Raw genomic sequence first — 115,343 nt, forward strand, 5'->3', positions numbered from 1 at the left:
ATCATTAAGAGAATTGAAGAACAACTTGTGTGGATTTTTACTGATTGATTAATCGAAATAATTTTCATTGATTGATTGGTTTAAATTACTCGAAGTTTATTTGAGCGAAATTTAAGTCAGTAATTGATGAGCCAGAATTGGCACCTTGTCTATAAATAAGGTGCAAAATGATTTTAACTGAAGAGTTTGATCATGGCTCAGATTGAACGCTGGCGGCAGGCTTAACACATGCAAGTCGAGCGGGGGAAGGTAGCTTGCTACTGGACCTAGCGGCGGACGGGTGAGTAATGCTTAGGAATCTGCCTATTAGTGGGGGACAACATCTCGAAAGGGATGCTAATACCGCATACGTCCTACGGGAGAAAGCAGGGGATCTTCGGACCTTGCGCTAATAGATGAGCCTAAGTCGGATTAGCTAGTTGGTGGGGTAAAGGCCTACCAAGGCGACGATCTGTAGCGGGTCTGAGAGGATGATCCGCCACACTGGGACTGAGACACGGCCCAGACTCCTACGGGAGGCAGCAGTGGGGAATATTGGACAATGGGGGGAACCCTGATCCAGCCATGCCGCGTGTGTGAAGAAGGCCTTATGGTTGTAAAGCACTTTAAGCGAGGAGGAGGCTACTCTAGTTAATACCTAGGGATAGTGGACGTTACTCGCAGAATAAGCACCGGCTAACTCTGTGCCAGCAGCCGCGGTAATACAGAGGGTGCGAGCGTTAATCGGATTTACTGGGCGTAAAGCGTGCGTAGGCGGCTTATTAAGTCGGATGTGAAATCCCCGAGCTTAACTTGGGAATTGCATTCGATACTGGTGAGCTAGAGTATGGGAGAGGATGGTAGAATTCCAGGTGTAGCGGTGAAATGCGTAGAGATCTGGAGGAATACCGATGGCGAAGGCAGCCATCTGGCCTAATACTGACGCTGAGGTACGAAAGCATGGGGAGCAAACAGGATTAGATACCCTGGTAGTCCATGCCGTAAACGATGTCTACTAGCCGTTGGGGCCTTTGAGGCTTTAGTGGCGCAGCTAACGCGATAAGTAGACCGCCTGGGGAGTACGGTCGCAAGACTAAAACTCAAATGAATTGACGGGGGCCCGCACAAGCGGTGGAGCATGTGGTTTAATTCGATGCAACGCGAAGAACCTTACCTGGCCTTGACATACTAGAAACTTTCCAGAGATGGATTGGTGCCTTCGGGAATCTAGATACAGGTGCTGCATGGCTGTCGTCAGCTCGTGTCGTGAGATGTTGGGTTAAGTCCCGCAACGAGCGCAACCCTTTTCCTTACTTGCCAGCATTTCGGATGGGAACTTTAAGGATACTGCCAGTGACAAACTGGAGGAAGGCGGGGACGACGTCAAGTCATCATGGCCCTTACGGCCAGGGCTACACACGTGCTACAATGGTCGGTACAAAGGGTTGCTACACAGCGATGTGATGCTAATCTCAAAAAGCCGATCGTAGTCCGGATTGGAGTCTGCAACTCGACTCCATGAAGTCGGAATCGCTAGTAATCGCGGATCAGAATGCCGCGGTGAATACGTTCCCGGGCCTTGTACACACCGCCCGTCACACCATGGGAGTTTGTTGCACCAGAAGTAGCTAGCCTAACTGCAAAGAGGGCGGTTACCACGGTGTGGCCGATGACTGGGGTGAAGTCGTAACAAGGTAGCCGTAGGGGAACCTGCGGCTGGATCACCTCCTTAACGAAAGATTGACGATTGGTAAGAATCCACAACAAGTTGTTCTTCATAGATGTATCTGAGGGTCTGTAGCTCAGTTGGTTAGAGCACACGCTTGATAAGCGTGGGGTCACAAGTTCAAGTCTTGTCAGACCCACCATGACTTTGACTGGTTGAAGTTATAGATAAAAGATACATGATTGATGATGTAAGCTGGGGACTTAGCTTAGTTGGTAGAGCGCCTGCTTTGCACGCAGGAGGTCAGGAGTTCGACTCTCCTAGTCTCCACCAGAACTTAAGATAAGTTCGGATTACAGAAATTAGTAAATAAAGATTGAGATCTTGGTTTATTAACTTCTGTGATTTCATTATCACGGTAATTAGTGTGATCTGACGAAGACACATTAACTCATTAACAGATTGGCAAAATTGAGTCTGAAATAAATTGTTCACTCAAGAGTTTAGGTTAAGCAATTAATCTAGATGAATTGAGAACTAGCAAATTAACTGAATCAAGCGTTTTGGTATGTGAATTTAGATTGAAGCTGTACGGTGCTTAAGTGCACAGTGCTCTAAACTGAAATGTTGAAGTTACTAACTTGTAGGTAACATCGACTGTTTGGGGTTGTATAGTCAAGTAATTAAGTGCATGTGGTGGATGCCTTGGCAGTCAGAGGCGATGAAAGACGTGATAGCCTGCGAAAAGCTCCGGGGAGGCGGCAAATATCCTTTGATCCGGAGATGTCTGAATGGGGGAACCCACCTACTTTAAGGTAGGTATTGCAACATGAATACATAGTGTTGCAAGGCGAACGAGGGGAAGTGAAACATCTCAGTACCCTTAGGAAAAGAAATCAATTGAGATTCCCTCAGTAGCGGCGAGCGAACGGGGATCAGCCCATTAAGTTATGTGTGTTTTAGTGGAACGCTCTGGGAAGTGCGAACGTAGAGGGTGATATTCCCGTACACGAAAGGGCACACATAATGATGACGAGTAGGGCGAGGCACGTGAAACCTTGTCTGAATATGGGGGGACCATCCTCCAAGGCTAAATACTCCTGACTGACCGATAGTGAACCAGTACCGTGAGGGAAAGGCGAAAAGAACCCCTGTGAGGGGAGTGAAATAGATCCTGAAACCGCATGCATACAAGCAGTGGGAGCACCTTCGTGGTGTGACTGCGTACCTTTTGTATAATGGGTCAGCGACTTATATTCAGTAGCGAGGTTAACCGTATAGGGGAGCCGTAGAGAAATCGAGTCTTAATAGGGCGTTTAGTTGCTGGGTATAGACCCGAAACCAGGCGATCTATCCATGAGCAGGTTGAAGGTTGGGTAACACTAACTGGAGGACCGAACCCACTGTCGTTGAAAAGCCAGGGGATGACTTGTGGATAGGGGTGAAAGGCTAATCAAGCCTGGTGATAGCTGGTTCTCCCCGAAAGCTATTTAGGTAGCGCCTCGGACGAATACCATAGGGGGTAGAGCACTGTTTCGGCTAGGGGGTCATCCCGACTTACCAAACCGATGCAAACTCCGAATACCTATGAGTACTATCCGGGAGACAGACTGCGGGTGCTAACGTCCGTAGTCAAGAGGAAAACAATCCAGACCGCCAGCTAAGGCCCCAAAATCATAGTTAAGTGGGAAACGATGTGGGAAGGCATAGACAGCTAGGAGGTTGGCTTAGAAGCAGCCACCCTTTAAAGAAAGCGTAATAGCTCACTAGTCGAGTCGGCCTGCGCGGAAGATGTAACGGGGCTAAAACTATGTGCCGAAGCTGCGGATGTATACTTTGTATACGTGGTAGGGGAGCGTTCTGTAAGCCGATGAAGGTGTGTTGAGAAGCATGCTGGAGGTATCAGAAGTGCGAATGCTGACGTGAGTAACGACAAAACGGGTGAAAAACCCGTTCGCCGAAAGACCAAGGGTTCCAGTCCAACGTTAATCGGGGCTGGGTGAGTCGACCCCTAAGGCGAGGCCGAAAGGCGTAGTCGATGGGAAAATGGTTAATATTCCATTACTTCTGTGTAATGCGATGAGAGGACGGAGAAGGCTAAATCAGCCTGGCGTTGGTTGTCCAGGTGAAAGGATGTAGGCATGTATCTTAGGCAAATCCGGGGTACTCTATGCTGAGATCTGATAGCAAGCTGTACTTGTACAGCGAAGTGGTTGATGCCATGCTTCCAGGAAAAGTCTCTAAGCTTCAGTTACACAGGAATCGTACCCGAAACCGACACAGGTGGTCAGGTCGAGTAGACCAAGGCGCTTGAGAGAACTCTGCTGAAGGAACTAGGCAAAATGGTACCGTAACTTCGGGAGAAGGTACGCTGTTGTTGGTGATGGAACTCGCTTCCTGAGCTGACGACAGCCGCAGAAACCAGGCCGCTGCAACTGTTTATTAAAAACATAGCACTCTGCAAACACGAAAGTGGACGTATAGGGTGTGATGCCTGCCCGGTGCTGGAAGGTTAATTGATGGGGTTAGCGTAAGCGAAGCTCTTGATCGAAGCCCCAGTAAACGGCGGCCGTAACTATAACGGTCCTAAGGTAGCGAAATTCCTTGTCGGGTAAGTTCCGACCTGCACGAATGGCATAATGATGGCGGCGCTGTCTCCAGCAGAGGCTCAGTGAAATCGAAATCGCTGTGAAGATGCAGTGTACCCGCGGCTAGACGGAAAGACCCCGTGAACCTTTACTGCAGCTTGACACTGAACTTTGACCTTACTTGTGTAGGATAGGTGGGAGGCTTTGAAGCTGGAACGCTAGTTCCAGTGGAGCCGTCCTTGAAATACCACCCTGGTAATGTTGAGGTTCTAACTCTGTCCCGTGATCCGGGACGAGGACCGTGTCTGGTGGGTAGTTTGACTGGGGCGGTCTCCTCCTAAAGAGTAACGGAGGAGTACGAAGGTGCGCTCAGCGTGGTCGGAAATCACGCGTAGAGTATAAAGGCAAAAGCGCGCTTAACTGCGAGACCCACAAGTCGAGCAGGTACGAAAGTAGGTCTTAGTGATCCGGTGGTTCTGTATGGAAGGGCCATCGCTCAACGGATAAAAGGTACTCTGGGGATAACAGGCTGATACCGCCCAAGAGTTCATATCGACGGCGGTGTTTGGCACCTCGATGTCGGCTCATCTCATCCTGGGGCTGAAGCAGGTCCCAAGGGTATGGCTGTTCGCCATTTAAAGAGGTACGCGAGCTGGGTTTAGAACGTCGTGAGACAGTTCGGTCCCTATCTACCGTGGGCGCTGGAAATTTGAGAGGATCTGCTCCTAGTACGAGAGGACCAGAGTGGACGAACCTCTGGTGTACCGGTTGTGACGCCAGTCGCATCGCCGGGTAGCTATGTTCGGAAGGGATAACCGCTGAAAGCATCTAAGCGGGAAGCCTACCTCAAGATAAGATTTCCCTAGGACTTTATGTCCTCTAAAGAGCCGTTCGAGACTAGGACGTTGATAGGTTGGATGTGGAAGCATAGTGATATGTGAAGCTGACCAATACTAATTGCTCGTGAGGCTTGACTATACAACACCCAAGCAGTTGTATATGAAGCATCAATCGATTCTTAAATATGCAAGACAACTTGATTTAGTTATACCTCTAGCTAAAATGAACAAGTAAAGTAAGATTCAATCAGCCCAGTCTGTTACAGATTTGGAAAACGCTTCGGCATCAAATAAGACCCAAGCAAGTATCCATAAACAGTTGTGCTGGCGACCATAGCAAGAGTGAACCACCTGATCCCTTCCCGAACTCAGAAGTGAAACCTCTTAGCGCTGATGGTAGTGTGGGATTACCCATGTGAGAGTAAGTCATCGCCAGCTCATTATTCTAAACACCCCCAACCAATGGTTGGGGGTGTTTTTTTATAGCCGGTAAATCAAAATATTATGGAAGTGTTGTGTTATAAACAATAAGAAAATTATATATTTAAATATGCAGAATAAGGGGTAAGTACCTATGATAATCTATGGTGATGTAGATTCAGGTAATTGTTATAAAATCAAACTGTTACTATCCCTATTAAATATAAATCATAGATGGATTCATGTTGATATTTTAAATAAAGATACTCAAACAGCAGAGTTTCTATCTTTAAATCCTAATGGGAAAATACCTGTCTTAGTTTTAGATGATGGACGGGTTCTAAGTGAGTCTAACGCTATTCTAGGCTACTTGGCTGAGGGAACGGAATTGATTCCTGCAGATCCTTATATGAAGGCAAAAATGTATCAATGGATGTTCTTTGAACAATATAGCCATGAACCATTTATTGCAGTTGCTCGTTTTATTAATAAATATCTAGGATTACCGCCAGAAAGAATAGAGGAATATCATAAATTACAACCAAAAGGCCATAAAGCGTTATCTATTATGAATAAAGCTTTAGTAGAGCACGACTATCTTGTTGGAAATAAATTTACAATTGCTGATATTGCTTTATATGCATACACGCATGTAGCTGAGGAAGGCAGCTTCGATTTAAAGTTATACCCAAATATTCAAGAATGGTGTCAACGAATTCAAAAATGTCCAAAATATGTGAGTATGGTTGAATAAAAAAGAACTCTTATAGAGTTCTTTTTTATATGGGGAAGATCAAAATTCTATTTTAATTTAGAAATGTGCTTCTAAGCCCACATAAGGCCCTTTAAATTCAAATTTAAGGTCATTGTTATCGTAATCATCTAAATCGATATTGAGGATACGATAACCAGCTGTTAAGCCTAAATCGATTAATAAATTATCGGCAAACTTATACTTTGCTTCTACTAACGCATCTGTAATTTTTGCATCATCAAAGTTTGTATATGTTGCTTCACCTTTAGCGCTTAACCCTGTAAATGGAAGTTTTACTTCACCTGATAAATAAGCAATCGGATATGTCTTATCAATATCTACACGTTTACCGGTATAGGCAGTAATATCTCCATTTAGTACAGTTGCACCAAGACCTGCATCTACACTGACAATATTATCTAGTAACTCATAGTAGAGAATAAAATCACTATGATCTAAATCAACGTTATAGTTAGCTTGACCCAAAGTTTCTGATTTAGTTTGAGTATCTAAATTAACATAACGAATTTTTGCATTTGGAATAAATGGGATTGGGTGCTCAAAAGCTAATGAAAGTTGAGCACTACCTTTTCGGTCTAGATCTTGATCTTCAGGAGATTGTGAAGACATATTAGCTTTGCCGTCATAAAACCAGTAGCCAACGTCTCCTTTTACGCCTATAAAATCTGCTTGTGCGAATCCGCTAAGACCCATCCCGAGTGCTAAAAAAGACAGTTTTAATATTTTCATCATCAATCCTAAAAAAGAAAATCTTTGAACGCATGATATAGATATCTTTGCAGTTATGCATTGATGAAAAATGGTGAATATAAAGCTTCTATATCTTCAATTTTTAATATTCTTTTATTTAATTAATTTTAATATAAAAATTAATAACTTATAGTGAGTTGAGTTTTGGAGGTTTTAGTATAAATTTTGTGTAAGGGATCTATAATACTTTGATATTTTACTCATCTATAAATTAGTTGATATATCTACTTTATGAATGGGAATAAAATTTTAATGGTAGAAAATATCATTGAATGTAAGAAGGTAATAATATGCTTTAAAACAGGAATATTAGCTAAAAAATAACCAATCTAGATAAGAATCTCTAAAAAAACGTAAATTTTCAGACGGAAATTACAGTAAAAAGAAATAAAAACAGGTATTGTTCAGCTATATAGGGGCAAAAAATGGACAAAAATCTTTAAGGAAGAATTTTCTATTTTTGCTTGTTTGTTAAGGGAATAAAAATACTCAAAAGGTGCATTTTATTTTCTACAAACACAAAAGTATTTTTTGGTTCTTTTTTTGCATGCGGAATAACAATCAACAATAGCAGTAAAAATAAGTAATCTTTTAACATTAGGTGTTCTATGACAGATACTCGTGAAAACTGGACGTCACGATCTGGTTTTATTATTGCAGCCGTTGGTTCGGCTGTAGGCTTAGGTAATATTTGGCGCTTTCCGTACGTTGCGTATGAAAATGGCGGTGGTGCGTTTCTTATTCCCTATCTATTAGCACTCATTACTGCTGGTTTACCGTTATTATTTTTAGATTATGCGGTAGGCCATCGTAGTACTGGTTCACCTCCTAAGGCATATCGTGCCTTATTTAAAGGTGGTGAAACATTAGGGTGGTGGCAGGTTTGTGTCTGTATCATCATTGGTTTGTACTATGCAAGTGTACTTACATGGGCTGGTAGCTATGTTTACTTCTCTATTGGCCAAATGTGGGGAAGTGATCCGGAAGGTTTCTTCTTTAATACCTATTTACAGACCACAAAAGCAACCGGCTTTGATTTACAGTTTGTAGGTCATTTATTCTGGCCGATTGTTGGGATTTGGGCACTTACTCTCATCATTCTTTATGGTGGTGTGAAAAAAGGTGTGGAATTATCGAATAAGATTTTCATGCCTTTATTATTCATTCTCTTCACTATTTTAGTTATTCAATCGTTACGTTTACCAGGTGCGGTACAAGGTTTAAATGCATTCTTTACACCGAACTGGTCTGCCATGATGGATTATAAAGTTTGGTTAGCTGCCTATGGCCATACTTTCTTTTCACTCTCAGTTGGTTTCGGGATCATGGTGACCTATGCATCCTATTTAAAACCAAAAACGAATTTAACTGGTTCTGGTTTAATCGTTGGTTTTGCAAATGCATCAACAGAGATTTTAGCGGGTATTGGTATCTTCGCAGCGCTTGGCTTTATGGCACATGCCGCAGGTACTGAAGTTAAGGATGTTGTGAGTGGCGGTATCGGACTCGCATTTATTGCTTTCCCTAAAATTATTTCAAGTTTAGGTTCTGGTGCTGATCTATTCGGTCTTTTGTTCTTCTCTTCATTATTTGTTGCTGGTATTTCTTCAATGGTCAGTATTTTGGAAGTGCCTATTGCAGCAATGCAAGATAAGTTAAAGTGGGGACGTAAGAAAGCGGTAACGATTATTGGTGGTGGTAGTGCACTGGTTTCAATTATTTTATTCTCAAGTGTAAACGCAATTAAGCTCGTTGATATTGTTGATCACTTTATTAATAACATTGGGATTATTGGTGGGGCTTTATTATCAATTATTAGTGTAGCTTGGTTTAAACGTTCAGCACTTAAAGAGCTTCGCGACCATGTAAACCGTATCTCAACCATTCAATTGGGTAAAGGCTGGGACTTCACTTTAACAGTCATTACCTCTTTAATCTTATTAACAACACTCTGTATGACTGTTTTTAATTTGATCAAAAATGGCTATGATACTTATAGTATGAGCTTACAAGGTGTCTTCGGCTGGGGCAGTGTGATTTTCTGTGCAGTCGTTGCTATCGTGTTAAGTAAAATGAAAGATCGCTAGGAGGATAAAATAATGAATACTTCGGCAATCGTGATGTTAATAATTTCGATGGTATTTGTATGGGGTGGATTAGCATTATCCATCTTACATTTAACAAAGCATCCTGAAGAGTTAGACGAAGTTTTAGAAGAAGTAAAAGATCAGCATACGCTTTGATATTCTGATCTAGTAAAAAAGCAGGCATAACGCCTGCTTTTTTTATGCAATCTTTTGAATTTTACAATAATAAAATCCATCACCAGATTGTGCTTCTGGCAACAGTTGTCTGCCATAAGCTTGTTCAATTCCCCAATCTGCCTCGATTTTCACTTCTTTTGCATCAGCATGTTCTGTGAAGAAGTTGATCATCTGCTGTTCGTTTTCAGATTTTAAAATTGAGCAGGTGATATAAAGCAATGTACCGCCAACTTTGAGTTGCTGCCACATGTGCTCTAAGATCTGCTTTTGTAGCTCAATGGTTTGGGCTATGTCACTAGATTGGCGCAATAGGCGTATGTCAGGATGACGTCGAATTACACCTGTCGCAGAACAAGGAGCATCAAGTACGATACAATCTACAGGTTGCACAGGAGTCCACTTGGTTGCATCGGCTGCCAAAATTTCCGTATGGCTTTGATCGAGTGCTAAGCGATTTAAGTTTTCAGTCACGCGGACTAAACGACTGGGGTCCTGATCAATGGCGATGAGCTGTGCTGGTTTAAACTTTTCAAGCAAATGAGCCGTTTTACCCCCTGGGGCAGCACAAGCATCAATAACCGTTTTATTGTTTAAATCAGGCAACAAGGTGGCACATAGCTGTGCATGTTCATCTTGTACAGAGAACCAGCCTTGTTCAAAACCCGGTAACTGAGTGATTTGTACAGATTGCTCAAGGACAATACCAGCTTCGGAAAACAAACACGCACGTGCCTGAATGTCTAAACTTTGTAGTTTTGCTAAATAAGCATCTCGACCAATATGACGTTGGTTCACCCGTAAAGTTAAAGGCGCGGCTTGCTTTAACGATTGGCAGAGAGCTTCTGTTTGTTCTCCCCAATCCTTTTTTAACCGTTTAAAAAGCCAACTTGGTAAGCCATGTGCTTGCTGTAAACCTTGCTGAAAGTCATCAGTTTCACGAGTTGCTCGACGCAAAATTGCATTAACAATACCACTGAGTGCAGGGAAACCAAGTTGTTTAGTTGCATCGACTGTTTCCGAGATGGCAGCGTGTGCTGCAATACGCGTGCATAAAACTTGATAAAGGCCAACGTATAGGCAGGTTTCTACAGTCTCATTGTTTAAAGGTTTGCTGAGTAAAGGCAGGCTAATTGACTTAAGTGCGAACCATTGGCGCAATGTACCTAAAACAAGTTCATGAAATAGTGCACGATCACGCTCTGCTACTTGATTCAGCTGTGTATTTAAAATACTAGCGAGCGATTGACCTTGCTGAACTTTTAGCAAGGTCTGGACGACTTGAGCGCGCAGGTTAAAACGTGATGAATTTGAAGTAACCTGACTCATGGCAGAATCTGTCCTACGTGAAGTTTTTGAGTTTGTGCAATTTGTTGAGCATTTAATGCTTTACCACCCGGCCACTGCACACTCGTTAAACAAATAAATGTATTTTCACCGCAAGCGACATGTACACCCTGTTTATCGATTGCAATAATTTCACCAGCTTGAGCATCTGCTTTGTTTTGATTAGAAATTGTTGAATTCCAAACACGCAGCGCATTATTTTCATCAAGTTGAATAAAGGCAACAGGCCATGGGTTGAATGCACGGATATTGCGGTCAACTTGAACTGCATTCATAGACCAATCAATACGAGCTTCTGATTTCACGAGTTTATGCGCATAGACTGTTAAGCTTTCGTCTTGAACTTTGCGTTCTGCTAAATATTTTTGCAGAGTTTCTTCTGACTCAAGTACCGCACAAATTGCTGTTGCACCTTGAGCTGCAAGTTTGTCATGCAACGTCGCTGATGTATCTTCGGAAGTGATTGGGCAATAGGTTTTATACATCATATCGCCTGTATCTAAACCCGCCGCCATTTGCATGATGGTGATACCAGTTTCATCGTCACCTGTTGCAATTGCACGCTGAATCGGTGCTGCACCGCGCCAGCGTGGTAATAATGAGCCGTGAATATTTAAACAGCCATATTTAGGTGTATCGAGCACAGCTTGTGGAAGAATTAAGCCATATGCTGCAACTACCATGACATCAGCGCCTAAAGCAGCAAGTTCTTGTTGAGCTGCCAAGCCTTCTTCAGTTGAAGCTTTGAAGTGAAGCGGTTGATAAACAGGAATATTATGTTCCAGCGCAAGCTGTTTTACAGGAGACGGTGTTAGTTTTTGTCCACGACCTGCTTTACGGTCTGGTTGAGTATAAACCGCGATAATTTCATGGGAAGTTTTTAGTAGAGCCGCCAATGCTGTTGCAGCAAATTCGGGGGTGCCAGCAAAAATAATTTTCACAAATGCAATCCAAAAAAAGTTTAACGCTAGTATACGTGAAAAACGATTGAAGCCCTAAATCGAGGTACAAAGGAGAGCTAAAGCCATAAATAGTGAACAAAAAATTATTCAAAAATTTTTATTGATAAAAAAAGGTTATAAAAAAATAAAAAATTATTCATGTAAGTTTTGCTAAATATTGACTGAGTATTATCGTTCTTGGCTTTCCCAATATTATTTGCTTCTATAGAATGGAGAATGATCAAATTATGATGATGAGTCAATATTCCGACTGATCTAACGCTATATCAGTATCATTCAGCCAGAGTGGAAGTCATTTCACTCAAGCACAACTTGTTGGAAACACAAATGCCTGACTATCGTTCAAAAACATCGACACACGGAAGAAATATGGCTGGCGCACGTGGCTTATGGCGTGCAACAGGAATGAAAGATGAAGATTTCGGCAAACCGATTATTGCAGTGGTCAATTCATTTACCCAATTTGTTCCGGGCCACGTCCATCTGAAAGATTTAGGACAGCTTGTCGCGGCAGAAATTCAGGCAGCAGGTGGTGTTGCTAAAGAGTTCAATACAATCGCGGTGGATGACGGTATCGCAATGGGGCATGATGGCATGCTTTATTCATTACCATCACGTGATTTAATTGCGGACTCAGTTGAATATATGGTGAATGCACATTGTGCCGATGCGATGGTGTGTATTTCGAACTGTGACAAAATTACTCCGGGAATGTTGATGGCTGCGATGCGCCTAAATATTCCTGTGGTGTTTGTGTCTGGCGGACCAATGGAAGCAGGTAAGGTTAAATTCCGCGGTGATGAAAAAGCAATTGACCTTGTAGATGCTATGGTTGTTGCAGCTGATGACAGCTACACAGACGAAGAAGTTGCAGAATTTGAACGTTCAGCATGTCCAACCTGTGGTTCGTGTTCAGGTATGTTTACTGCGAACTCAATGAACTGTTTAACAGAAGCGCTAGGTTTATCGTTACCGGGCAATGGTTCTATCGTTGCAACGCATGCAAATCGTAAAAAATTATTCTTAAAAGCAGGTCAGCTTATTGTTGAATTGGCCAAACGCTACTATGAGCAAAATGATGCAAGTATTTTGCCTCGTTCAATTGCCACTAAAGCTGCCTTTAAAAATGCGATGACACTTGATATTGCAATGGGTGGATCAACCAATACAGTTCTCCACTTGTTAGCTGCGGCAAATGAAGCTGAAGTTGACTTTACGATGGATGATATTGATGAATTGTCACGTCGAGTACCAGTGCTTTCAAAAGTAGCACCAGCAAAACAAGACGTACATATGGAAGATGTACATCGTGCAGGCGGTATTATGGCCATTTTAGGCGAGCTTGATCGTGCGAATCTACTTGATGTATCTGTACCAACCGTACATGAAAAAACATTAAAAGATGCGTTAGATAAGTGGGATATTATCCGTACTGAAGATCCAGATGTATATGAGTTCTATCGTTCATCTCCGGGTGGTGTTCCAACTCAGGTTGCATTCTCACAAAACCGTTACTACTCAACTTTAGATGGCGACCGTGAAAAGGGCGTAATTCGTAATGCAGAACATGCATTCTCTAAAGATGGTGGTTTAGCTGTTTTATACGGCAACATCGCACTTGATGGTTGTATCGTAAAAACTGCGGGTGTAGATGAATCTATTTTAAAATTCACTGGTACAGCACGCGTTTTTGAGAGCCAAGATGCAGCTGTAGAAGCAATTTTAGGCAATGAGATTAAAGCTGGCGATGTTGTTGTTATTCGCTACGAAGGTCCACGTGGTGGTCCGGGCATGCAAGAAATGCTTTACCCAACCAGCTATCTTAAATCTAAAGGTTTAGGAAAAGACTGTGCGTTAGTTACAGATGGCCGTTTCTCTGGTGGTTCATCAGGTCTTTCAATTGGTCACGTTTCGCCAGAAGCTGCTGAAGGCGGTGCGATTGGTTTGGTTGAAGATGGCGATACCATCGAAATTGATATTCCAAACCGTACCATTCACTTGAATATTGATGATGCGACTTTGGCGCACCGTCGTACAGTTCAAGAAGCGAAAGGTTGGCATCCGAAGGAAGAACGTAAACGTAAGGTATCAAAAGCGTTAAAAGTTTATGCAATGCATACCACAAGTGCAGCAAAAGGAGCTGTACGCGTTCTATAAAATATTCAATTTTAATAATTGAGTAGGAAACATGCACCCATTAACACGATGAATTGTTATCATGTTAAGGGTGCATTTTTTATGTCTGGTAAAAAAAATCCGCTTGTAGAAAAAGGTGGTTTCAGATCATTCTATGGGTTTGCCATAAAATGGTGATAAAATCTTCACCTACGCAGAAACTCGCGAAATAACATGACATATTTTCTGCGCGAACTTAGGTAGTCATTTTTCTATCTCGACTACTGTTTCACCTTGCACTATGATCAAAATAACTTTTGATCTCGCTTAGGATTTATTTTTAGAGGCACTACTCATGTCACTGCTACGCCGTTGGTTTGACCCTATCCGATCGAGCTGGTTTTACCAAAAGCCTTCTCGTCAAGCGGTGTTACCCACGGAAAATGGTTTAAGTATTTATTTACGACTTGATGATGTGTATAGCTATCTGGCTGTTCAGCAATTGTCTCAGCTAGATGAAATTTTAAGTGATGAACTTAAACCTTTAAAAATTATTATTTCCCATACGGCTTCTGAACCTCCAAATAGCATGACGCATGAGGAGTGGCAGCATTATTGTTTAAATGATGCCAAAATTTTAGCAAATCAGCACCGGTTTGCTTTTGATGAGTTTCCAGAAATCCCAAGTCCAGAATCTTTAAAACAAGCCGCTGTCATATTAAAAAGAACCCCACTACAAGGTCAGAACTTCTTACATTTACTTGAAGATATCTTTCACATGCTTTGGCAACAGCAATATGGAAAATTGCGTACTCTACATGCCATGGCGGTCAAGCATCAGGTTCCTCAGCATTTTCCAGAACGTATTTTTACGGATGAACCTGTTCGAGCGGCATACTTTGAGTTTGGTGGACGTAAATATCATGCAGTAGATGATTTATTACGTTTAACCCGACGTTTAAAACAACAAAAGTTACTGACAGGTAATCCGATATTTTTAATTAATCATATCGAATGGCGTGAACATTTGATTAATGATGCTGAGGCGTTAAATGAAATTCAGGCTTTGCATCCTGAACTTGATGTATTTATCGCTTTAGAAGACCCGATGAGCTGGTTGTTGCTTGCCTATATTAAAGAAGAGCTCGCAGACTATTATGATATTCAGCTAAAAGTTTATCCTTTGAGTTATCGGGGCCGAGACTGGTTTGACTGGAGCTTGGCAACACGTGTGTCTAAACGTACCGAGGTTGCTTTTACACCTTTTTGCCGACCTACAGAAGAAAGTACGCTTGGGATGGCAAAGCTTTTCTATAGTGTGCCGGAAAATCAGCAACTTGATACAATTTTCACTATTTTGCAGGCTGTTTGGACGAAAGGAAAAGATCTATCTTTCCAGAAGCATTTCCAACAGTTACAGCAGCAACTGGGTATTGAGCAGTTAACTGAACAGGATATACAGTCGGTTTTAGCGCAAAATGATGCACTTTGCCAAGACAAGCATCAACCTGATTTGCCGGTTTTAGAGTTGCGTATCGATGGGCAAAGCTATGTATTTAATAGCCTGTATCGGGTTTGGATGATTGAAAGTATTTTTAGCAATGTTTTAGAAGAAAAATACAAAACGGCCTCAACTTCTAATTGAGGCCTACTCCTAAAAACAAGAATAGGGCAAAGCCTGTTTTTTCCGTAGCATAACCTTGTAGGGAATCGGAGATAAACAGTGACATTTCTAGCAATTATTATGATGGTGTTTGCCTTTGCGGGCATGATTAAAGGCATGATCGGCTTAGGCTTGCCTGCGGTATCAATGGGCTTACTCACCATCGCAATGAGTCCTTTTCAGGCTGCATCTCTTTTAATTGTTCCTTCAATGGTCACCAACGTCTGGCAGCTTTTTGCTGAAGGACATGTCTGGGCTTTTATTCGCCGTTTCTGGACGTTGCTCGCAGGTATTGTGGTGGGCTCAATATGGAGTTTTCTACCTACCTTAAGTCAAAGTCATGGTCAAAGTAGTGAAATTTTATTAGGTTGCATGTTGGCCTTATATGGGCTTTATGGCCTATGTGTGAAGAAACTTCCGCATTTAGGAAAGCATGAGCGCTGGTTATCACCCATTATTGGATATATCGGCGGGGCAGTGACTGTAGCAACAGGCGTTATTATTATTCCTATTGTGCCGTATTTGCAGTCTTTGCATTTAAAACGTGATGAGTTGGTACAGGCTTTAGGATTAACGTTTACAGTCTCTACCATTTGCCTTGCTGTGTTTTTACACCATAACCCGATGTCAGGGATAACACTGGACTATCGTTTATCTTTCGCTGCGTTGTTAGCTGCGCTCATTGGAATGTGGATCGGTAAAAAAATCCGCTATCGACTGAATGAGCAGATTTTTCGCCGTATCTTTTTTATAGGCTTGATGTCATTAGGACTTTATATGATTTTGCATTAAGTTAATTTTTAAGGACGATGTTGCAATAAAAAGTCTGCAAACTGTTGGTAACTACTAGGCAACTGATTGAAACTTTGTGTGGCCAAAAGTAGTTTACGGTTTGCCCATGCGCCTAGCAGTTGAATTGAATGAAAATCATAGTCCGATTGTAGGCGCTGTGCAGCACGGGCAGGCATAATCGCAATTCCTACACCTTTAGCGACTACCTCGACAATTGCGCCAAAGTTAGGTAAGCGCAACCGATACTGTATGTTAAAACCTAATAATTTGGCTTGGGTTTCAATGGACTGTTGTAAAGAGTGATGCGATTTGAGTCCAATAAAACCATAGCTTAAAGCATCTACTAAATTTAGCTCTTTGTAGTGGGCTAACTCATGTGTCACAGGGCAAATAAGTACTAATGGGTCGCTTGCAAACTCTTTAGTTTGCAAATGTCGGGTATTGAAAAAACTCGAGACTAGGCCAAGACTTGCAATCCCTTGGGTTAATGCATCTACAATTTCTGAACTTTCTGCTTCATGCAAATCGATATTCATTTCTGGATGAAGCACCAAATATTGCGGTAATAACGTAGGTAGATATTCACTTTGAGCAGATGAGTTACACCAAAGTGTTAATGCTTCTGTTGTCGGCTGTCTGAACCGCTGCATTTCTTGTTCGAGTTGATCTTTTTGAGCTAAAAGCTGACGAGCATGTTCTACAAATGCATGTCCAGCTGTAGTGAGTTCTACACCTGTGGTTTGGCGAATAAATAAGGGGGTCTCAAAATACTGTTCAAGTTTTTTTATACGTTCACTCGCCGCCTGAAGTGAAATCGCAGAGCGGTCAGCGCCTTTGGTGAGGCTACCAGTCGAGACAATATGAAGAACCAGCTGTAAATCAAAAAAATCAAAACGCATGATAGGAACGTATTGAAATGCAAAAATTCATCATACTAAATCGGAATGAAAAAAGGCAGCTTGCGCTGCCTTTTAGAATTTAGGTTTTATCTTTTAAACTAAACAGCCAGTTTAAAATAATGGCTGCAAACGTTGCTGTACCAATACCACCTAAATTGAAATTACCGAACAATAATTCAAAGTTTCCAGCACCCAAAATAATGGTTACTGAAGCCACAATCAGATTTTTATTGTTAGAAAAATCGACTTTGTTTTCAATCCAGATTTTTGCACCGGCAATGGTAATTAAGCCAAATACCACAATAGATGCACCTGTAAGAACTGCACTTGGAATGGTACTAATGACAGCGCCAAATTTTGGTGATAGACCTAAGAAAATAGCAAAGATGCCTGCAATCACAAATACAATGGTTGAGTACACACGAGTGACTGCCATCACACCAATGTTTTCACCGTAAGTCGTCATCCCTGGCGCGCCAACACTACCAGAAAGTGTCGTAGCTAAACCATCAGCGACAAAGGCTTTGCCTAATTGTGGAGTTAGGTTTTCTCCAGTCATTGCACCTACTGCTTTGATATGACCTAAGTTTTCTGCTACTAAAATCAGTGCAACTGGTGCAATAATTAAAATAGCCTTGGTATCAAAAGTAGGATGTGAAAAGCTTGGAATACCGAACCACGAAGCTTGTGAGATCTGGCTAAAATCGATCGGTTTACCTAAACCTAGACCATTTGTCGCAATCGCATAGATTACATAAGCCAAGATCAAACCTACCAATAGAAGTAGACGCTGCAATAAGCCTCGTGTAAAAACTGCAATACTGCCCATACAAAGTACAGTAATTAAGGCCATCCACATTTCAAATGGTTGGCCTGCAACGCCTTTAATGGTAACAGGGGCAAGGTTGAGACCAATAATCATCACAATTGCACCAGTCACCACAGGCGGCATAAGTTTTTCAATCCAGCGTGTACCCGTGAGCATGACAATAAAACCGATGAGTGCATAAAAGATACCGCACGCTACGATCCCACCCAACGCAATAGAAAGATTTGGATTGGCCCCTGAACCTGTGATATGCCCCGTAGCTGCTGCAACAACACCAATAAAGGCAAAACTCGATCCTAAATAACTAGGAACACGACCACCCGTAATTAAGAAGAACAGGATGGTACAGATACCTGACATTAAAATAGCAAGGTTAGGGTTAAAGCCCATGAGTAAAGGTGCTAAAACAGTTGCTCCAAACATGGCAAATGCATGCTGGACACCTAAAATAGCACTTTGAACTGGAGGGAGATATTCATTGGTAGAGACCGGTCGATGGTCAACATCACCTTGGTAAGGCTGCCATTTGGGAAACCAGTTGGACATAAAATAAGCTCATTATTCTTTAATTGGTGCAATGATACTCTTTCTTGTAAAAGCATTTAATCTCTTGTATTGAATATGAAAGTGAAAAGTAATTATTTTTTAACGATCGGTATAATTTTATAAATTCTAAATATAAGGAATTAGGTGTTTTTTTCTGATAAAAATTAATTTTATGATTTTTAAAAAAATATTCTAAAAAATGAAAAATCGAGGAAAATTTGAGAAAAACAAGGAATTTTGCAAGTAAAAAGCAGCACATCCAAGATGCACTGCTTTAAGAAAGTAGTTAGTAAAATGAGCTTAGCCTGTATTACGTAAACCAGCAGCAATTCCGGCAATACTTACCATAAGTGCATGGTCAACAGGGGTATGCTCTGCCTGACGTTCAGCAAGATAATCACGGCGGCGTTTCATGAGTTCAGCTTGTAAAAGATGCAAAGGCAGTAAATACGGTTTACGAACTTGCATAGACTGATCCAAAACTTCATTGTCGCTTAATAGTTTTGATTCATCTTTTAACGTAAGTAAGGTTTCCACAGCATCTTTTAGACGTTGGCGTAACTGATTGCCAAGCACTTTTAAGTCTTCATCTTCAGTCAAATGAGACTCGTAGTAGAGTGCAATATTGGCATCGGCTTTAGACAATACCATTTCCAGCATATCAATGAGTGTCTGGAAATAAGGCCATTGCTGAAGCATTTCATCAAGCGTTGCTTTTTGCTGATCGGCAATCACTTCATTAATCGCTGCACCTGTACCTAACCATGCAGGTAACATCAAACGGATTTGTGTCCAAGCAAATACCCATGGAATGGCACGTAAAGACTCGATACCGCCACTTACTTTACGTTTTGCCGGACGTGAGCCTAGCGGCAACATTTGTAATTCAAGCTCAGGAGTGACAGTCCGTAAATACTTCACAAAATGCGGGTTTTCACGCACTGTTTGACGATAAACCTTCACAGAATGATCTGTCATACGGTTCATAAGTTCACGCCACTCAGCCTTAGGCTCTGGTGGTGGTAATAATGTCGCTTCAAGCGTTGCTGCGGTATAGATTTCAAGGTTTTGCATGGCAATACCTTCTAGACCGAATTTGAAGCGGATCATTTCACCTTGTTCTGTCACACGAATTGCACCAGAGATTGAGCCCGGTGGTTGCGAAAAGAGTGCTTGTTGCGTTGGAGCACCACCACGGCTAATTGAGCCGCCACGACCGTGGAACAGAGTCAACTGTACGCCGTGTTTACGAGCAATTGCAGTCAACTCTTCTTGAGCACGGTATTGGGCCCAGTTAGCAGACATGAAACCGGCATCTTTTGCTGAATCCGAGTAGCCGATCATGACTTCATGTTTACCCTGAATGTGCTGCTTATACCAATGCATATTAAACAACGTATTCATGGTAGTTGCTGCGCCGTCTAAGTCTTTTAAAGTCTCAAATAAAGGCACTACACGTAAAGGATGCTGAATACCGGCTTCTTTTTGCAATAACAATACAGCTAAAACATCACTTGGATATTCAGCCATAGAAATAATATAAGCCCCTAAAGACTCAGGTGGTTGGTCTGCCAAAGTACGCATGGTTGCAAATACTTCTTGTACATCTGGGTGACCAATCAAACTACCTTCTGGCTCATTAATATACTTCGGTAGTAGTGGGCGTTTGCTTTGGAGTTCCTGGATAAGGAAGTTTTGGCGCGCTTGTTCAGTCCATGACTCAAAATTACCCAGACCTAAGTATTCGGTAATTGCTGAAATGGCTTGGCGATGACGGCCTGATTCTTGGCGAATATCGAGCTTAAGCAGTTCAATACCAAAACAGTTCACACGGTAGATAAAGTCGAGTAGTTGACCATTCGCGATTTCAGGCAGATTACTGTCAATTAGAGAGCGATAGCACAGCAATAATGGTTGTAACAGTTCATCTTTGCTTTTAATGACATTGCTGTCATCAGCTTCTAAGCCTTGTAGGCGCTGAGCTAACCAATGACGAGTTGCTTTTAAACGCTCACGTGTTGCACGTAGATACTCACGATAAGGCTCTGGATGAGGACTACCAATGGCTTGAACCATTTCTTCGGAACAAGACTGAATTGATAGTTCCCAACGTAAGTTTTCGATATCTCTTAGATAGAGGTCGGCAGCTTGCCAGCGTGATAACCACAATACTTCTTGAGTAATTTGATGAGTAACGTTCGGGTTACCATCACGGTCTCCACCCATCCAAGATGCAAAACGTACCGGAGCAATATGAAGTGGTAAGTTTTGTTGGCAATTGTCTTGAACCAGTTCATTTAGCTCACGGATAAATTTAGGAACAGCATTCCAAAGCGTTTGCTCAATTGTGGCAAAGCCCCATTTTGCTTCATCTACCGGGGTCGGGCGGTGCTGCCTGATTTCATCTGTTTGCCAAGCCGAACTAATTTGTTGTTTTAAATTGGCAAGAGCATTTTGTCGTTCACGCGGAGTAAGTTTTTGCTGATCAAGTTGTGATAGACAAGCATTGATATCGTCATATTTTTGAATCAGGGTACGACGACTCACTTCTGTTGGATGCGCCGTAAGTACTAATTCAATTTTAAGATCACAAATTTGCTGGAACAGTTTCTCCGTCGAAATATTTTTATCTTTAAACTTTTTAAATAAGTGAACAAGGGGATTCGGGGAGTTTGCATCCGGATCGAACTCTGCCTGTCTGCGGCTACGTACCACATGATATTGCTCAGCAATATTGGCAAAATTGAGGAAGTGAGAAAAAGCGCGGGTAAGAGGCAATAACTCTTCATCGGGCAATTCTAAAAATAATTGTTCTAATTGCTTTTCGGCTTCAGCTTGACCATCACGTGCACCTTTGGCAAGAGCACGGATTTGCTCGATCTGATTAAACAGTTCTTGTCCTGCATGCTGTTTTAGGGTTTCACCTAATAAATTGCCAAGTAAGCGGACATCCTCACGCAGTGGCGCATCGATTTGCTGAACCATGCTATTTTCTCCTGTTCTTATTCTTTTCGAATATAGCGCGATTAACAAACATTCCAAGCTTTGAGCGTAAGAAAATGTGAATTTTTGCTTAAAAAATAACATTTAAATCGCTTATAACGCTTTAAAAGTCGACATGCACCCGTTGCAAATTTTGGCAATCGGACTTTGGTTTAATGCCGATATCTGAGTAGAAATAAATCAATAGCATCCCGAATAAACCGATCTATCTCTTGAGCATTCGGTACAGGAATAATTCTAAGTAGAACCTTGTGATGGCGTACACCAAGCAATAAGGTCAAAAGCAGCTCTGTTTGATATAGCGGATCATCGGCCTGAATAAAACCTAATTGAGCAGCTTTTTGAAAAAACTCAACTAACTGATTTTGCAGACGGGTATGGGATGCGTCAAAAAACTGTAGGGCGAGTGGACTTTGCTCTGCTGCAAGTTCAAATAATACATGCTCGAGTTTAAGTGCTTCGGGGGAATAAATAATCTGCAAGGCACGTGAACACACCATATAAAGTGTTTGATAAAAGTCTGCCGATGCATCTAATTCAAATGGTTTAGTGCCTAGAGTCTCTTCACAAGTTTCTGTAATGGCACAGATAAACAGGTTTGCTTTGTCTTGAAAGTGATTATAAACCGTGAGTTTAGTAACGCCCGCTTTCTGTGCAATCAGGTTCATGCTGGTACCGTGATAACCGGACTTTAAAAAAATAGCTTTAGCGGCCTGTAAGATACGAGCACGCTTTTCCAGATCTTTGGGGCGACCACTTTGATTAACTGTTTGCACGAAACCCTCTAATAAAACTATATAAAAATAAATACTTATAAGTTTTTCTTTAATTAATGTACCGTCGGGTATATTAATTAAAAAACAAACAAACTATGATGCAAATATATTGTGCCTTAAAAAACCAGTTTGAATAAGAGCGATAAAATATGAATCTGTTAAAACCTCTCATCATGAGTATGATGATTGTTTGCATGGTCACATTAACGGGGTGTAGTAAAGAGGCTCCTAAAACAGAAGAAATACCCTATGTGATGGTGACCCAGCCTTCAACCACACTTCACGAACAAAAAAGCTATGCTGGAGATGTACAGGCTCGACAACAAACTGCCTTGGCATTTCGGGTGGGTGGACAAGTTACGGCTCGCTATGTGGATGTAGGCGACCGAGTTAGAGTTGGGCAAGTATTAGCAAAACTCGATGTGGCGGATGCACAGCTACAATTAAATGCTGCCAAAGCTCAATTAGAAAACGCACAGGCAGCATCAAAAACAGCTTCAGATGAGCTTAAGCGGTTTCAACAATTATTACCTATAAATGCCGTGAGCCGTTCGCAATACGATACGGTAAAAAATCAATATGATGCGGCTCAGGCAGCATTACAACAAGCTCGTTCTAATTATGAAGTTTCTGCCAACCAGACTGGTTATAACCAACTTGTTTCTAATAAAAACGGTGTTATTACAGCGCGTAATATTGAAATTGGACAGGTGGTTGCAGCAGGGCAAGCGGCTTATCAACTGGCAATTGATGGTGAACGTGAAGTGGTCATCGGCGTACCGGAACAAGCAGTTAGCGAGATTAAAGTTGGCCAAGCGGCATGGATAACTTTGTGGTCTAAACCGAACGAACGATTTGCTGGATATGTACGCGAAGTTTCTCCAGCTGCTGACCAGTCCCGTACGTTCACAGTTAAGGTAGCACTCAAAGAAGGTCAGTCTGCTATTCAGCTTGGACAAAGTGCACGCGTATTTTTTAGTTCGACTCAAACTAATGTCATGAGTGTGCCACTTTCGAGTATATCTGCAACAGATAACCAACCTTATGTATGGGTAGTGAATGCGAATCAGACCTTACGTAAAGTGCCTGTAACGATTGGTGCTTATGGCAGAGATAGCGTGCCGGTATTATCGGGTTTAACACCAAATGATTGGGTCGTGATTGGTGGTGTGCACTTGCTGCGCGATAAACAGAAGATTCACCCGATTGATCGTGAAAATCGTGCAGTGAAAATTCAGGGAGCCAAATAACCATGAAATTTAATCTCTCTGAATGGGCACTGAACAATAAAGGTATTGTCCTTTATTTCATGCTCTTGCTAGGCATTATTGGTGCAATTTCTTATTCAAAACTCTCACAAAGTGAAGATCCGCCATTTACCTTTAAAGTCATGGTCGTACAAACCTACTGGCCAGGGGCAACAGCCAAAGAAGTTTCTACTTTAGTTACGGACCGTATCGAAAAGGAACTGATGACCACAGGTCAGTATGACAAGATTATGGCGTATTCCCGTCCAGGCGAGTCGATGGTGACTTTTGTTGCTAAAGATTCTCTCACTTCTGCGCAGATTCCTGATGTTTGGTACAACGTTCGGAAGAAGGTCAATGACATTCGCCATGAACTCCCAAGTGGGGTGCAAGGTCCATTTTTTAATGATGAATTTGGCGATACCTTCGGTAATATTTATGTACTGACAGGCAAAGACTTTGACTATGCGCTTTTGAAAGAATATGCCGATCGTTTGCAATTACAACTACAGAGAGTCAAAGATGTAGGCAAAGTTGAGCTAATTGGGCTGCAAGATCAGAAAATCTGGATTGAAATTTCAAACACTAAAGCGGTTCAGCTCGGTATTCCTGTTTCTGCCATACAAGAAGCCCTGCAAAAGCAAAATAGCATGGCAAGTGCAGGCTTTTTTGAAACTGGAACGGATCGTATTCAAATTCGAGTAAGTGGCCAACTACAAAGCGTAGATGACATTAAAAAAATGCCTTTACTGGTAGGCGATAAAACCATTCAGCTTGGTGACGTTGCTGATGTCTACCGTGGTTTTAGCCAACCTGCTCAGCCGCGTATGCGTTTTATGGGTGACAATGGTATTGGTATTGCCGTATCTATGCGTAAAGGCGGCGATATTATTGCCTTAGGTAAAAATCTGGAAACTGAATTTGCCCAACTGCAAAAAACATTACCTCTAGGTATGAAACTACAAAAAGTATCTGACCAACCGGTAGCGGTACAACGTAGTATCCATGAGTTTGTCAAAGTACTTGCTGAAGCAGTCATTATTGTCTTGTTAGTGAGCTTTTTCTCATTAGGTTTCCGGACGGGTTTAGTCGTCGCTTTTTCCATTCCTTTGGTTTTAGCAATGACTTTTGCTGGCATGAATTTATTTGATGTCGGTCTGCATAAGATTTCGCTTGGTGCTCTAATTCTAGCTTTGGGCCTGCTTGTAGATGATGCCATTATTGCTGTCGAGATGATGGCCATTAAGATGGAGCAGGGGTTTAGCCGAATTAAGGCCGCCGGATTTGCATGGAAAACAACAGCATTTCCGATGTTGACGGGGACATTAATTACCGCCGCAGGCTTTTTACCTATTGCTACGGCTCAGTCCAGTACAGGTGAATACACACGCTCTATCTTTCAGGTCGTGACGATTGCTTTATTGGTGTCTTGGGTTGCCGCAGTTTTATTTGTACCTTATTTGGGTGAAAAACTACTACCTGATTTTACCAAGACAGGTCATCAAGCACCTTGGTATGTCCGTTTATGGGCAAGAATAACTAAAAAACCGCAACCGCAAACTGTGGCCATTTCACAGGACCACCATTACGATCCTTATCAATCTAGTTTCTATTTACGTTTTCGGAAAATGGTCGAGTTTTGTGTGACCTACCGTAAAACCGTGATTGCAACAACGGTGGGGATTTTTGTGCTGTCTGTACTCATGTTTAAGATGGTGCCACAGCAGTTTTTCCCGCCTTCAAACCGCGCTGAAATTTTAGTCGATTTAAAACTCGAAGAAGGCGCATCGTTAACCGCTACAGAGCAAGCGGTGAAAAAGGTTGAACAATTCCTGTCTAAACAAAAAGGCATTGATAATTATGTAGCCTATGTCGGTACAGGTTCACCACGTTTTTATTTACCTCTAGATCAGCAATTACCGCAAGCCAGCTTTGCGCAGTTTGTTGTTTTGGCATCATCGCTTGATGATCGTGATGAAATTCGCCGTTCTTTAGAAACCCAAATTAAGCAGTTGCTCCCACAAGTCCGTACTCGCGTGTCATTACTCGAAAATGGCCCACCTGTTGGTTATCCATTGCAGTATCGTGTGTCAGGTGAAGATTTAAATCTGGTACGTAAAGAAGCACAGCAGGTTGCTAGGGTAATTAGTGAAAACCCGAATACCACCAATGTGCATTTGGATTGGGGCGAGCCAAGCAAGATTATTTCAATTCAAATTGATCAAGACCGTGCTCGACAAATGGGTGTGTCCAGCCTCGATTTAGCCAACTTCTTGAACGCCTCAATTACAGGTAGTGCGATTGAACAGTATCGTGAAAAGCGTGAGCTGATTGAAATCCGATTACGTGGTGATAAAGCTGAGCGTGTTGAAGTAGCTTCACTGGCGAGCCTTGCAGTACCAACTGCGAATGGAACAACTGTACCTTTAGCCCAGATTGCGAAAATTGAATACAAATTTGAAGATGGTCTGATTTGGCACCGTAATCGGTTACCGACAATTACTGTTCGTGCAGATATTCGTACCAATTTACAGCCAGCTACTGTTGTTGGTGAGTTAGCTGAATCAATGGACAAGTTACGCGCTGAGCTGCCAAGTGGCTACCTCATTGAAGTGGGGGGAACAGTGGAAGAGTCGGCACGCGGACAAAGTTCGGTCAATGCCGGTATGCCACTCTTTTTGGCAGTGGTCATGACATTACTCATGATTCAGCTGAAGAGTTTGTCTCGGGCAACAATTGTATTTTTGACTGCACCATTAGGCTTAATTGGCGTTGTTTTATTCTTACTTTTGTTTAATAAACCATTTGGTTTTGTTGCCATGCTAGGAACCATCGCCTTATCCGGCATGATTATGCGTAACTCACTTATTCTGATTGATCAGATTGAACAAGACAGACAGGCAGGGCATCCAACGTGGGAAGCAATTATTGATGCAACAGTACGCCGTTTCCGTCCGATTATTCTCACGGCATTGGCAGCAGTACTCGCCATGATCCCTCTTTCGCGGAGTATTTTCTTCGGTCCAATGGCTGTTGCGATTATGGGCGGACTCATTGTTGCTACCTTGCTGACATTATTTTTCTTACCTGCATTGTATGCAGCGTGGTTTAAGGTGAAAAAAACAGCATAAAATACATAAATTTTTTGTGAATAAAGGTGCGAAATATTGAAAAGTCCAATATAGTAGCACCTGTCTTTACACAAAAAATACAGGATTATTTCGCTGCATAAAAAATAGGCATAATGCAGTGAATTGAGGTGAAATACAGATGGGGCAAGACCATATCGAACAGCATCGCCGTTATATTGTAATTTCTTATGCGTTCATGTTTCTTGCATTGTTTACGGTTATTTTTGCGGCCTTTGCTTATCTGGTCGCTCGTAAAGTAGCTGTTGTGGATGATGCGGAAGTTTGGATTCATGCTCATGCGCTATGGATTATGCGCAATGGTATTCTATTCCTCCTCATGTCAGTTTTTGCTGTGGTCTGGTTTATTCCTCTCTTCTTTTTTGCATGGGATAGCAACCTTTGGGTAACGGCTTCAACAGTTGCTGGTGTAGTTTTTAGTGCTATTGCTTGGTTATTTTTATTAAATGCATGGTTAAAAGGCTTGTCTAAATATTTAAAAAATAAGGCAGTTTTTTAATATATCTGTTTTTTGAAAGTTTTCCCCTTGTAAATTCGGCTAAAGCCCCCCATTTAGTCGGCAATAGAGTATTGATAAAATTTCCGTGAGGAGCACCGCCAAACATGGCTAAACGTGATTATTATGAGGTTTTAGGCGTTTCAAAAACCGCAAGTGATGATGAGATCAAAAAAGCCTATCGTAAATTGGCGATGAAATATCATCCTGACAGAAACCCTGACAATGCCGAGGCTGAAGAAAAATTTAAAGAAGCTTCTGAAGCTTATGAGATTTTATCGGACAGCGAAAAACGCAGCATGTATGACCGTATGGGACATAATGCGTTTGAAGGCGGCTTTGGTGGCGCTGGTGGTGGCTTTGGCGGTTTCAGTGCAGAAGATATTTTTAGCCAGTTCGGTGATATCTTTGGTGGAGCGTTTGGTGGCGGCGGACGTCAGCAACGCCAACGTCGCGGTTCAGATTTACGCTATGTAATGGAACTTACCCTTGAGGAAGCTGTAAAAGGGGTTAAAAAAACAATTACCTTTACTGCTCCAGCACCATGTGATGTGTGTGATGGTAAAGGCTCTAAAAATCCAAAAGATGTGGAAACTTGTAAAACTTGTCACGGTTCAGGACAAGTGCGTATGCAGCAAGGTTTCTTCTCTGTACAACAAACTTGTGGCACATGTCGTGGCCAAGGCAAAATTATTAAAAACCCATGCCATGCATGTCATGGTTCAGGTGTAGCAGATCGTCAGCAAACATTAGAAGTGACGATTCCAGCGGGTGTGGATAATGGTGACCGCGTTCGTTTAAGTGGTAAAGGCGAGGCTATTCGTGATGGTCAAGCTGGTGACTTATACGTTGAAGTGGTTGTTCGTGAACACGAAATTTTCCAACGTGATGGTGCCGATTTATATATGGACGTACCAGTAAGCATTGCTGATGCTGCACTTGGTAAAGAAATTGAAATCCCGACTTTGGAAGGCCGAGTTAGCTTGAAGATTCCTGAGGGAACTCAAACAGGTAAATTATTCCGTTTACGTGGTAAAGGTGTGCGCCCTGTACGTAGCAGTATGGTGGGTGATTTACTTTGCCGTATCGTGGTAGAAACACCAGTTAACCTAACCTCTCGTCAACGTGAATTACTTAAAGAATTACAAGCATCTTTCGATGGTGAAGACAGTGCTTCTTCACCAAAGAAAAAATCTTTCTTTGATCGCTTATTCGATTAATGATTGATTAGATCAGAAATTAAAAAGAAGGCGGATATTGATAAAATATCCGCCTTTTTATTGCGCTGATTCATCTTATTATTTTTATTCTGCTTAAAAGAAAATGACTCGTAATTATTCTGTAGGATGAGCGACATCAATATCATCAACACTTACGTTGAGTTCACTTGATGCAACTGGAGCCACTACAGCTTCGACAGTAGCTTGAGGAGCTGGTTGTACAGTTGCCTTTAGGGTTTCTTCAGTTTTTTCTTCAATGATTGGATCAATATCTTCAACTTTAACCTCAGCATTAGCATCGCTTGTTTGAGCTGTAGGCGTTGCTGCTTGAGTAATTACGTTTGTTGTAATACGTGCTTTAGATAAGCTCTCTAATGTTTCTCCTGGCTGGATTGCAGGTTCTGCAAATGCCACTGAACTTATTATCCCCATAATGGCGATTAGGCCAATAATTTTCGAATGCATGCTGAACTCCTTATAGTCATCTTTTTTTCATTCGTGGCTCAGTAGTGTGCAGATCAATTCTTTAACTTTTGTGAAAACAGATTAAATTCCGGTTCCCTTTAAAAAATATTTTTTACCTTTTATTGTGGGCAAAGAGTTTTGATATAGTAAGCCAATTACGTAAAACAGAAGATTGGGAAGGATTATGTCAGCAGCTCCACGCATTGGTATTTTGGGTGCAGGCGGCCGTATGGGTCGTATACTTATTCAGGCAGTTCAACAAGCAGGTTATCAATTGGGAGCCGCTGTTGTACGCCCAGAAAGTACTTTAATCGGTGCTGATGCTGGTGAACTTGCAGGAATTGGTTCAATTGGAGTGAAGCTTACCGGAAGCTTGGCAGAGGTTCTTGAAGACTGTGATGTTGTAATTGACTTTTCGACTCCTGCAGCAACATCTGAGCATCTAAAGCTATGTCGTGAAGCGGGCGTGGCTATAGTGATTGGGACAACGGGAATGTCTGATGAACAAAAAGCTGAGCTTGATGAAACAGCAAAACATATACCTGTTGTATATGCTGCGAACTACTCTGTTGGCGTAAATGTATCAATCAAGTTACTTGAGCTTGCAGCAAAAGTATTTGGCGATACAGTAGATATTGAAGTGATTGAGGCTCACCACCGTCATAAAGTAGATGCGCCATCTGGTACTGCATTAATGATGGGTGAAGCAATTGCGGATACTTTAGGCCGTAACTTAAAAGAAGTTGCTGTTTATGGTCGTGAAGGGCATACCGGTCCACGTGATCGTCAAACCATTGGTTTTGAAACCATCCGTGGTGGCGATATTGTAGGGGAACATACGGTCATGTTTATTGGTGAGGGTGAGCGTGTTGAAGTGACTCACAAAGCCACTAACCGTATGAACTTTGCTGCCGGTGCAGTACGAGCTGCTGCATGGGTTGTGGGCCGTGAAGCGCGTAAATATGACATGAAAGATGTTTTAGGGTTGAACGACGTACAGGTGTAAACCATCTGTACACTTCCCATATGTGGCGAGAAAAACAAGATAGAGCAGAACATGAATAAAAAACAAATTGCTTTGACCACTCTTCTTTGCTTAAGCAGCCTCTATACAGGGGCTGCCTCTACAGACAAGGCTAAACTCAGCTTAGACCGTAATCATATTAAAGTGTGGACCTATCAAAAAGCAGATAACCCAGTCTTTCAATATAAAGCGGAAACAACGTTTGATGTACCCCTTGAACGCGCTGTGGCGGTAATTTTAGATGTAGATCGTGCGGCTCAATGGGTGCCTTATATGGGTAAGGTCCAAATGCTTTCTCAGGATGAAAAGAAAGGCGAATTCACTTTATATATGGTGTTAGATTTTCCTTTTCCGCTAAAAGATCGCGATGTAGTGGTTAAAGGAAAAATGAGTAAAGCAGCCAATGGCCTGATTACTATTAAAAATACGGCAGTTAATAGTAACTATCCGATACAACCCGATGTCGTGCGCCTAACACGCTATGAAGGGGATTGGACATTCCAGAAACTTGCCAATAATAAAGTTAAAGTCACCACTAGTGGCTATGCTGATCCAGCGGGTGCAATTCCTTTAAGCTTCGTCAATATGTTTGTTCAACAGCAGCCTTATCAGATGCTGCTTAAAATGAAACGGGAAGTAATGAACCCGATTTATGAGCAACCTAAGTTGCCGGAAATTTTAAAATAAATAAGCTAAAAAAAGCGCCTGATCTCAGGCGCTTTTTTTATTAGTCTGAACACTGTTGTAAGGTTTGAGCGGGGCTGCTTTCTCGTTTGATTTGGAATAAAACCAATAACAAACCTAATCCCGCCAGTAAGGCACCCGCAAAAGATACTGCACTATAACCCCAACCTAAATCGAGTACTAACGCACCTGCAGCAGCGCCTACTGCATTACCTAGGTTAAACGCACCGATATTTACTGAAGAGGCAAGCCCTGGAGCTTCGTGAGCAACTGACATTACCCGCATTTGTAATGGTGGTACTAAAGCAAAGGTTGCTGCACCCCATATCACCAACGCAATGGCTGCTCCAATCTGGCTTTGAGCAAGAATTGGGAAAGTCACCATCATCACAATCAACAGTACCAAGAAACCAATCAGAGTTTTATTGATAGATAAGTCTGCAAAACGGCCACCTAAATGGTTACCAATCGAGAAGCCGACACCGATCAACACCAACATGAACGTAATGAAGGTTGGTGAAGCATGCGTAAACTCAGTCAAACTTGGCGCAATATAGGTGTAGAGCGTAAACATTGCACCTGCACCGAGTACGGTAGTGAGTAATGCAAGAACCACAGGGGTACGCGTTAATACTTTTAACTCGGCCTTCACGTTTGGTTTTTGGGCAACCATACCTTGCGGTAATGCTTTCCACAAAGCGAGCATAGTAATGATGCCGAGCACGGAAATCGCAAGGAAAGACATACGCCAGCCAATGTTTTGCCCAACCCATGTTGCTAAAGGCACACCACCAATATTGGCAATGGTTAAGCCCATAAACATGGTTGCCACTGCACTAGCCTGTTTATGCGCTGGTACAATACTCGCTGCCACAACAGAACCAATTCCGAAAAAGGCACCGTGGTTCAGGCTTGTAATGAGACGTGCACCTAATAAGCTCATATAATTTGGTGAAAACGCTGCAATCAGGTTACCGACCGTAAAGATCGCCATCAAAAAAATGAGCGCATTACGTCGTGCAAAACCACCAAACCACAGGGTCATAAACGGTGCACCTAGCATTACACCAAGTGCATAGCCTGTAATTAACATACCGGCTGTTGGAATTGAAATCCCTAAATCATTAGCGATGTTCGGAAGTAACCCCATTGGAGAAAATTCCGTGGTGCCAATGGCAAAGGCACCTATTGCCAATGCCAATAACGAGAACGCCGTATTTGATTGAGTGTTCATGAGTTTAGTCCCACACTGGTGCCCATGGCTCTGGGCTAACTTCACGACTGTTACGGTCGAGTTCGGCAATCATTTGCATTTCAGCCGCAGTTAACTCGATATCCTGTGCTTTTAAATTACTAATCAGGTTTTCACGTTTAGTCGAAGATGGAATGACTGCAAAACCACGCTGCAATGCCCATGCCAATGCAATTTGCGCTGTCGTTGCTTTATTTGCTGCCGCAATTTCAGCTAAAACAGGATCTTGAAGCACTTTGCCGTATGCAAGCGTCATGTATGAAGTGACATCAATATTCTTCTCTTGTAAGAAATTCACAAGTTTATGGTTTTGAAGATAAGGACTCAGCTCAATCTGGTTCGTTGCAATATGCTCTACACCAATTGTGTCAATTGCTTGTTGGATAAGTGCAATATTGAAGTTTGAAATACCAATTTGTTTGGTTAAGCCTTGTTGTTTTGCTTCAAGTAAAAGCTGCATGATTTCAGGAATTGAAACGCCTAAATCCGGTGCTGGCCAGTGAATCAAAGTTAAATCGACATGGTCAGTACGAAGCTTTTGTAAGCTCTCTTTTAAGCTTGGAATAAACTTATCTTGAGCAAAATTATCTACCCAGATTTTTGTGGTTAAAAACAAGTCCTGACGTGATACGCCACTTTCAGCAATCGCTTGACCAATTGCCGCTTCATTTTCATAGATTTGAGCAGTATCAATTGCACGATAACCGACATCTAGCGCATTTTTAACAGAATCAATCACAGCTTGTTCTTTAAGGCGGAAAGTTCCTAGACCAAAACGTGGGATATTCATGTATTCACCTGAAATTAAATAATTGTTTAACTTGAGGTGCATTTTGCTTTTTTTATTGTTGCGAAAAAATAGATGAATAAGCAAAATATCTTTGATGTTTAGTCAATAATAGAATAAACCATGAAATCAACAATTGAAGAACTTGTTGCCTTTATCACAATTGTTGATACAGGTTCATTTGTGGCAGCAGCAGAACATTTAAAGCAAACACCTTCGGGGGTGAGCCGATCTTTAACCCGCTTGGAAGCAAAGTTAGATGTGACTTTGCTAGAGCGAACAACGCGTAAATTGAAATTGACTCAAGAAGGGCAACAATTTCTTATAAAGGCCCGTAAAATTTTGAATGAGCTGAATGCGGCCGAAGAAGAACTTCAAAAGTCTGATCAAGGTACTGCCGGTCTTATTCGGGTTGATTCTGCCACACCGTTTGTTTTGCACGTGATTGCACCATTAATGCATAAATTCCGTGAGTGTTACCCCGATATTGAAATCGAATTAAATAGCAATGATCAGGTGATTGACTTACTTCAGCATAAAACCGATGTCGCATTTCGATTTGGGGAACTTAATGACTCTAGTCTGCACGCCAAGTTGGTATGTAAGAGCCGTTTATATATTGTGGCAAGTCCTGACTATCTAGCTCTTAAGGGAACGCCAACACAACCTGAAGAACTTGAACAGCATGATTTGATTGGCTTTACTAGACCTACTTATATCAATAGCTGGCCAATTAAAGTTGGCGATGAATATTTTTTTGCCCAATCAAAAATTAAAGCATCGAGTGGGGAGACCGTACGCCAACTGACGATTAGAGGACACGGCATTGCGCGACTATCTGAATTTGAAATTTGGAAAGATATGGAAGAAGGGCGATTGATTGCATTATTTGAAGACAAAATTGAGCATCAATATCAAAGCATCCATGCTGTGTATTATCAACAAGAGCATCTACCAAAACGAATCCGTTTATTCATTGAATTTTTGGCAGAACAGTTAAAAGATGGTTTTAAAAACGCTCTCTAAAGGTCGTATAACTATCGGTTGGAATATGAACTTCTAAAATAGGTGTCGTTTGTCCTTGTGCCGAATGTTGAGACAGAAAATAGCTTTTTTGCTGTTCTCGGCAGCTAAAATATAGTTTGGAATAGACTGAATTCACCATAACAACTTCATTTGAGCTATTACGTTTATATTCATAATGAGAAATCGCACTGGTCTCGTCATCAGTGCGGTGCTCCATTTTGTAGTCTTGCTGGTTGGTCATTTTTAAATAACCTTCAATCAAACTTTGGCAAACCGTGTGTCTGTGCTGTTCATTTTTTGGTTGTGGTTGGCAACCTGCTAAAACAATAGTAAATAACAATATAACTTTTAATTTCATTGGTTTGCTACTCTCCGAGTTGATTTCCATAGCCTAAAGGTGTTCTATAAACCAGTACAGATACAGAAATTTTTAAAAAAGCAGCACAGAATGACTTTTCAATATCAGGTTCTTGCCAATCAATTAGCACATCGTATTTATCAAGATGAACTTAAACCTCATCAAAAGCTCATTTCCTTACGAGATTTTGCCCGTCAACAAGGTATTAGTTTAAGTACAGCAAAAAGTTGCTATGAATTACTTGAGGCGAGGGGACTCATTTATGTAAAGCCGAAGTCAGGTTATTTTGTAGTTGCTCGTACCCCATCCAGCCCTATTCCGGATAGTCCGGATTTCTTATCTTTGCCTCGACATGTCTCAAATCTGGAGTTGCATAACCAAATTCAGGAAGCTGCCTTACAAAGTCATCTTGTACCTTTGGGATCGATTCAGTTAACGCCGCACTTTATTCCTGTAGAAGGTTTACGTCGTTCTATTCAACGTGCTTTAAAAAATTGTCAGCCTCAAGATTTTCTTTATTGTAATAAACAAGGTCATGAACAATTAAGAAAAGCGCTATCCGATCATTGGCGTGAAGATGGCATTTATATCGCTCCGGAAGATATTTTTATTACCAATGGCTGTATGCCTGCTTTGTCTTTGGTGATTCAGAAGCTCACTGAAGTGGGCGATAGTATTCTTATTCCTACACCCACCTATAATGGTCATTTACAGTTATTAGCAAGTTTAAAACGACAGATTGTTGAGATTCCGGCAGATCATCGTGGAATTGATCTTGAGCGCTTAGAGTCTTTAATGCAGCAAGGTTTGGCGAAGGTTTGCTTAATGACAGCGAACTACCAAAACCCTTTAGGATATTGCTTTAGCAACACAGAGAAGCAGAAGATTGCTGAATTAGCTGCAAAGTATCAGTGTTTTATTATTGAAGACGATATTTTCGGTGAATGTGGCTACAGTAGCGAGCGACCATTACCCATTCGATATTGGGATCGCGAAGGTTATGTGGTTTGGTGTGGTTCAGTGTCGAAGTCTTTGTCGAGTGCGTATCGAGTAGGATGGTTTTGTTTAACGACAAAGTTAGAGCATTTAAAACTTGAACTGTTGGTAAGTAATATCGGGGTGAATACGCCCTTGCAGTTAGGTCTAGCTGATTTTATTTATAGTCGGGGTTATCGAGAGCATTTAGAGCAGCTACGACCAAATTTAATGCGGCAAGTGGAAGAATACCGTAGCTGTATTTTAAGAGCCTTTGAAGGTATACCAATTGCATTGAGCCAGCCCGAAGGCGGATATGCATTATGCATACAGTTACCTAAGAGTGTAGATAGTTTAGCGCTCTATTACACTGCACAAGCTCAGGGAATTACTGTAGTACCGGGCCATGTTTTTGGTGAGGATGAACGCTATCGACATTTTATTCGTTTAAACGCAGGCCATGAGTTAACTGCAAATGTCCGCCAAGCGATTAAAAACTTGGCAGAGTGGTCGCGACAACAGATGCAAACAGTGAGTTAGTTTTATTCTGCAAAGTCTGCTTTAAGCACAATGCGGTAGCGTGCTTGACCTGAGTGTAGACGTTCAATTGCTTCATTGAGCTGTGACATTGGAAATAGCTCAATTTGAGGCGCAATTTTTTTGCGTGCGGCAAACTTTAAAAGTTGGCGTAGAGCAGCAGGTGAACCTGTAGGTGAACCAGTTACTGACTTGGCACCATCAATGAGAGAACCTACAGAAACAGGAACAGGTTCTAGTGTAAGTCCTAAGAAGTGCAAAGAACCGTTTGGTGCTAGTGTAGAAATGAAAGCACGCCAATTTAAAGTCACATTTACGGTACTCAGCAATAAATCAAATTTACCCTTTTGAGCTTTTACCGCTTCTGTATCGCGGCTATTCACCACATGGTCGGCTCCCATTGCTTTGAGTTCTTCGGTTTTATCTGGGTTAGAACTAAACGCCGTAATTTCACAGCCCCACGCTTTTAGGAGCTTAATGGCGATATGACCCAAACCACCAATACCAATCACACCCACGTGATGTGTTGCCTGAATTTTGTGTTTGAGTAATGGGTCAAAAACGGTAATTCCGCCGCAAAGTAAAGGGCCTGCACTTTCTGGGTCTAAATCTTCGGGAAGGGGAATGGCCCATTGCCAACCAGCACGAACCTTATCGGCAAAGCCACCCGCATGTCCCACGATTGTTGCGACATTTTCGCCCGTACAAAGTACTTGCTGACCACCAATACACTCATCACAGGCTTGGCAACTCTCAGCGGTCCAGCCAATACCGACACGTTGCCCAATTTGTAGTCCTTTGGCTTCTGAGCCTAAAGCAACAATTCGTCCAATAATTTCATGACCTGCAACTACGGGGTACACGGTTGAACGCCATTCATTATTTAAAACAGAAATATCAGAATGACACAAACCACAGTATTCAACTTTTACCTCAACCTGATGCGGTTGTAATTCACCTGCATCAAATTGGTATGGGATCAGTTTTTCACCTGCCTGCATTGCAGCATAAGCCTGAATCGTATTATTGCTCATCGGAAACTCCTTAAGCGGATTTGAACCGTTCTGGTGGGTTAGGAAGCTTTAAATTGACAATCGTTTTCATGGTCATTGACCATACCCACTGCCTGCATAAAAGCATAGCAGGTGGTTGGACCAACAAATTTGAAACCATTTTTTTTGAGCGTTTTGGAAAGTTTTAGGCTGAGCTCAGTTTGAGCAGGGGCCTTACGATAATCTGCAACATCATTGTTTTGTGGCGCTGCATCTACAAACTGCCAAAGCCATTTAGAAACATCACCAACTTGGGCTTTAAGGGCTTGCCAAGCAATCGCATTATCACGAATAGCTTTGAGTTTGCCTAAGTGACGAATTAAGCCTGCATCGGATAGTTTTGTTTCTAAAAAGTCATCCGTAAATGCGGCAATGTCAGCAATAGGATGATTAAAAAAGTGCTGGCGGTAGCTTTCTCTTTTTTTTAGTACGGTAATCCAAGATAGACCTGCTTGTTGTCCTTCAAGACAGAGCATTTCAAATAATCGGGCTTCGTCGTGTTCTGGTTTTCCCCATTCTTCATCATGGTAAGCAATATAGAGTGGATCATCGGAACACCATCCGCAGCGTTGAGTTTTCATGATGATGCTCCTTATATTTATCTTGGTATTTTAGAGTTTGAATGGTACCCATTCATTTGGGCGAGTATCCCAATAATACAGTTCAGCTTGAGTTAAGTCTTCAAACTTTAGCCAAAAGTCTTTGCCAACTTTATCTGAAAAACCGGTACTGATCAGTAGGGCATCATCACTGATTTCCATGATCCAGCCTTGATAGCTATTGCCATTTAAAATGATCTTTTGCTGGTTGCCAGACTCGGCAAACTCTACTAAGCGATTGATCAGCGCTTCCGACATAAAATGTTCCTAGCGTAAATATGAATAAGGATTAACAGCACCACGACCTTTACCATCTAAGTAAAGACCATAATGAAGATGAGGTGAAGTATAACGTGCATTGCCCGTGTTGCCGACATAACCAATGAGGTCACCCTTTTTGACATAGTCGCCTACGTTTAAGCCACGTTTATGTCCATCAAGATGAGCATAATAATGCCATGTTCCTGCTGGGCCTAAAATCCAGATGACTTTGCCACCGAGGTTATTATTACGAAGATCGGCAATGAGCCCTTCAGTTGCACTGTACACTTTGGTTCCACGTGGAGCCAAAATATCAATTCCTTCGTGGCTACGGCCCTGACTCCGAGCAGCTCCCCATGTGTCTTTTAGCTCATCTCGATCGACACCTTTTACCGGAACAGGAAGCCGATTTGGAAGCTGCATACTCTTGAGTTTGCTAACTTGGGCTGGTGAAAGCGGGGCAGGTTTTTTAGGCGCACTGGCACAGGCTGCCAATAGAATAATGAGAAAACCAAGTGAGAGATGGGAAACTAAACGTCGCACAAAATACTCCCTGTCACAGCCATATCAAAATTATTTTGCTCACTATGTCATGAACGGCTTGTCGAGATCAATTTTTTCATAGCAGTTGGAACACCTTTAGCAATAGCTTGTTCTGGACTCAGCCATTGGCCTTCAAGTTCAATCGCCAGATGTTCTTTTTGATCAGGTTCCACGTGGAACACATGAGCATTAAGTAACCATGTGAAGTGAGTAAAGCTATGACTGATCTGAAAAGTTTGTGGTTGAGGTTGTAGCTTAAATTGCTGACTTAATTTCAAGCGTTCATGTTCATTTTCTAAAATAGGTAAACAAAATAAACCGCCCCATAGACCATGAGCTTGGCGTTGTTGCCAGAACCATTCATCTTCGCACTGAATAATAAGAACATCTGCCGTTTTAACAGGTGGTGTTTTTTTCGGTTTTTTAAAAGGTAATTCTTGTTCTAAACCTTGCTGATAAGCCTGACAATGAGCTTGCATTGGACAATATAAACAAAGAGGCTTTTTAGGCGTACAGATGGTTGCACCCAAGTCCATAATTGCTTGAGTGTAGTCATGATTGCGTTGGGTTGGACAAAGTTCTTCAGCCAGTTTCCACATTTCACGTTCGTGTTGTGGCTTGCTTAAGTCATCTTCAATAGCAAAGAAGCGAGCTAAAACGCGTTTCACGTTGCCATCCATAATCACGCCATACTGACGTAAACCCAAAGACATGAGTGCACCTGCGGTCGAGCGACCAATGCCCGGTAGTGCAATCCATTCTTCTAGGGTTTCAGGAAATTTACCTTGCTGTGCTACAAGGCCAGCGGCTTTATGCAAATTGCGGGCACGAGCGTAATAGCCAAGACCTGCCCAATAAGGAGCTACTTCATCCCAAGTTGCATAGCCTAAAGCTTCTACAGTTGGGAAGCGTTCCATAAAGCGGTCAAAATATTGCAGAACTGTTTTTACCTGAGTTTGCTGTAACATAATTTCAGAAACCCAGACTTTGTATGGATCATCTGCGACTTGCCAAGGCAAATCATGCCGACCATGTTGATCGAACCAGTTTAAGAGGGCATCAGAAAAAGAAAATTCAGGCATGAACAGCTATAGAAGAAAAGTAAGGGCTAAATTATAGCTGAAATTTGGGTGAAATTTTGTTTAAAGCAACCGAAGAAAATGGACATATGAAAACAGGGACTACATCAAAAATGTAGTCCCTATTCTATGAGTAAAAAGGATTAATCCTTTTGTACACCCCAACGTTGATCAAGTTTCAACGGTTGATTTTTGTAATATGGAATGACATGAATGTGGAAATGGTCAGAAGTCTGTCCAAACACTTCACCATCATTAAAGCCAATATGGAAACCGTCTGGCTGATGGCGAAGCTGGGTTTCATGACGGGCAATTTCAAGAAGTGTCAGTAAGCCTTGGTGCTCTTTAGACGTAATATCAAAAAACGAGCTGACATGGCGTAGTGGAGTCACTACACAGTGACCTTTAGACAACGGATTTGGGTCTGGTAAAATTACAGCAAATTCATTCTTATCAATGATGTCATATTCATCAAAATCGCAATACGGACATTTCTTGTCAGTCATTGTTGTATCCTCTCATGTTATTCCATTAAACCCCGAGTGCGGGAAATAAGACTAGGCTTTGCTCTAGCTCAACGGGAGTATATTTATTGAAGTATGGTTTAAAAAATACAGTAAAAATATTGCAAAGTCATAAACATTTAAGGGAGCAAATGCGAAAAATGCCATTTGCTCCAAATTTGCTTCTTTTATTTTAAAGTACGTTCTAATAAAGCGTACATTTTAGCAAGGCCTTGTTTCTCCGCTTCGCTGTTGTAGCCAAGGTCTACACCATTCGCTTTAGCTCTTTCATCTGCAAGCGGGTTACTAAAGCCATGTTTAGCATCTTTTAAAACCACTACCTCATGTTTAACCTCAGCAGCTTGCATCTCTTTTTCAAAATTAGCAACATCTTCTAAGGTGACCATGCTGTCTAGTTCACCATGTAGAACCAATACCTCACCTTGAATGTTGCCTTTTTGAGCAGGAGCCTTAGGAGCTAATGTACCATGGAATGTCGCAGTTGCTTTGAGGGGAGCACCTGAGCGAGCTAGATCGAGTACCACTTTGCCACCATAACAAAAACCTACCGCTGCAAGTTTTTCACTATTTACTTCCGGTTGAGCAGCCAAAGTCTGAAGCCCTGCGTTGGCACGTTCAGTCACCGTGTCTAGATCTTCAAATGTCTGCATCATCCATTCATAAGCTTGAGCTGCAGTCGTTGTTACTTTTTTATCGCCATACATGTCAATTGCAAGTGCAGCATAACCGTGTTCAGCAAGTTCACGCGCACGTTGTTCAGTGTATTCGTTACGACCCCACCACTCAGGACCAATAATGACACCTGGTACAGGTGTTTCACTTTCTGGAGCCGCAAAGTAACCAATTAAATGGCTACCATCTGGTGCAGTATATTGAATTTCACGGGTTTTAATTGCTGTACTCATGACATTAATCCTGAAATTAAATTCGATTTAAATACGCTTGATTAAAGCATAAAAAATAAAATCCATATAAATAACTATGTAAAAAACTACATCGAAAGAAAAGCATAGAAATATTTATGCAATAAAAAAAGAAGGAACGAGTTCCTTCTTTTTGATATGGTCATGATTAAATTAAGTTCGGCCTCGCGAAATAAAACCAATAACAGCGAGAATTACAGCTATCACTAATAAAATCACGGCAAAGTCTTTAGATAACCCTGCAACACCACCAAACCCTAATAGACTGGCAATGAGTGCAATCACTGCAAAAATTATTGCCCAACGGAACATATGCTGTCCTCCTTATTTTTCATTGTCTTTTTACTATATAGCGTGTTTTTTGCACGAAATGTGTCGTTTATGTGGTTGAAATGTATATTAAACAATCATTTTGTGATGCCAAAAATACGGCTTCTTTTCTTAAGACCAGCGTACTTCAATGCTATAATCTGACTTTGCTTGATCTATATAGCCGTTAAAATCTTATGTCTACCGAGACCTCACTTCGTCCATTGTTTTGGAAAAATTATACGCTAGAGCAACTGACTCAGGCTGAGTGGGAGGCACTGTGTGATGGGTGCGGATTGTGCTGTTTGGTCAAGCTAGAAGATGAAGATACACATGAAGTTGCGTACACCAAAGTGGCGTGCAAGTTACTTGATTGCAATACTGGACGTTGTTCTGACTACCCAAACCGTCAGCAGCAAGTACCCGACTGTTTACAACTAACACCGGAAACCTTAAAAACCATACGCTGGCTGCCATCGAGCTGTGCCTATAAACGTTTGAATGAAGGCAAAAATTTACCTTCTTGGCACTATTTAAATACGGGTTCCAGACAAAGCGTAGTGAAAGCGAAAAAGTCGGTAGCAGGGCGTTGTATTCCTGAAACTGATGTACATGAAGATGATATCGAAGATTATGTGGTGCGTTGGGTGCGTTAATACGCTCCCGATGAGCATTTTTAATTACAGCGTATAATAAAGTAACATTTTTATCGTAAATTTTTTAATCATCTCCGTTATATAAAAATAAAAGCAAAAGGAGATAAAAATGATGAGACGATTAGCAGCCCCCTTATTATGTAGTAGTTTCTTCTTGTTAATGGCCTGTGGCTCTAATAATACTAATTCAAAAAATCCTGAACAAAATACAACTGCAAAAACAGAGCAGACCAGTGCTGCCAAACAAACTTATCAGGTCGAGGCAGTCGCACATTTTAAAGAGCCTTGGGCGATCACCAGTTTGCCTGATCAGCGGTTATTGGTGACTGAACGGCAAGGTAAGCTAAAAATTTTTAATCCACAAAATAAACAAGTGCTAGATGTTCAGGGTGTTCCAGCGGTGAACTATGGCGGACAGGGCGGTTTAGGTGATGTAGCCTTGCACCCGGACTTTGCCAAAAATCACTGGATATATCTTAGTTATGCAGGCAAAGGGCAAGGTGGGTCTGGTGCAGTGATTTCACGTGCAAAATTAGATTTATCTAACCCTAATCAGCCAAAACTTACCGATATAAAGCAGATTTGGCAGCAAGTACCTAAAGTCTCAGGACAGGGCCATTATGGGCATCGCATGCTTTTTGGCGCAGATGGTAAGCTGTGGGTGAGTTCAGGCGAGCGTCAAAAGTTTGACCCTGCCCAAAATATGAAAAGTAACTTGGGCAAAATCTTGCGTTTAAATGACGACGGTTCAGCAGCCTTAGGTAACCCATTTTATGAGCAAGGCGGTGTCACTGCTGAAATATGGTCACTTGGACATCGTAACCCATTAGGAATGGCCTTTGACCGTAAAAGACAACTATGGGTGGTTGAGATGGGGCCTAAAGGTGGTGATGAGCTTAATATTATTACCAAAGGCGAAAACTATGGTTATCCGATTGTTTCAAATGGAGATCATTATTCAGGTCAGCCTATTCCAGATCATCACACGCGCCCAGAGTTTAAAGCGCCAGAAATTGACTGGACCCCTGTAATCTCACCGTCGAGCTTAATTATTTATCGCGGACCACAATTTCCCGCATGGCAAAATAAAGCTTTAATTGGCGGGTTATCTTCAGAAGCAATTGTTGTTGTAGATTTAGAGCATAAGCCCGTAAAAGAAGTGCAAAGATTAGAGATGAAGCAACGTATTCGTGGGTTACATGAAGCACAAGACGGTTCAATTTGGGTAATTGAAGATGGCCCCAATGCTCGTTTACTCAAGCTGAGTAAGAAACCCTCTTAATGCTAGGAAATACCCTGTAAATAAAGGATGTGTCTCATAGATTCAAATTGTAGATTTCTGTGAGACACAATAGACTATAGTGAAAAGACGATAAAGCTATTTGAGATGTCAGACACCCATATTCCACTTCCTGAACGCCTGCGCCCGAGAGACTTGTCTGAAATTATTGGGCAAGATCATTTGTTAGGTGAACATGCGCCCTTACGTCAAATGATTGATCAGGGGCATTTGCCTTCTATTATTTTTTGGGGGCCGCCAGGCGTCGGTAAAACGACAATTGCTTTGCTTTTAGCTCAGGCAATAGATCGTCCATTTGTGAGCTTATCTGCGCTAAATACGGGCGTAAAAGAATTACGTGAAGTGATTGCAGAAAGTGGTGACTTACTGACACCAGTAGTTTTTATTGACGAAATCCATCGCTTTAATAAATCACAGCAAGATGCATTATTAGGTGCCGTAGAAAAAGGTAAAATTACCTTAATTGGCGCCACCACTGAAAACCCGTCTTTTGAAGTCAATAGTGCACTTTTATCACGCTGTCAGGTCTATACCTTAAACAGTTTAGACAGTGAGGCAATTCAAACGCTACTTAACAATGCACTCCAAAACGATAAATTTTTAAAAGAACGCTATATTCATATTGAAGAATATGATGCTCTTTTACAGTTTGCAGCAGGTGATGCTCGTAAAGCACTCAATTTACTTGACTTAATTGCAAGTACTTTTGAGCCAGAAGTTGAAAATACCATTACCAATGCGGTTGTAGTAAAAGTCGCTCAGCAAAATATTGCGCGTTATGACAAATCGGGTGAACAGCATTACGACCTCGTTTCTGCCTTTATTAAATCGATTCGTGGTAGTGATCCGGATGCGGCTTTGTACTGGATGGCGCGGATGCTTAAAGGTGGGGAAGATCCGGTTTTTATTGCAAGACGTATGTTGATTGCCGCTTCAGAAGACATTGGAAACTCGAATCCAAATGCACTATTGCTTGCAGGTGAATGTTTCCGTTCTGTACAGGCGGTGGGAATGCCTGAGGCTCGAATTATTTTGGGTCAAACAGCAGTTTATTTAGCGACCAGTGCAAAAAGTAATAGTACTTACCTCGCGATTAATAAGGCGCTAGAACTTGCTGAGAAAACGGCAAATTTACCAGTACCTTTACACTTGAGAAATGCGCCAACCAAGCTGATGAAACAGCAAGGTTATGGGATTAATTATCTCTATCCTCATGACTACCCTGAGCACTTTGTACTACAAGACTACTTGCCACCTGAGTTAAAGGGAACCAAACTCTATGAGTCGGCAAGAAACAAGCGTGAAGTTGAAGGTGAACGCCTACAACAACGCAGATGGCAGCAGGAACAATAGTTTATTGTTTCCTGCTATTGTTCCAATTCTTCAGTCACTTGACCATAAATCAGCAAGGTAAACACGCCTGTACCACCAATAATATTGCCAATGGTGGTTGGAATCAGGAAATTAAACAGATATTCACCAAGAGAAGCTTCTCCTTGCCAGACCAGATAGGACATTTCGGTAGAGCCAACGACCACATGGGTAAAATCGCCTAGTCCTATCAGATAAGTCATGAAAAAGATGACTAGGAATTTATTGCTGACGGAAGGTAGCATCCAGACTAATGCAGCAATTAAAAGTCCAGACATAATCCCTTTAAGCAGATTTTGGGTGGCGGAAAAAGACCCAACATGATGTGCGAGCTCATCTAGGGCTTTGTCAATGTTTGGAGTAAACAGGTCGGTGGTCAGGAAGAATAAACTCGCCAAAGCTGTTCCAATGATATTGCATAGAATCACGATTCCCCATAGACGGCCTACAGCTCGTAATTTGTCTAAGGTAAAAGGCTTAAATAGGGGCACAACTGTAGTAATGGTATTTTCGGTAAAGAGCTGCATGTGTCCTAAAATAGCGATCAGGAATCCAATGGTATAACCGAAATTGGTAATTAAATCGGTCCAGATGGCATCAGTTGGGATATAAGAAGCAATAATTGCCTTAAATACAAATGAAAAACTGATGACTAGACCTGCTGCAATGCCTGAAAAGATGAGCGCGGCTGTCGGGCGATCTAACTCTTCGGCACCATCACGGCGAATAATTTCATATACTAAACGGGGCGACAGTTTCTCGTGTTCTTCAACTGCCATTTTTTCACGCCAGCTTAGGGTTTGATCGACTTTCTCTTCTTCTAGTTCATGGTCCATCGGGTTTACTCCTCACTGAATAAATAATTTATATTTATCGTTTTTTATTTATTGTTAAGGCAGTGTTCATGATAAATCTAGAAGATTCCTACCAGCTTTATGTGTTTTTTTATAAATTGAACACTCTGGGGGTAAGCGAACTAGAACAATAATGCATGAAGAAAAGAATCGACCAGACCTGAGAGAAAAGTTAAGTATAAGAAAAGATAGCAAACTCAATCAGCCTGCTATAAAAAGTGTAACGTTGAAGCTAAGCGCTTGTAGTCATGAAAATGGCAACAATAATTAAAACAAGGTATATGCTCTCAAGGTACGTATGAGTTTCATATAGTCGCCTTGGGAAGCTTCAGAAATGACAGTTTCGACTTCAGCTTGGCTCCATCCTTGCTTTAAGGCAGAGTGGCTAAAATTAGATAAAATTACTAATGGATTTTCACCAAAATGGATTGGATGATTCATTAATCTCTTTTCAGGCTTAAATAGTTCCATAGACTCATCCTATTTAAAAATTTAATTATTGTGATGCAATTTATATTTTTTTTGATTTTAGTGCCTTGTTTTGAGATTGTGCAAGTCATAATTTAATTAAATATACAAATCTGTCTACTTTTCCTAAATTCTTGGGTGCTGAAAATAAAAAAACCGAGCTGAAATGCTCGGTTTTTTATAAAGTTGAGCTGATTAGATGTCAGATAAATCTACGCCTAAACGAGCAGCAACTTCTTCATAAGCTTCAACAACACCGCCTAAGCCTTGACGGAAACGGTCTTTGTCGAGTTTTTTCTTAGTATCTTTGTCCCATAAACGGCAACCGTCTGGAGAGAATTCGTCACCAAGTACGATACGATCATGGAAAACACCAAATTCAAGTTTGAAGTCCACCAAAATCATGTTGCCTTCAGCAAATAATGCTTTTAATACATCATTTACTTTATAAGTTAACACTTTCATTTGTTCTAACTGTTCAGCAGTTGCCCAACCTAAAGCAATCGCTTGAGATTCGTTAACCATTGGATCGCCTAGGCCATCATCTTTGTAGAACAATTCAAATGTAGGAGGAGTTAACTCTTTACCTTCTTCTACACCTAAACGACGGCATAGAGAACCTGCTGCATAGTTACGGATTACACATTCAACAGGAATCATTTGAAGTTTTTTAACAAGAACTTCAGTTGGAGAAAGCAATTTTTCAAAATGCGTTTCGATACCCGCTTCAGCAAGTTTTTCCATGATGAAGGCGTTAAAACGGTTGTTCACCTTGCCTTTACGATCTAGTTGTTCGATTTTTTCGCCATTGAACGCAGAGGCATCATCACGAAAGACTAAAATCAGATGGTCGGCATTGTCTGTTTCATATACAGATTTTGCTTTACCAGTATAGAGCAAGGTTTGTTTTAACATGAGGGAACCTTTTTAAAAAAAATGCCTAGTAAACGACTAGGCTGGCCAATTTTGGTAAATCTGGTTTAACACTTCTGCGGCAACATCAGGGCTGGCAAAAGTGTTATCTGGATTAAATAGAGCAAGGCTATGACTAGAGCCAACACCAGTGAGCTTAAGCACATATGTATTGTCATTTACTTTAATCGTCGCTTGATTGTTACCTTGAGCGATGACGTTGTAATTTAACGTGCTTAACGTAGCTTTGGTGTATTGCCAAATCTCGGCAGTACTTCCATCAATTTTTAACAGTGGATTTTTATTACCATCTGTCACAAGTTGAGGGCGACCAAGCGCACTACCTGTTTGAGCAGATGCATCTGCTGTCGTATCAGTTTGAAGTGGTTCAGGACGTGGCAATGCAAAACGATTGCCACGCTTGTTTTCAAACTTCGGTGCGTGATCGATAGCAAGCTGGTCTACTGTTGGTGCAGGATACAAAGGTGTCGCTGGTCGTACAGTTGCATCGGCAGGGTACTCAAGTGGGGCGAGTTGCTTTGCATTTTTATAATCTAAAGAGTGATTATTGAGTGCGAAGCGACCACAGCCAGCTAAACTTAAGGCTGAAACTGCAAGGACTAAACCAAGACGTAATTGCATCATAAATTGCTCTTATTAAATAATTCCCGCATCTTTTAGGGCATTGCGGAGAGGTTCGCGATATTGCTCAGCGAGAGGAGTGAGTGGTAAACGAATACCAGTATCAATCAGTCCCATCTCATGTAGTGCCCATTTCACAGGAATTGGGTTTGATTCGCAAAATAGAATATTGTGTAAATTTGCAATCTTATTGTTAAGCGTCTTTGCTTGTTGCTCATCTTTTGCAATTGCAACCGCACATACTTCGCTCATTGCTTTAGGTGCAATGTTTGCAGTAACCGAGATATTACCGTCTGCGCCAAGAAGCATAAGTTCCCATGCAGTTTCATCGTCACCTGAGTACACAGCCATCTTGCCGTTTAAAGCATCGATTAAAGCTTTACCGCGCGGTACGTCACCTGTTGCATCTTTAATGCCGACAATATTTGGAATTTCCGCTAAACGAACAGCTGTATCGTTTGACAAATCTACACCTGTACGACCAGGTACGTTGTAAAGAATAAGCGGTAATTCAACAGCTTCAGCAATCGCTTTATAGTGTTGGTAAAGGCCTTCTTGAGTCGGCTTGTTATAGTATGGGGTTACAAGTAAAGCTGCATCTGCGCCAAGGTCTTTGGCAGCTTTAGTTAATTCGATTGCTTCACGGGTTGAGTTTGCACCAGTACCGGCAATAATTGGAATACGTTTGTTGGCTACACGAATAATTTCTTTAATAACCTGTGTGTGCTCTTCCATGCTCAATGTTGAGGCTTCGCCGGTTGTACCGACGGCTACAATACTGTTTGTACCTTGTTCTATGTGCCACTCAACCAGCTTCTCAAGACTCTTCCAATCTACACCGCCATCTTTCAACATGGGAGTGACGATTGCGACGATTGAGCCTTGAATGGTCTGTGCTTGCTGAGTCATTTTAAAAAATATCCTATTTATCCATCCGAATCTGAGGTAAGAAAAACAAAATGTGGGATGGTTGCAGTATTTTGATTGTCCAGTTCTAACAATAACAGATTGTTGAATGACAATTATGCAAATTATGACTGATCAGACGCATAAGAACAATATGCTTGACTGATAAACCCTATGTAAACTTGAGCAAAACATAGAATGCCAATTTGATCATTTCAAGTAAAAGACAGTAAAAATGAGAATATGGTGCAATTCTTCCAACCTCTACTTAACACGGTCTTTTTTATGGCAAGATAAAATGCATATTTTTCCCGAATGGGACTTAAGATGGCATGAAAATGAATAAACAACCACAAAATTCGGCTTTAGTCGTAGTTGACGTGCAAAATGGTTTTACCCCTGGTGGAAACCTAGCAGTTGCCGACGCCGATACGATTATTCCAACCATTAACCAATTGGCAGGTTGTTTTGAAAATGTAGTCCTCACTCAAGACTGGCATCCGGATAATCACATTTCTTTTGCAGCCAACCATCCGGGCAAGCAACCATTTGAAACGATTGAACTGGATTATGGATCACAGGTGCTTTGGCCTAAGCATTGTATACAAGGCACTCATGATGCCGAATTTCATCCGGATTTAAATATCCCGACAGCTCAACTGATTATCCGAAAAGGTTTTCATGCTCATATTGATAGTTACTCAGCTTTTATGGAAGCCGACCACTCAACAATGACAGGTTTAACGGGTTACTTAAAAGAACGTGGTATTGATACGGTCTATGTGGTCGGAATTGCCACAGACTTTTGTGTCGCATGGACTGCTTTAGATGCGGTTAAGCAAGGCTTTAAAACTTTAGTGGTTGAAGATGCTTGTAAAGGTATTGATCTTAATGGTTCATTAGAACAAGCGTGGCAAACTATGCAGCAACAAGGGGTTATCCGTATTCAATCGACTGATCTGTTGAATGAATGCTAGAGATACTGATTTTGATGCTTGGACTTTAATTGCGATTTGGTATGGATGAACAGTATGTCTGCATTACTCCGTTTTACTCAGTTTGTTCAAAAGACGTTTGCCCTATGGGTAATTATTTTCGCAGCTCTGGCGCTATGGCAACCTGAATTTTTTGTTTGGCTCAAAGCGTACATCCCATGGATTTTGGGCATTATTATGCTTGGCATGGGAATGACCATGACCGTTGATGATTTTAAAGGGGTACTACAAAGCCCTAAAGCTGTGTTAATTGGGGTTGTCGCGCAGTTTGTGGTGATGCCGGGCTTGGCATTTATTTTATGTAAATTATTTAATTTGCCTCCTGAAATTGCGGTCGGCGTTATTTTGGTCGGTTGTTGCCCAGGAGGAACAGCTTCAAATGTCATTACCTATATGGCCAAAGGCAATGTGGCTTTATCGGTCGCCTGTACCTCGGTATCAACACTCTTGGCTCCTGTGTTAACACCTGCAATTTTCTATCTACTCGCCAGCCAATGGCTAAAGATTGACGCGGCTTCGATGTTTATTTCGATTTTGCAGGTCGTACTACTTCCGATTGTGATTGGGCTGATTTTGCGAACTTGGCTTAAACGTCAGGTTGAATCCTATATTCAAGTCATGCCATTAGTTTCAGTGATTGCAATTGTAGCGATTGTGGCAGCCATTATTGGTGGCAGTAAAGTAGCTATTTTACAGTCGGGTTTGCTCATTTTGGCGGTAGTGATATTGCATAATGGGCTTGGATATTTATTAGGTTTTGCCGCAGCGCGTTTCTTTAAATTGCCTTATGCGGACAGTAAAGCAATTGCGGTAGAAGTAGGAATGCAAAACTCAGGCTTAGGCGTGGCGCTTGCAGCAGTGCATTTTGCGGCTTCCCCGATTACTGCCGTACCAAGTGCTATTTTCAGCCTTTGGCATAATATTTCTGGTCCTGCACTTGCGACTTATTGGGCAAGTAAACACAAACAAGAATAACTGTGTAAACGATATACATTAGAAAAGAAGACCAAACAGATAGTTTGGTCTTTTTATTTAAAGCACTTTTTATTTGAGCTGAATTTAAAACTGGTATGTCTTTTGCTTCGAATTGATGCACTAAAAATAACGTGAATATCGACATAAATCGCAAAGAAAAAAATAAGGCATTTTTTTGATGAACCAGATTTTTAAATTATTTATTCCCATGCTCTCTAGCAATTTAATTGTAGTTTTAAGTGGATTGATTGATATTGCTTATGTAGGGCATTTTAGTAATGACCATGTTGCCGCCTTATCGGTGACCTTATCTTTATATACAGTGGTTTATGTCATTGGAATGGGGATACTGCAAGGTGTGATGCTTAAGCTCTCGGAAGCTTATGGTTGCCATGACATACTACGTATTCGTCAAATTTTTATTCAAGGCGTTTGGCTGATGTTATGTTCGGCATTGGTGAGTATTGCCTTGCTTTACTTGTTCCGTGATTTACCAAAATTATTTGGTGCATCTGAGCATGTCGTTTCAATTACTAAAAACTGTATTTGGGCTTTGGTATTTATTTTACCTGCCCATTTATTGATGCGCTTATTTACAGCTTTGTCTCAGGTCACTGAAAATGCGTATAAGGTTTTATTATCAGATAGTCTTTTCTTCGTTCTTAAAATTATTTTGTCCTATCTTCTGATTTATGGTGTTGCTTTATTTTCAATTCCGCCACTCGGGGCGATAGGGGCGTTGTTAGCCACTATCATTGTACGGTGGTTTATGTTGGCCGTTTATTACCTGTTTTTTCTAGAGAAAAGGTACATCTTTATTGAACATCCAGAACAGTCAGTTGAAGATAGCCGGCAAAGTCTGTGTATGATTTTAAAAATAGGGATACCTACTGCGATCATGGCGTTGATGGACGTTGTTGCATTTTGTTCAGTTGCTATTCTGATTTTGCCTTTCGGGAGTGTGGTGTCTGCAGCCCATCAAATTGTCGCGAGCACTGGCGGTTTCATGTTTATTTTTCCTTCATCAATTGCCTCGGCTTATAGCATTTTGGTGTCAAGAACTATGGGTAGCGGAAACATGAAAGAAGCAGACAAAATTGCCAGACAAAGTATATGGGTCATTATGGCAGTGAGTGGCAGTTTATCCTTGTGTTTATGGTTGGAGCGGGGCTTAATTGTCACGTTCTATTCAGATGATTTGGCTGTACAGATTTTGGCTGCATCACTGCTCTTGATTGTCTGCATGTCTCATTTTCTCGATGGTTTAATGACGTTACTAACCTCTTTGCTGCGTTGTTGGGATGTGTCGATTTTACCTATGCTGATTTTTTTAGTCGTGGTGCTATGTTTCGGATTGGGCGGTGGTTGGTGGATGGCTTATAAAGGACTGCACTGGGGGAGTCACTCTATATCTGCAATGGGAATTTATGGTTTCTGGAGTATGGCAGCCATAAGCTATTTAGTAGCTTGTGTATTGAGTGCCTTCTGTTTTCGTTTTAGAAAGCAATTAAGAGGTTTTTGATTAGGTAGATCAACACAACCTTAAAGAGGGTGTGCTGTTAACCATTCTTCAATCTCATTTTCAGAAATCACTTCAAAACCATGGCGCTGTAACAGTGCCGTGGTAATCCCAACACCCGTGATCTTCTCGCCTTGAAAAGTACCGTTATAAATTTTTTGACTACCACAAGACGGACTGTTTTCTTTTAAAACCACACAAGTTGCTTGTATTTGCCGTGCAATGTCTAAAGTACGGTAGGCGCCTTTTAAATATAGCTTAGTCACATCTAAACCAGATGAATCCATGATTTTTGCCTTACCATCAAGCACATCTTGACCCGTACCCCCAACAATTTCTGCAGGTAACCTTGGAGTAGTAAAACCACCTAATAACTCCGGACAAAGTGCATGCGCTTTTTTATTTAAAAATAACTGCTTAAGTGTAGTGTGTAAGCAAGAGCGGCCATCGTAGCGTACAGGCTCCCCAATTAAACAGGCACTGATTAAAAGCATGGTTTTTCCGCCCTTAGAACTTTAAAAGCCATGTGAGTGTACCCAATGATTTATAAAATATGAAATCTAAAACAAGCACAAACAAACGAAGTAATTTGATTAATAAATTACACAATTCATAATTAAATTATGTATTGCATAATTTAATTGTTTTTAGTAGCATCTGTCTTAAGGTAAATGGCCATTGGAGGTCCAACAAGGATGTTGGCCTCCATAAATCTAGGAATAACTTTAGGAAAAGACGATTTTTAAAGGTTTATTGAAAAATCTCAATCGTACTTTTAGATAAGAAAGGACAGTGTGTATGGAAAACAAACACCATATAGAAGGGAAATTAATCATCAGCTTTGCGCTCACTCAATCTTCGTTTTAGTTATTGGTTTTTTTCTCATAGGATGCGTTGGGCTAAGGCATTTTGACGGTTCAAACATACTCCCAGCAAATGCGTATTCTATAGAGAAAGGAGCTGACCAGATCAGCATGAGAAGTAAACGGATCAGGTAATTACCAGAGGGAAACTAGATGGATATTTTAGAGAACCCATTAGAATTATGCGGTTTTGCATTTATTGAGTTTGTTTCAAAAGAAAATGAATTAGATCCAATTTTTGAAACAATCGGCTTTTCAAAAGTAGCCAAGCATAAATCGAAAAAAGCGTACTTATGGCGTCAAGGAAATATCAATATTATCCTGAATTATCAGCCAGAATCTTATGCTTCATTCTTTTTTAATGAGCATGGTCCATCTGCTTGTGCGATGGGATTCAAAACTCGTGATGCAGCAAAAGCTTTTAAAAAGGCGGTTGAACTTGGTGCAGAACCAATGTACTCAAAAGTTGGGCCAATGGAGCTTAACATTCCGGCAATTAAAGGTATTGGTGGCATGCCAATCTTCTTGGTTGACCGCGATATTTATGAAAATGACTTTGTTTTCTTCGATGATGCGCAGCGTAACCCTGAAGGTGCGGGTTTAAAAGAAATCGACCACTTAACTCATAACGTCTACAAAGGACGTATGGAGTATTGGGCAAACTTCTACGAGAAGATTTTTAACTTCCAGGAAATTCGTTATTTCGACATTAAAGGTGAATATACAGGTTTAACCTCTAAAGCATTAACTGCACCAGATGGCATGATCCGTATTCCTTTAAATGAAGACTCAGACAAGGGTAACGGCCAAATTGCAGAATTCTTAGCTGATTTTAATGGCGAAGGTATTCAGCATATCGCGTTTATTTGTGATGACTTAATTTCGACTTGGGATAAGTTAAAAGGCTTGGGTCTTAAGTTTATGACACCACCGCCAAATACGTATTATGAAATGCTTGAAGAGCGTTTACCTGAACATGGTGAACCAACTGAAGAGTTAAAACAACGCGGTATTTTATTAGACGGCAGTACTAAAGATGGCCAGAAGAAGCTTTTATTACAAATCTTCTCTGAAAATATGATTGGGCCAGTCTTCTTTGAATTTATTCAACGTAAAGATGACGACGGTTTCGGTGAAGGTAACTTCAAAGCACTGTTTGAATCGATTGAACGTGACCAGATTCGCCGTGGTGTGCTCGAAGCAAAATAAGTTTTGCTTTGTCTCTAATCTAAAAAAACCAAGAGCAATGCTCTTGGTTTTTTTATGGCTATTGATTAGCGGCTTTTAATATATTGATTAATTGAATTAATCTCATTTTTAAGTGTTTCAATAATTTTACTTTGTGGATCGACGGGTAAAAACATCTCGCTATCAAGCGCCACAATACAAAACTCAATCCCTTGGTTTGAGTTAAATACTGGCAGGCCTACTGCGTTAATACCGGTAAGTAAATCACCTTTCGCCGCAGACATTTGTTGTTGGCGGATCGTCTCTTTAAGTTCTAAAAATTCTTCCCAGTTATGTGGCGCAATGTTTAGCCCAAGTTCCTGATGTTTTTGCCACTCAGTTTCTAATAAAGGACGAACAAAATGCTCAGGAAGGTAAGAAGCAAATAAACGCCCAGCAGCAGAATTGACTAAAGGCATAATTGAGCCAACTTTGGTCACAATCGAAATTGGGTGGTTAGATTCAATCGATTGAACCACGACAGGGCCTTTGGGTGACCACTTACTAATTTGAATACCACAGCCAATTTTGCTTTGTAAGTCGTAAATTAAATGTTGTACTAACTGTAAAGTATCGCTGTGCTGAATGCAGTTTAAGCCTAAACGCCATGCTTGATCACCTAAGGCATATTGGCCATCCTCAAGTTGTTTGGCGTAATCCATGCGAATTAGGCTCACCAAGTAGCGGTGTACTTTGGCAGGATGCATCTCAAGCTTACTAGATAAGTCTTTGAGAATAATGGGTTGATTGTGCTCTAAAAGGGCATTTAGTACGGATAAGCCAACTTCAAGTGATTGAACCCCCCCAGATATTTTTTCTTCAATCATTTAAATACCCTTAATCGATTTATTTCAGCAGTTAAACAGTTTTATTCAGAACATGAATTGGCATTGATGCGTTTTACATCATGCCTGAGCCTATAGAAAAATAGAAATCACCTTTTTCTATTAGCGAAATTCACATGTTTAATAATCCACAATTTTTACAAATACCTTCATCTTACATTTATAGCGTAAATTGATAGAGGTTTAGTAGATTTAAACAATATAAATCGGCATTGATATAGAACAGTTCATTTAAACTATTCCCATCAATGCCGACTTTAAAACGATTGCTTTGAAAGAATTACGCGCCTAATTCTTCTTCATGCAAGAAATGAGTATGGTGTGGAGCGCGTTTGGTTTTGCTCCATTCCTCTAACATTTCAGTTTTCATTTCTTCAGTAATTTTTGCAATTTTTTCTTCAGCATGTGCATCGTTATAAGTCAGTTCTAAACGATGTCCATTTGGGTCAAAGAAATAAATTGAGTGGAAGATACCGTGGTTGGTAATCCCTAACACTTTAACACCGTTGTCTTCCAAATGTTTTTTGGCAGTTAAAAGGGCATTTAAATCTTCAACTTCAAAGGCAATATGTTGCACCCATTGAGGCGTATTTTCATCACGGCCCATTTCTGGTTGGGTTGGCAATTCAAAAAATGCTAAAACGTTGCCTTGACCTGCATCTAGGAATAAATGCATATACGGGTCAAAAGCTTTCGTTGAAGGTACATGGTCTTCTGCAAAAGCTAAGATAAAGTCCATGTTGAGCATTTTTTTATACCACTCAACAGTTTCTTTCGCATCCTTACAGCGATATGCAACGTGATGTATTTTTTTAATGGCAAATGTCATGTTGAAACTCCTTTTTACTATTCCCAATCTGGTTGTTGTTCTGGCGCCGCGTTATAGAAGGCTGGGATAGACAAACAATGTTGATAAATTAATTCAATTTTTGGAAACGCCGACAAATCAATCTTGAAGCGTTTCGCGTTGTAAACCTGTGGAATTAGGCAGCAGTCGGCAATGGTTGCTTGTTGTCCAAAACAAAATTGCCCATTTGAATCTTGAAGTTGCTGTTCGAGTGTTTGAAAACCTTCAAGAATCCAGTGCTGATACCAGTAATTTTTTTGTTCGTCCGAAACATTTAAATCATTTTTTAAATATTTCAGCACGCGTAAGTTATTTAACGGGTGAATATCACAAGCGATTGCTTGGGCAAAAGCACGGATTTTGGCTCTTTCTTTCACATCATTTGGAAGTAATTTGGTTTCAGGATATTGTTCATCCAGATATTCCAAAATACTTAATGACTGTGACAGGGTTAAATCGCCGTCCACTAAAGTTGGTACTAAGGCACTGCGATTTAAGTTTAAATAGTCTTCGCTTTGCTGCTCATTTTTAACTAAATGAACGGGTACAGTTTCATAAGCGAGATTTTTAAGGTTGAGACCAATCCGTACTCTGTAAGCTGCAGAGCTACGAAAGTAACTATACAGCTTCATAATCAGGCTCCGAAGTTTCTGCAAAATCAAAAGTTAATGCAGGAAGTACCGTATTTCGGACTTCACCAAAACCAATACGGATACCATTTTTCTCACAGTGGCCTTTCATGATGAGTGTATCGCCGTCTTGCAAGAAACCACGAGTTTCACCATTCGCAAGTGTTAGAGGCTTGGTGGTGTTCCAAGTCAACTCAAGCAAGCTACCATAAGAGTCAGGTGTAGAACCTGAGATAGTACCTGAACCCATTAAATCACCAACCTGAACGTTACAGCCTCCAATGGTGTGGTGAGTTAGCTGCTGAGCCATAGACCAATACATATATTTAAAATTAGTACGGCAGATCACATCAGGTTGTGTTGATTTCGGGCTTTGAATTTCAACACTCAAATTAATGTCGTAACTATTCGCGATATTTTCTTGTAGATACGCTAAAGGTTTAGGCTCTTGTTTTGGGCCTTCCACTTTAAATGGCTCAAGTGCTTCAAGCGTGACTACCCAAGGTGAGATGGCACTAGCAAAAGATTTTGAATTAAAAGGACCTAGAGGTACATATTCCCATTGCTGGATATCGCGCGCTGACCAGTCATTGAGTAATACCATTCCAAAAATATGGTCCCAAGCATTTTCAATTGAGATTGGCTGGCCAAGCTCCGTTGGTTTACCAATAACAAATGCTGTTTCAAGTTCGAAATCGAGTTTACGCGTAGCTGAGAAAACTGGACGCTCTTCATTTGGAAGTTTAATTTGTCCAGATGGGCGCACGACTTGAGTGCCACTGACTACAACAGAGCTAGCACGGCCATTGTAACCAACAGGCAATTCAGTCCAGTTTGGAAGTAAGGCATTTTTAGGGTCGCGGAACATACAGCCTACATTGGTGGCATGTTCTTTAGAAGAATAGAAATCGGTATAACCAGATACTTGAAGTGGTAAATGCAAAGTCACGCTGTCTTGCTTAACCAAAACTTCTTGGCGCAATGCTTCGTTTTCTTGAAGCGTTAAATTATCAACTGAAAGAAGAGACTGTAGCGTTTTACGAACTTTAGACCAATTGGCTTTGCCTGATTCAATAAATTTATTCAGTGTAGGCTGGTTAAAGTAGGTGTCTTGATCTGAAAGTTTTAAAAGACCATGCTTTTCAAGAGCAGCGAGATCAATGACCCAATCACCGATAGCTACACCGACCTGACGCTCGCCTTCGGCTGTTCTACTAAAAATACCATAAGGCAAATTATGAATAGTGAAATCAGATTGAGGTGAAACTTCAATAAAAGAGTTTAGTTTTTGTTCCATTTTCGCTTCCTTGTCTTCATCTCGCGTCTTATACAAATAAAAGTTCGGTCTAGGGACTGAGCTACTCAATAAGTTTTAACCGTTATTTAGATCATCTTTTTACTTATGAGTTTGATAGAGACCGAGAACAACCAATTACTTCATGGTTCTTATAATACTGAATTCATAAAATTACGCAATACATAATTTAATTACACATTGCATAATAATTGTTATTTCTTGCATTTTCTGTTTTCATGCGCGGTTGTGAGAAAAGTAACGCAATTATTTTTTCATCAATCTCTATGAAAATCCGATCAATTTATGATATACGTAATTTATTGGAAAAAAATTACGTGACAAGGATGAGAATAATCATATGTCAACACAAGAGCAAGGAAACCTGAAACATGGTTTGAGTAATCGTCACATCCAGCTGATTGCGTTGGGTGGAGCGATTGGTACAGGGCTGTTTCTTGGTATATCACAATCGATTAAATTGGCAGGTCCATCGGTAATCTTGGGTTATGCGATTGCAGGATTTATTGCTTTTTTAATGATGCGCCAGCTCGGTGAAATGGTCGTAGAAGAACCTGTAAGTGGGTCTTTTAGCCACTTCGCTTACAAATATTGGGGACCTTTTGCAGGTTTCATGTCAGGATGGAATTACTGGGTACTCAATGTACTTGTGTGTATGGCAGAGTTAAGTGCAATTGGTCTTTATATTCAATATTGGTGGCCGCAAATCCCAACGTGGGCATCTGCTCTAACGTTCTTTATTCTCATTAATGGTATCAATTTACTGCATGTTAAGTTTTTTGGCGAAATGGAATTTTGGTTTTCTATTGTCAAAATCTTAGCAATTTTAGCCATGATCGGTTTCGGTTCATATTTACTTGCAACCGGCACAGCAGGGCCTCAGGCCAGTATTTCTAACCTTTGGGCATTAGGTGGTTTCTTCCCATTTGGTATTGAAGGCTTGGTTATGGCTATGGCTGTGATTATTTTTGCTTTTGGCGGTATTGAGCTTTTTGGTATTACTGCTGCTGAAGCGCGTGATCCAGACAAAACTTTACCTAAAGCTGTAAACCAGATTATCTATCGTATTTTGATTTTCTATATTGCGACACTTTTTGTTTTATTCTCATTATTTCCGTGGAATCAAATGGCAGAAGGTGGCAGTCCTTTTGTGATGGTCTTTGCCTCTTTAGATAGCCAAGGTGTTGCGACATTATTAAATTTCGTTATTTTGACAGCTGCGGTTTCCGTCTATAACGGAACCAGCTATTGCAGCAGCCGTATGCTTTTAGGTCTTGCCCAACAAGGTAATGCCCCGAAAGCTCTTGCCCGTATTAATAAACGCGGTATTCCAACCAATGCGGTTCTAGTCTCTGCATTTGTAACGGTATTGTGTGTTTTACTTAATTATATTTTCCCTGAAAAAGCATTTGGTTTACTCATGATGCTTGTCGTAGCAGCGATTGTAATTAACTGGGTAGTGATTTCATGGACACATTTAAAATTCCGTAAATTCATGCAACGTCAAGGTCAAACGACTAAATTCCCAAGCTTCATGTATCCATTTAGCAACTATCTTTGCATGGCATTTATGCTTGGAATTTTAGTTGTGATGTCTTTAACGCCAGACATGCGTGTGGCAGTTATGATGATTCCAGGATGGATTTTGTGTTTGATGGTGGCTTATCAATTTAAGCGCCGTAAAATAAAAGCTGAGCAGCCTGTACATGCTTTAGAAGCCGATATGTAATTAGGTCTTAGATAGAAGCTAAAGAGGACGTATAAATACGTCCTTTTTTATTTTTTAAAATTTACAACAGAAATTAAAGGATTTAATAATTGTTATATTATAACATTTCTGAAATTAAGTGATTAAAGGCTTCCAGATGTTTAGGGAAGATAGAATATATTTATGAAGCGTTATTTAGGTTTACTCGTATTATCTCTGGCGGCTTGTAGTACTCAAACACCCCAGCCGACGATTACTCATCGCTCTCCCTCTTTGCCTCAACCATCTAAAACTGTGGTTAAAATCAAACAACAGCCTGAAGATTATATCGTTTGGATTGCAACTGCAGATCACAGACAGTCTGTACAAGCTTATAAGCAATTTCTTAAGCAAAAAGGACTTGCCGATTTAGTTCCAGACCACGAGTTATTACGTTCAGCCCGAGACTGGCAAAAATGTGGAGTTGAGCCTTACGCAGTGCCACCAAGCGAGATTTGGTCCAATATTGTTCCGACGCTCAATATATTAAAAGCATTGGTTGATGATGGTGTAATTAACGATTTTGAAGTGACTTCGGTCTATCGAGCTTTAGCTTTAAACCGCTGTGCAGGTGGTGCTGATGCTTCCCGACATGTCTTTAATGCAGCACTTGATTTTAGAATTGGACCAGAACAGCCTAGCGATTTAGACCAGTTCAATATTCAACAAACTAAAACCAAGCTTTGTCAGTTCTGGGCGACTAAAGGCCAAGCGTTTAATATGGGGCTGGGTGTTTATGCTTCAGGACAAATCCATATTGATAGCCAAGGATTCCGTGCATGGGGGCCAGACCATCACTATAGAACCTCAATTTGTCAGGGACTATAAAAGCAATTTTTTCAAACACTAAGTGATTTGGCTTAGATAAAACTAGAATAAAAACTTGATCAATAGTTATGTTATAACATAACATTATTGTGGTTTAGAAATAGATTACGCCTGTGATCTGGCCATATTTAAATGGCCAACCATGATCAGTTTAAATATTATTCAAAGAGATCAAGCCATGCACACTGCAATCGCCAACTCATTTGCCAAGCTTCCCGTCACTGTTTTATCGGGCTTTTTGGGTGCAGGAAAGACCACATTACTCAACCATATTTTAAATAATCGCGAAAGCCGCCGTATTGCCGTGATTGTTAATGATATGTCTGAGGTGAATATTGATGCGGCATTAGTACGCGAAGGTGGGGCAGAGCTTTCAAGAACAGATGAAAAACTGGTTGAAATGAGTAATGGCTGTATCTGCTGTACGTTACGAGAAGATTTATTGGTTGAGGTGAGACGTTTAGCCAATGAAGGACGCTTTGACCAATTGGTGATTGAGTCAACTGGCATTTCAGAGCCATTACCTGTGGCAGAAACCTTTACCTTTGAAGATGAAGATGGAAACTCACTCAATGAGTTTGCTCGACTCGACACTATGGTTACGGTAGTCGATGCTTTTAACTTTCTTAAAGATTACAGCTCAGTTGACACCCTACAACAACGCGGCGAATCATTAGGCGAGCAAGATGAGAGAACTGTGGTTGACCTTCTTATCGATCAGATTGAGTTTTGTGATGTGATTATACTGAATAAAATTGATTTGATTGATCAGGCTCAGCAAGACCAGCTTATCGCCATTTTAAAAACGTTAAATCCGCGTGCCCGAATTGAAATTGCTCAATTTGGAAAGGTCGCTTTAGATAAAATCTTAAATACACAGTTATTTGATTTTGATGAAGCCGCGCAAGCACCGGGTTGGTTAAAAGAGTTACGCGGCGAGCATACACCTGAAACTGAAGAGTATGGCATTAGTAGCTTTGTTTACCGTGCCCGCCGACCTTTCCATCCAGAGCGTTTTTATGATTTGGTACAGGCTGAATGGCCGGGAGTTGTGCGTTCCAAAGGCTTTTTCTGGTTGGCTGCCGAACCGACATTGGCTTACTCATGGTCACAAGCGGGAGCAATGGCTCGACACGGTTTAGCTGGTTATTGGTGGGCAGCCGTTGCAGAAGAAGACTGGCCGAGTGACTTAGACAGCATCGAACAAATTAAAAAGGTTTGGGATGCTCAAACAGGTGATGCGCGTCAGGAGCTGGTTTTAATTGGTATGCAAATGGATGAGCAAGCTTTAATACAACGCTTGGATAGCTGCTTGTTAAGCGATGAAGAAATGGCTTTAGGACCACAAGCATGGCGGAGCTGGTCTAATCCTTTTAAGCAAGATGATGAAACGATGTTGATTGCTTAATAAAAAAGCCCCATTTTCAAGGGGCTTATTTTTTATGATTTATCTTTGATAAAAACCTTTCGAATGTAGCTGTTAAGTGGGGTGGAATAGTATTTTTCTATTGCTGCGCTAATGATAAAAGTCAGAATCAAATAGCCAATTAAAAGCATAATTTTGATGCTAGAGTCGGTTTGGGCTGGAATAAAAGCAACTTTCATAAGGCCCAGCACAACCAGATGAAACAAATAAGTTTCGTAACTTCTTTGCCCCAACCAGACCATCACTTTGGTAAATAGATTATGTGCTTGGGTTTCGGAAGGATGTTGGAAACACAAAATGAGTAAACCTGTGGCAAGAGCAAATAAGCTAATACCCCATGTACTGACTTCTTTAATGGGCGCATATAAATATAGAGCGGTCATACTCAAAATAATTAGCCATGAAAGAGGTTTTTTATAGGTCCAATTTGGCTGATATTTATGAGAAAAAATGGCAGTTAAACAGCCCACCGCTATACCATCAAAACTTGAAAAATAGTGATATAAATAAGCGCCGCTTTCTTCTCCAAAATGGAGAGACCTAAAATAAGGCCCATATAAAATCACGCCAACAAGTACAGCAACAAAGACCTTATTACTACGGGTGAGTAGACACAATAATGGAAAAACAAAGTAAAAAACTTCTTCTACAGAGAGCGACCACAACACGCCCAAAGCGTAGTTTACCCAACCAAATTTAATAATCAGGATATTCATCCAGAAGGTTAAGGCTGCAAATATGGTTAAAGGATAAGAGACCTCAATGCCATTCGGTGCTTGGTTCATAAAGGGTTTTAAGTCAAATGAACCAAGTATGCTTACACCTAAAATGAGTAATACCAGACACGGTAAAATACGCGCTGCTCGTCGGATATAAAAATGTTTGAGGTTAATTGCAGAAAATTGTTTGTCTCGTTTTAAAGTGTGATGGGTAATTAAAAAACCCGAAATCACAAAAAACATGGTGACGCCATAATTTCCGTTTCTTGCGATGACTGTGCTAAATGCTTCACCTAAGAAATCAAAACCTAACCATGTATCTTTAAGTTTATAGGGAATATTAAAATGATGTAAAAGAACCAAAAGGATAGAAATTCCTCGAAGAATATCTATTTTATAATTACGCATTCGATGTGCTTCCAGTTTTATTAATATACTGTGTGGCAGAAGAATACTATCGATCAGTTATTTTAAATAAAAAATTTAAGCATCATTTCGTAAACCAGAAAAAATGATATTTTTGTTTTCTTGGATGGGGCACTGACTTAGCAAAAATAACTATTAAATAAATGTTGATAAAGCCTTTATATATTTGAATTTCTCTACATAAAACTTTAAATTAGCTCTTGTCGAGCTATGTTTATTTTTTAAACTTTTTAAAATATATTTAATTCATAAATTAACATGTTGTATGTGGTTGTATATACATAGCATGTCAACTAAAATACCTTTTTGCCTGCTGCCTTTTTGAGTATTTGTTATGCCCAGAACATCAAAACAAGAACATACTGAGCTTTCGATTGAAGCTGATAGTCCAGTTCCTTTATATCAGCGCGTAAAACAGCTGATTTCACAAAAGATTTATGAAGGCTCTTGGGCTGTAAATAAAAAAATTCCTTCGGAAAGTGAACTCGTTAATCAACTCGGCTGTAGCCGTATGACGGTAAACCGTGCGCTACGCGAGTTAACAACAGAAGGCTTACTTGTTCGAATTCAGGGTGTTGGTTCTTTCGTTGCTGAAGGGCAAGGCCGAACTGCACTTTTCCAAATTAACAATATTGCCGATGAGATTATTGCACGAAACCATAAGCACCATGCTGAAGTTTTAGTCTTAGAACAAATTTATGCAAATGCAGAGCAAAGCGTGTTAATGCAGACTCGCGAAGGGCAAAAATTATTTCACTCGATTATTGTGCATTATGAAAATGATGTACCTGTTCAGGTCGAAGATCGTTTAGTTGATGCAGCACTGATTCCAGATTATTTAGAACAAGATTTTAAAACCATTACCCCAAATGCTTACCTCATGGCAAAAGCACCCGTGACAGAAGGTGAACACATTGTTGAGGCCGTTTTAGCATCGCCTCAAGAGTGTAAGTGGTTAAAGATTACGAAAGCTGAACCGTGTTTACTCATCCGCCGTCGCACATGGTCAAACAAACAACTCATTTCAAGTGCAAGATTGATTTATCCGGGCAGCCGCTATTATCTCGAAGGGAAATTTAATCCATGATTGAATTGATCAGGGCCGATCAATATACAAAAATGCTTTGGAAAAACGGTGCAGGATTTACTTTAGAAATTGCTCGAAGCCAAGGTGAAGCCGACTTTGAGTGGCGCATTTCGATGGCAGATGTAACAACTTCTGGGCCATTTTCGTTATTTCCCAATAAACAACGCATTATTAGCGTACTTGATGGGCAGGGCATGGTACTGCATGTCGATGACCTTCCTGCCAAAAAGCTGAAACAGGGCGATATTTTTGCTTTTCATGGTGAAAGTCAGGTCCAAAGTGAACTGGTAGACGGTGCAATTCGGGATTTAAATTTAATTTATGATCCTGCAAAGTTTCATGCCCGTTTTCAGTGGTTGAATGAGGCAGCGGAGCAGGCATTTATAAGCTCGGCAGACCTGATTTTTATTTTTAATCAGGGTAGTGAAACGGAAGTGAACGTTGATGAGCATTCCGTTCAGCTTGCTGCTCATGAGACGCTAAAAATTGAGAAAAATGCTAGTGTCACATCAATCAATTTTCCAAAAAAACAGCTCAAAAGTTGCTATATCATTGAGTTAATTCAACGTTAAAAAGATATAATTTACTGATTAAAAAGCACATGTCTTGTTAGAAGATATGTGCTTTTTTTATGTCAGATATAAAAATAAATTAATTTAATTCATAAGTTTATTCAACTTTTTAAAAAAAATACGAGCAAGCCTCTTCACGCCGAAAAATATTTGTGTAGTATATAGATGTATATACAAGTTAATACATTACTATACAAATGCAGAAACAAGTGATGTTCTGCTGATGTAAGCTCAAAGGAAGGAGTCCGACTGTGACAACAACGACAACAAAATTTCGTGATGTAGAAATTCGTGCACCACGCGGCACTGAATTAACGGCTAAGAGTTGGTTAACTGAAGCCCCATTGCGTATGTTGATGAATAACCTTGATCCGGACGTTGCAGAAAACCCGAAAGAATTGGTGGTATACGGTGGTATTGGCCGTGCAGCACGAAACTGGGAATGTTTCGACAAAATTGTAGATACGCTAAAAAATCTTGAAACTGACGAAACGTTATTAGTTCAATCAGGCAAACCAGTAGGTGTATTTAAAACTCATAAAGATGCGCCACGCGTTTTAATTGCAAACTCAAACCTTGTACCGCACTGGGCAAACTGGGAACACTTTAACGAATTAGACGCTAAAGCTTTGGCAATGTACGGTCAAATGACAGCGGGTTCGTGGATCTACATTGGTAGCCAAGGTATTGTACAAGGTACTTATGAAACTTTCGTTGAAGCAGGTCGCCAACACTACAACGGTGACTTAAAAGGCCGTTGGGTTCTTACTGCTGGTTTAGGCGGTATGGGTGGTGCTCAGCCTTTAGCTGCAACACTTGCAGGTGCATGTTCTTTAAACATCGAATGCCAACAAGCAAGTATCGATTTCCGTTTACGTACCCGTTATGTAGACGAACAAGCAACTGATTTAGATGATGCTTTAGCGCGTATTGATCGTTATACAAAAGAAGGTAAAGCAATTTCAATCGCACTTCATGGTAATGCTGCTGAAATTTTACCTGAGCTTGTACGCCGTGGTGTACGTCCAGACATGGTGACTGACCAAACAAGTGCACACGATCCACTTAATGGCTACTTACCAGTAGGCTGGACTTGGGATGAATACCGTGAACGCGCGAAAAAAGAACCGGAAGCTGTTGTAAAAGCTGCGAAACAGTCGATGGCGAAACACGTACAAGCCATGCTTGATTTCCAAAAAATGGGTGTTCCAACATTTGACTATGGCAATAACATCCGTCAAATGGCGAAAGAAGAAGGCGTAGCAAACGCTTTTGATTTCCCGGGCTTCGTACCTGCATACATCCGTCCGTTGTTCTGTCGCGGTATTGGTCCATTCCGTTGGGCAGCGCTTTCTGGTGACCCTGAAGATATTTATAAAACAGATGCCAAAGTTAAAGAGTTAATTCCTGATGATGAGCATTTACATCACTGGTTAGACATGGCTCGTGAACGTATTAGCTTCCAAGGCTTACCAGCGCGTATTTGCTGGGTAGGTTTGGGCTTACGTGCAAAACTTGGTTTGGCATTTAACGAAATGGTTCGTAGCGGTGAATTGTCTGCACCGATCGTGATTGGTCGTGACCACTTAGACTCAGGTTCGGTTGCAAGTCCTAACCGTGAAACTGAAGCAATGCAAGACGGATCAGATGCAGTATCAGACTGGCCTTTATTAAATGCATTGTTAAATACAGCAGGCGGCGCAACTTGGGTGTCTCTACATCATGGTGGTGGTGTAGGTATGGGCTTCTCTCAACACTCAGGCGTTGTGATTGTGTGTGACGGTACAGATGAAGCTGCTGCACGTATTGCTCGCGTACTAACCAATGACCCTGCAACAGGTGTTATGCGTCATGCTGATGCAGGTTATGAAATTGCGATTAACTGTGCCAAAGAGCAAGGCCTACACTTGCCAATGATCACGCAATAAAAATACATGGAAGAACTGGCGGTGCTTTTTGCAATTGTGAAAAGCACCGTCTCAGCAGAATATAGTGCAAAAAATTAGGAAGCCAACATGGAATTACTGATCCAACCGGGAAAACTGACCTTAGCCGATTTACGTCAAGCTTACCTCAACCCAATTAAAGTTAAATTAGATGAAAGTGCTTCATCTGCAATTAATGCAAGCGTGGCTTGTGTAGAGCAAATTGTAAATGAAGGACGTACAGCTTACGGTATTAATACAGGTTTTGGCTTACTTGCTTCAACTAAAATTGCGCCTGAAGATTTAGAGAAATTACAGCGTTCATTAGTTCTTTCGCATGCGGCAGGTGTAGGCGAAGCACTTGATGATGCAATGGTTCGTTTAATTATTCTATTGAAAGCAAATAGCTTGGCACGTGGTTTCTCCGGTATTCGTCGTAAAGTCATTGATGCTTTGTTGGCCTTAATTAATGCTGAAGTTTACCCACACATTCCACTTAAAGGTTCAGTAGGGGCTTCTGGTGACTTGGCACCACTTGCACACATGTCTTTAGTTTTACTTGGTGAAAGTAAGGCACGTTATAAAGGTGAATGGTTACCAGCAGTTGAAGCTTTAAAAATTGCAGGTTTAGAACCAATTTCTTTAGCGGCTAAAGAAGGTTTGGCACTTTTAAATGGTACACAGGTTTCAACAGCTTACGCTTTACGCGGCTTATTTGAAGCAGAAGATTTATTTGCTGCCGCGACAGTTTGTGGTGGCTTAAGTGTTGAAGCAATGCTTGGTTCACGTGCACCTTTCGATGCGCGTATTCACGAAGTACGCGGCCAACGTGGTCAAATTGATGTGGCTGCGGCTTATCGCGATTTATTGACTGATTCGAGTGAAATCTCTCGTTCACATGAAGAATGTGGCAAAGTTCAAGACCCATATTCTTTACGTTGTCAACCACAGGTGATGGGTGCATGTTTAACTCAAATCCGTCAGGCTGCTGAAGTATTAGAAATTGAAGCAAATGCTGTATCGGATAACCCGCTTGTATTTGCTGAACAAGGTGACGTGATTTCTGGTGGTAACTTCCATGCAGAACCTGTTGCAATGGCGGCCGACAATTTAGCATTGGCAATTGCAGAAATTGGTTCACTATCTGAACGTCGTATTTCGATGATGATGGACCGTCATATGTCACAGCTTCCACCGTTCTTGGTAGCAAATGGCGGTGTTAACTCGGGCTTTATGATTGCTCAGGTAACCGCTGCTGCTCTTGCAAGTGACAACAAAGCGCTTGCACATCCTGCAAGTGTGGATAGCTTGCCGACTTCAGCCAACCAAGAAGACCATGTATCGATGGCTCCAAATGCTGGTAAACGTCTTTGGTATATGGCTGATAACGTCCGCGGCATTTTAGCTGTTGAATGGTTAGGCGCTTGTCAGGGTCTAGACTTCCGTGAAGGTTTAAAAAGCTCGCCTAAACTTGAACAAGCTCGTAAAATCTTGCGCGACCAAGTTCCTTACTACAGTGAAGACCGTTTCTTTGCTCCTGATATCGAACAGGCTAGTGAATTGCTTGCGAGTGGTTGCCTAAACGAGTTACTCATTCCAAAACTACTCCCTAGTTTATCTGAAGTGTGATTGATAAAACGGTCACATGGAGTGGCCGAATCCAACTAAATTTCCTCAAGGATTGGAGATTATAATGTCACAAAACTCCACACTACAGCGGGGCTTAAACACCCGCCACATTCGTTTCTTGGCATTGGGCTCAGCAATTGGAACTGGGCTTTTCTATGGTTCGGCAACTGCTATTAAAATGGCAGGGCCTTCAGTATTACTTGCGTACATCGTTGCAGGGATTGCAATTTATATTGTGATGCGCGCACTGGGTGAAATGGCAGTCCATAACCCTGTCTCTGGCTCATTTAGCCACTATGCTTCTCAATACATTGGTCCTTTGGCCGGCTTTACGACAGGCTGGACTTATGTTTTTGAGATGGTGATTGTTGCAATTGCCGATGTCACTGCGTTTGGTATTTATATGGGGTTCTGGTATCCCGATGTCCCACGGTGGATCTGGATTTTGTCTCTCATCATGTTCTTGGGCGCAATTAACCTCATTCATGTGAAAGTCTTTGGTGAACTCGAATTTTGGCTCTCAATTGTCAAGGTGAGTGCCATTGTTGCCATGATTTTAGGTGGCTTAGGTTTGATGTTCTATGGCTTCCATGCTGACCATAGCAGTGTAGTGCCGGGGATTCAAAACTTATGGATCTATGAAGGCTTTATGCCACATGGCATTGCAGGCTTGGTTGCATGTTTATCTGTAGTGGTATTTGCTTTCGGTGGTATCGAAATTATTGGTATTACAGCAGGTGAATCACAAGACCCGAAAACTACTTTACCTAAAGCAATTAATGCTGTTCCGGTACGTATTTTACTTTTCTATGTACTGACTATATTTGTACTCATGTCGATTTTCCCATGGAACCAGATTGGTAGCCAAGGCAGCCCGTTTGTACAAATTTTTGAAAACTTAGGCATTAAATCTGCTGCAAATATTTTAAATATTGTAGTGGTAACTGCTGCAATTTCGGCAATTAACAGTGATGTGTTTGGTGCAGGCCGTATGTTGTATGGTATGGCAAATCGTGGCCAAGCACCTCGAATCTTCCAAAAATTATCGCGTAATGGCGTGCCTTGGATGACTGTTGTGGTTATGGCTGGCGTGCTGTTAATTGGTGTGGTGCTGAACTACCTGATTCCTGAAAATGTGTTTGTCATCATTGCATCAATTGCAACGTTTGCAACTGTTTGGGTATGGCTCATGATCTTGCTTTCGCAAGTGGCTATGCGCCGTAAATTATCTACTGCTGAAATTAAGGCACTTGATTTCCCTGTATTTGGCTGGCCATATGCCCCTGCTTTTGCAATCGGTTTTATGGTGTTCATTTTAGTGATGATGGGCTACTTCCCAGATTCGCGTCCTGCAATTTATGTAGGAATCACTTGGCTTGCTCTCTTAACTATTGCTTATCGTATTTGGGTAAAACCAGAGCAAAGCTTGGGAAAGGAAAGTGAGCCTGTCCAGCAAAACATAGAAATGGAAAGCTAACAAATCAGCTGCCCAATAGTTTTACTGTTGGGCAGTTTCGAGGATAGGCTAATGAAAAAACTTTGGCAAAACTGCCATATTGCCACCATGCAAAATGGGCAATATTCCTACATTGAAGATGCTGCAATTGTCACAGAAGGGCATCTCATCCACTGGATTGGAAAACAACAACAACTTCCTGCCGACACTTATTCCGAAACAGTTGACTTAAATGGCGCTTGGGTAACCCCGGGGTTCATCGACTGTCATACGCATAGCGTATTTGGTGGTAACCGTAGTGTTGAGTTTGAAAAGCGCTTACAGGGCGTGAGTTATGCTGAAATTGCTGCAAGTGGTGGCGGTATTGCTAGTACAGTACGCGCAACCCGAGAAGCCAGTGAAGAACAATTACTGAAATCAGCCCTTAAGCGTATTCGCTGCATGCAACAAGACGGTGTAACCACCATTGAAATTAAGTCTGGCTACGGACTCAACTACGAAAACGAGCGCAAGATGCTGCGTGTGATCCGTCAAATTGGTGAAGCTTTACCAATGACGGTAAAAAGTACGTGTTTAGCTGCACATGCTTTACCGCCAGAGTACAAAGACCAAAGCGACGCTTATATCGAGCATATCTGTACAGAAATGCTGCCTAAACTGCATGCTGAAGGTTTAGTCGATGCTGTTGATGCTTTCTGCGAGCATTTAGCATTTTCGCCAGCTCAGGTTGAACGCGTTTTTAAAACGGCACAATCATTGGGGCTACCCGTTAAGCTTCATGCCGAACAGCTCTCATCGCTAGGTGGTTCAAGCTTAGCAGCACGTTATCATGCTTTGTCGGCTGACCATTTAGAGTACATGACCGAAGATGATGTCAAAGCCATGGCAGAGTCGGGCACGGTTGCAGTGTTATTACCGGGTGCTTTTTATTTATTGCGTGAAACACAATACCCACCGATTGAAAGTCTTATTAAACACGGAGTGCGTATTGCGCTGTCGAGTGATTTAAATCCGGGTACATCTCCAGCACTCTCTTTACGTTTAATGCTGAATATGGGCAGTACGTTATTCCGTTTAACGCCTGAGCAAGCATTAGCAGGTGTCACTATTCATGCTGCACAAGCGCTCGGTTTAGAGCAAACACACGGTAGTTTGGAGCAGGGTAAAGTCGCTGACTTTGTCGCTTGGGATATTGAGCATCCATCTGAAATTGTTTACTGGCTGGGCGGAGATTTGCCTAAGCGAGTCGTTCAGCATGGACAAGAAGTTATTTTTTAAACGGTGTCACATGAATCACACATTTAAATGGCAAGGCCGACATGATGGCGAGGGTGAGGCACATCAACGTATTCACCATATAGTGAACACCACCCAACATGCTGAATTTGCCCTGATTGGTTTTAGCTCTGATGAAGGCGTGAAACGTAATAAAGGCCGAGTTGGTGCTGCCGATGCACCAGATGCAATCCGTACGCAACTTGCTAATTTACCGATTCATCGCCCAGTCAGTATTGTCGATTTAGGGACGGTGACCTGTGAATATGGCAATTTAGAGCAAGCACAAAGCGAATTAGCTGAACAAGTCGCAAATAGCCTAGAACATGGCTTAAAACCTGTTGTATTGGGCGGTGGACATGAAGTTGCATTTGGCAGCTTTAGCGGTCTGTTCCAATATGTACAAGCTCACGCGCCAGATAAAAAAATCGGCATTATTAATTTCGATGCCCATTTTGATTTGCGTGAAGCAGAGCATGCCACCTCTGGAACACCTTTTTTACAGGCAGCTCGACTTTCAGAACAGCATCAAAAACAATTTAATTATTTATGTATTGGGGTCGCCAACCATGCCAATACTAAAATTTTGTTTGATACTGCCGATGCGCTGAATTGTTCATATTTACGTGATCATGAGGTTAATATTTTTAACCTAAACAACGTGCTTGCAGCGGTTGATGCTTTTATTGAAAAAGTAGACTGTTTGTACGTTACGATTGATCTAGATGTATTCGCGGCTGCGGTTGCACCGGGAGTCAGTGCACCTGCTGTAAAAGGAATTGATTTAGCGACTTTTGAAGCGATTTTTAAGCATATTCAAGAGTCTGGCAAAATCAAACTTCTAGATATTGCTGAGTGCAATCCAAAATTTGATTTGGACAATCGAACAGCAAAACTGGCTGCGTACATTGTTTATCAATATTTATTTTTTTGAGAAACAATTTTTAATGTAGAAATGAAAAAGTGCACTGAGATCGCTCATGTGCGCTTTTTTTTGACTTTCTGGTAAATTAAAGTCAGATACGGAATATAGATAGCAACTATAATTAATTTAATTAAAAAGAAAATTAATTTATAAAATCATTGAGTTAAAAAATACTCGATTTTTACACTATTTTATATGCTGCTTGGCACGTAATTTGTTTTGTCTTTATTTTAAACTTCGTTAAATATGTTTGGATAATTAAATGAAAAACAGAACCTTACATTTTGCTTGTATCAGTGTTTTATTTTGGATGTCTCATTCTTCTGATGCTGCAACCCCCGAAATAAATACAAATACCATCGAAAAATCACAATCTAAACAAAAGAGCGATGTCTCTGTTCGGGTGAAAGCTTTAAATCAGCTTTTACAGGAACAGTGGGAATACACTTTAAAAAATAGTCCTGAAACTGCAACCGTTTTAGGAGACTTACGCTATAACGATCGATGGACCGAATTTTCAAAAAATCAGATCGAGAAAGATAAAAAAACTACGCAAAATTTTTTAAAACGTTTCGAAGCAATTGATAGCACAGGATTTTCAGCAACTGATCAATTAAATAAAGATTTAATGATTTATCAGTTGAAAGAAACACTTAAAAATTATGATTTGAAATTGTATGAGATGCCTTTTAATCAAATGTGGGGGCTACATTTACAATTTCCGGGATTTATTAGTTCGATTCCATTTAATAATGCTAAGCAATATCAAGACTATATTGCTCGTTTAAAACAAATTCCTCTTATTCTTGAGCAAGGTATTCAGTTAGCGAAACAAGGACAAAAAGATGGCTTGATGCCACCCAAATATTTAATTGAAAAGGTGGCAAAGCAGATTGATAGCATTGCAACTCCAGCAGGAAAGGACAGTGTGTTTGCTTCTCCATTAAAGCAATTTCCAAACAACATTTCGAAAGCAGAACAAGAGCGTTTAAGCCGTGAAGTACTACAGGTCATAGACCAGAATGTACGGCCTGCTTATCAAAAACTCGGGACGTTTATTCAGAAAGATTACTTACCCTATGGACGACAACACGAGGGTATATGGAGCTTGCCAAACGGTGACGAGCTCTATCGTTTTTATGTAGAAAACAATACGACAACCTCTGAAAGCCCTGAAACTATTCATCAGCTCGGATTAAAAGAAGTTGCTCGGATAGAAGCGGAAATGCTGAAAATTGCCAAAGCACAAGGTTTCAATGATTTAAAAAGTTTCCAACAATCATTAAAGACAAATCCTGCGGTTTTCCCAAAATCTCGTGAAGAAATTTTAGAGATTTATCGCGGGTATATTGCCCAAATGCAACCAGAGCTGCCGAAGCTGTTTGGTTTATTACCCAAAAATAAAGTCGAAGTTTTACCTGTAGAGCAATATCGAGAAAAAGAAGCGGCAGGTGCGGAGTATCATCAAGGAACGCCTGATGGTTCACGGCCGGGACAGGTATATGTAAATACTGGCGACTTCTCTGAACGTTCCAAAATATCAATGGAAGCAACCGCTTACCATGAAGCAATTCCCGGCCACCATATGCAGATTGATATTGCTCAAAACCTGCCAAATTTGCCGATGTTCCGAAAGCAACCCAACCATACCGCTTATATTGAAGGATGGGCACTTTACGCAGAGCAATTGGGCAAAGATGTGGGTTTCTATAAAGACCCGCTTTCAGACTATGGAAGACTATCGAGTGAGTTGTTCCGTGCTTGTCGTCTAGTGGTGGACACTGGCGTACATTATAAAAAATGGACCCGTCAGCAAATGATTGATTTTATGCGTGAACACTCTGCTTTAGATGAACCTGATATTCAGGCAGAGACGGATCGCTATATCGCTATTCCTGCCCAAGCATTAGCATATAAGATGGGCCAACTCAAAATTTTAGAGCTACGGGAGCTCGCGAAACATGAGCTTGGAGACCGTTTTGATATCAAAGCATTCCATGACATGGTTTTAAATGCAGGAACCTTGCCTTTAAATATACTCGATGCCCGTATTAAAAATTGGATAAAGGAACAAAAAGCGGCAGCTTAAAACAAAAATCGAAATTTAGGTCAGGTCCTCGTTGGGCCTGATTTAAAAACCGATAGAAAACAGAATATAATAAGAAAAAATATATTTTCGAAACTAGAAATGGAAAAAAACCTAAAAGAATATCAGGCTATTATTTTTGATTTAGATGGCACTTTAGCCGACTCCTTTCATTTTTTTCTAAGCGTTTTAAATCAACTTTCCGCAAAGTATAAATTTAAATCGGTAAGCCTTCACGAAGTCGATTACTACAAACAACTTACGCCTAGAGAAATTATGAAAGAGATGAATGTTTCTAGGTGGAAACTGCCTTGGATTGCGAAAGATTTTATTCGGTTAATGAAAGAAAGAGATGAAGAAATTCATTTGTTTGAAGGTATGCGGGACCACTTAATTGAACTGCATAAGCGGGGGTATACGCTTGCAATTATTACTTCAAACTCTAAAGAAAACTGTCAAAATGTACTTGGTAAAGAACTCTGTGAGCTTTTTAGCCATATTGATGGTGGCTCGTCTATATTTGGCAAAGCGAAGCGAATAAAGCGTGTTCTCAACATTTTGGATGTAAGTAAAAACCAAGCAATTTATGTCGGCGACCAAACCACGGATGGCGAAGCTGCACATGAAGCAGGTATTGATTTTGCTGCGGTAGGTTGGGGTTATACATCGGCCGAAAAATTAAAAACCATTCAACCTAAAGTCGTGCTAACAGACTTGGCAACCATGAAAGAATTTTTCTAAACACATGAAATACAGGATAAAGCATGAATAACAATAACAGCCCGATTGGAATGATTGATTCTGGTTTAGGCGGGTTGTCTCTCTTTAAGCATATTCGGGAGGCGCTACCGAATGAAGATATTATCTATTTCGCCGACTCGAAATATGTCCCTTATGGAGACAGAGAAAGCGACTGGATTGTTTCAAGGACCACGCATTTAATTTCAAACCTAGTTGCTCAGGGTAAATGCAAAGCGATCGTGATTGCTTGTAACACCATGACGGCTGTAGCGGTTGAAACGATTAGAGCGCAAATTAGTGTGCCACTTATAGCAATAGAACCAGCGGTAAAACCTGCTGTGGCAATCACACAAAGTAAGCATATTGCTGTCTTGGCGACTGCAACTACGGTGAGGGGTAAAAACCTAAAAAGTTTAATTGAAACGTATGCGCAAGATATTAAAGTGTCTTTGGTGCCTTGTATTGGCTTAGCCGAAAAAATTGAAACGGGTAAAGCACATACAGCGGAAGTTAAAGATTATTTAAAAAATATTTTGGCGCCGTTAGTCGAGCAAAAAGTCGATACGATTATTTTAGGATGCACACACTATCCATTTGTCTCAGATACGATTCAGGAAATTGTAGGCCGTGATATTCAAATTATTGAGCCTTCGGAGGCTGTGACAGCGCAATTAATTCGGCAGCTCAATCAATATCATTTAAATTCTGAAAGTCCAAATGAGGGAAATCATATTATTTGGACCAGTTCAGACCCGTTGGAAGTTGCTGATGTTTCTTTTTCTTTGTTAGGTACGCATTTACCTGTAAAAGATATCGCAATATAAATTTTATAAAGATGGTAAGAGCATTTTCTCTTACCATCTTATGTTCTAGCTCAAATTAAGCTTATTTCAATTCCCAGCGTTGTCTCGGATCATTAGATCGTTGACTAATAGTTGCATATGAACCCCAGCTATGCGTTAGTACCGCATCTGGCTGACCTTCTATAAAGATATAACCATCTTCAAATGCCCAATTAGTTTGGTACTGGCGACCTGCGCCTTGCAAGAAAATATCGCCACTATGCCAGTGAATTGCTTGCGTCTCTTCATAATTTACACTGTTTAATGCTGTTTGCAGTTGTTCAAAAGACTCATTTGACTTTAAAGCTGTCTGCAAAATCTTTTTGGCAGTATTCATATTTTTCTCATCAATATGTAAATCTAGAGTCTTTCTAAGCTCTAGAATAATTTTTACTGCTTCTTTTTGAGGGGCTTCTACATGTTGAAGCTCTATCCATATTTTGTTTCGTAATATCTCAAGCTGCTCTTTTTTAAGTTTTTTTAGAAGTTCATTCATATCGTAATTGTGTAAATACAATCGGAACACTGAATCTGATTGCCAATCTATGTGATCCAAGATATCTAATTGCACAGAAGCAAGAATGATTTTATAGAGTTGTTCATTATGCTGAGTGAAAGGGCTATTAGGTAAATCCTTAAGTTCAGGAATATCTAAATCTAGAAACGGAGAGCGTGCATATTCATAGAACTTTTGCTCAATGCTACGAATTGACTTATGAGCGAGGACTGGATTTAAATATTCTTCCAATTTTTTATCGTCGAGCTTACCTACAAGCTCCGATTTAATGGTTTCTTCGCCGTTAATATTAATAAATGTTTCTAATAAACCAACAATATCAAGATGATTATTGGTTTTTAAATGAGCAAGTGTTTCTTCATCTTGCTTTGGTAAAAGACTAAGAAAGTTTGCTAGGTTTTTGTCATTCATTTTAAATCCAATGACTTTTGTCTCAACATTGGCACCGAGAACCCAATTAGAACGGATATCTTTAACTTTGTTGTATAGCTTATTCTCTCGATGACCACCGTTATATACGCGACTGTCAAAATACCAAAGCTCTTCGTCTATATTTTTAACTTTGTCATGTACTGTAAATAGTCGGTCATTTGTATGAGAATACGGTAACTTACCCGTTTCACCACGTGCAGTTACAGCATCTTGCATACCATGGGTTTGACCACCGTATGCACTTGCGATACATGCACCTGTTTCTTTATTAACGATTCTAAAGTTTCCTGTTGGGAATCCATTAGCCATGATGAGTTGTTCCTTATAATTAGAAAGTGTTTTGTAATAGTCGAAATTTATAGTTATTAGGCAAATTTCGAAGCGTGATTTATATCATAATTTTTCATGTAAAAAGCCAAGTGTTTTTGTTGGTTTTTGTATATAACACATTGATTTAAATGTATTTATTAGAATTCCTTAATAAAGGCCGAGACTATACTTTAGAACTTTATAAATTCAATAAAGCTATAGAAAAATAAGCGCTGGAAAAGATGCTAGAAGTGATCGCTTATCAACTTATGGAGTAGGGGCTTTTTTCTATAAGATATTTTTTATACTTAAATCGTCTTCATGTTAGATTTATTTGTATAAACTATTAATTTAGGATTAATCTATTTTATTAACTAAATATATATAACCCAAGTTTATATTTTAAATTTAATTAAAAGCCATAAATGTAATAATAAGGGTAATACTATTTAAATATGAATAAAATAATTATATTTAAATTTTTTCATTAAAATAAATTGACGTAATTAAAATCACCGATTATTATGTCGTTGCTGGCCTACATTGCCAGTCGGTTTTAGCAGACCGTACCCTAGCGTGTCGGGTTATACTTCCTCAGTATTACCCGTGTGGAACCTTTGTGCCCCCTTTTTCTCTATGGTAGGGCGGAAGGGGGACGCGTTCGCGCGTGCTGGTCGCTAGGTCAGTCTGCTAACCCTCTTTCGTTCTACCACCCTAAATTAGTTCGCGGTGATTTGGTGGTAGAACTCCATTTTTAAGGAGTTGGCCATGCCATTATTCAAACTCATTTTCTCTCTCAATTAATTATTTTATTTATTTAAAATTTAGGTTTTTGCGACCTGATTTTTTAAATTTATAAATTATTTCTATTTTAAAATTTTAATTATTTTATTTTCCTATGTTTGTGGGAGGATTAATTATTGTCTAAAAATTATTTTAATATTTAATCGAATTATATTTTTATTTTATTTAAAGATATAAATAATCATGAGAATAATATGAAACTTCATAAATTTATATTGATTTTAAACCTTGTGGTCGGTGCTTACAGTATTACCAATGATGATGCCAATGCTCAGCAGGAATTTAAAAGAATTTGTTTGTCAGATGAATACATGCAAGCCAGTTGTAATTGTGTTTGCCAACAGCTTGCACAGGTGTATTCACCTCAAACCGTACAACGTTTAAAACGCACCAGTTTGCAAAGTCCTGTTCTCCCACAGGACTTTGCCCCTAACTTGTTCAGCAGCATTCAACGCTGCGATAAAACTGAAATGGGCTAAGTTCGCTTAGCGCCTTTATCTCTGTGTCGCAATGATCTCTCAAACTTTAAATCAGCGCAAAAGTAAAAGACTGTTGTGATACAGGGGCCTAGGGGGAGTGTTCTTTATGTTCTGGTATGAACGCAATAAAAAAGCCCGATAGGCAATTAATACCTATCGGGCTTTCTAATCAACAGAAGCGATCTACGTTTTTATCATAGCGAAATAGTATAAAACTAAAATTAATAAGAATGATAGTCGGTAGTATTTTCCATCAAAACATCAGCAATTTGATCTTGATTTAAGAAGGTGGACTTAATTTCCTCAAGAAAAGACATTGCAGAAGTAATAGTTTCTTCATCGGCAGAATCAATTTCTGATGTATTTGCAATGTTGTCGTAAGCAGCATGAAAAGTGTTGAAGTCTTTATAATTTCCGTTAAAAACTAGATCTTTATATTCATTAATGAATGAAGACAACTTTTGTAGCTTTCTTGCTTCTATCGCACATCCTATTGCAACAGCAGTTTGTCCTGATAACACTGATTCTGAATGAAACTTTAATGACTCATAAATTGCTAAGAACTTGACTCCCATTTTCTTTAGCTTATCATTTTTAATGATGTCGGTAATTTTAGAATCATTAGCTTGCAGATCATTTTCTTTAGGAAAATAGATGGTTACACTTTTTTGGTTTTTCCAATGCGGATTATCTTTTTCAAGCCGCGTTTCCACGTAGTTTTGCAACCATACATACTTTGTCTGCTGGGAAGTATTTGATGTGTGGAAGATAAAAAAAGGTACGTCAAACATTAAGGCATATTTTATTGTATCAACAGGAAAACTAGAAAGTTTTACCGTCTTCTTGAACTTCTTGTCAGTACCTTTAACCTGAACAAAGATAAAATCGCCAGTCGCATCATTCAAATCAAATCTTTCTAATTGTAGATCGACCCCATAATCTCTCTCCTCAAGATTACGGACAAGCCAGTTTTCATTTAAGTGAGTAAAAATAGTTCTGATCGCCTTAGTATCAATACGATGTGTCTCTATTCTTTTTGGCATGGTAATGGCTTCCTCTCTTATCAGCTATTTTACAGATAATTTTCCATTAGATTATGAAAAACTCACAAAAAGATTCGTCTATGTGTTTAGAATTTGCGGGTTAATCAAACAATGAAATTAAAAATCATTATTACTTCAATATTTTGAAGTAATTAGTTTTTCTTTTTAAAATTTCTGTTTTAGCTCTGGAAATACCGCAATAGTTTGTTCAGATGGTTTGATTTCTATATATCGTTTGCTTTTTAAAGATATACATACTTTAAGTTTCAACAAATGCTGAAAGTCGTAGATTGTATGAAGGAATATATTTGACTAAGTGACCTTATTGTACAATTTTGCTGAAAAGACTATAAAGTTGTTGTTTGTTTTTTACTTTTCTTTTATAGAAAGATTTAATTTATTCCCAATCATTGAATATCCATTCAACGATTTGTCCTTGATATAAGGAAAGATTGGTGAAACGATTTATTCCATAATGAAAAACTAGAAAAAGAAGAATATAATCCGTAGGTATTACATTCCTCAAGCAGTGATCGTTCTGTTTTTTAAGCATTTGAATGTTTATGTTAGAATTTACTATTCAATTTAGTCAATTAGTTTGTAAATACAGAGAAGAAAAAATATGTCACAAAAGCAATTAGTACTGGTCTGTAATATGGATAGATGTTACCTAGGGCGAATTGAAAGAGGTAAGGTCAATCCTACCTTAGAAAACGTTTACGATTTAGAAAAAAATTTTAAAGTATTGCCAGTGCAATTATTGTCATAAATTTAAGTGAATTAAATTTAGATAATTTGTAAAGTAGTATAGCAACAATAATTTATACCTTAAGAGTTTTTATGAAAAATCAATATGCTGAAATTATGGAAGAAATGTTAGAATTGCAGAATTCTACTAATAGTTTAATCAATAAAGAATGGAGAAATGCAAATAATCCTTGGTATAGGGCTATATGGACTGAATGTGCAGAATTAATGGATCATGTCGGTTGGAAATGGTGGAAAAAACAAGAAATTGATATTGAACAAGCTCAAATAGAGTTAATAGACATTTGGCATTTTGGTCTTAGTGATATTCTTCAAAGAAGACTCAAAATCGATGATCTTTTGAAGGGGTTAGAAAATGTTAACTTAGATCCTTTAGTAGAAATTCATCGTAAAACTATCAATAAAGCTGAAATATTAGAAAAAATTGAAGATTTCATGGCTTTTACAATACAACATAAGAAATTTGATATTGAAAGTTTCATGAACCTTTCTCTTCTGTTATCGCTTGATATAGTCGAAATCCACAAACTATATATTGCAAAGAATGTATTAAATAATTTTAGACAGCATAATGGATATAAATCTGGAGAATATATAAAGATTTGGAATAATCGTGAAGATAATGAACACTTATATGAGATTCTGAATACATATTATGAAGGTAATCTTGATACTCAATTATCAACTTATTTATATAATCAATTAGAAAAAAGATATAAGCAATTAGATAAATAAGTTGGATATAGCAATGTTTCAGAGCGATGATCAGTGGAAGTATTTTGTAGAGACAGGAGTTTGGCCAAGAAGAAATCAATTTGCTCCACAAGAATGGATGAGCAATTTTGATTCAGACGAGTCACGTTTTGCAAAAAGGTTATTAGAAAAATTCACATATTTTTCAGAAGATATGGTTAAACAATTATTTAAAAGTAGTTTTGTATCACTTTCAAAATATATTCTGACAAATAAGACGGATTCTATTTTATCAGCTAGAGAGTGGTCAGTTTTTTTAGATAATCTTTATATAATGAGGGTTACGGGAGAGGATCCAAGTGATGCGGATAGTGGTTACATATTCACAAGAAGCTCTAGAGATGTGCTAGGTATACCAGAAACACAAATAATTACCTCACAAAAGTTTATTGAAGTAATTCAATCTAATTCTGAAGCAAGCTTTGTTTTTGTCGATGATTTTGTTGGTTCTGGTAATCAATTTATTAGTTTCTGGCATCATCAAGAAATTTTACCGAATATAACTTTTCAAAAAATATATGAGCACTTCCCGAATAGGAAATTTTTTTATTGTCCAGCAATATGTACTCAGATGGGATATAACTTAATTAGCAAATTTTGTCCTGTAAAAGTACTACCTGCTCATTTATATACTGAACTTCATAGTGCATTGAATTCAGAATCCTATATATGGAGAGATTTCTCTAAAGATGGTCCAGATTTTATTAAAGAAATGAGTATGAAAGTTGGTATACCTGAATTAGAAAATGCTGGGGTGATTGTAAATGCGGATGGGACAAAGATTGTTAGTTGGCAAGGATATTTAGAATTGGGGTTAGCATTAAGTTTTTCCCACGGTTGGCCAGATGCAACACTGCCTTTATTTTATCATAATGAAGGAGGGTTTAAGCCTCTTTTGAAAAAGGGAGAGTTATGAATAATTATTTACTGAGATTAACACAAGCTCAAAATTTATTAGGTTTATATAGGGCTGAATGGTTAAGTTCAAAGCTGTTCGACCACTTCAATGAACCAGGATATTTTTCTGAATTAAAAACAAATAGACCATGTGTTTTAATTGGGGGCAGAGGAACTGGGAAAACTACTGTACTAAAGGGGCTCTCTTATGATGGACAATTCACTCTTAATCAATTGTTTACGAAAAGAGAAAAAATTAAAGATTGGCAGTTTATCGGTATTTATTATCGTGCAAATACTAATCGAGTAACTACATTCGGTGGCAATGATGTTTCTTTAGAAAAGTGGATAAGATATTTTAGCCATTATATAAACTTATGTTTTTGTAAAGAATTAGTGAGATTTTCGTTATGGTATGAGCAAACTACAGGTGAGAAAATAGAAATATCTTCAAGAAAATGGAGAAATATAAATAAAGTATTTCAATTTGATCAATCAATAGAGTCTTTAGACTATTTAGATGAAGAAATTGAAATCTCTTTATTAGAGTTTGAATCATCTATAAACCAAGTAATTGATAATCCACCTACTAAAATTACCATGTTGGGCCTCCCAATTGATATTTTAAGTGAAGCCTTAATATCAAACACTGTACTAGAAGGTAAACAGTTTTTCTTCTTAATTGATGAGTTTGAAAATTTTCAAGATTATCAGCAACAGATTTTGAATACGCTTGTTAAGCATAATAATAGCTTTTATACTTTTAAAATTGGTGTAAGAGAACTGGGTTTTAGACAAAAAGCTACTTTAAATCAGAATGAGCAGTTAACATCACCTGCGGATTATGTGCGTATAGATTTAACTGAAAAATTTCAGAATGCTAGTGGAAAAGATGCTAATAAATTTAAGGAATTTGCTGAAGCAGTAATTGATAGCCGTTTAAATGATCCGAGTTTTCTTGGAAATGAGCAAGAGCTTAGAATTACTGATCTTTTACCTGCACTTACTCAACTGGAAGAGGCAAATTTACTTCTAAGAGATAGTCATCTTGAGTGGTTAAAAGAGCTAGAAAATAAATTAGATAAAGATAGCTTTAAAAAAGCAAAAGAGATTGAACCTGGGTATCTATATTTTATAAAGTATTGGAGTGAAAAGGAAAAAGATAAAAGTTTTCCTGAATTAGTTGTAGATTGGATATCAAATGGTAGAGATATTTGGAATACCAGATTAAATAATCACTTTTACGCATCACTGTTTGCCATTCGATCAGGTAAAGTAGGAATACGTAAATATTATACAGGCTGGGATACATATTTAAATCTAGCTAATGGAAACATAAGATATTTATTAGAATTGGTACATGCAGCATTACTTGAACACTTAACAGCTTTAGAAGGAAAAGAAATCAATAGCTTTATTCCTATTTCTTTTGAATTACAAACTAATGCAGCAATTCAAATTGGAAAAAAGAATCTTTCTGAATTAGAGGGACTCAGTGTTGAAGGTGCCAAACTTACAAAATTATTATTAAGTCTAGGGCGAGTTTTTGGAGTTTTGGCTGCTTCACCTTTGGGGCATACGCCAGAAGCAAATCAATTTCAGTTGATTCCTGATTCTGATGTAGCAACTGAAGATAAGGTAAAAATGATTTTAGACCAAGCAGTGATGCATTTGGCAATAACTAGAACCCCAGGTAATAAGCTTACAGATAGAGCTGATACTAAAGCTTATGAATATATGATTCATCCAATTTTTGCTCCTTTCTTTGAATTTTCGCATAGAAAAAAACGCAAAATTGCATTGTCATCTAGCAGTCTTTTAAAGTTAATACATCAGCCAAAAGCAGGGATTAAAGAAGTTCTTGATAATTCTAACCGTAGTGAGAGTTTAGGACTACAGTTGCCAGATCAGCTTCAACTTTTCGGAAGCTACTATGAATAAATTAAAAAATATTCCTATTTTTACAGATACTTACAATGGTGTGGCTGAATTTAAACCACTTGATAATAGTGTGTATGTTTTTGGGTTTACAGATGAAGCTAGAAGCCAACACATTGCTGAATGGAAAAGTTCTACTACTAATGTTAGTTTCATTGAAATTTCAGAGCAAACAATGAGTTCATTTATCATTAATGGAGATAAATCGAATGAAATTTTCTTAAGAAGCGATAAAAATATTGCAAGTCTTTGGCAAGGAATCCAAAAAAGTACAAATATTTATATAGATATTACAGGTCTGTCTCATTCAACTTGGGCCAGTATTTTAAAATCCGCAATTGATAATGGTTTTAAAGTCTTAGTTGTATATGTTGAACCTAGTTTATATAGTCGAAGTTCAGCCCCTTTAGAAGGTCAAATATATGATTTAAGTGATAAAATTACTGAAATTTCTCCTTTGCCAGGTTTTGCTGTTCTAGCTCCTAAGAAAGCTGAGACATTATTTATCCCACTACTTGGTTTTGAAGGAGCTCGATTAAAATATATTATTGAGCAAACTCAGCCAGCAAATGAGCATATTTTTCCTATCATAGGCCTACCAGGATTTAAACCTTGGTATGTTTTTGAAACTTTGAAAGGTAATAAAGCTTCATTAAGTGAGACTCATTCATGGCAATCAATTCGATATGCACCTGGAGATTGTCCATTTAGCTGTTATTACTTATTAACTGACTTATATAGCAGGTTTAAAGATCAACATATCAAAATAGCTCCAATTGGAACGAAACCTCATGCTTTAGCAGCAGTTATGTTTGTGTTGAATCATCCCCAAATAGAGATAATCTATGATCATCCAGTTAGAAAACCTGGAAGGACTGATGGGTCTTCAAAGCTGCATGTTTATCATGTTTCTAGTATAGTTAAGCCTAATCCAACCAGGACACAAGATTTCATCAGAAGTTTGAGAACACGTAGGGCAAGTTTAACTTAATGATAGATCAACACTTTACTCCTCCTCTTTTAGCAAGTCTTTTGGTGGATTCCTTGCCAACTGCATTTCAGCCTTCTTATATTGCAGACTTTGCAGTTGGTGAGGGGAGTTTAATTTATGCTGCTTTAAAAAAGTGGCCTAGAGGATTAAATGTTGTTGCAAATGATTTATCTATAAATACTCTAAATTTATTAAATAATGACTGGGATAAGTTCAATGTTGATTTTTTAGATAGAAGAGCTATTGCTAACTCTGAACTAAAAAAATTCGAAAATAAAATTGATTTAATTTTATTAAATCCGCCATTTAGTCAAAGAGGAATTAAACCAATATTATGGGAGAATACAGAAGCGAAAATCAAATCTGGTGTGGCCCTTAATTTTATTTATAACTCCCTTAATTTTTTAAAATCAGGTGGCTTTTTAGTTGCTGTTGTTCCTAATGGCTGCTTAACAAGCCAAAGAGATAAAAAAGCACTAACCTACTTAAAAGAAAATTATAAATTTAAAATTATTACACATAATAGAGAAGCTACTTTCGATAAAGTAAGAGTAAAAACATCAATCATTATGATTGAAAATATAAAACCAACTAATTATCAGGAGGATATTCAATTATCTATTGATAAATTAAATCCAAGAGTGTTTAGAGGAAAATTTCAGATGCATACGGCATCAATTAATAGCTTCGACAAAGGTTATCCATTAGTTCATACCTCTTCATTAAAAAACAATACTATCGATTTTTTAAATTGTTTTAAAGTTGCTAATAAAAACTCTATAGTAAGGGGGCCTGCAGTTCTATTTCCTAGAGTAGGTAATTTTAATCAGGAAAAAATTTGTATCTTATCTTCAGAACTAGAAATAGTAATTTCTGACTGTATTTTTTCCATAAAATGTAAAAATTTAGCAGAAGCAGAATGTTTGAAAAAAGCTATATACATGTATTGGGACGATTTTAAAAAAAATTACTCGGGGACAGGGGCTCTGTATAGCTCCTTAGATAAAATAGAGTATTTTATAAATAGTTTGTATTTAAGCAAGTGTGCTCAATTAAAAGAAATTGCTGCTTAAATAGTATTTAGCAATCACTTGGACGATCACGCCTTTTTTTAAATCTTTATTTGATAATATCTGATTATTTATAGTTACATTGCTGATATTCGAAGCTTTATTTTTTTATAGCAGGTTTTTAAAGATTTCTTTTGGCTAACGTAAACATCGAGTAACTACTAGCTCAAGTACTTTGGCATGATTAGTAGTATTGCAATGATTTCTATCTTTAAGTGATAAAACACGAGTTGAAAGTAGTTTCTTATTATCAGAAGTATCAGCCTCTAAGATCATAATGTTTTGTTTATTAAGCTGGAAACTAACTTCGGCTACACATCTAGGATTGCCATCAGTTTTTACATTTTTATATTTGTTTTATATGAATCCTTTGAATCAGGCAATAAAAAAGCCCGATATGCGTTACATATCGGGCTTTTCAATATGAGCTATCAAAACTATGGCCGCTTTGATAAGCCTATATTTTTATTCTACAGTTACTGACTTCGCCAAGTTACGTGGCTGGTCAACGTCTGTACCACGTAATACAGCAACGTGATAAGACAACAACTGAACTGGTACGCTATAAATGATTGGAGCAAGCCATTCGTTTACTGCTGGAATTTGTACAACGTGTTGACGATCTTTTTCAACTACGCCGCTATTTTCATCAGCGAAAACGAATAATTCACCGCCACGCGCCTGAACTTCTTCCATATTCGACTTAAGCTTATCAAGCATTTCGTCATTTGGCGCAAGAATCACGATTGGCATTTCAGTATCAACAAGTGCCAATGGGCCATGTTTTAACTCACCAGCCGCATAACCTTCTGCGTGAATATATGAAATTTCTTTAAGCTTTAATGCACCCTCCAAAGCGATTGGATAGTGTGTGCCTCGGCCTAAGAATAAACAGTGTTGTTTTTCAACGAACAATTCTGATAAACGTAAAATTTCAGCATCTTGCTTAAGCGTATCAAGAATGACTTTCGGGCTGTGCCACAATTCACGAGCAAGCTCTTCAATCATCACATTGCTAATACGCTGTTTCACTTGACCAATTTTCAAGATTAACAACATTAATGCAGCAAGCTGAGTCGTGAACGCTTTTGTTGATGCAACCCCAATCTCTGGGCCTGCAAGCGTCAATAAGTGGTGATCAGTTTCACGCACCATTGAAGAAGTTGCGACGTTACAGATCGTTAAAGTCTGAATATCGATATTGTTTGCTTTAGCACGTTTTTGAGTTTCACGTAGTGCAGCTAAAGTATCAGCAGTTTCACCTGACTGTGAAATACAAATATAAAGTGTATTTTCAACAATTACAGGAGTGCGATAGCGGAACTCACTTGCGATTTCAACTTGGCAAGGCACGCCAATTAACTGTTCAAACCAATATTTAGCGATCATTCCTGAGTGATAACTTGTACCACAAGCAATAATTTGAACACTTTGAAGTTTACTGAAATCTGCATCAGCATCTTTCAAGAAATCATCACGTAAATTGTTGCCATCAAGTGCTTGAGAAATTGTTTGTTTGATTGCTTCAGGCTGCTCATAAATTTCTTTGAGCATGTAGTGTTTATATTCACCTTTTGAAGCACTGCTTACAGTTGCATCAAGTTCTTTAACTGGACGTTCAACACGTTCACCTTTTACAAATACTTCAATTGAAGTACGAGTAAGACGGGCAATATCGCCTTCCTCTAAGTAAATAAAACGGTTTGTTACTGGTAAAAGGGCCAATTGGTCTGAACTGATAAAGTTCTCGCCAATACCCACACCAATTACAAGTGGTGAACCTTCACGTACAGTAATGAGTTCATCTGGGTAATCGCTGTGAATAATACCTAACGCATAGGCACCTTTAAGCTGAGGAACTACAGATTCTACTGCTTCAAGTAAACTATCAGTATTTTTTAGAGCTTCTGCAACTAAATGGGCTACCACTTCAGTATCTGTTTGAGAAGTAAATACATATCCTAAAGCTTGAAGGTCATCTTTAAGCTCTTGATAGTTCTCGATAATACCGTTGTGAACGACTGCTACCTTGCCTGACATGTGCGGGTGAGCATTATTTTCGGTCGGTTTACCGTGTGTTGCCCAACGGGTATGAGCAATACCGATTGCTCCAGTAAGCTGGTGTTCTGAAACAGCGTCTGCAAGATTGGCAACTTTACCAACACGGCGCTCACGTAAAATTTGCTGGTTATTGAGTAAAGCAACGCCTGCCGAATCATAACCACGATATTCAAGACGTTTTAAACCTTCAATTAAAATCTCGGTTACACAACGTTCTGCAACGCCTCCGACGATACCACACATACTTCAATCCTCTTATTTTTTAAGCTTTTGGGGACGTTGATAATTTGCTTTAGAAATTTGTTGAGCACGCTCAAAGGAGAGACTTTGTTCAGCCACATCTTTCGTAATCACAGAACCCGCACCGACTGTTGCTCCATTACCAATAGTCACAGGCGCAACCAGCGAGCTATTAGAACCGATAAAAACTGCATCGCCAATAGTGGTTTTGTGTTTATTTGCACCATCATAATTGCAGGTGATTGTACCTGCCCCAATATTTGATTCAGCACCGATCTCGGCATCACCTAAATAGGTGAAATGGTTAGCTTTACTGCCTAGACCGATCGTTGTATTTTTGACTTCAACAAAGTTGCCGATATGTACTTCGTTTGCCAATTTAGCACCTGGACGTAAGCGTGCGAAAGGACCAATTTGGGTATTTTCCCCAACAACTGCTCCATCAAAAACGCTGTATGCTTGGACTTTAGTGCCCGCTGCAATGGTTGTATTTTTTAAGATACAGCCAGCACCGATTTCGACAAAGTCACCGAGTTCACAGTCGCCTTCAATAATGACATTCACATCAATACGGACATCATGACCAACTTTTACTGTACCACGTAAATCAAAACGTGCAGGATCAGCAAAAGTTACGCCTTGCTGCATAAGTTCTTTTGCTTGCTGCTTCTGAAATTCACGCTCAAGTGCTGCAAGTTGCAGGCGGTCATTTACACCTTCAACTTCAAATGCGAGCTCTGGTTGAATTGAGGCGATTTCTAAACCATCAGCAACAGCCATCGCAACGATATCAGTTAAATAGTATTCGCCTTGTGCATTTTCATTTGAAAGCTTAGGCAACCACTCATGCAGTTTTGCATTGCTGACACAGTAAATACCTGTGTTGATTTCTTGAATTTGACGCTGAGCTTCGGTTGCGTCTTTATGTTCAACAATCGCTTGGATTTTACCGTCTTGGCGGACAATACGACCATAACCTGTTGGGTTATCGACATGTAAAGTAATCATACCAATACCGGTTTTATTTGATGCTTCAATCAGCTGTTCAAGCGTTGTTTGACGGACTAAAGGAACATCACCGTATAAAATTAATGAAATGCCGTCTTTAGGAAGTACCGGTAAAGTCATTTGTACAGCATGACCAGTCCCTAACTGTTCTGCTTGTTCAACCCATTGAATGTTTTCTTGTGCGAAAGTCTTTTTTACGTGATCGCCGCCATGTCCATAAATGGTAATGATATTTTCTGCTAATAGTTGTTTTGCTGTTTTAATAACATGTCCTAGTAGCGGGCGTCCAGCTAAAGGTTGCAATACTTTAGGTAGTTGTGAACGCATTCGCGTTCCTTTGCCTGCAGCAAGGATAATGACGGTAGTTGACATGAGTAAACCTACTTAAATGGCGTTATGCCCCAGAAAGTAATAAATATGATGATACAGAGTGCCGCCCAAAGCCCTGCAATGATGTCGTCTAGCATAATTCCGAAGCCACCAGCAACTTTCTGGTCAGCAACACGGATTGGCCAAGGTTTCCAAACATCAAACAGGCGGAATAAGCAAAAACCAATTAGTGCCCATTGTAACGACATTATATTAAAAAATATTAAAGGCAGAAGAGTAATTGATTGTCCTGCAAATTCATCCCAAACAATTCGTCCATCATCATGAACATCAAGGATTTTTGCAGTTTGACCGCAAATATAAATACCCACCACTGACATGATGAGAATAGCGATTAAACTTAAAGTAAATCCAAGAGATAACCAGATGGGAACAAAAAGTAAGGCGAAAGCAGAGCCAAAAGTACCAGGTGCTTTAGGAGCAAGACCAGATCCAAAACCAACCCCACAGAAAACGATGCAGCGGTTGAACCAAGACATGTCTTTAAAATGAATCGGCGGTTTATGCAAAGTGTTGGTATCCATGAATTCGCAATGGGTAATCTGAACCCAAATGCTCAAAAGTTAGTTTTGTTTGCTCAACGATCTGTCCGATCATTGTAATCTTAACGTCTAGTTGTTTTTGCAAAAGTTTTTCATAATTTTGCGGTGTTATTGTAAAACATAATTCGTAGTCATCACCACCTGCCAAGGCATATTGCCAACGTTGTTGTTCTTCTAGTTGTTGCAGTACAGGATCAACAGGTAATTTTTCCAGGATGAGTCGTGCTCCAACCTTGGACGCTTTTAAAATATGTCCTAAATCTTGAGCTAAACCATCTGACACATCGATCATGCTAGAGGCGAGCCCTTTTAGCTCTTCTCCAAGCTTACAACGTGGCGTCGGATAGTCCAGTCTTTGTTGTAGGGAATGTCCTAAATGCTGAAGCCCATAAGCAGCATCACCAATCTGCCCACTTACACAAACATAATCACCGACCTTAGCGCCTGAACGTAATACAGCTTTTCCTGTTTCAATCCAGCCCATGGCTGTGACGGTAATGGTAAGGTGCGGACCTTGAGTGGTATCTCCGCCAATTAAGGCAACTCCAAATTGATCACAACAGTCATAGATTCCCTGACTAAATCCTTCAAGCCACTCATGGTCAACTTGAGGCAAGCTGATCGCAAGTAAAATACTATGTGGTTTGGCGCCCATTGCAGCAATATCAGACAGATTTACGGCAACACTTTTCCAGCCAATCGCATGGGGCGAGGTTTCAAGAGGGAAGTGACGTCCAGCAACAAGTGTATCTGCACAGATCACCAATTGTTGATTTGGAGGGGGAGTAATTAAGGCTGAGTCATCACCAATACCAAGCGCAACGTCAGGATGTGACTGACGATTAAAGTATTGGTCAATAATTGAGAACTCAGCCATAGAACATCAAGCCTATTATTTTGCTTGTTGTTTTTCTGCGCTACGCAGTGTCGAACTTAAACGGTCTAATACACCATTGATGTATTTATGACTGTCTGCTCCGCCAAAATGCTTCGCAAGTTCGATTGCTTCATCAAGTACCACACGATATGGAATTTCTAGATGATCACGTAACTCGTAAGCACCTAAACGCAAAGTTGCGAGCTCTACACCATCTAGCGCGTCAATTTCACGGTCAAGTACCGGAATAAGTAACGCATCAAGGTCTTCGTGCTGAGCGATAACTTGAGTAAGTAGTTCGTGATAATAGTTCAAGTCTACCTTGTGCATTGCATTTTCAGCACGTGTACGCGCTTCAATTTCATGTACAGGGTTGTGACTCATTTGCCACTCATAAATACCTTGTACAGCAAAACGACGTGCTTTACGTTTTGCTGCATAAGCGGCTTGCAGTGTTTGAGACATGCTTTAAATTGCCTTTAATAAATTAACCATTTCAATTGCAGTTAAAGCAGCTTCGCTACCTTTGTTTCCTGCTTTTGTACCTGAGCGTTCGATTGCTTGCTCGATGCTGTCAGTAGTTAATACACCATTGATAACAGGCAAGCTGCTTTCTAACGCGACTACACCTAAACCTTTCGCACATTCACCAGCAACAAAGTCAAAGTGAGGTGTGCTACCACGAATGACTGCACCGAGTGCAATGATGGCATCAAACTGGTTTGATGTAGCTAATTTTTTAGCAACGATCGGTAGTTCCCATGCGCCTGGAGCGTGAATAACAGTAATGTTATCTTCATTTACGCCATGACGTTTTAACGTGTCGATCGCGCCTTCTAATAAGTGTTCAACAACAAAACTGTTGAAACGACCCACTAAAATCGCATAACGACCTTCGCTTGCGAGATGTAATAAACCTTCAATACGGCGAATTGCCATAGCAACCTCGATTATTTCGTTGTGATTTGATCAGCAGTGACATATTCCACTACTTCTAAATTAAAGCCAGATAAGGCATTGAAACGCAATGGTGAGCTAAGAAGCTTCATTTTTTCAACACCTAAATCACGCAAAATTTGAGCACCAACACCAATGGTTTGATATTGATGTGAAAGTGCTGCATTGGATTTCACCGGTTTTGGCTTAGTTAAATCATCCAACGCTGGTCCCAAGTCTTGCAAATGATCTTGTCCGATCCAGACTAAAACGCCGCGGTCACTTGCTGCAATCGTTTGTAGCGCACGGTCTAGATTCCAAGCCGGTTCACCGTCAGCTTTATTTAGCTTAAGCAAATCGCGAACAGGACTAAAACCATGTACACGTACCGTTGTAACGCCTTCTTTTGGCTCACCTTTGACTAAAGCCAAATGAATGTCAGGGTTACCTATCTCACGATAGCGATAGAGCTCAAATGAACCATATTCTGTTTGAATCGTTCTTTGATCCAAACGTTCTACAGTTTGCTCATTGGTCATACGGTAGTGAATTAGGTCGGCAATTGTACCAATTTTTAGGCCATGCTTCTCAGCAAAAATTTCTAAATCTGCGCGGCGTGCCATTGTGCCATCTTCTTTGATGATTTCACAAATGACAGATGCAGGCTCAAGACCTGCCAGTCGTGCTAAATCACAACCTGCCTCGGTATGACCTGCACGGTGTAATACACCACCTGGCTGTGCCATGAGTGGGAAAATATGGCCCGGTTGTACAATATCGGTTGGTTTGGCATGTGCTGCCACAGCAGCTTGAATCGTGTGAGCACGTTCTGCTGCCGAAATACCTGTAGTAATACCTTCAGCTGCTTCGATAGATAACGTAAAGTTAGTACCATGCTGGGCACCGTTCTGGTCAACCATCAGCGGGAGGTTTAATTGTTTACAACGTTCACGGCTTAAAGTTAAGCAAACTAAACCGCGTGCATGTGTAATCATGAAGTTAATATCTTCAGGGCGTACATGCGTTGCTGCGATGACAAGGTCACCTTCATTTTCACGGTCTTCGTCATCCATTAAGATGACCATTTTGCCTGCACGAATATCGGCGACAAGTTCTTCAACACGACTCAGCGGCATTCGCTTTCACCTTTTTTTGTCGTAAGACAATTTCTATTGAATAAATTTCGCATAGTTTACGCTGTTTATAGAATTTTGCCTATGATTCTGATTTATCCAAATTTACGACTCAACATCATAGAACCGGATTTATTTAGATAAATAAATCATAAGGAAATAAAATTATTTAAAATAAATACCATAAATGTAGATAAAAAAACCTAGCCGGATGGCTAGGTTTAAATGCGCACAATAAATTTTTAAGATGCTGCACTACTCGGGCTGTCATTTTGAGGAATTGATTTTTTACCCATCAAAATTTCAGTTCGAATATTTTGTGCAAGCTCTGCACATTCAGCATTCATACCATTGATCATAAATGCATGACGAGTCATGACATTACTTGGGTTAGGCATTGCAACAAGCTGATAGCTGTCTTGAATTGCTTTAAGCTGTTCATTATCAAGGTAGAGTGCAGATTCTTTCGCATGAAGATGTTGCGCTAAACGTTGAGCGGCTTCTTTGGCATCAATTTGCATTGCTTCTACGGCATTACACACGGCACTGCGAGTTTGTAGCGCAAAGCGTTTATCTTCACGGTAACGCTTATATAAAACGTCCGAAAGCAATTGGAAAACTGTACCTACCATAAGGAGGCATTCTACAGCGTGTGGATGTGACGTCGAAATGGCAAGTGTTGCGCCCTCTGCATGAAACTCGTCTACAACATCAATATCAGTTGCTTTCAAATGATAATGCTTCGTGCATAGCTCAATACTCTTATTTAAAAAGAGCTGACAAAGTTTAAAGTACGGTACAGAAACAGACTGGTTAACACTACTTAATAACTGTTTAGGGTCATAAAATTGAATATTAAGTGCCAAGGTATTTTGGTCTGTAGACTCTAAGCTTTTTTCTGGTTGTGAGCGAACAATTGGTTTAGCTTTAGCTTGCTGCTGAGCTTGAGCAACCAAGGTCACTGTATTTTGTTTTTCAAGCGCGAGAGCTTGAGTTAACTCTTGAATTTCATGTTTTAAACGGTTTTCTTCGTTAATACGGGCTAAGTATTCGCTACGTGTTGGGCGAGCAATGGCGCGGTAAGCCAGCCATAATAAAACATGTAAAAACAGTGAAGCTAAAATCGCAAGCCATTGGGTACGAAGAATTTCTCCAATACTTGGTTGAATTAGTGTGATTTCAATAGAACCGACTTTTTTCTCGTTTTGAAGCGCATCACGAACAAAAATTTCACCTTGGCGAGTTTTTGACATGCCGCTTGTTGCCAAAACTTGTTTATTGGCGTCAAGAATACGGATAGATGCCACACTTGGATTGGTCGCATAGCGATTGGCAATCAGAGCTAAAGAGACCGTATTGGCAGGTTCAAGCTCAGATAAGCTGTCTGCAACGAGTTGACTGGTCATGAGCTGACCTTGGCTCGCACGGTTTTCATTGAGCTGGTGTGTCGTTGCAATCACCAATAAAAAGGTATGCAATGCAAAACTAATGATCAGTAGGCTAGCAAATAGCCCTTGTCTAGGCGCAATCAAGTTAAACTTCCAAGGCAATTATATTGAAATTCGATTATGATTCTTACAATAGTTGTCACTCAGACTAGAGTCAATTCATGCGAGAAATCATTCTTATATCCTTTTTAGGACCGGACCAACCAAACCAGTTTACCCGATTAATGCAAGTACTATCCGTACATTCATTGCAAATACTGGATGTAGGTCAGGCTGTTATTCATAATCAACTGACATTGGGCATTGTGGTCGCCTCTGAAAATGAAACTGCGACCGCGTTGGCAATGAAAGAGATTTTGATTTTAGCACATGATATTGGCTTAACAGTGCGCTTTAAACCTATCTCGGGCGCAGAATACGATCAATGGGTCAGCGAAGGTGGACGAACTCGTTATATCGTCACGGCTTTAGCACCGGAACTCACTGCTGCACATTTACAAGCCGTTACACAAATTGTGTCTAGCCAAGGCTTTAACATCGAAACGGTAACTCGTTTATCTGGCCGTGTAGACCTTGAAAAAGATAGCACATTGCCTCGCCGTGCTTGTGTACAGTTTGGTTTAAGCAGTGGTCCGACTTTAGATGCTCAAGCTATGCGTGCAGCTTGTTTGCTTCTTTCAAGCGAATTAAATATTGATGTGGCTGTTCAGGAAGATAACGCTTATCGACGTAACCGCCGTTTAGTCTGCTTCGATATGGATTCAACTTTAATTGAACAAGAAGTGATTGATGAATTGGCGCTTGAAGCAGGGGTGGGTGAGCAAGTTGCTGAAATCACTGAAAGAGCGATGCAAGGTGAGTTGGACTTCCAGCAAAGTTTCCGTGCGCGGGTTGCTTTACTCAAAGGTCTTGATGCATCAGTTTTACCTAAAATTGCCGAACGATTGACGATCACCGAAGGCGCCGAGCGCCTCATTTCGACTTTAAAAGCCCTTGGATATAAAACGGCAATTTTATCTGGTGGCTTCCAATATTTTGCTGAATATTTACAAGCTAAATTAGGCATTGATGAAGTTCACGCTAACGTTTTAGATGTACAAGATGGCGTTGTGACTGGTGAAGTAAAAGGTGTAATTGTTGATGGTGCACGTAAAGCGGAGTTGCTGCGTGAGCTGGCGAACAAACTCGGTATTTCACTAGAGCAAGCGATGGCTGTTGGCGATGGCGCAAATGATTTACCGATGCTTGCGATTGCAGGACTTGGCGTAGCATATCGTGCTAAACCACTGGTGCGTCAAAATGCAAATCAGGCGATTTCAAGCGTTGGTTTGGATGGAGTACTGTATTTACTCGGTATGCATGACAAAGATTTAAGCCGTGCTTAAATAATAGTGAACAATCATTAAGCGCTGCTCAAGAGTAGCGCTTTTTTTATGCAGAATAGTCATAAAAACAAGCAAGTTATGACAAAATTATGCACAGAAAAAAGGCAATAAAAAAAACTGAAAAAAACTTATTTTGAGGTAAAAAAACAGCATAGTTTTTTGTAATGACACGCCAGAATTGATGCCATATAGGAAGTAGAACTTTTTTAAATTTACAAAAATGTAATGACAAAAGAATGTTGCGACAAAGTATGTCGCATCGACAAATAACAGGTCTTTTTTTCTAAAAAAAAACATCCATAATGCTTTCTAAGCTTCAACACAAATCATGAATTAAAGTTGTTTTTGGAATGAGGTCTGGTGTTCAGACCGAATGTTTTTAGACGTTTTCATTAAGACGGAGGTTTCTATGGTAACAGCGAATTTTGCCGCTATCGCCGGACTCAGCTTAATTGCTGTCGCGCTTGTTGCTGTGTTCTTTTCTCCTTACCGTCGTTGGCTTGGTTTTATGCTTGCAGGGATGTTTTTTTGGGGGCTATTGGAAGTGGTCCGTTTTGGAGTTCAAGTCACTTTTGAAATGCCAGTCACATATAGTTATTTAACTGCACTAAGTCTAGCGATGGTAATGGTTACATTTGTTTTATTACGTGAGGATAAACAGGCACAGAAGGCTTTGGCAAATCGCCAATATATAGAACACACGCCAGTATATGAAGATGATCAGCAGCAATGTTCTAGCCGATAATTCAATTGTTATCTAACGGTAAAAAGGTATGCACAGCATGCCTTTTTTATTTACGAAAACATGATTTTTATTATACAAAGCATTTATTAAAAAATAGCCAGTTATGCTACGATAGACTGGTCTGTTGACGTTTCATATATAGATTGCGTTGCCAATTAGAATATCATCAGTCGATGCACGAAACAGGCAATGGTGAGTCCTTGCTGAGTTTTGCCCCAAGGTTTTCATAAAAATACAATAGGCGTGAATGTTCATGAAACTTTCTTCTATACCTGTAGTCAAGTTACCACTTGTTGATGTCAGTACAGACCCGTTAGATTTATTGGTAGCAGGTTTGGCGCTGCGTATGAAACAATTGGCACGTACAAGTCCTAAGTTTATTGAGCTAGTGCATGACCGTGCATTCCGCATTCAAATTGGTACTGATTTAGGTGTGGCTCGCCAAATTATTATTAATCATGGTCACATCGATACAGTTGCTGGATCACCTGAAAAAGCTGACTTTATTTTGCAGTTTGCAGATAGCGAACAAGGCGTAAAAACTTTACTCAAAGGTGACCCAACAGCATTTATGACAGGTATGCAAGACGGTAGCATTAAAATGGAAGGTGATTTCAGCTTGCTCGTTTGGTTTAACCAAGCAGCTAAATTGATTCCACCAAAATTACCAAAACCAGTAAAAGATAAAGTACGTCAAGCACGTGCTTTTATTAAAGAAAAAACTGGTCGTTAAGATCTAATAAAAAACTCCCATTCGGGAGTTTTTTATATCTATGCTTCAACTTCTAAATTGAAAGTGACTGGTCCATCATTAATCAAATGAACTTTCATGTCCGCAGCAAAAATACCTGTTTGAACATTTTCAAACTGTGAACGGGTATATTCTACTAACTGTTCATATAGTGCTTTTGCGTCGCTAGGTGGCATGGCCGGACCAAAGTCTGGACGTAGTCCTTTTTGCGTTTGAGCCATTAAAGTGAACTGTGAAACAAGTAGGATTCCGCCATTCGCCTGAGATACATTCCAGCCCATTTTGCCTTGCTCATCATCAAAAATACGATATTTCAAAATCTTGTCGATGAGCTTTTGTCCGGTGGCGAGCGTGTCGTCTCGACCGATCCCTAAAAAAACCAATAAGCCATGCTGGATTTCACCGGTCGTTTCACCGTCTACTACTACTTTAGCTTCAAGAACTCGTTGTATTAAAGCGCGCATTGTTAGAGAAAGTTTCTGCAATTAATTGAATGGATGCAGTTTAGCAGAAATTAAATTAAATGATTTTTAAAAGGAAATTTCATGGAACTGCAACAATGGTATAAAAGCTCGCAATTCATCTAGAAAAATATGCTTTAATGCTAAGAAGCAAGCGAATAATCATTGACTATGTCTCCAATTATCCATTCTTTACTTGATACAGACTTGTACAAATTTACGATGCTACAAGTGGTTCTGCATAAATTCCCGCAAACGCATAGCGTCTATCACTTTCGTTGCAGAAATTTAGAAGATACGGTCTATCCATTAGTGGATATTTTGGATGACTTAAACGAGCAACTCGACCATTTATGTAATCTCAAATATAAAGAAGACGAACTACAATATTTAAGAAAATTACGATTTATTAAAAGCGACTTTGTCGATTATTTAGAATTATTTCAACTCAAACGCCGTTTTATTCATGCGAGTATAGATGAAGAAGGTCGATTAGACATCCGTATTGAAGGGCCAATGGTTCAGGCCATGATGTTTGAGATTTTTGTTTTAGCCATTGTAAATGAATTATATTTTAGCCGGATTAAAACAGATGAAGTCTGGGGTGAAGGCGAGCGTCGTTTACAGGCAAAACTTGAATTAATTCAGCAATACGAAAAAGCTCAACAACCGAATGATCCACCATTTTTAGTTTCTGATTTTGGTACCCGCCGTCGTTATAGTTTTGAATGGCAAAAACATGTAGTTGCTGCATTCCATAACACTGTGCCAAATGTGTTCCGTGGTACAAGTAACGTCTTGCTTGCCAAAGAGTTAAATATTACGCCAATTGGAACCATGGCCCACGAATTCCTACAAGCGTTTCAGGCGCTTGATGTTCGCTTACGTGACTTTCAAAAAGCTGCTTTAGAAACGTGGGTTCAAGAGTATCGTGGAGACTTAGGAATTGCTTTAACTGATGTTGTGGGTATGGACGCTTTCCTCAGAGATTTTGACTTGTATTTTGCCAAATTATTTGATGGCTTACGTCATGACAGTGGTGATCCGTACGAGTGGGGTGATAAAGCATATGCACACTATCGTAAATTAAAAATTGATACCAAAACCAAAATGTTGACCTTTAGTGATGGCCTTAATTTGCCAAAGGCTTGGGAACTACACCAATATTTCAAAGACCGTTTTCAGGTGAGTTTCGGTATTGGTACTAATTTGACCAATGACATGGGCCAAACACCGCTCAATATTGTATTGAAACTGGTTGAGTGTAATGGTCAGTCTGTTGCTAAAATTTCGGACAGCCCTGGCAAAACCATGACTGATAACGATACATTCTTGGCCTATTTGCGTCAGGTTTTCCAAATCGAAGAGCTGGATGAAGCAATTTAATTACAATAGAGCTTAAGCGCTTGGCTGCCACTTAAGACTTGAGAATTTTAATATCTGATTTTCTGCTAAACACTAGCAGAAAATCAGAGTTTGATAGATATAAGCTTATGCTAAGATGAAATTAAGCTGGTATAAAAAGTAACCATGACGATGACACTCCCTGATTTTAAACTCGATTTATTAATAGAAGCAGAAGAGTTAGTGCCTTATTTAGGCAATGAATATATCCGTATTGTTGATTTGAGCCGTGCATCAGTTTATGAGCAGCTCCATGTTCCGCATGCTATTCACTTACAGCCTAAATGGTTAGTTGCTCAACACGAAGAAGCAACAGGTGTTTTACCAGATGAAGCGGGTTTACAAGCGCTTATTGAAAAATTGAATATTTCACCAAATCACCATGTGGTGGTCTATGATGATGAAGGTGGGGCATGGGCAGGGCGTTTAATCTGGAATCTCCATTGCTTAGGTTTTACCCGTACAAGTTTAATTAATGGCGGAATTCATGCATGGCTTGGGGCAGGTTTACCCACCACAGCCGAGGTTGAAGAACTTCCTCGAGTTGATAACTTAATTCAGATCGATTTATCACATGCTGCTCAGTTCCGAGTGAACTATGAAGAACTACGCAAACAAGTTGAGCAAGAAAGTGTGCAACTCTGGGATTGCCGGACGAGTGATGAATATAGTGGCGTCCGTTTAGCAGCGCGACGCGGTGGTCACATTCCAAATGCCCTCCATTTTGAATGGAGTACTGCACTTAATCGTCAAAATCATCTAAAATTGCATCCGCTTGAACGCACGCGGCAGCGTCTTGAACAACTTGGGTTCGATTTAAAGCAACCTGTAGTCGTATACTGCCAGTCACATCACCGTTCTGGTTTGGCTTATATTCTGGCTAGACTTTTAGGTTGGGAAGTAAAAGCCTATGATGGTGCGTGGAGTGAATGGGGCAATCGCCTCGATAGTCCTATCATTACTGGAGAATCGCCGTCTTGAGTTTTACATCTCGCTTAAAAAAAGAATTATTTATTAAGGCACAAAATCTTGTTCCTCAGCATCAGTTAAGTCGTGTAGTGGGCAAAGTTGCTGCAAGTGAAAATCCAATTTTAAAAGCTGCTGTTATTCATGCATTTAAAACCAAATACGGCATTGATTTATCGATTGCTGAACAAGGCAATGCACTGAAATATAAATCTTTTAATGATTTCTTTACCCGTGCATTGAAAGACGGCGTACGTTTAGTTGATGAAAATCCGGATAGTATTGTTTCACCAGCGGATGGCGCGATTTCTCAAATTGGTAAAATCACTGCGGGCGAAGTATTTCAAGCAAAAGGCCAAAGTTTCTCTGTAGAAAAGTTAATTGGCGATCCACAACTTGCTCAGCCTTTCCAAGAAGGTGAGTTTGCAACGGTTTATCTTTCTCCACGTGATTATCACCGTGTTCATATGCCATTTTCAGGCACATTAACTGAAACGTTATATGTACCGGGTGAGTTATTTTCAGTAAATCAGGTGACTGCTGAAAATGTACCGGGATTATTTGCCCGTAATGAGCGTATGGTTTGTTTGTTTGATACTGAGCTTGGTCGTATGGCTGTTGTTTTGGTCGGCGCTATGATTGTGGCAGGTATTGAAACTGTAGCAACGGGTAAAGTAAAACCATCGGGTCGTATTGAATTACAGCATCATGAGTTGAAGTTAGAGAAAGGTGCTGAGCTTGGACGTTTTTATTTAGGTTCTACTGCAATTATTTTATTTGAAAAAGATAAAATCGAGTGGGAAAAACGTTTTAAAGCCGAGTCCGTTGTTGTCATGGGCGAACGTATGGGCCATACGCTTTAACCCATCAATAGATTTAAAAAAGAGAGCTTTTGCTCTCTTTTTTATTTTCTATGGATTGGCATTTCTAAGCTTAAAGTCTAGATTTAGTGGGAATAGTCATCTATGTTGGTATGTGAGTTCTTTCATTTGCCTCTTGTTAGGTTCTTTATATGCAATAGGGGGCATATTTTTTATAAAACTAATTTGAAATGATGATTAGAAAGTAGAGGAGTAATCCCTTGATTAGAAAAAGTAATTCTTTATTAAAAATTTTATTTAGCAGTATTTGTTTGATATCTGGTTCTGCTATGGCTGCTCCAATTACAGATTTGAGTAAGCAAATTGTGAGTGAAAAACCGGGCTCAATACTTTCTATAGCGCAACAAGATGTGACGGATTTATTTCTGCATGCAGATCAGCGCTTATTAGTAAATTATCGTAGTCGAGGTGTGAATAATGAGCCTATCGTTGGCTCAGCGTTTATTTTATTACCGAAAGGAACACCACCAAAAAATGGCTGGCCCGTACTAGCTTGGGCGCATGGTACAACAGGAGTAGCCGATACTTGTGCACCTTCGGGTGATTATGTCGGTGGACCAGTTCACTCATATCAGGAAGTTGCTTCAAAAGCGTTAGATGGTTGGCTTGCACGAGGCTATGCAGTAGTCGCACCTGATTATCAAGGTTTGGGTACTTTAGGCGCACATCCCTATATGAATGCCAAGAGCCAACTGCATACAGTAGTAGATGCAGTGCGGGCGTTACATATGCTTAAGCCAAAAGATTTTAATAAACAGTGGTTGGTAATGGGGCATAGTCAGGGCGGGGCTGCGGCAATTGCAGTGTCTGCCTATGGTCAAAAAGATGCTCCCGAACTAGATTTAAAAGGGGCAATTGCTCTTGCGCCAGGTGGCTATCAATATGAAGGCATTGCAGAATATGTGAAAACTAATCCGAGCCCAGAACCAAATGTGGCAGCATTTTTCCCAATTGTGTTATTGGGAGCACAAGCCGCAGAGCCAAGTATTATTCCTGAGAATTTAGTCAGTTCAGAAATGGGCAAGGTGCTAACTCAAGCACGTAGCCGTTGCCTATCTGAATTACAATCAGACTTAAAAAAATCTCCTTCTAGCATATTTCGACCTAATGTAGATTTAAAACCTCTTTTGTCTTATTTAAAACAGCAGTCTATTGAAAATATGGTGCCGACTGTACCGTTAATGATTGTTCAGGGTTCTAAAGATCATTTAGTTGACCCTAGAGGAACATATGCTTATTACCAACAGCTATGTAAATTAAAAAAACCAACAATTTATCAAACGATTGCTGGTGGAGATCATCGCGATGCACTACGTCAGAGTCATACTTTTGCTACTGACTTTTTAAATGTCATAGAGAAAAATCAGACAAAATCGTATTGCTCGAATTTTAAATAAATGGGTTTAAATGCTACAAGAAAGCCGACTTTTCATAAGTCGGCTTTTTATATTTGAAGAAAGATGATTTTAAGTCATGTTATAGAGTCTTTCTTTTGGAAAAACTGCGGTAAAGGTTGATCCTTCATTTTCTTTAGATTGCACGTCTAAGTAGGCGCCGTGTTGCATGAGTACGTGTTTTACAATCGCTAAGCCTAAACCTGTTCCACCGGTTTGACGACTACGGTCGCTGTCTACACGGTAGAAGCGTTCAGTCAGACGCGGCAAATGTTTAGGGTTAATGCCGATACCGGTATCTTGTACGCTAAAGTAAGCATGCTCACCGTCATCGTGCCAGCCAATGGTAATGGTTCCGCCTTTTGGTGTGTACTTAATGGCATTGGTAATTAAATTACTAAATGCGCTGGCAATTTCCATGTCTGAACCGATGAGGTCACAGTGGCTATCAATATGTAAGTTGAGTGTATGTCCATAATCGGCATTGTAGGCCTGAGCATCATCAAATAATTGATTCATTAAGCTCGGCATTTCAATAATCTGATTTTTTGCGATTTTCTTATTATTTTCTAAATTTGATAACAGTAGTAAATCATTAACCAACGCATTCATACGTTTGGTTTGAGATTGCATCTGGTCAAATGCACGTTTCCAGCGCGGGTTAATATCTTCTTGGTCGGTAAATGTTTCGATATAGCCACTGAGTACAGTTAAGGGCGTACGAAGTTCATGCGAAATATTATCGACGAAGTCTTTACGCATTTGCTCAAGGTTGTGCATACGCGTTACGTCGTAAGCTACGAGTAAGCGACTTTCTCCACCGAACCGTGTGAGTTTGACCTGCACATAACGGTCATCATCAAAATTGGAATGCAGCTTAATCCCATCAGGTGCCTGATCAATATTGTTAAAATATTCAATAAAAGTTGGCTGGCGCAAAATGGTTAATAAGTTACGACCACGGTCAAGTGGACTAATTCCTAGTAAACGCTCTGCGGCTGGGTTCCACCATTCAATTTGATGTTGATCATCAATCAAGACTACCGCTTCGGCAAGTGCAACTAATGAAGATTGAGCGCGGTCAATAAGTCCTACCATTTCCGCTTGAACAATACGTTCTTGGCGCTGGGCACGGTAAACGTTAAATAATAATGCCCCCCAAATTCCGTTGAGGTTCGGAGGGACATCGTATGGATTATTGGCAATCCAGTCATTGACCAAATATAAAGAACGCAACTGAAGTGTAAAAAACACCACAAAGGCAATAAAAATACAGCTCCAGAAATACCCAATTCCTAAACCGACTAAACCTGCAATAATCAGGAAAAATAATAAAAGTCGTAAATCTTGTTTAGCAAACGTCCATAAACTACTGTAGCGGGAAAGCTTTTGTTCACGTACCTGTTCGGGGACGGGGTAGGGTTCATACATAAATTTTGGTTAACCTGCGGCTAAATCTGCACGTGTTGAGAAACGATAACCTGTACCACGTACAGTCTGAACAAATCGGTCTACACCAAAAGGTTCTAAGACTTTACGCAAACGACGGATATGCACATCGATGGTACGATCTTCGATGTATACATTACCGCCCCACACCTGATCGAGCAACTGGGCACGTGTATAGGCACGTTCCGGATGGGTCATAAAGAATGCAAGCAGACGGTATTCTGTTGGTCCCATATCTAAAATACTGTTACCAAAGCTTACGCGTTGGCTTACGGGATCAAGAATTAAACCATTGGCATCAATTGTTTTTTCACCGCTTAATGCATTTGCACGGCGTAAAACAGCTTTAATACGAGAAACCAATTCACGGGTTGAAAATGGTTTGGTCATATAGTCATCTGCACCAGCATCCAGACCTTGTACTTTGTGGTCTTCTTCACCGCGAGCGGTCAACATAATGACTGGAATTTCTGCTAAGTTTTCATCACGTTTTAAACGGCGACATAAGTCGACCCCACTTACGCCCCCGGGTAACATCCAATCGAGCAAGATAAGCGCCGGACGTTGGTCGACGATAATTTGATGAGCCTGTTTGGCATCTTCTGCCTGTAAACATTGAAAGCCTGCCATGTCCAAAGAGGTATGGATCATTTCGCGGATAGGAAGCTCATCATCGACAATTAAAATATAGTCATCTTTCACAGCGTAATACCTTGTAGATTTTAACGGTGAACCGTTTTGTAGTTATGACAGGCTTATTACAAAGATTAATTATGACAATTTCATTGCAGAAAAGTCTATAAAATCGAATTTAGCAATAATTTGTGACAAAAATACGGCAAGCGCATGACCAAATGATGACAGGTAGGTATAAATTTTCTTAAAACCATTCAGTGTGTTATAAGCTTATCTCAAACGAGGTTTTTAAAACAAAAACAGTGTCAAAAAACTTTAATATTATTTTGAAACTTTCGCGAGCAAAGCTAAAAAAACGATACGGCAGGCCGCTAAAACTTGCTCTAGAGACTGCTTAAACCCGCCCATCACCCATCGAACGGCAATTTGTGTCACGTATCCATTTAAACCAGTAGCGATTAATGAGAGTTCATTTTCGTTATGCTGGATTTGCGGCATGGTTAGCATCACAAAAGCTTGAATCATACGATCAAACTGGGCGAGAGTTTCCTGAATGGTGGCTTGATTATGTAATTCTTGGACCAAAATTGCATCGACATACACAATACGAGCCAAACGAGGGTCGTCTTTTAAAGTACTCAGTAGAGCACGTAAACCAGCATCGACCATTTGCTCAGGGTCTGGAGCCGCTTTAATGACGGCTTGCATCAAGTTTTGCTGTAATTCTTCAATCATTTTTAAAAAGATAGTCTGGAATAAATCTTCACTCTTTTTAAATGATTCATAAAAATAACGTTCGGTGAGTTTTGCTTCTTGGCAGACATCTTTTACCGTCACGGAAAAAAAGCCAAGGGTTCCATAAGTTGCAATACCGGCTTCAATGAGTTTTTCGCGGCGTGCCTCTTTGCGCTCAGACAGAGATAACCCTTTGAACTGACGTTCTTTACTCACAGTTTTTGTTTTCTTTTTACTGGTTGAGTCGTTTGTCGCCATAAATAAATGGTTTCCTAATTTATCGGTTTTTCGGCAAATATGAGCCCTATGATAAAGCCGTCAGCAGAATTGTGCCAATCTATCTGAAATTACAGTGTACTATATTGACAATGTATATTGTCAAAATTATATTGAAAGAGTCTAAATTGCACATGCAATGAACCAGTTGTGCAAATCGAAAAACAAAGGATGGACAATGAAAAATTTTAAAAACAAAGTCGCTGCAATTACGGGTGCGGGTTCTGGCATTGGGCAACAATTAGCAATTCTTCTGGCAAAGCAGGGCTGCCATCTTTCATTAAGTGACATTAATGAAAAGGGCTTAGAGAAAACTGTTGAGCTATTAAAACCGTACAGTAATATTACTGTAACAACCAAGAAGTTAGATGTTTCTGACCGCGAGGCAGTAAAGCAGTGGGCACAGGAAACTGTTCAAGATCATGGCTGTGTTAACCTGATTTTTAACAATGCTGGTGTAGCTTTAGGCTCAACTGTAGAAGGCGCAACCTACGAAGATTTAGAGTGGATTGTGGGAATTAACTTCTGGGGCGTGGTTTACGGTACTAAAGAATTCTTACCGTTCATTAAGCAAACACAAGATGGCCATATTATTAATATTTCCAGCTTATTTGGTTTAACGGCTCAGCCAACCCAGTCTGGCTATAATGCAACTAAATTTGCGGTACGCGGTTTTACTGAGTCATTGCGTCAAGAATTAGATATTGAAAAATGCGGCGTAAGTTCGCTATGTGTACATCCGGGCGGTATTCGTACCAATATCGCTAAAGCTGCAAAAATGAGTGATAGCTTGAGTAGTTTGGGTATGGACCCAACTAAATCGATTCAAAACTTTGACAAGTTATTGCGTACCCCACCAGAGGAAGCAGCTCGTCAAATTTTAGATGCAGTTTTGAAAAATAAACGCCGTTTACTCATTGGTAGCGATGCAAAAATTCTGGATGCATTCCAGCGTTTATTCCCAACGGGATATCAACGTGCTTCAACCATTGTAACCAAATGGATGAAATAAGGTTTAAAAGAAAAAAGCCATCAATTGATGGCTTTTTTTATAAGGTTTAATGCATTTTAAATAAGAACTTTGATCTTCTTTTTCTTCCAAATAAATTGATAATACAAGCCTTGAATAATACATAAACTGACAAATGCCAAGGCATAGGCGACCCAAATGCCTTTAAGCCCCCACATCGAACTAAACCAGTAAGCGCATGGCATTTCAATAAATAAAATGGCAGAGATGTTAATCAGCATTGGTACGGTTACAGTCCCACTGGCACGCATAATTGATGCAAAAATGGCACCTGCACCAAAGAATAAAATTGCCCAAAGTACAATGAATAAAAGCTGTTGCCCTAACACCACCACAGTTGGATCTGTGATGAATAAAGCCATCAAATATTTTGAAAATAGATAGCCAAGTGCAATTAAGGCACCTGTAAATAAAAAGTTCATTCCCAAAGCGGTGCGTGTAACACGTGCGAGTAGGTCCGACTTACCAGCACCAATCGCTTGTGCTGCAAAGATTGAGGCCGCGATAGAGATCGAAATCGCTGGAAACTGAATATAGTTGAGTACCTGATTCACGGCACCATACGCAGCTGTGGCATGAGCTCCGAAACGGTTCACTAAACCCACAATGACTAAACCGGCCATTGAAGTGGTAATCATTTGAATACCGGTTGGAACACCTAGGCGTAAAATGATTTTACTCAATGCCGAATTATGACGGATATGTTGCAAAAGCTGACGGTTTGGCCGAAGTGGATGCTTTTTCTTATTTAGATAAATCGCAAGAAAAATTAAGATAGCAATATAACTAATAATTGATGCTATAGCTGGTGCAATAATACCGAGGGCAGGAAAGCCAAAATAACCTTTCAGCAGAATTGGTGTAATAATTACGCCGATCACGCTGGTTAAAGCCAGTGCAAGTAAAGGGGTAGTACTGTCTCCTACACCACGTAAAATTGAGGTATAGATAATATAAACAAAGAGAAGAGGACTACCTGCTAACATCCATTGCACATAAGGCAAAGAGAGGTGCATCACCTTCGGGTCCGTACCTAAAAGTTCTAAAATGTCGTGGGCAAAAAACACACCAATGATTGCGGTAATGATACCGCCAATGATGGTCATAAATAGGGTAGAACCCACCACACTTTGAACCTTTTCTATGTCTTGTGCGCCCCAAGCCTGGCCCACTAAAACAGTGGTACCCGTTGAAATACCGATAATAAACGCAAGCAGTAAAAACAAAATGGGGAAATATACAGAAACTGCAGCAATGGCATCGACTCCCATCATTTGTCCAACAAAGATGGTGTTAATGGTACCGGACAGGTTTTGCAAGATATTGGTTGCAATCAGGGGCAATAAGAAAACAAAAAATGTTTTCCAAAGATTTTGCTGATGAATTAAAGACTGTCTTGGTGGCATGTATTCTCCATCGCCCATCTCTTTGATGAACGGGTCGGATATTCAACTTAGCATAGTTGTGTGGAATTTCTTGTAGTATTTTTACTATGCTAAGTGACTAAATTTATTAACATTGATTCAGAATTTCTCCTGCTTTTTGCAGTGTTTCATCATTTTTTGCAAAGCAGAACCGTATTAGGCGTAAAGACTCTGGGGCTTGTTGGTAAAACACCGAAACAGGAATAGCCACAATCTTATGTTGCTCGGCAAGAAACTGGCACATTTCCACATCGTTTAAGTCAGGTCTAATCTGGCTGTAATCAAGGTTTTGGAAATAAGTTCCTTGCGATGGTTTAAGCAAAAAACGGCTATTGTGAATCGCCTGATTAAATCGGTCTCGTTTAGTCTGATAAAACTGTGAAAGTTCCTGAATATGTTCTGGGTGTTGCTGCATATATTGCGCAAGTGCAATCTGACATGGTGTTGTGCCACAGAAATTAACATATTGATAAATCTGGCGGAACAAACGCATTAAATCAGGTGAAGCAACGCAGTAACCGGTTTTCCAACCTGTGACATGGAAGGTTTTTCCAAAAGAACCAATCACAAAACTACGTTCTCTAAGCTCAGGGAAATGCAACGCGCTAAAGTGCTGTTGACCATCAAAAACTAAGTGTTCGTAGACTTCATCAGATAAAACTACAATATTTTTATCCTGAATTAGTTCAATGAGTTCTAACCAGTCTTGTTCGGACCAGATTGTACCTGTTGGATTGTGGGGGGTATTTACCACAATCATACGGGTTTTATCGTTAATTCGATCTTTAACTTGTTGCCAGTTCACCTTAAAGTCAGGTGCTTGCAAGGCAATATGTACCGCTTTACCACCTGCTAACTCGACAGAAGGTCCATAGCTGTCATAACTCGGGTCAAAAATAATGACTTCATCACCTGTGTTGATGCAGGCTTGTATGGCACAGAAAATTGCTATGGTTGCACCGGGCGTAATCGTGATTTGAGTTACAGGATCAAGTTGAAGATGATCACGTTGTTGAAATTGTAAAGCGAGCTGTTCACGCAGTGCGAGAATGCCATCACCAGGTGGGTACTGATTGTGTCCAGCCAAAGTTGCCTGAGATAGGGCTTCGAGCAAAGCAGGGGGTGCAGGAAAATCCGGGAAACCCTGTGAAAGGTTAAGTGCACCCAAGCGCTGTGCCATTGCCGTCATTGTACTAAAAATAGTCACCCCTTGTGCGGGCAATTTGGACTGAAGCTGTAGCATATTGTTCTCTTAAGGAAATTATTAACGTTATAAAATTGATTCAATCGCTGCTCGTATTACACCTAGAGTTAAGCCGATAAATGCACCTACCACAACGCCATTCACACGAATCATGTGTAAGTCGCCACCGACTTCGTTTTCAATTTTTCCAATCATTTCACGTGAGTCCCACTCATGAATGCGCTCACTCACATAGCGTATGATTTTATGGCTATATTGGTCCGTAAAGTTCATGGCAAGTCCTGTCATTTCTTTGTTGAGAACTTCACGTACTTTTACATTTTGGACAAGGTTTTCACCCAACTGCTGAATGGCAGCTCTGAGGTTCATTGCAATACCAGAGTCTTCTTTCATTAAATCTTCTTTAATGGCATCACATAAAATAGTGACAGCGCCACTAATGAAATTTAAGACTTGAGGACTATCTAGCAGCGCATCTTTGCCACTATTTAGACGTTGGCTGGCAATACTCTCAGGGTTTGCCAACTCCAGCATGAGCGAGTGGGCAATAGTTTCAATTTCCTGTCGCCATGGGTGTTCATGGTCAGCCAGCATTGATTCTACTTTTTCAACCAGTGAATCAATGGTGCGCTGCTGAACATCAATACCGATCCAGCTTGCACCTTTTGCAAGAGACCAGACGCCCAGCGCTTTAAACATTTTTCTTGTCAATTCGCGAGTTTTATCCGGATTTTGTACCACCCACTCATGCGCGATATCGAGACCACGTTGCAGTACATCTTGGTGGAAATCATTTTCCAATACTGCACGCAGCATTTCACTCGCAAGTTTATTGACTTGAGTGTTACGCACCCATTGCACACTGTTGTTTTGCACGAAATTGGCAATTTGTTCTTGGCTAACAAATTCAAAAACTTTAGGTACAGTTTGCTGAATGAGTTGTACCACTTGCGTATTGTTTTGTGGACTGGCAAGCCATTGGCCAATGGCAAGACTTAAATCGGTTTTTTCTAGGCTTCGTTCGACCACCTGAGGCGACAGGAAGTTTTCCTGCACAAATCGACCCATCGATTCGGCAATACGTGCCTTATTACGTGGAATAATTTCGGTATGATCACGCAAAAACTTAGGGATAGGAAGCTTACCAAATGGGTTTCGAAACAGAACGGTAATCGCATACCAATCTGCTAGTCCACCCACTACACCAGCTTCCGCACCTAGCATTAAAATATGAATTAAGTCTGTGTACTCTGGCAGAAAGCGATTGGCGATCAATAACCCAATCCACAGCACCACCACAATAATAAGTGCCATCGTAGCGAAATATTTGCTACGCTTCAGATTGGGTGCATGGTGTACTTCTTCTGCCATATTCATACGGTCATCCTATTCATTTTTGTTTTACTGGCGGCTCAGGTGGCGGCAACAATTCTCCTGTCGGGCTTAAACCATATTTTTGTCCGATAGATTTGAGAATTAACGTTGCATCAAAGGCATCTTGAGGAGCCTGCTTTTGATCCCGATAACATTCAATAGTATACGACACTTGAACAGGGTCGATATTGACCACTTGCGGGAAATCATAGAACGGATCATGCCAGAAACCCGGATAGCGGCGGTAGTAACCATACGGGTAAAAGCTTGGTGCAGATGGGTAAACTACAGCTTGACGCGGTGGCTTTTGGCTTTGATTACTTGGGTCGTTCAGCACTTTAAAAAAGCGGAAACCTTTTTGTACTGTAGTCTGTGCTGATTTCACCAAAGTAATTTCTTCGGCTGCTCCATAGCTCATGTTTGGATCAGCCTGAAAGCTGATTCGAAACGTTTGAGCATTTAACGGATAGGCCGAAAACTGGCCAAGCTGATCGAAAGTTTTTGGTTTGCTGGGTACAGTTGAACAAGCACTTAAAGTTATGGCAGTGCCTAAGGCTAAACAAAGAGAGAGATATTTCATGGTGAACTCCCAGCTGAGCATAAAAGAATGGATGCGTCAGCATTAAAAATAGAGAAGTCTTAAAAACTACTGTTCGGTTCTAATAAAAATTCGGTTTCCTCTGGTGTTGAGACACGTCCAAGGATGGCATTGCGATGAGGATAACGTCCAAAGCGATCTATAATCACTTTATGTTTTTTCTCAAAGCTTAAATTAATTTCATTGCCGAGGCGTTGAAATAATTTTAAAGCAAACTCATGAATCAACTTCGATTCACTATGCATAAATGGCATGTACAAAAACGAACGCTGTTCTGGGTTAAGTTGTGCATCGAGTTGCAAGCTAGTTGCTTCCTGTGATAAGGCTAAAGCAAGACCGTCATAAGCAAAAGATTCGGGTTGATCACGATAAATGTTGCGAGAAAACTGATCTAGCACAATAATCTCTGCAAGACGACCTTCTGGTGTTTTCCGCCAAGACCAAAGTTCTGCTCGAGTTGCCTGTCGATGAACTTCTGCAAATTGATCACGAATTTTTGCGTCAAAATCCTCACTTTTTGCAAACCAGAGTGAACGGTGTTCAGGTGAAAACCAGAAGTTTAAAATGTCTTGATCGTTCATGATATTGACAACTCTTTAGCAATTATTCTTCAATAAAATCACAATTCTTTCGTGTCTTAAATAACAAGATTGTGATAAAAATTGCCAAACTGAAATGATGTGATCATATCAATAGCCGTATCATGTCACGATTTTGTATATAGTGATCTTTTATAAGCGAGCAAATGCATGAGTCAACCCACTACACCATCTCAATCAGTTATTCCTGCTTGGGTGGATTCGTCGCTACTACAAGGCATGTTACGTGGAATAGAACGTGAAAGCCTACGTATGCAAAGTAATGGGTTCTTATCACAAGAGTTACATCCAAAGGCATTAGGTTCAGCTTTAACACATCCGAAAATCACCACAGATTATTCTGAAGCGTTGATGGAGTTTATTACTTCACCACGGCCAACCATTGGTGATGCCTTGCATGAGCTCACCGATATTCATGCGGTTGTGCACCGTCATTTAGAAAATGGTGAAAAGCTCTGGCCGTTGTCTATGCCATGTATGCTAGATGACAATGAAGAACGTATTCGTCTAGCTCAATATGGCACTTCTAATATTGGCCGTTTCAAGACGCTTTATCGCCGTGGTTTAGGTATTCGTTATGGTCGCCGTATGCAGACGATTTCGGGCGTACACTATAATTTATCTTTCCCTGATTCTCTTTTTTCTGCTTTGCAGGCACATGAAACTGACGAAAAATTAAAAGCACTTAGTCTGCAAGATTATCGTAGTCATCGCTATTTTGGTCTGATTCGTAACTTTATTCGTTTAACGCCACTGGTTATGTTTTTGGTGGGTGCGAGTCCATCGGTTTGCCGTTGTTTTCTGACGGGTCATGAACATCATTTGTTGCCTTTAATCAAAGGGTCATATTATTTACCGTATGCTACAGCTCTGCGTATGGGACGTTTAGGCTACCAAAACTCGGCACAAAAAAGTTTAGGCATTCACTATAACAACTTAACTGGTTATTTGGATGGTTTACAAAAAGCAGTACATTCTCCATACCCGCCATTTAGCCGTTTAGGGTTAAATGATGCCTCTGGTGAACCATTGCAAATTAATGATCATGTTTTACAAATCGAGAATGAATATTACAGTCTCGTGCGTCCAAAACAAGTTCCTCAAGCGGGTGAAACACCATCTCAGGCCTTGAAAAATCGAGGAGTGGGGTATGTTGAACTTCGTGCAGTAGACGTGAATCCATATTCGGCAATTGGGGTCAATGAAACAACAGCAGGTTTCCTTGAGGCATTAGCGCTTTATTGTTTATTAAGCGATAGTCCTGAACTGTTATGCCCTGAGCAAGATTTGATTGAGAAAAACCAGACAGAAGTGGTTAACCGTGGTCGAGCACCAAACGCAACCATTACTGATTTAAACGGGTCTTACCATATTGAAGATTGGGCACGTCAGCATATTTCTAAAATGCAGGATTGTGCTCGGTTACTCGATCAGACCTATGCAACAGATCTATACAGCTCGGCTTTAGCTGTGATGCAAGAACGTATTGATGAAGTAGATGAAACATTATCTGCTCATGTGATTGATGACACATTAAAGCATGGTGGAACCTGGAGTTTTGGTAGTCATATGGCACAGTTACATGCTGAAACTTATGAAAAGCATGAGATTAGTGCAGAGACTTTGCAATATTTTGAACAATTGGCTGTGCAATCTTTACAGCAGCAAGAACAACTTGAGCAAGATAGTCAGATCAGTTTTGATCAATATCTTGAACAATATAGATAAAAACGAGGTTTTACATGCGATTAAGTTACCGTTTGGTGAGTGGACTGCTTGTTCTGGCAAGCATTGTCGGCATGTCTTTTGCGTTGTATTTGGAACATGTAAAAGGGTTAGAGCCATGTCCGCTCTGTATTTTTCAACGTGTTGGCTTAATGGCAATGGGTTTTGTGGCGCTCATTGCATTTTTGCATAACCCAGTTTCCAATGCGATTAAACGCTTCTATGCATTTTTAGCAGGTATTGCAATTTTATGGTCAGTCGGCGTGGCAGGCCGTCATGTTTGGATACAGCATTTACCAGCAGACCAAGTACCAAGCTGTGGACCGGGTTTAAATTATTTAATCGATGCTTTACCGATGAAAGCAGTTTTACAAGAAGTGCTTTCTGGTTCAGGTGAATGTGCGGCAATTGACTGGACTTTTTTAGGCCAGTCTTTACCAATGTGGTCATTGGTTTATTTCGTTTTGCTTTTGCTGGTCTGTTTATGGCAGTTATTCCGTTTTTATCCAGTATTTAAGACTGCTAAAAAGTGAGTTTAACGCGATTAAAAAAAGCTCAACTTAAGTTGGGCTTTTTTTAATCATATTAGAATAAGTGAGAATATAAGAAAAATTGATAAAAATAACGCATAATTTTGTAGACAGATAGTTCTGTTTTTTATAAAGTGCAGCCGTTTATATATCCTTATGATTATAAAAAAATGCTTTTTAATATATTTAGTGTCTTGGAAAAAATAGGGCTAAATGCTCAGAAACGTGCTATCCATGTACAGTTTTCTAATGAACTACTCAATAACCAAATATTCTTACAACGTATAGAAGGCCAACATCAGCTGAATGGTGGCCTAATGGCAGAGTTGATTTGCCTTTCAACCAATGCCCAAATTGCATTGAAGCAATTTATTGGCGTTCAAGTCGCTGTTGATCAGGTCACAGATTCGGGCCAATTGTTCCGAACAACAGGTATTGTGACCGAAGCCAGTTATGGACAAAGTGATGGTGCTTTAACGCTTTATAAGCTGACTATAGAAGACGCGACAAATTTATGGCACAAACGCCGTAATAGTCGTGTTTTTATGAATAAAAGTATCGTAGAAATTACCGAAGTTTTATTTAAAGAGTGGCAAGAAAAAAGTCCACTGTTTGCTGCGAGTTTAAGTCTAGACTTGAGTGGGTTAAGTCAAAATTATGATATTCGACCTTTCACCATGCAGCACAATGAGTCTGACTATGACTTTCTTACGCGCTTATGGCGAAGTGAAGGCATTAGTTGGCTCATTGATGAGTCAGAGCTTTTTGTTCCACATTTTACTGCGCCCATACAAGCTCAAAAACTAAGATTAATTGATGACAATAGCCAGTATCAGGCTTTAGAGCGTCGTAGTATTCGCTATCACAGAAGCAGTGCAACCGAATATCAAGATAGTATTACTGGTTTTGTTGCAGTGCGAAGTTTGCAACCGACTGCCGTACATGTACAGCGCTGGCAACCAGATGCACTTGCACAAGAAGAGGGTAATGGTTCGGTTGTTACCACGCATACACATTCGGATAACTTTGATTCGGCCACTTTAAGTCTTGAACAAGCATGGCATGTAAGCCCCGCTTGGATGCAAGATTTAAAAGGGGAAGATCAGGCAACCGCTTCAGGCAGTAGTCAATTAGAAAAACTAAATCAGCACTTCACCGACATGCATGCGAGTCGGGCTAAATACTTTAAAGCCTATAGTAGTGTTCGCGATAGCCAAGTCGGCTATTGGTTTAACCTACGCGAACACCCTGAAATTGATCAGCACGAAGGGGCAGATCAAGAGTTCCTGATTATTGCTAAAAACTTTTATAACCAAAATAACTTGCCTAAAGATCTACATCAGCAGGTTAGCCAGTTATTAACCCAAAGTCGTTGGGATCAACATGGTTATGATGATATAGAGCGTCAAGGTAATGAGCTGACTCTAATACGCCGTCAAATCAAAACTGCCCCTGAATATAATCCAGAACAGCATCGGCCAATAGCCTACCCACAAAGAGCGAAAGTCGTGGGACCTGAGGGAGAAACTATTCATGTCGATGAATGGGGACGCATTAAAGTACGTTTTCTATTTACTCGTAGTGATGATCATGGCCATGATGGTGGCGCAGGTAGTAATGACAATGATACCGACTCGGCTTGGGTGGATGTACTGACTCCTTGGGCAGGAGAAGGCTATGGTGCACGTTTCTTGCCGCGTATTGGAGAAGTGGTTGTTATTGACTTTTTTGACGGCAACATTGACCGTCCATTTGTGACTGGGCGCATCCATGAAGCGCAGCGCTCACCAACCAAGTTCGATGTAAAAGGGCAACTTCCTGCAACTAAAAAACTGAGTGGGATTCGCAGTCAGGAAATCAATGGAAGTGGCTTCAACCAATTACGTTTTGATGATACAACCGGACAAATCAGTACCCAACTCCAAAGTAGCCATGCAGCAACACAGCTGAATTTGGGTAATTTAAGCCATCCGAAAGAACAAGAGACGAGCCAAGGCCGTGGTGAAGGCTTTGAACTGAGAACAGACGCTTGGGGAGCTGTACGTGCAGGTAAAGGCATGCTCATTAGTACCTATGCACAAGAGCAGGCGATTGCAGACCATTTAGAGGCTGCACAAGCACAATCTTTACTTTCACAAGGCTATGAAAGCATGAAAATGCTCAGTGAAGTTGCAGCCAAGCAACAAACTGATGCTTTGAACGTGATTAATCGCTTACCTAAATTTATCCAGTCGCTTGAGCTAAAAACCACAGGACAGGCATTAAATAGTACGATAAATCTATTTAAAGAAGGCATTAATAACGATCCTATTCACGCTTTAAAAGACTGTGGCGGCTTTATTCAAGACATTGGTGCACTAGGTGGAAATGCAAAAGGCGTTGTAGATGAATTTAATGCTTTCTTTACCGATG

General features: G+C 40.2%; 100 protein-coding genes, 2 tRNA genes, 3 rRNA genes and 2 pseudogenes (1 of these 107 running past the window's edge). 57 read left to right on the forward strand and 50 right to left on the reverse strand.

Going from position 1 to position 115,343, the window contains the following annotated elements:
* Nucleotides 1-174: 174 nt before the first annotated feature.
* The 6 genes from MKL36_RS16865 (at nt 175) to MKL36_RS16890 (ending at nt 6,246) form a co-directional block, all read left to right on the forward strand.
* Nucleotides 175-1,711, forward strand: a 16S ribosomal RNA gene (locus MKL36_RS16865).
* A 59-nt stretch (nt 1,712-1,770) separates the two neighbouring features.
* Nucleotides 1,771-1,847, forward strand: a tRNA-Ile gene (locus MKL36_RS16870).
* A gap of 55 nt (nt 1,848-1,902) precedes the next feature.
* Nucleotides 1,903-1,978 (forward strand) — tRNA-Ala (locus MKL36_RS16875).
* A gap of 340 nt (nt 1,979-2,318) precedes the next feature.
* A 23S ribosomal RNA gene (locus tag MKL36_RS16880) occupies nt 2,319-5,211 on the forward strand.
* A 184-nt stretch (nt 5,212-5,395) separates the two neighbouring features.
* Nucleotides 5,396-5,510, forward strand: a 5S ribosomal RNA gene (gene rrf / locus MKL36_RS16885).
* Together the 16S, 23S and 5S rRNA genes with 2 tRNA genes alongside form the textbook arrangement of a ribosomal RNA operon.
* A 136-nt stretch (nt 5,511-5,646) precedes the next feature.
* Nucleotides 5,647-6,246: a glutathione S-transferase family protein gene (locus MKL36_RS16890; RefSeq protein ID WP_021510264.1), complete on the forward strand. Its 600-nt coding sequence runs from the start codon at nt 5,647-5,649 to the stop codon at nt 6,244-6,246.
* A gap of 57 nt (nt 6,247-6,303) precedes the next feature.
* On the opposite strand, the gene MKL36_RS16895 is transcribed toward MKL36_RS16890, so the two are convergent.
* Nucleotides 6,304-6,996: a TIGR04219 family outer membrane beta-barrel protein gene (locus MKL36_RS16895; RefSeq protein ID WP_000698062.1), complete on the reverse strand. Its 693-nt coding sequence runs from the start codon at nt 6,994-6,996 to the stop codon at nt 6,304-6,306.
* A 629-nt stretch (nt 6,997-7,625) separates the two neighbouring features.
* Between MKL36_RS16895 and MKL36_RS16900 the strand changes: the two genes are divergently transcribed.
* Together MKL36_RS16900 and MKL36_RS16905 are read left to right on the forward strand one after the other, a co-directional pair.
* On the forward strand, nt 7,626-9,104 hold the full coding sequence (locus MKL36_RS16900) for a sodium-dependent transporter (RefSeq protein WP_000132725.1): 1,479 nt from the start codon (nt 7,626-7,628) through the stop codon (nt 9,102-9,104).
* Between the two features lie 12 nt (nt 9,105-9,116).
* On the forward strand, nt 9,117-9,260 hold the full coding sequence (locus MKL36_RS16905) for a methionine/alanine import family NSS transporter small subunit (protein ID WP_001097630.1): 144 nt from the start codon (nt 9,117-9,119) through the stop codon (nt 9,258-9,260).
* 42 nt (nt 9,261-9,302) lie between these two features.
* On the opposite strand, the gene rsmB is transcribed toward MKL36_RS16905, so the two are convergent.
* Nucleotides 9,303-10,607, reverse strand: coding sequence for a 16S rRNA (cytosine(967)-C(5))-methyltransferase RsmB (rsmB, locus tag MKL36_RS16910; RefSeq protein ID WP_021510263.1), 1,305 nt, complete (start codon nt 10,605-10,607; stop codon nt 9,303-9,305).
* A complete protein-coding gene (gene fmt / locus MKL36_RS16915) occupies nt 10,604-11,566 on the reverse strand; it encodes a methionyl-tRNA formyltransferase (protein ID WP_021510262.1) in 963 nt (320 codons plus the stop codon). Before fmt ends, rsmB begins: the two co-directional genes overlap by 4 nt.
* 348 nt (nt 11,567-11,914) lie before the next feature.
* Between fmt and ilvD the strand changes: the two genes are divergently transcribed.
* The 3 genes from ilvD to MKL36_RS16930 all read left to right on the forward strand — a co-directional run bounded on the left by ilvD (nt 11,915) and on the right by MKL36_RS16930 (nt 16,157).
* Nucleotides 11,915-13,744, forward strand: coding sequence for a dihydroxy-acid dehydratase (gene ilvD, locus MKL36_RS16920; RefSeq protein WP_021510261.1), 1,830 nt, complete (start codon nt 11,915-11,917; stop codon nt 13,742-13,744).
* 313 nt (nt 13,745-14,057) lie between these two features.
* Nucleotides 14,058-15,347, forward strand: a complete 1,290-nt coding sequence (locus MKL36_RS16925) for a hypothetical protein (RefSeq protein ID WP_000055250.1) — start codon at nt 14,058-14,060, stop codon at nt 15,345-15,347.
* Between the two features lie 78 nt (nt 15,348-15,425).
* Nucleotides 15,426-16,157, forward strand: a complete 732-nt coding sequence (locus MKL36_RS16930) for a sulfite exporter TauE/SafE family protein (RefSeq protein WP_000143321.1) — start codon at nt 15,426-15,428, stop codon at nt 16,155-16,157.
* Nucleotides 16,158-16,165: 8 nt separating this feature from the next.
* Here MKL36_RS16930 and MKL36_RS16935 read toward each other — a convergent pair whose 3' ends face one another.
* From MKL36_RS16935 to MKL36_RS16950, 4 genes are all read right to left on the reverse strand, one after another.
* Nucleotides 16,166-17,056, reverse strand: a complete 891-nt coding sequence (locus tag MKL36_RS16935) for a LysR family transcriptional regulator (protein ID WP_001209849.1) — start codon at nt 17,054-17,056, stop codon at nt 16,166-16,168.
* A 79-nt stretch (nt 17,057-17,135) separates the two neighbouring features.
* Nucleotides 17,136-18,431 carry a solute carrier family 23 protein gene (locus MKL36_RS16940; RefSeq protein WP_002057504.1) on the reverse strand — a complete coding sequence of 432 codons (1,296 nt, stop codon included), beginning with the start codon at nt 18,429-18,431 and terminating at the stop codon, nt 17,136-17,138.
* Nucleotides 18,432-18,731: 300 nt separating this feature from the next.
* Nucleotides 18,732-21,416, reverse strand: coding sequence for a phosphoenolpyruvate carboxylase (ppc, locus tag MKL36_RS16945; RefSeq protein ID WP_000250585.1), 2,685 nt, complete (start codon nt 21,414-21,416; stop codon nt 18,732-18,734).
* A 170-nt stretch (nt 21,417-21,586) separates the two neighbouring features.
* A complete protein-coding gene (locus MKL36_RS16950) occupies nt 21,587-22,210 on the reverse strand; it encodes a TetR/AcrR family transcriptional regulator (RefSeq protein ID WP_021510260.1) in 624 nt (207 codons plus the stop codon).
* A 149-nt stretch (nt 22,211-22,359) separates the two neighbouring features.
* Between MKL36_RS16950 and MKL36_RS16955 the strand changes: the two genes are divergently transcribed.
* From MKL36_RS16955 to dnaJ, 4 genes are all read left to right on the forward strand, one after another.
* A complete protein-coding gene (locus tag MKL36_RS16955; protein ID WP_021510259.1) occupies nt 22,360-23,460 on the forward strand; it encodes an efflux RND transporter periplasmic adaptor subunit in 1,101 nt (366 codons plus the stop codon).
* 2 nt (nt 23,461-23,462) lie between these two features.
* Nucleotides 23,463-26,588 carry an efflux RND transporter permease subunit gene (locus MKL36_RS16960; RefSeq protein WP_021510258.1) on the forward strand — a complete coding sequence of 1,042 codons (3,126 nt, stop codon included), beginning with the start codon at nt 23,463-23,465 and terminating at the stop codon, nt 26,586-26,588.
* A 139-nt stretch (nt 26,589-26,727) separates the two neighbouring features.
* A complete protein-coding gene (locus tag MKL36_RS16965; RefSeq protein ID WP_000529425.1) occupies nt 26,728-27,105 on the forward strand; it encodes a hypothetical protein in 378 nt (125 codons plus the stop codon).
* Nucleotides 27,106-27,209: 104 nt separating this feature from the next.
* Nucleotides 27,210-28,322: a molecular chaperone DnaJ gene (gene dnaJ / locus MKL36_RS16970; protein ID WP_001119029.1), complete on the forward strand. Its 1,113-nt coding sequence runs from the start codon at nt 27,210-27,212 to the stop codon at nt 28,320-28,322.
* 114 nt (nt 28,323-28,436) lie between these two features.
* Here dnaJ and MKL36_RS16975 read toward each other — a convergent pair whose 3' ends face one another.
* Entirely contained in the window at nt 28,437-28,787 is a 351-nt protein-coding gene (locus tag MKL36_RS16975) for a hypothetical protein (RefSeq protein WP_021510257.1), read from the reverse strand.
* Nucleotides 28,788-28,971: 184 nt separating this feature from the next.
* Here MKL36_RS16975 and dapB point away from each other — a divergent pair, with 184 nt between their 5' ends.
* Together dapB and MKL36_RS16985 are read left to right on the forward strand one after the other, a co-directional pair.
* Nucleotides 28,972-29,793 (forward strand): 4-hydroxy-tetrahydrodipicolinate reductase, encoded by an 822-nt coding sequence (gene dapB / locus MKL36_RS16980; protein WP_001271382.1) that lies wholly within the window; start codon nt 28,972-28,974, stop codon nt 29,791-29,793.
* Nucleotides 29,794-29,844: 51 nt separating this feature from the next.
* Nucleotides 29,845-30,498 (forward strand): START domain-containing protein, encoded by a 654-nt coding sequence (locus MKL36_RS16985; protein WP_001036017.1) that lies wholly within the window; start codon nt 29,845-29,847, stop codon nt 30,496-30,498.
* 40 nt (nt 30,499-30,538) lie between these two features.
* Here MKL36_RS16985 and MKL36_RS16990 read toward each other — a convergent pair whose 3' ends face one another.
* Entirely contained in the window at nt 30,539-31,729 is a 1,191-nt protein-coding gene (locus MKL36_RS16990) for an MFS transporter (protein ID WP_001097146.1), read from the reverse strand.
* A 4-nt stretch (nt 31,730-31,733) separates the two neighbouring features.
* Nucleotides 31,734-32,537 (reverse strand): 2,5-didehydrogluconate reductase DkgB, encoded by an 804-nt coding sequence (gene dkgB, locus MKL36_RS16995; RefSeq protein ID WP_021510256.1) that lies wholly within the window; start codon nt 32,535-32,537, stop codon nt 31,734-31,736.
* A gap of 120 nt (nt 32,538-32,657) precedes the next feature.
* Here dkgB and MKL36_RS17000 point away from each other — a divergent pair, with 120 nt between their 5' ends.
* Nucleotides 32,658-33,560, forward strand: coding sequence for a LysR family transcriptional regulator (locus MKL36_RS17000; RefSeq protein WP_000843079.1), 903 nt, complete (start codon nt 32,658-32,660; stop codon nt 33,558-33,560).
* On the opposite strand, the gene MKL36_RS17005 is transcribed toward MKL36_RS17000, so the two are convergent.
* The gene (locus tag MKL36_RS17005) at nt 33,544-33,918 is read right to left on the reverse strand and encodes a hypothetical protein (protein WP_000770091.1); all 375 of its coding nucleotides are present in this window, start codon (nt 33,916-33,918) and stop codon (nt 33,544-33,546) included. The genes MKL36_RS17000 and MKL36_RS17005 overlap by 17 nt on opposite strands.
* A gap of 90 nt (nt 33,919-34,008) precedes the next feature.
* Between MKL36_RS17005 and MKL36_RS17015 the strand changes: the two genes are divergently transcribed.
* Entirely contained in the window at nt 34,009-35,433 is a 1,425-nt protein-coding gene (locus MKL36_RS17015; RefSeq protein WP_086374170.1) for an aminotransferase-like domain-containing protein, read from the forward strand.
* Nucleotides 35,434-35,435: 2 nt separating this feature from the next.
* On the opposite strand, the gene ahr is transcribed toward MKL36_RS17015, so the two are convergent.
* The 8 genes from ahr to MKL36_RS17055 form a co-directional block, all read right to left on the reverse strand.
* A complete protein-coding gene (gene ahr, locus MKL36_RS17020) occupies nt 35,436-36,464 on the reverse strand; it encodes an NADPH-dependent aldehyde reductase Ahr (RefSeq protein WP_021510254.1) in 1,029 nt (342 codons plus the stop codon).
* A 38-nt stretch (nt 36,465-36,502) separates the two neighbouring features.
* Nucleotides 36,503-37,063, reverse strand: coding sequence for a DNA-3-methyladenine glycosylase I (locus tag MKL36_RS17025; RefSeq protein ID WP_000857011.1), 561 nt, complete (start codon nt 37,061-37,063; stop codon nt 36,503-36,505).
* 30 nt (nt 37,064-37,093) lie between these two features.
* Entirely contained in the window at nt 37,094-37,339 is a 246-nt protein-coding gene (locus MKL36_RS17030) for a hypothetical protein (RefSeq protein WP_001287365.1), read from the reverse strand.
* Nucleotides 37,340-37,348: 9 nt separating this feature from the next.
* The gene (locus MKL36_RS17035; protein ID WP_001253742.1) at nt 37,349-37,885 is read right to left on the reverse strand and encodes a M23 family metallopeptidase; all 537 of its coding nucleotides are present in this window, start codon (nt 37,883-37,885) and stop codon (nt 37,349-37,351) included.
* 47 nt (nt 37,886-37,932) lie between these two features.
* Nucleotides 37,933-38,967: an A/G-specific adenine glycosylase gene (mutY, locus tag MKL36_RS17040; protein ID WP_001113875.1), complete on the reverse strand. Its 1,035-nt coding sequence runs from the start codon at nt 38,965-38,967 to the stop codon at nt 37,933-37,935.
* A 140-nt stretch (nt 38,968-39,107) separates the two neighbouring features.
* The gene (locus MKL36_RS17045) at nt 39,108-39,470 is read right to left on the reverse strand and encodes an HIT family protein (protein WP_000130110.1); all 363 of its coding nucleotides are present in this window, start codon (nt 39,468-39,470) and stop codon (nt 39,108-39,110) included.
* A gap of 185 nt (nt 39,471-39,655) precedes the next feature.
* Entirely contained in the window at nt 39,656-40,393 is a 738-nt protein-coding gene (locus MKL36_RS17050; RefSeq protein WP_021510253.1) for a dienelactone hydrolase family protein, read from the reverse strand.
* A 171-nt stretch (nt 40,394-40,564) separates the two neighbouring features.
* Entirely contained in the window at nt 40,565-40,723 is a 159-nt protein-coding gene (locus tag MKL36_RS17055; protein WP_000490267.1) for a DUF1328 domain-containing protein, read from the reverse strand.
* 194 nt (nt 40,724-40,917) lie between these two features.
* Here MKL36_RS17055 and MKL36_RS17060 point away from each other — a divergent pair, with 194 nt between their 5' ends.
* The 3 genes from MKL36_RS17060 (at nt 40,918) to MKL36_RS17070 (ending at nt 44,029) form a co-directional block, all read left to right on the forward strand.
* Nucleotides 40,918-41,376, forward strand: coding sequence for a YcgN family cysteine cluster protein (locus MKL36_RS17060; RefSeq protein WP_021510252.1), 459 nt, complete (start codon nt 40,918-40,920; stop codon nt 41,374-41,376).
* A gap of 109 nt (nt 41,377-41,485) precedes the next feature.
* Complete coding sequence (locus MKL36_RS17065; RefSeq protein WP_021510251.1) at nt 41,486-42,658, forward strand: PQQ-dependent sugar dehydrogenase; 1,173 nt, start codon at nt 41,486-41,488, stop codon at nt 42,656-42,658.
* Between the two features lie 105 nt (nt 42,659-42,763).
* Entirely contained in the window at nt 42,764-44,029 is a 1,266-nt protein-coding gene (locus MKL36_RS17070) for a replication-associated recombination protein A (protein WP_001285409.1), read from the forward strand.
* A 14-nt stretch (nt 44,030-44,043) separates the two neighbouring features.
* Here the strand turns inward: MKL36_RS17070 and MKL36_RS17075 are convergent, their stop codons facing one another.
* From MKL36_RS17075 to dapA, 5 genes are all read right to left on the reverse strand, one after another.
* Nucleotides 44,044-44,883 (reverse strand): formate/nitrite transporter family protein, encoded by an 840-nt coding sequence (locus MKL36_RS17075; RefSeq protein ID WP_000349496.1) that lies wholly within the window; start codon nt 44,881-44,883, stop codon nt 44,044-44,046.
* 285 nt (nt 44,884-45,168) lie between these two features.
* Complete coding sequence (locus MKL36_RS17080) at nt 45,169-45,372, reverse strand: hypothetical protein (RefSeq protein WP_000418560.1); 204 nt, start codon at nt 45,370-45,372, stop codon at nt 45,169-45,171.
* Between the two features lie 192 nt (nt 45,373-45,564).
* Nucleotides 45,565-46,284, reverse strand: a complete 720-nt coding sequence (purC, locus tag MKL36_RS17085) for a phosphoribosylaminoimidazolesuccinocarboxamide synthase (protein ID WP_000917863.1) — start codon at nt 46,282-46,284, stop codon at nt 45,565-45,567.
* A 36-nt stretch (nt 46,285-46,320) separates the two neighbouring features.
* Nucleotides 46,321-46,923, reverse strand: a complete 603-nt coding sequence (locus MKL36_RS17090) for a hypothetical protein (protein ID WP_001177091.1) — start codon at nt 46,921-46,923, stop codon at nt 46,321-46,323.
* A gap of 15 nt (nt 46,924-46,938) precedes the next feature.
* The gene (gene dapA / locus MKL36_RS17095; RefSeq protein WP_000193600.1) at nt 46,939-47,832 is read right to left on the reverse strand and encodes a 4-hydroxy-tetrahydrodipicolinate synthase; all 894 of its coding nucleotides are present in this window, start codon (nt 47,830-47,832) and stop codon (nt 46,939-46,941) included.
* Nucleotides 47,833-48,161: 329 nt separating this feature from the next.
* Between dapA and pncA the strand changes: the two genes are divergently transcribed.
* The 3 genes from pncA (at nt 48,162) to MKL36_RS17110 (ending at nt 51,321) form a co-directional block, all read left to right on the forward strand.
* The gene (gene pncA, locus MKL36_RS17100) at nt 48,162-48,806 is read left to right on the forward strand and encodes a bifunctional nicotinamidase/pyrazinamidase (RefSeq protein WP_031993889.1); all 645 of its coding nucleotides are present in this window, start codon (nt 48,162-48,164) and stop codon (nt 48,804-48,806) included.
* A 54-nt stretch (nt 48,807-48,860) separates the two neighbouring features.
* The gene (locus MKL36_RS17105) at nt 48,861-49,799 is read left to right on the forward strand and encodes a bile acid:sodium symporter family protein (RefSeq protein ID WP_031964027.1); all 939 of its coding nucleotides are present in this window, start codon (nt 48,861-48,863) and stop codon (nt 49,797-49,799) included.
* A 178-nt stretch (nt 49,800-49,977) separates the two neighbouring features.
* Nucleotides 49,978-51,321, forward strand: coding sequence for an MATE family efflux transporter (locus tag MKL36_RS17110; protein ID WP_086374171.1), 1,344 nt, complete (start codon nt 49,978-49,980; stop codon nt 51,319-51,321).
* A gap of 20 nt (nt 51,322-51,341) precedes the next feature.
* Here MKL36_RS17110 and MKL36_RS17115 read toward each other — a convergent pair whose 3' ends face one another.
* The gene (locus tag MKL36_RS17115) at nt 51,342-51,812 is read right to left on the reverse strand and encodes a DUF523 domain-containing protein (protein ID WP_046127397.1); all 471 of its coding nucleotides are present in this window, start codon (nt 51,810-51,812) and stop codon (nt 51,342-51,344) included.
* Nucleotides 51,813-52,334: 522 nt separating this feature from the next.
* Between MKL36_RS17115 and hppD the strand changes: the two genes are divergently transcribed.
* Nucleotides 52,335-53,390: a 4-hydroxyphenylpyruvate dioxygenase gene (gene hppD / locus MKL36_RS17120; protein WP_000353163.1), complete on the forward strand. Its 1,056-nt coding sequence runs from the start codon at nt 52,335-52,337 to the stop codon at nt 53,388-53,390.
* A gap of 65 nt (nt 53,391-53,455) precedes the next feature.
* Here hppD and MKL36_RS17125 read toward each other — a convergent pair whose 3' ends face one another.
* The 4 genes from MKL36_RS17125 to fahA all read right to left on the reverse strand — a co-directional run bounded on the left by MKL36_RS17125 (nt 53,456) and on the right by fahA (nt 57,026).
* Nucleotides 53,456-54,235 (reverse strand): IclR family transcriptional regulator, encoded by a 780-nt coding sequence (locus MKL36_RS17125; RefSeq protein ID WP_000568800.1) that lies wholly within the window; start codon nt 54,233-54,235, stop codon nt 53,456-53,458.
* Between the two features lie 298 nt (nt 54,236-54,533).
* A complete protein-coding gene (locus MKL36_RS17130; RefSeq protein WP_086374172.1) occupies nt 54,534-55,082 on the reverse strand; it encodes a VOC family protein in 549 nt (182 codons plus the stop codon).
* A gap of 17 nt (nt 55,083-55,099) precedes the next feature.
* A complete protein-coding gene (gene maiA, locus MKL36_RS17135) occupies nt 55,100-55,732 on the reverse strand; it encodes a maleylacetoacetate isomerase (protein WP_086374173.1) in 633 nt (210 codons plus the stop codon).
* Nucleotides 55,719-57,026 carry a fumarylacetoacetase gene (gene fahA, locus MKL36_RS17140; protein ID WP_032050077.1) on the reverse strand — a complete coding sequence of 436 codons (1,308 nt, stop codon included), beginning with the start codon at nt 57,024-57,026 and terminating at the stop codon, nt 55,719-55,721. The genes maiA and fahA overlap by 14 nt, the downstream gene beginning before the upstream one ends.
* Before the next feature lie 358 nt (nt 57,027-57,384).
* Here fahA and MKL36_RS17145 point away from each other — a divergent pair, with 358 nt between their 5' ends.
* From MKL36_RS17145 to zigA, 3 genes are all read left to right on the forward strand, one after another.
* Nucleotides 57,385-58,773, forward strand: coding sequence for an amino acid permease (locus MKL36_RS17145; protein ID WP_000107088.1), 1,389 nt, complete (start codon nt 57,385-57,387; stop codon nt 58,771-58,773).
* 162 nt (nt 58,774-58,935) lie between these two features.
* Nucleotides 58,936-59,619 (forward strand): D-Ala-D-Ala carboxypeptidase ZrlA, encoded by a 684-nt coding sequence (gene zrlA / locus MKL36_RS17150; RefSeq protein ID WP_031964024.1) that lies wholly within the window; start codon nt 58,936-58,938, stop codon nt 59,617-59,619.
* Between the two features lie 142 nt (nt 59,620-59,761).
* Nucleotides 59,762-61,027, forward strand: a complete 1,266-nt coding sequence (zigA, locus tag MKL36_RS17155) for a zinc metallochaperone GTPase ZigA (RefSeq protein ID WP_086374174.1) — start codon at nt 59,762-59,764, stop codon at nt 61,025-61,027.
* Nucleotides 61,028-61,059: 32 nt separating this feature from the next.
* On the opposite strand, the gene MKL36_RS17160 is transcribed toward zigA, so the two are convergent.
* Nucleotides 61,060-62,172, reverse strand: coding sequence for an acyltransferase family protein (locus MKL36_RS17160; RefSeq protein ID WP_086374175.1), 1,113 nt, complete (start codon nt 62,170-62,172; stop codon nt 61,060-61,062).
* Nucleotides 62,173-62,524: 352 nt separating this feature from the next.
* On the opposite strand from MKL36_RS17160, the gene hutC reads away from it, so the two are divergent.
* The 10 genes from hutC (at nt 62,525) to murI (ending at nt 74,710) form a co-directional block, all read left to right on the forward strand.
* Nucleotides 62,525-63,277, forward strand: a complete 753-nt coding sequence (hutC, locus tag MKL36_RS17165) for a histidine utilization repressor (RefSeq protein ID WP_001138319.1) — start codon at nt 62,525-62,527, stop codon at nt 63,275-63,277.
* Nucleotides 63,274-63,849: a HutD/Ves family protein gene (locus MKL36_RS17170; RefSeq protein ID WP_205665289.1), complete on the forward strand. Its 576-nt coding sequence runs from the start codon at nt 63,274-63,276 to the stop codon at nt 63,847-63,849. Before hutC ends, MKL36_RS17170 begins: the two co-directional genes overlap by 4 nt.
* Before the next feature lie 251 nt (nt 63,850-64,100).
* A complete protein-coding gene (hutU, locus tag MKL36_RS17175; protein ID WP_000214181.1) occupies nt 64,101-65,777 on the forward strand; it encodes a urocanate hydratase in 1,677 nt (558 codons plus the stop codon).
* A gap of 87 nt (nt 65,778-65,864) precedes the next feature.
* On the forward strand, nt 65,865-67,403 hold the full coding sequence (gene hutH / locus MKL36_RS17180) for a histidine ammonia-lyase (RefSeq protein ID WP_000421600.1): 1,539 nt from the start codon (nt 65,865-65,867) through the stop codon (nt 67,401-67,403).
* A gap of 64 nt (nt 67,404-67,467) precedes the next feature.
* On the forward strand, nt 67,468-68,880 hold the full coding sequence (locus MKL36_RS17185; protein ID WP_000081464.1) for an amino acid permease: 1,413 nt from the start codon (nt 67,468-67,470) through the stop codon (nt 68,878-68,880).
* Nucleotides 68,881-68,931: 51 nt separating this feature from the next.
* On the forward strand, nt 68,932-70,137 hold the full coding sequence (hutI, locus tag MKL36_RS17190; RefSeq protein ID WP_021510250.1) for an imidazolonepropionase: 1,206 nt from the start codon (nt 68,932-68,934) through the stop codon (nt 70,135-70,137).
* Between the two features lie 10 nt (nt 70,138-70,147).
* A complete protein-coding gene (hutG, locus tag MKL36_RS17195) occupies nt 70,148-71,068 on the forward strand; it encodes a formimidoylglutamase (RefSeq protein ID WP_031222393.1) in 921 nt (306 codons plus the stop codon).
* A gap of 253 nt (nt 71,069-71,321) precedes the next feature.
* Entirely contained in the window at nt 71,322-73,148 is a 1,827-nt protein-coding gene (locus MKL36_RS17200; RefSeq protein ID WP_021510248.1) for a DUF885 domain-containing protein, read from the forward strand.
* 99 nt (nt 73,149-73,247) lie between these two features.
* Nucleotides 73,248-73,886 carry an HAD family hydrolase gene (locus MKL36_RS17205; RefSeq protein ID WP_000414390.1) on the forward strand — a complete coding sequence of 213 codons (639 nt, stop codon included), beginning with the start codon at nt 73,248-73,250 and terminating at the stop codon, nt 73,884-73,886.
* Nucleotides 73,887-73,909: 23 nt separating this feature from the next.
* Nucleotides 73,910-74,710, forward strand: a complete 801-nt coding sequence (gene murI / locus MKL36_RS17210; protein ID WP_021510247.1) for a glutamate racemase — start codon at nt 73,910-73,912, stop codon at nt 74,708-74,710.
* 61 nt (nt 74,711-74,771) lie between these two features.
* On the opposite strand, the gene MKL36_RS17215 is transcribed toward murI, so the two are convergent.
* Nucleotides 74,772-75,986, reverse strand: a complete 1,215-nt coding sequence (locus MKL36_RS17215; RefSeq protein WP_021510246.1) for a hypothetical protein — start codon at nt 75,984-75,986, stop codon at nt 74,772-74,774.
* Between the two features lie 998 nt (nt 75,987-76,984).
* Here MKL36_RS17215 and MKL36_RS17220 point away from each other — a divergent pair.
* A pseudogene (locus MKL36_RS17220) lies at nt 76,985-77,279 on the forward strand (hypothetical protein).
* Between the two features lie 211 nt (nt 77,280-77,490).
* Here the strand turns inward: MKL36_RS17220 and MKL36_RS17225 are convergent.
* Nucleotides 77,491-78,312, reverse strand: coding sequence for a DUF4365 domain-containing protein (locus tag MKL36_RS17225; protein WP_021510244.1), 822 nt, complete (start codon nt 78,310-78,312; stop codon nt 77,491-77,493).
* Between the two features lie 655 nt (nt 78,313-78,967).
* On the opposite strand from MKL36_RS17225, the gene MKL36_RS19115 reads away from it, so the two are divergent.
* From MKL36_RS19115 to MKL36_RS17255, 6 genes are all read left to right on the forward strand, one after another.
* Complete coding sequence (locus tag MKL36_RS19115; RefSeq protein WP_372535374.1) at nt 78,968-79,081, forward strand: helix-turn-helix domain-containing protein; 114 nt, start codon at nt 78,968-78,970, stop codon at nt 79,079-79,081.
* A gap of 71 nt (nt 79,082-79,152) precedes the next feature.
* Nucleotides 79,153-79,815: a dUTP diphosphatase gene (locus MKL36_RS17235; RefSeq protein WP_021510243.1), complete on the forward strand. Its 663-nt coding sequence runs from the start codon at nt 79,153-79,155 to the stop codon at nt 79,813-79,815.
* A gap of 13 nt (nt 79,816-79,828) precedes the next feature.
* A complete protein-coding gene (locus MKL36_RS17240; RefSeq protein WP_021510242.1) occupies nt 79,829-80,749 on the forward strand; it encodes a phosphoribosyltransferase-like protein in 921 nt (306 codons plus the stop codon).
* Nucleotides 80,746-82,671: an ORC-CDC6 family AAA ATPase gene (locus MKL36_RS17245; RefSeq protein WP_021510241.1), complete on the forward strand. Its 1,926-nt coding sequence runs from the start codon at nt 80,746-80,748 to the stop codon at nt 82,669-82,671. The genes MKL36_RS17240 and MKL36_RS17245 overlap by 4 nt, the downstream gene beginning before the upstream one ends.
* On the forward strand, nt 82,664-83,659 hold the full coding sequence (locus MKL36_RS17250; protein WP_021510240.1) for a hypothetical protein: 996 nt from the start codon (nt 82,664-82,666) through the stop codon (nt 83,657-83,659). Before MKL36_RS17245 ends, MKL36_RS17250 begins: the two co-directional genes overlap by 8 nt.
* Nucleotides 83,659-84,732 carry a methyltransferase gene (locus MKL36_RS17255; RefSeq protein ID WP_021510239.1) on the forward strand — a complete coding sequence of 358 codons (1,074 nt, stop codon included), beginning with the start codon at nt 83,659-83,661 and terminating at the stop codon, nt 84,730-84,732. Before MKL36_RS17250 ends, MKL36_RS17255 begins: the two co-directional genes overlap by 1 nt.
* Before the next feature lie 135 nt (nt 84,733-84,867).
* On the opposite strand, the pseudogene MKL36_RS17260 reads toward MKL36_RS17255, so the two are convergent.
* From MKL36_RS17260 to MKL36_RS17300, 9 genes and pseudogenes are all read right to left on the reverse strand, one after another.
* Nucleotides 84,868-85,056 (reverse strand): annotated as a pseudogene (locus MKL36_RS17260) (Tn7-like element transposition protein TnsE); the annotation flags it as partial.
* 138 nt (nt 85,057-85,194) lie between these two features.
* The gene (gene glmS / locus MKL36_RS17265; protein ID WP_021510238.1) at nt 85,195-87,033 is read right to left on the reverse strand and encodes a glutamine--fructose-6-phosphate transaminase (isomerizing); all 1,839 of its coding nucleotides are present in this window, start codon (nt 87,031-87,033) and stop codon (nt 85,195-85,197) included.
* Between the two features lie 12 nt (nt 87,034-87,045).
* On the reverse strand, nt 87,046-88,410 hold the full coding sequence (gene glmU, locus MKL36_RS17270) for a bifunctional UDP-N-acetylglucosamine diphosphorylase/glucosamine-1-phosphate N-acetyltransferase GlmU (RefSeq protein WP_000108581.1): 1,365 nt from the start codon (nt 88,408-88,410) through the stop codon (nt 87,046-87,048).
* A gap of 8 nt (nt 88,411-88,418) precedes the next feature.
* The gene (locus MKL36_RS17275; protein WP_021510237.1) at nt 88,419-88,952 is read right to left on the reverse strand and encodes a phosphatidylglycerophosphatase A family protein; all 534 of its coding nucleotides are present in this window, start codon (nt 88,950-88,952) and stop codon (nt 88,419-88,421) included.
* The gene (gene thiL / locus MKL36_RS17280) at nt 88,930-89,847 is read right to left on the reverse strand and encodes a thiamine-phosphate kinase (RefSeq protein ID WP_021510236.1); all 918 of its coding nucleotides are present in this window, start codon (nt 89,845-89,847) and stop codon (nt 88,930-88,932) included. Before thiL ends, MKL36_RS17275 begins: the two co-directional genes overlap by 23 nt.
* A 15-nt stretch (nt 89,848-89,862) precedes the next feature.
* Complete coding sequence (gene nusB, locus MKL36_RS17285; protein WP_000084188.1) at nt 89,863-90,312, reverse strand: transcription antitermination factor NusB; 450 nt, start codon at nt 90,310-90,312, stop codon at nt 89,863-89,865.
* A gap of 3 nt (nt 90,313-90,315) precedes the next feature.
* Complete coding sequence (ribH, locus tag MKL36_RS17290; protein ID WP_001007829.1) at nt 90,316-90,786, reverse strand: 6,7-dimethyl-8-ribityllumazine synthase; 471 nt, start codon at nt 90,784-90,786, stop codon at nt 90,316-90,318.
* A gap of 11 nt (nt 90,787-90,797) precedes the next feature.
* Nucleotides 90,798-91,919 (reverse strand): bifunctional 3,4-dihydroxy-2-butanone-4-phosphate synthase/GTP cyclohydrolase II, encoded by a 1,122-nt coding sequence (gene ribBA, locus MKL36_RS17295; protein WP_001131392.1) that lies wholly within the window; start codon nt 91,917-91,919, stop codon nt 90,798-90,800.
* A 239-nt stretch (nt 91,920-92,158) separates the two neighbouring features.
* Nucleotides 92,159-93,466: a hypothetical protein gene (locus MKL36_RS17300; RefSeq protein ID WP_002000748.1), complete on the reverse strand. Its 1,308-nt coding sequence runs from the start codon at nt 93,464-93,466 to the stop codon at nt 92,159-92,161.
* A 59-nt stretch (nt 93,467-93,525) separates the two neighbouring features.
* On the opposite strand from MKL36_RS17300, the gene serB reads away from it, so the two are divergent.
* The 3 genes from serB to MKL36_RS17315 all read left to right on the forward strand — a co-directional run bounded on the left by serB (nt 93,526) and on the right by MKL36_RS17315 (nt 96,227).
* Nucleotides 93,526-94,749, forward strand: a complete 1,224-nt coding sequence (serB, locus tag MKL36_RS17305; protein ID WP_001206799.1) for a phosphoserine phosphatase SerB — start codon at nt 93,526-93,528, stop codon at nt 94,747-94,749.
* A 409-nt stretch (nt 94,750-95,158) separates the two neighbouring features.
* A complete protein-coding gene (gene aciT / locus MKL36_RS17310) occupies nt 95,159-95,494 on the forward strand; it encodes a ciprofloxacin tolerance protein AciT (RefSeq protein WP_000255593.1) in 336 nt (111 codons plus the stop codon).
* Nucleotides 95,495-95,747: 253 nt separating this feature from the next.
* Nucleotides 95,748-96,227: a hypothetical protein gene (locus MKL36_RS17315; RefSeq protein ID WP_000778126.1), complete on the forward strand. Its 480-nt coding sequence runs from the start codon at nt 95,748-95,750 to the stop codon at nt 96,225-96,227.
* Nucleotides 96,228-96,265: 38 nt separating this feature from the next.
* Here MKL36_RS17315 and dtd read toward each other — a convergent pair whose 3' ends face one another.
* On the reverse strand, nt 96,266-96,709 hold the full coding sequence (gene dtd / locus MKL36_RS17320) for a D-aminoacyl-tRNA deacylase (protein WP_001202025.1): 444 nt from the start codon (nt 96,707-96,709) through the stop codon (nt 96,266-96,268).
* Nucleotides 96,710-96,877: 168 nt separating this feature from the next.
* Here dtd and pncB point away from each other — a divergent pair, with 168 nt between their 5' ends.
* The 4 genes from pncB (at nt 96,878) to MKL36_RS17340 (ending at nt 101,354) form a co-directional block, all read left to right on the forward strand.
* The gene (pncB, locus tag MKL36_RS17325) at nt 96,878-98,092 is read left to right on the forward strand and encodes a nicotinate phosphoribosyltransferase (RefSeq protein WP_021510235.1); all 1,215 of its coding nucleotides are present in this window, start codon (nt 96,878-96,880) and stop codon (nt 98,090-98,092) included.
* Between the two features lie 150 nt (nt 98,093-98,242).
* Nucleotides 98,243-99,091 (forward strand): sulfurtransferase, encoded by an 849-nt coding sequence (locus MKL36_RS17330; protein WP_031222384.1) that lies wholly within the window; start codon nt 98,243-98,245, stop codon nt 99,089-99,091.
* A complete protein-coding gene (asd, locus tag MKL36_RS17335; protein WP_000011219.1) occupies nt 99,088-99,939 on the forward strand; it encodes an archaetidylserine decarboxylase in 852 nt (283 codons plus the stop codon). Before MKL36_RS17330 ends, asd begins: the two co-directional genes overlap by 4 nt.
* A 218-nt stretch (nt 99,940-100,157) precedes the next feature.
* Nucleotides 100,158-101,354, forward strand: a complete 1,197-nt coding sequence (locus tag MKL36_RS17340) for an alpha/beta fold hydrolase (protein WP_270909009.1) — start codon at nt 100,158-100,160, stop codon at nt 101,352-101,354.
* A gap of 69 nt (nt 101,355-101,423) precedes the next feature.
* Here MKL36_RS17340 and phoR read toward each other — a convergent pair whose 3' ends face one another.
* The 3 genes from phoR to MKL36_RS17355 form a co-directional block, all read right to left on the reverse strand.
* Nucleotides 101,424-102,782 (reverse strand): phosphate regulon sensor histidine kinase PhoR, encoded by a 1,359-nt coding sequence (gene phoR / locus MKL36_RS17345; protein ID WP_000273188.1) that lies wholly within the window; start codon nt 102,780-102,782, stop codon nt 101,424-101,426.
* A gap of 9 nt (nt 102,783-102,791) precedes the next feature.
* Nucleotides 102,792-103,502: a phosphate regulon transcriptional regulator PhoB gene (phoB, locus tag MKL36_RS17350; protein ID WP_000650776.1), complete on the reverse strand. Its 711-nt coding sequence runs from the start codon at nt 103,500-103,502 to the stop codon at nt 102,792-102,794.
* A 255-nt stretch (nt 103,503-103,757) separates the two neighbouring features.
* Nucleotides 103,758-104,429, reverse strand: coding sequence for a TetR/AcrR family transcriptional regulator (locus tag MKL36_RS17355; protein ID WP_000224581.1), 672 nt, complete (start codon nt 104,427-104,429; stop codon nt 103,758-103,760).
* Nucleotides 104,430-104,625: 196 nt separating this feature from the next.
* Here MKL36_RS17355 and MKL36_RS17360 point away from each other — a divergent pair, with 196 nt between their 5' ends.
* A complete protein-coding gene (locus MKL36_RS17360; RefSeq protein ID WP_000787753.1) occupies nt 104,626-105,459 on the forward strand; it encodes an SDR family NAD(P)-dependent oxidoreductase in 834 nt (277 codons plus the stop codon).
* Nucleotides 105,460-105,515: 56 nt separating this feature from the next.
* On the opposite strand, the gene MKL36_RS17365 is transcribed toward MKL36_RS17360, so the two are convergent.
* The 5 genes from MKL36_RS17365 to MKL36_RS17385 form a co-directional block, all read right to left on the reverse strand.
* Nucleotides 105,516-106,883, reverse strand: coding sequence for an MATE family efflux transporter (locus MKL36_RS17365; protein ID WP_001135124.1), 1,368 nt, complete (start codon nt 106,881-106,883; stop codon nt 105,516-105,518).
* A 106-nt stretch (nt 106,884-106,989) separates the two neighbouring features.
* Nucleotides 106,990-108,144, reverse strand: a complete 1,155-nt coding sequence (locus MKL36_RS17370; protein ID WP_021510232.1) for a pyridoxal phosphate-dependent aminotransferase — start codon at nt 108,142-108,144, stop codon at nt 106,990-106,992.
* A 27-nt stretch (nt 108,145-108,171) separates the two neighbouring features.
* Nucleotides 108,172-109,482 carry a DUF445 domain-containing protein gene (locus tag MKL36_RS17375; protein WP_001055481.1) on the reverse strand — a complete coding sequence of 437 codons (1,311 nt, stop codon included), beginning with the start codon at nt 109,480-109,482 and terminating at the stop codon, nt 108,172-108,174.
* A gap of 13 nt (nt 109,483-109,495) precedes the next feature.
* On the reverse strand, nt 109,496-110,059 hold the full coding sequence (locus MKL36_RS17380) for a CC0125/CC1285 family lipoprotein (protein WP_000876371.1): 564 nt from the start codon (nt 110,057-110,059) through the stop codon (nt 109,496-109,498).
* A 59-nt stretch (nt 110,060-110,118) separates the two neighbouring features.
* Nucleotides 110,119-110,658 (reverse strand): DUF924 family protein, encoded by a 540-nt coding sequence (locus MKL36_RS17385; protein WP_021510231.1) that lies wholly within the window; start codon nt 110,656-110,658, stop codon nt 110,119-110,121.
* Nucleotides 110,659-110,826: 168 nt separating this feature from the next.
* On the opposite strand from MKL36_RS17385, the gene gshA reads away from it, so the two are divergent.
* The 3 genes from gshA to MKL36_RS17400 all read left to right on the forward strand — a co-directional run.
* Nucleotides 110,827-112,404, forward strand: coding sequence for a glutamate--cysteine ligase (gene gshA / locus MKL36_RS17390; protein ID WP_021510230.1), 1,578 nt, complete (start codon nt 110,827-110,829; stop codon nt 112,402-112,404).
* Nucleotides 112,405-112,418: 14 nt separating this feature from the next.
* Nucleotides 112,419-112,934, forward strand: a complete 516-nt coding sequence (locus tag MKL36_RS17395; protein WP_001240033.1) for a disulfide bond formation protein B — start codon at nt 112,419-112,421, stop codon at nt 112,932-112,934.
* Nucleotides 112,935-113,101: 167 nt separating this feature from the next.
* Nucleotides 113,102-115,343: the 5' portion of a type VI secretion system Vgr family protein gene (locus MKL36_RS17400; protein ID WP_032061094.1), read on the forward strand. 1,148 nt of this gene lie beyond the right edge of the window; 2,242 of the gene's 3,390 nt are visible here — the first part of the coding sequence; the start codon lies at nt 113,102-113,104; its stop codon lies off the right edge, out of view.

Source organism: Acinetobacter sp. AOR12_HL, assembly GCF_027855275.1.
Taxonomy (GTDB): Bacteria; Pseudomonadota; Gammaproteobacteria; order Pseudomonadales; family Moraxellaceae; genus Acinetobacter; species Acinetobacter baumannii.

Coding starts and splice junctions, on each gene's coding strand:
- MKL36_RS16890 (WP_021510264.1), top strand. CDS start 5,647: ATGATAATCTATGGTGATGTAGATTCAGGTAATTGTTATAAAATCAAA.
- MKL36_RS16895 (WP_000698062.1), bottom strand. CDS start 6,996: ATGAAAATATTAAAACTGTCTTTTTTAGCACTCGGGATGGGTCTTAGC.
- MKL36_RS16900 (WP_000132725.1), top strand. CDS start 7,626: ATGACAGATACTCGTGAAAACTGGACGTCACGATCTGGTTTTATTATT.
- MKL36_RS16905 (WP_001097630.1), top strand. CDS start 9,117: ATGAATACTTCGGCAATCGTGATGTTAATAATTTCGATGGTATTTGTA.
- rsmB (WP_021510263.1), bottom strand. CDS start 10,607: ATGAGTCAGGTTACTTCAAATTCATCACGTTTTAACCTGCGCGCTCAA.
- ilvD (WP_021510261.1), top strand. CDS start 11,915: ATGCCTGACTATCGTTCAAAAACATCGACACACGGAAGAAATATGGCT.
- MKL36_RS16925 (WP_000055250.1), top strand. CDS start 14,058: ATGTCACTGCTACGCCGTTGGTTTGACCCTATCCGATCGAGCTGGTTT.
- MKL36_RS16935 (WP_001209849.1), bottom strand. CDS start 17,056: ATGCGTTTTGATTTTTTTGATTTACAGCTGGTTCTTCATATTGTCTCG.
- MKL36_RS16940 (WP_002057504.1), bottom strand. CDS start 18,431: ATGTCCAACTGGTTTCCCAAATGGCAGCCTTACCAAGGTGATGTTGAC.
- ppc (WP_000250585.1), bottom strand. CDS start 21,416: ATGGTTCAGCAAATCGATGCGCCACTGCGTGAGGATGTCCGCTTACTT.
- MKL36_RS16955 (WP_021510259.1), top strand. CDS start 22,360: ATGAATCTGTTAAAACCTCTCATCATGAGTATGATGATTGTTTGCATG.
- MKL36_RS16960 (WP_021510258.1), top strand. CDS start 23,463: ATGAAATTTAATCTCTCTGAATGGGCACTGAACAATAAAGGTATTGTC.
- MKL36_RS16965 (WP_000529425.1), top strand. CDS start 26,728: ATGGGGCAAGACCATATCGAACAGCATCGCCGTTATATTGTAATTTCT.
- dnaJ (WP_001119029.1), top strand. CDS start 27,210: ATGGCTAAACGTGATTATTATGAGGTTTTAGGCGTTTCAAAAACCGCA.
- MKL36_RS16975 (WP_021510257.1), bottom strand. CDS start 28,787: ATGCATTCGAAAATTATTGGCCTAATCGCCATTATGGGGATAATAAGT.
- dapB (WP_001271382.1), top strand. CDS start 28,972: ATGTCAGCAGCTCCACGCATTGGTATTTTGGGTGCAGGCGGCCGTATG.
- MKL36_RS16985 (WP_001036017.1), top strand. CDS start 29,845: ATGAATAAAAAACAAATTGCTTTGACCACTCTTCTTTGCTTAAGCAGC.
- MKL36_RS16990 (WP_001097146.1), bottom strand. CDS start 31,729: ATGAACACTCAATCAAATACGGCGTTCTCGTTATTGGCATTGGCAATA.
- dkgB (WP_021510256.1), bottom strand. CDS start 32,537: ATGAATATCCCACGTTTTGGTCTAGGAACTTTCCGCCTTAAAGAACAA.
- MKL36_RS17000 (WP_000843079.1), top strand. CDS start 32,658: ATGAAATCAACAATTGAAGAACTTGTTGCCTTTATCACAATTGTTGAT.
- MKL36_RS17005 (WP_000770091.1), bottom strand. CDS start 33,918: ATGAAATTAAAAGTTATATTGTTATTTACTATTGTTTTAGCAGGTTGC.
- MKL36_RS17015 (WP_086374170.1), top strand. CDS start 34,009: ATGACTTTTCAATATCAGGTTCTTGCCAATCAATTAGCACATCGTATT.
- ahr (WP_021510254.1), bottom strand. CDS start 36,464: ATGAGCAATAATACGATTCAGGCTTATGCTGCAATGCAGGCAGGTGAA.
- MKL36_RS17025 (WP_000857011.1), bottom strand. CDS start 37,063: ATGAAAACTCAACGCTGCGGATGGTGTTCCGATGATCCACTCTATATT.
- MKL36_RS17030 (WP_001287365.1), bottom strand. CDS start 37,339: ATGTCGGAAGCGCTGATCAATCGCTTAGTAGAGTTTGCCGAGTCTGGC.
- mutY (WP_001113875.1), bottom strand. CDS start 38,967: ATGCCTGAATTTTCTTTTTCTGATGCCCTCTTAAACTGGTTCGATCAA.
- MKL36_RS17045 (WP_000130110.1), bottom strand. CDS start 39,470: ATGACTGACAAGAAATGTCCGTATTGCGATTTTGATGAATATGACATC.
- MKL36_RS17050 (WP_021510253.1), bottom strand. CDS start 40,393: ATGAGTACAGCAATTAAAACCCGTGAAATTCAATATACTGCACCAGAT.
- MKL36_RS17055 (WP_000490267.1), bottom strand. CDS start 40,723: ATGTTCCGTTGGGCAATAATTTTTGCAGTGATTGCACTCATTGCCAGT.
- MKL36_RS17060 (WP_021510252.1), top strand. CDS start 40,918: ATGTCTACCGAGACCTCACTTCGTCCATTGTTTTGGAAAAATTATACG.
- MKL36_RS17065 (WP_021510251.1), top strand. CDS start 41,486: ATGATGAGACGATTAGCAGCCCCCTTATTATGTAGTAGTTTCTTCTTG.
- MKL36_RS17070 (WP_001285409.1), top strand. CDS start 42,764: ATGTCAGACACCCATATTCCACTTCCTGAACGCCTGCGCCCGAGAGAC.
- MKL36_RS17075 (WP_000349496.1), bottom strand. CDS start 44,883: ATGGACCATGAACTAGAAGAAGAGAAAGTCGATCAAACCCTAAGCTGG.
- MKL36_RS17080 (WP_000418560.1), bottom strand. CDS start 45,372: ATGGAACTATTTAAGCCTGAAAAGAGATTAATGAATCATCCAATCCAT.
- purC (WP_000917863.1), bottom strand. CDS start 46,284: ATGTTAAAACAAACCTTGCTCTATACTGGTAAAGCAAAATCTGTATAT.
- MKL36_RS17090 (WP_001177091.1), bottom strand. CDS start 46,923: ATGCAATTACGTCTTGGTTTAGTCCTTGCAGTTTCAGCCTTAAGTTTA.
- dapA (WP_000193600.1), bottom strand. CDS start 47,832: ATGACTCAGCAAGCACAGACCATTCAAGGCTCAATCGTCGCAATCGTC.
- pncA (WP_031993889.1), top strand. CDS start 48,162: ATGAAAATGAATAAACAACCACAAAATTCGGCTTTAGTCGTAGTTGAC.
- MKL36_RS17105 (WP_031964027.1), top strand. CDS start 48,861: ATGTCTGCATTACTCCGTTTTACTCAGTTTGTTCAAAAGACGTTTGCC.
- MKL36_RS17110 (WP_086374171.1), top strand. CDS start 49,978: ATGAACCAGATTTTTAAATTATTTATTCCCATGCTCTCTAGCAATTTA.
- MKL36_RS17115 (WP_046127397.1), bottom strand. CDS start 51,812: ATGCTTTTAATCAGTGCCTGTTTAATTGGGGAGCCTGTACGCTACGAT.
- hppD (WP_000353163.1), top strand. CDS start 52,335: ATGGATATTTTAGAGAACCCATTAGAATTATGCGGTTTTGCATTTATT.
- MKL36_RS17125 (WP_000568800.1), bottom strand. CDS start 54,235: ATGATTGAAGAAAAAATATCTGGGGGGGTTCAATCACTTGAAGTTGGC.
- MKL36_RS17130 (WP_086374172.1), bottom strand. CDS start 55,082: ATGACATTTGCCATTAAAAAAATACATCACGTTGCATATCGCTGTAAG.
- maiA (WP_086374173.1), bottom strand. CDS start 55,732: ATGAAGCTGTATAGTTACTTTCGTAGCTCTGCAGCTTACAGAGTACGG.
- fahA (WP_032050077.1), bottom strand. CDS start 57,026: ATGGAACAAAAACTAAACTCTTTTATTGAAGTTTCACCTCAATCTGAT.
- MKL36_RS17145 (WP_000107088.1), top strand. CDS start 57,385: ATGTCAACACAAGAGCAAGGAAACCTGAAACATGGTTTGAGTAATCGT.
- zrlA (WP_031964024.1), top strand. CDS start 58,936: ATGAAGCGTTATTTAGGTTTACTCGTATTATCTCTGGCGGCTTGTAGT.
- zigA (WP_086374174.1), top strand. CDS start 59,762: ATGATCAGTTTAAATATTATTCAAAGAGATCAAGCCATGCACACTGCA.
- MKL36_RS17160 (WP_086374175.1), bottom strand. CDS start 62,172: ATGCGTAATTATAAAATAGATATTCTTCGAGGAATTTCTATCCTTTTG.
- hutC (WP_001138319.1), top strand. CDS start 62,525: ATGCCCAGAACATCAAAACAAGAACATACTGAGCTTTCGATTGAAGCT.
- MKL36_RS17170 (WP_205665289.1), top strand. CDS start 63,274: ATGATTGAATTGATCAGGGCCGATCAATATACAAAAATGCTTTGGAAA.
- hutH (WP_000421600.1), top strand. CDS start 65,865: ATGGAATTACTGATCCAACCGGGAAAACTGACCTTAGCCGATTTACGT.
- MKL36_RS17185 (WP_000081464.1), top strand. CDS start 67,468: ATGTCACAAAACTCCACACTACAGCGGGGCTTAAACACCCGCCACATT.
- hutI (WP_021510250.1), top strand. CDS start 68,932: ATGAAAAAACTTTGGCAAAACTGCCATATTGCCACCATGCAAAATGGG.
- hutG (WP_031222393.1), top strand. CDS start 70,148: ATGAATCACACATTTAAATGGCAAGGCCGACATGATGGCGAGGGTGAG.
- MKL36_RS17200 (WP_021510248.1), top strand. CDS start 71,322: ATGAAAAACAGAACCTTACATTTTGCTTGTATCAGTGTTTTATTTTGG.
- MKL36_RS17205 (WP_000414390.1), top strand. CDS start 73,248: ATGGAAAAAAACCTAAAAGAATATCAGGCTATTATTTTTGATTTAGAT.
- murI (WP_021510247.1), top strand. CDS start 73,910: ATGAATAACAATAACAGCCCGATTGGAATGATTGATTCTGGTTTAGGC.
- MKL36_RS17215 (WP_021510246.1), bottom strand. CDS start 75,986: ATGGCTAATGGATTCCCAACAGGAAACTTTAGAATCGTTAATAAAGAA.
- MKL36_RS17225 (WP_021510244.1), bottom strand. CDS start 78,312: ATGCCAAAAAGAATAGAGACACATCGTATTGATACTAAGGCGATCAGA.
- MKL36_RS19115 (WP_372535374.1), top strand. CDS start 78,968: ATGGATAGATGTTACCTAGGGCGAATTGAAAGAGGTAAGGTCAATCCT.
- MKL36_RS17235 (WP_021510243.1), top strand. CDS start 79,153: ATGAAAAATCAATATGCTGAAATTATGGAAGAAATGTTAGAATTGCAG.
- MKL36_RS17240 (WP_021510242.1), top strand. CDS start 79,829: ATGTTTCAGAGCGATGATCAGTGGAAGTATTTTGTAGAGACAGGAGTT.
- MKL36_RS17245 (WP_021510241.1), top strand. CDS start 80,746: ATGAATAATTATTTACTGAGATTAACACAAGCTCAAAATTTATTAGGT.
- MKL36_RS17250 (WP_021510240.1), top strand. CDS start 82,664: ATGAATAAATTAAAAAATATTCCTATTTTTACAGATACTTACAATGGT.
- MKL36_RS17255 (WP_021510239.1), top strand. CDS start 83,659: ATGATAGATCAACACTTTACTCCTCCTCTTTTAGCAAGTCTTTTGGTG.
- glmS (WP_021510238.1), bottom strand. CDS start 87,033: ATGTGTGGTATCGTCGGAGGCGTTGCAGAACGTTGTGTAACCGAGATT.
- glmU (WP_000108581.1), bottom strand. CDS start 88,410: ATGTCAACTACCGTCATTATCCTTGCTGCAGGCAAAGGAACGCGAATG.
- MKL36_RS17275 (WP_021510237.1), bottom strand. CDS start 88,952: ATGGATACCAACACTTTGCATAAACCGCCGATTCATTTTAAAGACATG.
- thiL (WP_021510236.1), bottom strand. CDS start 89,847: ATGGCTGAGTTCTCAATTATTGACCAATACTTTAATCGTCAGTCACAT.
- nusB (WP_000084188.1), bottom strand. CDS start 90,312: ATGTCTCAAACACTGCAAGCCGCTTATGCAGCAAAACGTAAAGCACGT.
- ribH (WP_001007829.1), bottom strand. CDS start 90,786: ATGGCAATTCGCCGTATTGAAGGTTTATTACATCTCGCAAGCGAAGGT.
- ribBA (WP_001131392.1), bottom strand. CDS start 91,919: ATGCCGCTGAGTCGTGTTGAAGAACTTGTCGCCGATATTCGTGCAGGC.
- serB (WP_001206799.1), top strand. CDS start 93,526: ATGCGAGAAATCATTCTTATATCCTTTTTAGGACCGGACCAACCAAAC.
- aciT (WP_000255593.1), top strand. CDS start 95,159: ATGGTAACAGCGAATTTTGCCGCTATCGCCGGACTCAGCTTAATTGCT.
- MKL36_RS17315 (WP_000778126.1), top strand. CDS start 95,748: ATGAAACTTTCTTCTATACCTGTAGTCAAGTTACCACTTGTTGATGTC.
- dtd (WP_001202025.1), bottom strand. CDS start 96,709: ATGCGCGCTTTAATACAACGAGTTCTTGAAGCTAAAGTAGTAGTAGAC.
- pncB (WP_021510235.1), top strand. CDS start 96,878: ATGTCTCCAATTATCCATTCTTTACTTGATACAGACTTGTACAAATTT.
- MKL36_RS17330 (WP_031222384.1), top strand. CDS start 98,243: ATGACACTCCCTGATTTTAAACTCGATTTATTAATAGAAGCAGAAGAG.
- phoR (WP_000273188.1), bottom strand. CDS start 102,782: ATGTATGAACCCTACCCCGTCCCCGAACAGGTACGTGAACAAAAGCTT.
- MKL36_RS17355 (WP_000224581.1), bottom strand. CDS start 104,429: ATGGCGACAAACGACTCAACCAGTAAAAAGAAAACAAAAACTGTGAGT.
- MKL36_RS17360 (WP_000787753.1), top strand. CDS start 104,626: ATGAAAAATTTTAAAAACAAAGTCGCTGCAATTACGGGTGCGGGTTCT.
- MKL36_RS17365 (WP_001135124.1), bottom strand. CDS start 106,883: ATGCCACCAAGACAGTCTTTAATTCATCAGCAAAATCTTTGGAAAACA.
- MKL36_RS17370 (WP_021510232.1), bottom strand. CDS start 108,144: ATGCTACAGCTTCAGTCCAAATTGCCCGCACAAGGGGTGACTATTTTT.
- MKL36_RS17375 (WP_001055481.1), bottom strand. CDS start 109,482: ATGAATATGGCAGAAGAAGTACACCATGCACCCAATCTGAAGCGTAGC.
- MKL36_RS17380 (WP_000876371.1), bottom strand. CDS start 110,059: ATGAAATATCTCTCTCTTTGTTTAGCCTTAGGCACTGCCATAACTTTA.
- MKL36_RS17385 (WP_021510231.1), bottom strand. CDS start 110,658: ATGAACGATCAAGACATTTTAAACTTCTGGTTTTCACCTGAACACCGT.
- gshA (WP_021510230.1), top strand. CDS start 110,827: ATGAGTCAACCCACTACACCATCTCAATCAGTTATTCCTGCTTGGGTG.
- MKL36_RS17395 (WP_001240033.1), top strand. CDS start 112,419: ATGCGATTAAGTTACCGTTTGGTGAGTGGACTGCTTGTTCTGGCAAGC.